This is a genomic window from Sinorhizobium medicae, from assembly GCF_007827695.1.
GTDB lineage: Bacteria > Pseudomonadota > Alphaproteobacteria > Rhizobiales > Rhizobiaceae > Sinorhizobium > Sinorhizobium medicae.
This window is the reverse complement of the sequence record NZ_VITA01000009.1, coordinates 57167-172509: the sequence shown is the minus strand read 5'-3', so window position 1 is coordinate 172509 and position 115343 is coordinate 57167. Positions and strand designations below refer to the sequence as shown.

The following is a 115343-nucleotide window of genomic DNA, read 5'->3' as shown; positions in this document are numbered from 1 at the left end:
CTGATCCCGCATTCATCCGGGATTTCTCGCAGGCCTTCGGTGACCTGCGCGAGCGCCTCGACGAGGGTACCGCATCGATAGCGGACATCAACAACGCCCAGCGCTTCTTGTCTGAAGCGGTGGACCGGTATGGCATTAAGTCCGTTCTCGGGTTCCGGGACGCCTTCGACCTCATTACCAAATCGATCCGAGACAGCATCGAGGCTTCGCGGGAAGCGCGCGCTGCTTGGATTGCGGGCATTGCCGGGGCCGACAACGTTCAGGACATCATCTCAGGATCGTTCTTCACGGAAAACGGCAGGACGATGCGCACCGCGGATTTCATGCCGCGCAATCCGGGTGTTCCGACCAGCCGACCGAACATCGAGTTGAGCGGCGACCCGGACGCCACGACCATCTTAAACTCTGATGGCCGGCTGACGGCCGTTCCGGTACCGGGGCAGAAGCCGAACTTCTTCGAGCTCGAAACGCAGAAGGAGAAGGTCGACGACGTCACGAAGGCCTATCGGCAGGCCGCTGAGGCAAAGGCTGACTTCTGGCTCGACATCTCGTTTCAGGAGCGCCAGGCCGAGCGCAGCGCCATCGACCGGCAGGTAGCGGCCACGCTCACGCGCTACGGCTTCAACGAGGATCTGAATTCGCCTGAGGCGAACGCAATCCGCCAAGGCCTGCGCCGGGATGAAGCGAAGGACGCCTTCAAGGGGTTCTTCGACGGCATCCACCAGGAGGCATGGGCGAACGGCGGCAAGATCGGGGACGCGATCGTCAAGTCGGCGCTGAGTGCAGCGCAGAAGGCGAGCGAGAAGGCTTGGGGCGCAATCTTTGATCAACTTGGTACCGCTGCGGCCAACTGGTTGACCGGCGGCTCTAAGGCGGGTGCCGGAGCCTTGTCTTCGGGGTTCAACGCGACCACAACGTTCGGATCATTTCTTGGCGCGAACGATAACAAGACCTTTGCCGCTCCGGTAGGTGCCGTCACCCGAGGCGCTCTGCCTCCGACGACCGAGATCGCAAGCTATATTGCAAAGGCGGCAGCCGCTCGGGGCATTGACCCGGACATCGCGCTGCGAGTTGCCAAGTCTGAAGGTGGTCTCAACAGTTGGAACCTACAGTCGAACTACGTCAAGAACGGAGTTCGTGAGCCGTCGTTCGGGCCATTCCAGCTCTACAAGGGCGGCGGTCTCGGCAACAAGTTTATGGCCCAGACGGGCCTTGATCCGGCCGATGCGTCGGCTGGCCCGGCGGGCATCGACTTCGCGCTTGACGAAGCCAGGAAGAGTGGCTGGGGAGCATGGTATGGCGCCAAGAAGGCTGGCATCGGCAACTTCGAGGGTATCGGGACCTATTCCGGAGGCGACAGTGCCGTGGATGCGATCACCAAGCTCGGCGAAGCATCAAGGGAAACGGTCAAGGGGCTGAGCGAGCTAGGGCAGGGTGCCGGCGGTCTCGGTCAGACACTCGCCAGCATTCCGCAAGCCCTCATGGGCAACGGCGGCGGTTCGGGCATCCTGAGCAGCCTGACCAAGTACGGTATGGGTCTATTCTCCGGTTCGGGCCAATTCGCCTCGGCGATGCTCAGCGGCGGGATCGGCCTTTTCGCCAACGGCACGAACTATGCCCCCGGTGGCTTGTCGGTCGTCGGCGAGCGCGGTCCGGAGCTCGTAAACCTGCCGCAGGGATCGGGCGTCATGAGCAATCACAAGCTCATGCAATCCTTGAACGACAACAACAACCAGCGTTCCAACGCTCCGGCGAACCTCAATGTCAACGTCATCGGTGCAAACGGTGATGAGCACGTCCGCGCCCTTGTGCGGCAGGGCGTTGGGCAGGCTCTGTCTCAGTATAACGAGCAGCAGCGCCGCGTCGGCTTCGGGGAAACGCAGAAGCGATTTGTAGCGCAGAAAGGCTGATGGATGGCAGTCTACATCAACCAGCCGACTGTGCCGATCATGTATCTACGGCCGACCCGGGCGAGTTTCGACAATCCCGGGTCGGCGATCGACGGCGGCGTCAATGGTATCGGGGAGTCGATTAGCATCGAGACCAGCGGCGGCGGTATCGTCACTGCCGTCTATGAGCGGTGCGTCCTGCAGGCTGAAGACACAGAGCGGCACGAGGTCATCAACTGGCTCGGGGCACGTGGGAACGGCGGCTATCGCTTCTTCAACGTCCCCATCATCAATGACGGCATCGGACCGTTTCCGGTCATCGACGGCAAGAAGCGCCCGAGCATCAAGGGCATTCCACATTCTGACGGTTCGTTTTTCTCTGATGGCTCCGGATACAGTCAGGCGACCGTCTACGGCGAAGTGACAGAAGCGGCGGCACTCGGCGCCAGCATCCTGAAAATGCGCGTCTATGGCGCTGCCCGGCCGCTGCGCTGGTCCGATTGGTTCTCGATCTATCACCCGACCAAAGGGTGGCGTGCCTATCGGTACTGGGAGGTCATCTCTAAGACTAACGAAACCAACCCGGTCTACACGCTTGCTATCGCTCCTCCGTTGCGAGAGGCGGTGACCGCCGGGACGCGTGTCGAGCTGGCGCGGCCGATGTGCGTCATGAAGTTCCCTCGCGGCTTCACGCTGCCCTGGGATTATGAGGGCTGGTATCATTCGCGGCCGACGCTTCAGTTTACGGAGGCGTTCTGATGGAATTCGTACCCTCGAGCATCGTCGCGGAGATGCGCGGCAGCCATCAGTTAGGCATCTTCCTCAGGGTCGATACGGATCCTGCTTTGCATCTCTGGTTCGGGATCAACGACATCCCGGCCAATTTCGACAGCATCGACCCAACAGGAACCGTCTATCTCGGCGGCGGGCGTCTAATCGGCGTGCCAACGCTCGAGATACTGGTCAACGGCACAGCCGACAGCGTCGAGTTCACTCTCTCCGGACTCGACCCGACGACATCGGCAAAGATGCTCGACAGCTTGCCGCCGGTGCGCGGCGCCGCCGTCCAAATGGGGTTGACTACGCTCGATCGGTATTTCCAGCCGATGAGCAGCATTATCCCGATCTGGACCGGGACCGCGTCACATACGGGAGAGGTGAGCCCGCCAGTTGAGGAGGGTGATAGCCCAAGCATCACGCTTTCGCTCGCCGTGGTGACCGGCGAGGCAACCCGGTCCCGGGGCGCCCGCTCTGTCTGGTCAACACCTCATCAGAAGGCGATATCGCTGACCGACAAGTTTTGCGACGGCGTCAGCCGGCTTGCCAGGGGCGTTCAGCCGGTCTGGCCGAATTTCCAAGGATAGCCATGACCTTGCAAGAATTTCTTGCCCTGCCACACCAGTTCCGGTGGGGCGGGGTTGCTGGCGATGATTGCACGACCTTCTGCGGGACTTGGCTGTGCGAGAGCGTCGGCGTCGATCCTGCGGAGGCCTATCGCGGCACATACAGCACGGCGGAAGGCGCTCACGACATCCTGGCGCAGGCCGGCGGCCTCGTATCCTTCGCTGCGCACGCACTTGAGCCGCTCGGCTTTGTACGCACCGTGTGTCTGCAAGACGGTGATGTCGGCGTTGTGCTCGCTCCTGCCGGCATGGCTGGGGTCAAGGAAGTCTGCGCGATCCGTTTCGGACCGCTCTGGGCTCTGCTGGCGCCGTCCGGTGTCATCGCCAAGAAACTTGATCACGTTGCAGCCTGGCGCGCGCCGGATGGAGACCTGAGCGTATGAGTTTCCATCACCGCATGATGCTGCAGCGCTATGGTCTGGGTTGCACGACGTCGCTCTACAGCGAAGTTCTGTTTGATCCGATCTTCACGCCGATCTTCACTGCCGTCCTTGGTACCGGCGGTTTCGCCATCGGCGCCACCACGATTACTTACGCGTCGATCGCGTCGGCGATTGCGACCACCGCCATCTCTATCGGTCTGCAGGCGCTCCTCGCGCAAGCACCGAAGCCCCCGAAGCCGGAAGATGGCAGGGCGCCGCTCAACCAGGCGATACCGTTCCGCATCTATGCTGTCGGCCGCACCCGCGTCGCCGGCGCCCGCATGATGTGGGAGGCGAAGGGTTCCAACCTCTATTCGGTGCAGGCCATCGCCGGCCACCGAATTAAGTCCTTCAACCGGTTCTACCTGAACGATGACGAGGTGACGGTCGTCGATAATGTCGTCACGCCTTTAACGACGGGTGGCAGGTACGGCGCGGGTTCCGCGAACGTCAGGCTGTACACGCGCCTCGGCGCGAACCCTGAAACGCCCTATGCCGAGCTCGTCTCCGCACTCGGCGCGGACGGCATCTGGACCAACGATCATCGCGGAGACGGACAGGCCTCGCTCGCGATGCGGGCGCATAATGCAGACGCGCAGGATCAGCAGACGGCTTTCCCGTATGGCGCCCCATCTCCTTCGGTGGAGATCGACGGCGCCTACTGTTGGGATTTCCGCGACCCGGCTCAGGATCCGTCAGATCAGAGCACTTGGACGTGGACGCGCAACTCGGCCGTCATCTTGGCTTGGCATCTCTGCTTCAACGAGTTCGGATTCGGCCTCGATTACCAGAAGGCTCTCTTGCCGGTTATCGACCTCTGGAAGGAGGAGGCCGACATCTGCGACGAGCTCGTGGCGCTCAATGGCGGCGGCACTGAGAAGCGTTACGAGTGCAACGGCTGGGATACGACCGAGAACGGTCCTAAATCCGGCCTGAACGCGATCTTGGCAACGTGCGACGGTCACCTCGTCGCTCGCGGTGACGGCGCCCGCATCCTGACCGTCGGCAAATTCCGCGAAAGCAGGACGGCCACGCTGACCGACGCCGATATCGTCGGCCACAACGTCCAGTACGGAGTTCTTTTCGAGGACGAGTGCAACCGGCTCGTGCCGAAGTTCACCTATCCGGCGACGAATTATACGAGCTGCGACACCGACTTCTTCGAGGACACAGACGCGCAGATCGCCGCCGGCCGCGTCCTCACCATGGAAGGGAGTTACGAGTGGTGCCACCAGTGGCGGCAAGCCCGGCGCCTCGGCAAGCGTGACTGGCTGCGCCAGCGCCAGGAGGTCAAGGGAAGCCTTGATGTTCGACTTTCCGGGATCAATGCGGTCTATGCGCGGTGGGTTCGTCTGGAGACGCCCAAGAGGCTGCCTAAGCTCGACGGGAAACTGGTCGAGAACCGGCGCTCCATCGTTGCCCTCACAAAGGGCGGCTTCACGATGGACTTCATCGCGCATCCCGAAGGGATTGACGATTGGAACCCCGCCACAGAGGAGGGGCAGCAGCCGCCGGTACCGCCGGCAGTGAACGCCTCCGACATTCCAACACCGGTCATCAACCTCATACAGGCGAAGGCAAACGGCGGGAGCGTCTATATCCGCGTCGTCATTATCGATCCGGAGGATGGCAGCTTCACGCCGGTCGTTCGCTACAGGGTAGCCGATGCAGACGGTCTCGGGACCCCGGGTGCCTGGGTAGAACAACAGAACCCAAGTGCGGACCCATCCGGCGGATACATTGACCTGTCGACCGGGAATGTTCCAGCGGACAAGGTTCTTGAAATTCAGGTGGCCTTCATAGTGTCCAACCGGAGGTATTCGAATTGGTCGGTAACCGAAACTGTCACATCAACTGCTGATCCGACGCCTCCGGGTATTGTCACCTCGCCAAGTGTGACAGGTGGACTTGGCCAGGCAACCTTCAACTGGACCGCGCCCAATAGCAGTAATTATGCGGGCGCCAAGATATACTGGAACGCCGTCGATAACTTCGGAACCGCGAGCTACGCCGGCCCACCCGAGTACGGCGCTCCCAGCAGCGCGGACTCGACGGTCCGGTCGTTTGCCCCTGGCACCTATTACGGCTGGATTGTCTCTATCAACCGCTCCGGCATCGAAGGTTCGCCGGTAGCAACGGGCTCCTTCACCGTCTCCTGACGCTCTCTTTCATCTCCTCCTAGGCCCTGGCGCATCGCCGGGGCGCTTTCGCATGGGAAACATCATGGTCGAACTCGCCGCAAATATCTGGGCTGATGGTCCTTCCTCTGATCCGTATGAGCCTGACAAGGCGCAGATCCGTGCGTGGGGCAGCTGGGTTGAAGGCATAATCACGGCCTTCACCTCGAGTGGCGGCCTGATTTACGACGCGCGCGCAGAGTTGTTCGCGGACGTCTCTTTTAATGAGAAGCGAATGGCCTGGGTTATTGACGACCCGAACGTTGAGTATATCGGCGTATACGGGTTCGACCCTGACACCGACACGTGGGAGCGGAAGTCGGATCTGCCATTTTCGTTCATCGTGGCGAACGATGCCGGAGCCGGCACACCTGTCGGAATTCAAGCGACCACCGCCATTCCGGTTTCTGGATCTGCGCTGGTTTGGATGGAAGTCGCCGAGACGAACACCGGTAGCCCCGTAACCGTAGCATTCAACGGCGGCGCTACGCTGACGATCAAGACGAACAGCGGCAACGACGTCGCGGTCGGTGGCCTGACTGCCGGCATGATCGTCATGGGCATTGTGTCCGGCTCGACGTTCCGACTGGTGAGCGATCAAGCGAGCGCAGCGATTGTCGCGGCTTCTGAGGCTGCTCAAGCGGCTGCCGAGGCGGCTGCTGCAAGTGCCAACATCCGGTACGCCGCCACTCGTGCAGCGCTCAAGGCGTACAACACCAACGTGACGACTCTGGCCTTCCTCGGGGAAGCAGGTCGCAACGGTCTGTATGAATGGACCGCAGGCGACTTTTCCGCGCAGATCGCGGCCGACACTGCCGAGGCCGTTTACATTAAAGCCGACGATACCGCCGCAACCTCGGGTGCCTGGGTGCGCATTTCCTGCAGTGATGTAAGCGCGTTCGGCTCATCGCCTACTTCAGACAGTTCCCCGGCCATTACGGCAATGGCAGCGCTTCTTGGCTACGTTCGCTTCCCGGCCGGTAACACGCTCATTGATGCGAACCTTACGATAGACGCGCCGGTCTACTTCGCTGATGGAGCCTACGTCACCGCTGCAGCGACAAGAACGGTGACCATCACCGAAGTCATCGACAGCCCGAAGCAGCACATCTTCAGGGGGGATGGAAGCTTCATCCTGGCGCATGACAGCGACAGTGGCGAACCCGCAAGGCAGGTCCATGCGTCGTGGTTTGGTGCGTTCCCTGGAAGCAATACCGTTGACCAAGCGCCGGCCATCCAGAAGGCTTTCACGGCGATGGGGAACTCCCGCGAAAGCAAAGTGGAGTTCGATATCGGCAACTACACCATGATGACTGGTGTCACGCTAACGCGTGGCGGATGGGTTATGGGCAGCGGCAATCGCCGAACTGTCTTCCTCGTGAAAGGTGACGGTTTCGATGTGTTCGCGAGCGGACACACAGCCTGCCGTTTCTCCGATATTCAGTTCGAGAACCACCCCGACAACGTTTCCGCCAGGACAAGCCCCTTCATCCGCATCGAGCACGACTTCTGCGTGATCGAGAACGTTTTTGCGCAGGAGGCGTTCAATCAGATCATCGTGGGCGAGGGTGGGAATAACTGCGCCATCCGCGAACTCAACATGGTGTGGCGGACGTACCCGTTCACTGCTGGCTCGGCCGGTATTCTCGTGCGTGGCTCTGGCTGCAACATTAGCGGAGTGTATTCCAACTACTCGTCTGGAGGCGGCCCAGAGTCACTGATCGCTGTAGGAAAGGGCGCCAGCGGGAACGTATCCGCCCCACGCATCAATAATGTGAGCTATATCTGCGCCTCGACAGGAGTTTTGGTGCATGGCGACAGCATCATTGTTTCTCGCGGGCAGATCAATGATATCAATTATCGTGGCGCAACAGGTAATGCACCGCAGGCAGTAAAATTCCTAACCTCTGGATCCGGCGGCGTTTTTGGCTTTTCGGTTGACGATGTCACTATCAACGGCACCGCCACTGCAGACATTACGTTCCAATGCAACGGCAGCGGCGACCTGAAGCAGATCACCGTCGACAATGTGTTCAGTTCCGGCGCGACCGGCAACGGAATCGAGTTCATTAGAACGGCTGGCTTGCTGTCGGATATCGTTATAGGGGCGACTGTTAACACGCGTTCGCGCGCAAGTCCGTTCTTCTTCTCGGGCAGTAATACCGGCATCCGCATCGACCCTAGGGCGATGGTCGGCGGGAACGTTGCTGAAGTGTATTTCAGAGGTACTGTGGCCGATGATACAGCATTTCAAATTGTTCTCGGTCGGCAAATCTTCTCAGGCCTGGCCATAGTGACTGCTGGCAGTTTGGAGATGGGTATTTTTGGCATTCGTGCCGCATCGTCTCCAGCCGCATCAGGAAACCGGATCACCGACGCAAACGTTGTCGCCGTAACCACAGCCCTTACGGGCACAACGGGCACAGATGGCAATATTACTCTCGGTGTTCAGGATGGTGTCTTGTACGTCGAGAACCGTGTTGGCAGTTCGCAGAATATGAGCCTCACCGTGATGGGCGCTTAGTGGCGCCCGCCTCTGGACAGGAAGATCTCTCTCGCAAGTTCTTCGTCTGTCATGGCGTCAGGATTCAATGGGTATATGTCCTGGTCGTCTTCATCATCGGGGGATGTGACGGTCGGGACAAACCTTGGTTCCGTGAAATGCAGGTATGAGGCCGCCAGTAAAGCGCAAATTCCTGCCGCTACGGCTAAAAGGCAGGCAGACAACGGAAGGGACAAAATATACCCGATGGAGGCTCCGGCAAGGAGGCCCGCGCCCGCTTGCCAGGCGCGATCCTTCCACCGAGTGCGGACGAGATACTTAAGAAACTCGTCATCGTCCATCTCGTCGGTGCCTGATTTCATACGCGGTGTTCTCCTCACCCAATCTTCAGAAGTTTACGGGGAACTCGTTCTCGCCGATTACGCGCTTTAAGAAAGGGTACTTTACCACAAGTAGTCGTCTGCGCACGCTTCGGTTTCCAGGCAATTGCTTGGAGGCCGTCTTGAGATGCACTATCGCCCTCTTCCTATTGCCTGCCCGAATATGCATCTCAGCCGCCGATCGCAGCAGATTGGGCCGAGATTTGTTCTTCTCGTACTCGGTCTCGAAATGGGCTGCGGCTTTGGTGAAGTTTCCGGAGGTCACGAAGTTTGCGATTGAGCTTACCGCCGCTTTTGCTGCGCTTTTGGTCGCCGGCATTATTACTGCGCCTTTACCATTCAGGTTCGCATGGTGGCGGTACGGGTCGAACAGAACCGACCGGCGAAGATCGAAGGCCGGGTATTGGTAGATCGCCGGCGCGTAGCCTGGGATACGAACTTCTGTGAACTTAATGTCCTTGACTTTGGTCCGGTTCGAAAGGTTGCTGAAAGTCGCTATGTCCGCCTTCCAATCGGCGAAGCTGTAAAGCTCCTTGAGCAGATAGTAGAAGAACTGGTGAACCTTGTTTTTGTCGACAGGGGCAACGTTTCTCAGAGATACCCTCATCTGCTCTGCGTCTTCAAATCGTTCGTTGATCCCGTCGATCGCATAGAAGCAAGGGCCGTAGTAGAAGACACGCTTGTTGAAGGCCATCGAGATCACGCCGACGCCGGAGTTAAACAGGGCAACGGCTCCGGCCGCCTCGAGCAGGTCATGCACATGGTAGGCGTCCGCGCATATCGCCGAGGACAGTTCGAACTTCTGAACCGCCAGAGGGTGGTTTTTGTACACCATAACCCAATCGCTCTGCAGCGACAGCGACAGGCGTTTGATCTCCAAGAGGTAGGCATCATATTCCCGGCGCTTCTCCGAAAATAGCGTCGTTACCGTATCGTCGGCAAGCTGAAGCGGAACGAAGAGAATCTTCGCCCCATCGGGGATATTCAGACGGTGGCGGAGCAGAGCGGCCCCAACGCGGCCGGACTGCTTTTCAAGAGCGTGCTCGCCGAAGCGCATATCTGCGATGTAGGCTTTTACGGATTGCTCCTGCTCTTCCGTCAGCGGCTTGGCCCAACGTTCCTCGCGGTAGCTGGGGCTTTCGACGCACAGGCCGCCTTTGTCGAAATAGAGGGACCGGGGCAACGCTCCGCGCTCGCCAACGATCGGATCAATGCCGAGTTTACGGAGCGCGTCGTAGACCTTCTTGCGCCAGGGGAGGCCGTAGGGGTTCCACATCAGAACAGATCTGGGTTTCTGCTCCGCAATGTCTGCGGCGTATCGTTCCGGGTCTGCTCGACCGTTCTCGTCGATGATTGTCGGGTTTGCCAGAGCTTGGAGAACCGCTTCGTTCGCAATATGCGGGTTGAAGCCCATGATAATGTCGGGCGGCTGGTTCGGATCTCGGCGCGCCGGTACCTTCCTAGTCGTGTGATACCGTTCGGCCTTCTCGGAGGCCAGCTTGATGTTCGATTGGCCGCTCCGCCAAGACAGGATCTCATGAAAGAGGTGGAACGCATACATGCCCTTGCGGGCGAGATAATCGCCGTGCATCCGATAGAGCGCGCGCCAGCCGTCAAATTGCGTGGTGTCGTTCAGGTTCCAGGTCTTGGTGACCTGAAATTCGGATGGCTTCTCGATCCGATCATTGACCAGCAGAAGGCGAAAGACGAAATCCCGGTCTTCTCCGCCCCAGCCCGCGAAGTTCTCATCGAAGGCGCCGACGTAAAGAGCGGTTTTGCGCCTGACCGCCACGACTGAACTAGCAGGCGCGTAATGTTGCAAAGACGAGTTGATATCGTGTCCGCGTGGATCTTCGAGCAGAGCAGCAGTCAGGGCCCGCTCGTATTCCGCATCCATACCATTAGCAAATACGCGGTCCGACTGGGCGGCGGAGAGATAGACTGCGGGAACCGTCAGGAAATTGAACGGAGTTTCCTCAAGGAGGTCGAGCTCGCGCATTAGACGTTGGTAGAAGTCCGACCTATAGGCGAGGTCTATATCTTCGAAACAAATCCACTCGGTGGACGAAGCATCTATCCCTGCATTGCGGGCGCGGGAAAGCGAGAACGGAAATTCCTCGGTCTGTAAGCGGATGTAGTTGTAACCGCGTTCGCGGCAGAAACCTTCGACTTCCGACGAGACGCTGGCTGGGCTGCCGTCGTCCACGAGGATCGTATCAACATCAGCCAGATCGAGCGCGTCTCTGAGTTGCAGCCTTTTCGCATAATCGGAAAAATCTGATGTTCTGACGGCGATGATCAGCGTGAGTTTACTCATTGCGGAGTATCCATCCAGTTTCGATGCCTGGCGTTGTTAAAACGCAGTCCTGACACATGCAAGTGACAGGACACCCAAAAATTGCAAATGCGGCGGCTCTCTAGGGCAGGGGCCGCCGCAAATCAACGCAATATCGTGGATCAGGCCAATTGGGCAGGAATGCGGCGGCGAGAGAGAAGGCTCATGCAGAAATTTTAAACCTGCCGGCCAAATCGGGAGCGTGCGCCATAACCATCGCCGAGAGCCGTTTTGAGACCTCTACGACCCTTCGTCTACTGTACGGCTGGCCAAGAATGCTCATATCCAGACCACCCTCGGTAAGTATCAGAGACGCCTGTTGGCGGTATCCTTCTTCCGTTTGCTTTGCCCAGCTCGGATACGCTCCATTCCAAAGCATGGAAAGGGTTTCCTCAAGTCCGCGTACCCTTTGGTGCACACTGAGGCAGCGAATTCCAAGACCGGTGGCTTCGAGCATCTCGAACAGCGCAAATGCTTCATTCCAGATGAACTCTCTGTAGTTGATCAGCTCATCGAAGGCGATCGCAACCCCAGGCTTGAGGAGCCTATTTTTCTGCAACGCGTCGAACACGTCTTTGGTCGAGGAGTAGATATCGCAATCAATATTGACGACACATACCTCATCCCTCAGGTTGGTCAGAAATCCGGGCAGTGTATCGGAAAAGAATCCCTTGATGAGGGTGACGTTTGCGGGAACTTCTGGGAGCTTTCCACCAGTTGAAAAATCCTGATTCCAATCCGTTCGCCCGTCGTCAGGAAATCCTTCGAAGCTATCGAAACCATAGAACTTGCGCTTCGAGTATTTCTTGCCGGTGTAGTTGATCGACGCTCCTCTGAATACGCCGAACTCCAGGCAGACGCCTGGCTTTCCAATGACGGCTTCGTGCGCCGCGAGAAGCGGCACGTATCGCGAGCCCGTCTCCGTTTCGTGCTCCATAAAGCTTGCGACTGCGGAAAATCTTGGCAAGTACGTGAGAAGAAACGCGGTAAATCGTTCCGCGGTTGTGTACGACATTTGGCTTTAGTTCCCCCATTGAAAGCGGGCGAACTATTAGGTGGGCTCATCTCAAAGTCAATGTATCCAAGCGAGATTGGCGCACGCCGAATACTTGGAACCCTAATGATGGCGATCGCTGTCGTTCACTCTGTACGTGTCAGATTCACCGTCCGCCAATACGGGCGCGATCTCTTCGGCGCTCTCAGGATGGCTACCGCTCTTCCATCGCGGTGTGGCGACGCGGTGAGCGCGCAACTAACCACCAAAAAATGAAACCAGGAGATCACATGGCTCGGGAAACTCTTCCCGTCGCCCTCGAACTCATGTTCGGAGATGAGGGCGGCTATTCGAATCACAAAGGCGACCGGGGCAACTGGCTCCACGGCGTTCTGGTCGGCACGAAGTACGGTGTGACTGGCGCCACTCTGGCAGCGCACCGCGGCGTCAAGTCGGTCACGGCCAACCAGGTCAAAGCAGTGAGCCGGGAAGAGGCCGAGGACATCTACCGGCGCTCCTACTGGGGGCAGAGCGGGGGCGATCTGCTGCCGCCCGGGCTCGACTATGCCGCTTTCGACTTCGGGGTGAACTCCGGGCCGTACCGAGCAGTGAAGACCCTGCAGAAGGTCCTCGGTATCCGCGAGGACGGCCAGGTCGGCGAGCAGACGCTTGCGGCCGTGCGCAAATACCCCGGCGGCGTCAGCACGCTCATTCGGGACTACTGCGACGCCCGCATGCGCTTCCTTCGCTCGCTCACGAACGGCAGGACCGGCTTTCCGGTCAACGGTCGTGGCTGGACGATCCGCGTCACAGGCAAGGACCCGAAGGGCCAGTGGAAGGATCAACCCGGCGTGCGCGGCAATGCGCTGCGATTGGCGGCTGACGCCAGCGGCAGGAGTGTGGAAAAGGTCGAGACCCCGCCAGAAGCCGGAGCCAAGGCGGATAGCCGCGACACTGGACTGGGAGAGGTGCTGAAGAAGCCAGAGGCTTGGGGGCCGCTCGGCGGTCTGCTTTCGGCCGCAGGTGCGCTGTTTGCGGGGAATGGCCCGGTGCAGTGGGCGCTTGCCGCCGCAATGGTCGCGGCGGTGCTCGTCGGGCTCTGGTATTTCGTGCGCCGGGTTCGTGAGGCTGGGTGATGTTTTCCACTCCTCGCCTCGTCGCGGCTGCGGCCGCTGTCGCCATCGTCGTTGCCGTCGTTGCCTGGATCTACCGGCAGGGCGGTGACGACGTTCGTCAATCCATCGAAAGGCAGAACAATGAAGCTGGCCGCACTGCGGACGATGTCCGCTCTCGCTTTGACCTTTGCCCTCCAGGGATGTGGGACTTCGGCGCCGGCAAGTGCCGACGGACTGCGCCGGGTGGTGGGCACTGATCTGATCGGCACGCGCGGCGCGACGCCGGCGGACCAGCGGAAGATAGATCGGACCGTCGTTGGCATCTGTGCCGCGGCTGTCTGGACGAAAGCGGAATGAGCCCGCCACGGCGAAGCGCAGCAGTAATCGCATCACACTACGAGGGCAGGGGATTGTCTGAAACACAGGAAACCGAAAAGATGGTCGCAACTCCGAAATGGAGGTTTGAATATAACCTCAACACCCTGGTGATCCTGTTCGGCTTTGCCGGCGGCCTTACAGCGTGGGGCGCGACCTGGGAGAGGGTGAACGCCAATCAGGACTCGCAGGCGAATTCCATCGATCGTCTCGACAAGCGCCTTACAGCGGCCGAAGTCTCCCTCCGGCAGATCGACAATCACGAGCTCCGAATATCGGCCGTCGAGAAGCAGGCGGCCGAAGCGGCGACATCGATGCGGGCCGTCGAGAGCACACTGAACAATCTCAGTTCAGACATGCGTCTAGTGCGTGAGATCCTGCAGCGGCTCGAGGATGGTGGGAGTCGATCGGGTCGGCTTCGTTAACGCCATGTGCCGCCACAGTCGTCGCTCTGGCCCTCCCCAAGAATGAAGAGGGCCTTTTGCGTGAGATGCAAAACTACACTACAAAAAAATCGCTTGCAGTGATGCCGAGGTTCGTTCCGACTGCGGCGAAATGAACAGAACCGCCCGCTCCATCCCCATCGCTGTCGTAGAGCAGCCTTCCGGTGTCGCTATCATAAATAATTCGGTCGTCGGCGTCAGCAGCGAGGCCCGTGGTATTGGTTACGAACTGCGCCGCAGTCAACGTGCCGGTGCCGACGATCCCCGTAAAGATCGCATTCTCCAGTCGGATCGTATCGTCCGCGACAACGAACCCGTTGATCGTGTCGACGTTGTTCGTGGCATCCAGAGCATAGCTGAAGTTGAAAGTGTCCAAACCGGCTCCGCCGGTCAGGATATCATTGCCGAGGCCACCATTTATCAGATCGTTGCCGAGGCCCCCGTCTATTGTATCGTTGCCGGCAAAGCCACTGAAAATGTTATTCCCGGTATTGCCGCTCAGGGTGTTGTTCAAGGCATTGCCCGTGCCATTTATGTTGCCGGTGCCAAGTAGGACCAGGTTCTCCACGCCCCCTTTGACTACCGCGGTGTTACCGAGAGCGAACGAGATTGTGGAGTGAACGGCATCTGTACCCGCGCCCGAGTCGGCCGCTTCGTCAACGATGTCACCGGTGTTGTCCACGAAATACGTATCATTGCCTAGGCCGCCGCGCATGTTGTCTGCGCCGCCTCCGCCATTGATTGAATCATTGCCCGCGAACGTGCGGAGGAAGTTGGCGGCTGAACTGCCGACGATGGTATCCTTGAATTCAGTAGCTCGGATATTCTCGATGCTGGTGAGAGTGTCCCGAGATCCAAAGCCATCCGTCGCAATACCGGTGCTGAGATCGATGCTGACACCCTTTGTGGCGCCTCGCTGGAAATCGCGGTCGTATCGAACGGTGTCGATTCCAGCGCCACCGTTAATAGTGTCGCGGCCGCCAAATCCAAAAAACGTCTCATCGACCGAGGATCCCACCATCGTGTCCGAGAACTGGGTTCCTCTGAACTCCTCGAAATTCTGGAAGGTTTCCGAAAACCCGAACTGATCAATGACGGTCCCAGCCGTGGCGTTGAGGTTGATGCCTCTTATCGCTGTTGGGGAGTCATAAGCGTCCTGGAAGTTCAGAACATCATACCCGGCTCCTCCATCGTAGGTGTCTGCACCTCCGCCGCCTGTGACGAGGTCACTGCCCGCATTGCCGTTGAGGACATCGTTTCCAAGGTGTCCCCAAATTTCATCATTACCGAGGGAGCCGTTGATCGTATCGTTGCCGCTCGCGAGCCAGCTCTCGAGTCCAGAACTGTCGAACGCGGCCGATGCGTCTTGGAAAAGTTCAAGCGAAATATTCAGCCCGCTAATTGTTTGTATCAATCCTGTGCCGTTGTTCAGAAGGACTTCTATCGATGTGATTGTTCCTCCCACAGCGTCGCCACTCGCGTCAAAACTGAACCCGGTGCCTACCAACTTCACTTTTAGTCCGTTGTCGAGCCGATAAAGCACCGAAGTACTGGTCGTGGTCGAACGGCTCGCCGTGCTCATGTCTACGAGTTCGCCGAAAGACGGGTTAACGCTGACGCCACTCAACGGTGGGTTGTATTGGTTTGGGTAAAGTCCTGCTGGAAAATGATACGTAATTGTAGCCATGGTTTCCTCCGGGAGCCGGGACGTTTCCGGCCAAAACGAATATCAGAATGAATAAAAAAATAGACACTTACGGGCAATTTTAGGTTGTCACAATTATCAGAATAGCTTGTTCCTGTCGAATCACCCAATCGGGTGAGCATTCCTCCAATGGAGTAGACGCCTCGACATAACCAGCGCGCAGGTTAAGAATAGAACGACGTGGGGAAAGAGGCATGAACAACACGAACACGACTTGCGAGATCGACGTTGTCATCGGCTCAAACATACGTCGGGTTCGGGAGCTGGCGGGAGTGTCCCGGAGGGGACTGGCGAAGGCTGTCGGCGTCTCCTGGTCACAGTTGAAAAAATGCGAGGATGGGGCGAGGAGGATCGCCGCAGGAAGCCTCTTTGCGGTGGCCAGGGCGCTTAATTGCAGCATGGACGAGTTCTGGAGAGGTATTGACACGGGCGAACCCACGGTGCTCCTGCCAGAGCAAAGCGATGATGCCATGATGGTAGCAAGGAACTTCGACAGGATACCATCACCAGCGCACAGAGACGCGATCGCAAATCTGATTGCCACGCTCGCCGACGGCGGCGCTCTCCAGCCGGCGGCAGAATGATCCCAACACCGGGCATGAGGTTCCAGCCCTTGTCGGTGGCCGGTCGGCTCCTATCCTTCATCGATGCTGGGGGAGAAAATGCATGGCAGATGATCAAGAGAAGAGAGGCCAAGGCAAGGACCCCATCTCTACTGAAGTAGACACATTCAAAGCAAGCGGAAGTACCGCCGCCCAGAGGCGGAAGGACGTGCAAGAAGCACTCCGACGAGCAAATCCTGCTCAGGCGAAGGCGGACGAATATCTCGATAGAAGGTGGCTATTCCATCGCTAGCTCGAAGCTTAGCGATGTTCGGCATCGGTTTGCTGAGGAACATAGACCGCGACCACGCCGCTTCCGTTGTTCGAGAAGGCGCCGCCGACGAGCAGATAAACGACGATCGTCAACATCGATAAGAGCATTACGCTGAGGGGCAGACCGGTTGATGCTCTTCGCTCCGGCAGCCCAAAATCGTCTTTGTCACGCATCAACAATTCCTTCAGCACAACAAACTAGCACCGGCATAGAACTCGGCCTCAGAGCTGCCAAGAAGGGACACGCAGGCAACTCTGAGGCCATCACTCACACGAGCGGCTGACGAGGGTGCCGCTCGGGGTGACAACGCTAACATGGGCCGAAGGGATCCGCTCGGTCACTGGCTTAGGACCTTTGCCATCAACGAGCCAGACTAAGGTCCGATACGTGCTTGGGTCTTCGGTGAGAAACCCGAGTGCAAGTGGCGACCACGAATACAAGGAAGAGATCGAGTGCAAGCGCCGTGCGCGGCCGATCTATGGATACTCTCGGTGCTAGCCTGCACTAGGGTGGGTTGCGTGGCCGTATCGATTCCGCGCGGCGTCGACGGCGCTTGGGTAGTCGGGCCGATTGTTCCATTCGGGCTGATGCTCAGTGCAGAACCAGTTCGGCTCGCCGCGGCCGACTGCGAAGCCAAAGCTGCCCCATTTCGTGCAGCCTAGGTGTTCGCAGTAATGGACATACGGGCCGGCCCCAATGTGGGGCTTGGCTCCCAGTTCGTCACTCATGTCGATCGCCTCCTCGGCCGGCGCCAAACTGCTGCTCGAATGCCTGTTCCCAATTCGGATGGCAGGAGGCGCTGACGTGTTTCAGGGGTTCGAAATGGTATCGCGCCAGAAGTGCGGCCGAGATTATACGCGCCATCTCCTTTCGCGCGCTTTCCGCTTTTAGTCGATCGCGGTCGCAGGCGGCCCGCCTCAATTCGAGCGGGATCGCGTAGAGCGTCTGCGTAACGAATGGCGCAATCGCCGGAGACCGCAATACCGTCTCGACATCGAAGATGGCAAAGGCCCCGAAGGATTCGGCAATTCCCCTGGCGAGTTCCTGGACGCCGCGCACCTCGACAGGACGGCGAAACTGGTCGAGGCCAGCATATGCCCGCCTTTGGTGTGGGGGCATTACCGCAAGATCAACTTCAATTGCGGTTCCTATTTCATCTTCAGGTGTTCGCATGATGCGCGCCTTTCTGCATTCGCCGCTGATTGATGGATGGCGCGCCGCATCGCCGATGAATGTTCTCATTATGTTCTCTACGCCGAAAGAGTCAATTCGGCTTTTCGCGGGGCTGTGCGTTAATGGGGCTATGGCCAGAGCATCCTCAAAGAAGCCTCGCGATATCGCGCCAATCGATCCCATGCCGGCGCGGGTCGATCCCTCCCTTGCAACGCTCGTCGACAAGCCACCGAAGGGACCGGATTGGGCCTATGAGGTGAAGTGGGACGGATATCGGATCGCCGTCCACATCGAGCCCGGCCGGGTGCGGATACTCACGCGCGGCGGCTACGATTGGACCGGAAAGTTTCCCTCGATCGCAGACGACGCGCGGCGGCTCGCCGTGAAAACCGCTATCCTCGACGGGGAGGCGGTCGTTCTGAACGACCATGGCCGCTCGGATTTCGGTATGCTGCAACGGGCGCTCGGGCGTTTGCCGTCTCCGTATGAAGCCGGCGCCATCGTCTTCTATGCCTTTGATCTCCTCTACCTCGACGGCCGTGATCTGCGCCGGCTGCCGCTGCGCGAGCGCCGGCGACTGCTCGAGCCTCTTGTCGCCGGGCGGGAAGGGGCCATTCGACTGTCGGAAGAAGTGCAGGCCGACGGCGACGAATTCTTCCGGGTCGCCTGCGCGCATGGCCTCGAAGGCATCATCGCCAAGCACATTGAGAAGCCATACCGCTCGGGCCGAGGCGAGTGGTGGCAGAAGATCACCTGCAAGCGCCGGGATAGCTTTGTGATCGTCGGCTTCGAGCCGTCAACCGTGCCCGGTCATCTGGGTCGGCTGCTGCTGGCCGCGCGCAAGGACGGAGAGCTCGTCTATGTCGGCGGCTGCGGAACTGGCTGGTCACACGATCTATCGCGCGAACTGCGCAATGTCCTCGCATCCATCATTACGAAAAAACCGGCAGTGAGCCTGAGGCGGAAGAATGCCGTCTTCACCGAGCCGGTACTCGTCGCAGAAGTCGAGTATCGCGCTTGGACCGATGACGGCAAGCTGCGACACGCATCGTTCAAGGGAATCAGAGAACGGGCGGACGATGCGGCGGTTTTTGCGCTGACGTAGATCGCTCCTTGATTAGCTCCTTAACGGCCATTCTGAGCCACCGCTTCATAAGCACTCGAGCTTCCGCCAGCTGCATAGGCGTAAATCCGAGATCCTTTTTCCAATGCCGTTCCTCAGAATTTGCTGTTCTCCTCATGAGCGACTTCTTGTTCTCTGATATCGCGCTGCTTGCCAAACCAGTCTTGTCGAGCGCCTCGATGGCCTTGTATATTTCCGCCCAGCTGGGCTCGCCCGACAGGAATTTTATGGCAGCCCCAATAGCGGGATCAAAAAGGCTAGCTTGCATCTGCTCTTGCGCCGGGGACGCTGACGCGGGAGCTTCGATACGCCGTCCTTGCAAATCGACCTGGGTAATCGTGGCCCGCCCAAAGAAGGGCTTGGACTCAATGCCCTTTGCTTCAATGATGTTGGTCCGTTTCGGGTGAGGGCCTCTGAAATCGACCACAGCGCCGATCATGGCGGGTTGTAGACCCGCAATGGTTTCCATGCTCGCGTTCAGGCGCAGGAGCAAGTCCTTGCCCGTGAAATAGACATCTTCCGCGGTTGTCAGCCCAACAAATTCGACAGAGCGGATCACAATGGGCCCGTTCTGGCTGTAGAACAGGTCAGCGAAGGGCTCAAATGGCGCCCTCAAATTTTCCGTCCAAGCAGACCTCTCAACTTCATTGACGACTATCTCCAGTCCCCAATCCGGACTCACATTCATTTAGGGGATTCCTCCGAACGCTTACAGCTCCGACGATCGTACTATGGAGGAATGACGTGGTTCTAGGGCCCGCGTTGGAAGGAAAGCTCAAGAACACAAAACCGAGTCGCCGAGTCCCGAAATAATTCCCGAACAGACCTTCTGGACATGCCGCAAACCCTTGTCTATCAGGGCATCCAGCAAACTAGACCTCTCTCCTGGGGGTCAAGGGGTCGTGGGTTCGAATCCCGCCGCTCCGACCATTTTCCAAAAGGAAATCAGATACTTGACCCAAGCCGGCGATGAGCCGGCTAACGGATTTTTCCGCCTGACCCAAAAATTGGGTCAGTTTTGGGTCAGGCGATGCTATCATCCTTCTTGCCTTTTAAGGCCGAGGCGTCGGGCGGGTTATCAACTGAATCGTTGCGCGGCTCGACTGACGCCCTTTGCGAATCACACGCCGAAGGAGTGAGCCCCATGGACGATATCCGCGATATCGCTGCAATGATCGCCCGACTGGAAGAGACCGGGATGACGCGCCGACAGATTGCCGAAGGATCGCATGTCGGCGCGAGCGCGATTACGCGGATCATGGCTGGCGAAGCCCGCAACCCGTCGTTCCGGGTGATATCCTCAATCCGCAGTTTCTATCGGCAGCATTTTCCCAATGGCGATCCGACTCGCCGGTACGATCTGGAGCAACGTTTTGCGCCGGGATGCCAGCCGCGCGCCGGCCGGTGAAGCAACAGGCTCTGCAAGCGAGCATTGTTGGGAGCAGTTGATTCGATTCCAGAGTCAATAACAAAGCCGCGCCAGTCTGGTTTTCCACACCGCATGCACAGCTAAATTAATCGGAGCGCAAATCCTTGTGAAAAAGTCGATTGACAGCTTTTTCTACAACCAGAGTTTGCCGTAAATTGGGATGTGCTCGAAATGATTCGAGCGCCCGACGGGACAGCCCGTCGGACAACTCGTGGAGCCGCACACAAGCAATCCCGGCGCGGCAGGCTGGTAAGACTGTAAGGTCTCTCCCTGAACAAGAAGACCCTATAGTGATTTGCCACGCTGAACAAGCCGGGCGGGCCCCAAGGAGGCCTACCCGCATGCGAAGAGTCTCCCCGGACGTAACGCCGGAGATGGCAGCTAAGATCAAGCGCTACCTGCTCAACAACATGGCGCAGCACGAAATTGCGGCCATGTTCAAAATCAATCAGGGACGCGTGAGCGAGATCAAGACCGGTAAGAAATTCGGCGATGTTGCGCCGGCGGCAGGTCTGTGATGGCGAAGAAGCAATCAAGCTCCATTACGTCCAGGCTTGCTGCAAAGGTTTTGAACGGTAGTAAGAAGCCCACGCACGCGGACGCCAAGAAACTCGCCGCTTCTGTCCTGTCTCAAGACGAGAAAAAGGCCAAATAGCCACCCAGGTAACCCGCCCGCCGGAATAATGAGTTTCCGGCGGGTTTTCGGCGTCTGTCTACAGGTCTGATATTTATTCGAGGGTGGCAAATGTGGCGAGTTGGAAGTTTGCTAGGCGGCGTTGCCTGCATGATCGCGGCTGGATGGATTGGTTATTCGTATCGAGCCGGTGACACTTTGTTTGAGCCCATCCTAGCATTCCTTGGCCTATTCGGCGCTTGGGCATTCGCCGAAACCAAAGCCGTTGCGCCTGAGCCGCGAACAGCCTTGCTCCACCCCCACGATGTAGTGCTTGGCCAGAAGGTCCGTGATTGCTTCACTGAGCGCAACAAGAGATATCTCCGGGAAAACTCATTCGGAGCATCATTTCGTTATGCATCGTTAGACTTCGTCAGAGACTTTCTGGAACGGCAAGGCCCGGAACATGAGTTCGAGAATGCGTCACTAGACAATCTTGTTGCGGAGATTTCCCAAAAAGCCGCCGCACTGTGCGAGAGGATAGATCAGTATGGCAATCCTATTAGTCATCGTGATGAATGGTGGTCTCTCGCACCAGAACAAGAACGAATATCGGATTGGCACAGCAAGGAAACATCACAGAAAATTGCGGAGGTAGATCGCCTCGCGGACGAGGTTGCGGAAGCTGCTGACGCCTTTGAAAGAACATTCCGCAAACTCTCACCCGAAAGCTATCTTGGCGGCGCAAATGTGTGAAGGACGGATATGATATCAAAAGAACAACTCGGTCAAAAAGACACGAGTGACTGGCCGTCCATTACCGAAAACCAGTGGTATGCACTCGCGATCACGAGCGCAATCTTCACGGCTATCGCAATCTTTGCTGCATTCCTCTGGATTTTCGTGGATGGCTTCGATGGTGATCCCGACCTGAAGAAAGCTCAAGCTCTTGCACCTTTCGGAGTAGCGCTATTTGCCGTTGTTACCTTCTGCACGGCAAGTTGGCGCGGTTCAATAAACAGCCGTCAGGCAAACCAAGCGGAAAGTGAGGGCCGTGCGAAGCTATTGCAGGAGGGGGCTAAATTGCTCAGTGAGCACGAGAAGGCCTCGCACGTGTCGGCAGGCGTCGCAACGCTCGGTGTCCTAATTGCGGGCAACGACAGAACTTATGCGTTCCAAAGTATGAACCTGCTTGCGGACTTCATAGAAGATCATATGAGCGCCAGCCACGCAAACCGGCACAGGCCTGAAATCTCCGGTGTTATGCGCACTGGCGATCAAAAAGGGTTCAACACCGAACGCCACATCTGGTTTGACTGCACTATGAATGCCGACAATCCTGATGACGATTCCGAACCATACTGGTTCTTCATTCCGGGTTTCAAGCAGATACATTATGTGGGCGGCGTATTTGCCCAAGATAGTCATTACGATATTGACAATATTATTAATGTTAGCTTCTCACGACTAGATTGGCTAACTGGGACACGGTCTCAGTAAACGATAGATTTCATAGATGCCGATTCAACAGTTGTGGAATAAAAATGGTTGAATCGGTTACCGCGCTCGAAGACCACAACGACTATGGATATGCGTTTGAGAACTGCGATTTTTCTGAGTGCTTAATACTTGATCATAAACTCATAGAAAAGGACCTAAAAAAAGGTAAGAACTACTTCGTCGCTGGTAGGCCGCCAATTCTTCGAGTGGAGCATGAGCCCATTGATTGGACGGACATCCTTCTCTGTGAAAATCAAAAACGTGTAAGTCAGTGGCCCTTCTGAAGCGAAGGTCGCGGATTCAGTTCCTTCGGAACGAAGCCAGTCCACCGTAAAGCTCGACAATGGCTTCGATCATCTCGTCGCGGCTCAAACGCTCACAGTCCGTCGTTTCACCTGATACCGGGCGACAAGAAAGGCCTGAGCCATCGGGCGCGATTACGAGAGCGAGGAAACCGCCGCCGAAACCATGGCGATGGCGCGCGAGGACGTCGGGAAGTGGTTCATGCTGGAGCTTGGTCATTTCGCGATCCTCAGACTTTTGCCTTTGCCGTGTTCCTCGCTGAATTCCAGTTTCAGCTTCTCGACCTCAAGCGCCAGCCGCTCGTGATCGCGTTGGATGGCCGCCATCTGCGTCCGCCGCTCGCTCGCCTCTGATCGCGACTGCCTGATCAGCGCGCGCGATTCCTTAAGGAAACTGGAAAAGTCCGTCTGCGCCTCGCGGAAGCGGTCGTCCATTTCGCCGCGAAGGTCGCCGAATGCCAAAGTAACGGCCTCGGTGACCTCGTCGAGGCGAGCCTTGAAGCGCCGTTCGAGTGCTGCAAAGCGCTGATCGGTCGCGACCGCCTGCGCTGCTGCCTCGCGTGCGGCCGCCTCGGCCACTTGCCGCGCGCGGGCCTCGTCGAAGGTCTCATGTTTGCCATTCGGCCCGGTCGGCGACCGATAAGTTCCCGGTTCGGCTACCTTAGCGATCTGCCAGGTTTTGCGACGGTGCGCCCTTGGGTTTCGGCACTGGCTCAGGACCTGGACGATTGGAAAGCAGGCACGCTTAATTGGAAGGATGTCGATCGTGGAGCCCTTCTCGTTGGTCCTCCCGGAACGGGCAAGACATTTTTCGCTTCGACGTATCTGCCTCGCCATAGGGCATCCCTAGAGAGTTCCCGCTCTGTGGTGTACCGGCGTTCGATCGTTGAACCGCGGATAAGCGGTTTCATACCTACGACTGGAATCCGAAGCCCAAAGCTGCATGCCCTTATGTTCAGATTTGTGAGTTGATTGCGCGGACCTCATTTACAGCGGCTGCGACATGACGCGACTGAGGGAGCGAGTGGCTACCGGAGGCCACGTGGTTCTAGTGGCGCGACGCCATCGCTTGCCTGGGCTATTCCATGCCGTGGGAGAGCCTTGAGGCGGCCGCTACGGGATACTGACCGGCGGCTCGTCGTCATGTTTGATGTCTCAGCGCCTCCACCAGCAGGGTGAACGCTGGCGCGGGATGTCGGCGGGATGGGTAGTAGAGGTGGTAGCCCGGAAACGGAGGAGTCCAGTCTCCGAGTATCTGCACAAGCCGCCCGTCCTGAGATGCTCCCGGACGACATCCTCGTGGACATAGGCGAGTCCGAAACCGTCCAGTGCTGCATTCACGAGCTGCGGTACCCCGTTGAAGGCCACCTGGCCGTCAACCCTGACGCGGACCTCATGTCCATCACGTTCGAACTCCCACGCGTAGAAGCCGCCGTAGCTTGGCAGTCGAAGGTTAATGCAGCGGTGTCCCGTCAGATCCTGCGGTACCTGCGGTCGAGCACGATCCACGAAGCAGGATGGAGCCGCCACGACGATCATCCTTGCCAGCGGGCCAATCCTGACCGCGATCATGTCCTTTTCGACCTGGTCGCCCAGTCGGACGCCGGCGTCGAACCGTTCAGTCACGATGTCCGTCAGAGCGGACTCGGCAACCAGCTCGACCTTGATGTCGGGGTACTCAAGAAGAAATGGCGCGAGCTTCGGCCAGAGGATCGTATCGATCGCGTGCTGGCCGGCAGTAATCCTGAAACTTCCTGCCGGCCTGTCCCTGAATTCCCCGAGCGCCAACAACTGGGCTTCTATAGAACCGAGCGCCGGACCTAACGTGGCCAGCAGTTGTTCTCCTGCGTTCGTCGGAGCCAGGCTTCGCGTCGTGCGTGTAAGCAGGCGGACGCCCAGACGGGCCTCCAGACGCTTGAGAATGAGGCTGAGCGAGGATTGCGAAGTACCGAGCCTTGCAGCAGCCCTGGTGAAGCTCTTCTCTTCGGCAACGGCCAGAAAGGCCAGCAGGTCACCCAGTTCATCGCGTTGCATTTATTGATCCTGGATATAAGTGCAATCTCATATTGACGTCTAATCGAAACAAACGGCGAGGTCTATATTTCATCGTACAGGAGGCACTGGCGTCTTCGGAAACCAAAATCAGTTCGGAGCCGTGTCATGGGCTTGAAAAGTCTTCTCATCGTCGCAGCCTTGATCATCGCTCCGCTTGCCGTCCAACCGGTCGCCGCACAGGAGGCGAAGGGTCCCGTGATCCGGATCGCGGAACTAGAAATCGACCCGGCGCAGATGGCCGCCTACTCGGCCGCCGTGAAAGAGGAGATGGAGGAATCCATCCGCGTCGAGCCGGGCGTCCTGGCGCTTTACGCGGTGTCGATCAAGGGTCAGCCGAATCATCTCAGATTCTTCGAGATGTATGCCGACCAGGCCGCCTACGAGGCCCACCGGGAATCGCCGCATTTCAGGAAATACGTCGAGACCACCAAGAACATGATCACGTCGCGCAAGCTCTTCGAGACGGACAACTTCCAGCTCAGCGCCAAGCGGTGATGAGCAGATGAACCGGAACGAGTGCAGTTTGCGATTTGTCCTGTCAAAGCTTTGGGTCGGAGTGGTCGTGGCGCTCCTTGCCTGCGAAGCCACTGCCTCCGCACAGGGGGCTGTCGAGATCGAGGCGCCGATCGTGCGGATTTTCGAGTTTTGTGGTGGTCTCCGACGACCTTGAGGCTTTCATGGTGGCCGGGAGAAAGAATGTTCAGACCTCCGTACGCGACGAACCAGGAGTTCTCTCGATGCATTGTGTCGCGGATAAGAGTGACCCGACGAAGCTCTATGTTGTCGAGGTCTATGAAGATGAAGATGCGTACCGTTCCCATGTCGAGTCGGCGCATTTCAGAGACTTCATCAATGCAATCAAGGGAAAGGTGATCTCAAGGCGTGTCATCGAGACCAACCCGAAAATGGTTGGCTCCAAACAGTTTGCTTGGACTGAGCAGTAAAAATGCGGGTGAGATAGTGATGACTGATCGACCTGGAAACGACGTTTCCGCGCGTTACGCTACAATGACCAATCGTCGCACATTGCTTGGCGCCGGTCTCGGCCTCGCAGCAGCGTCTCTTGTGAGCACCACTAGCGCCAGTGCGCAGTCCGAAACCAGCAACCGTTCAGACGCCACCCCCATCACCCTGCAGCAGGGGAAATCAATGGGCGTTCGCAAACTCGGCTCATTGGAAGTTTCTGCCATCGGTCTCGGATGCCTCGACATGGTCGGTTATTATGGCGGCGGCCCACGAGACCGTAAGTCCATGGTCTCGCTGATACGCGCGGCCTTCGAGCAAGGTGTGACATTCTTCGACACCGCAGAGGTCTACGGGCCTTACATCAGCGAGGAATATGTCGCCGAGGCGCTCGCGCCGGTGCGCGATCAGGTCGTCATCGCCACGAAATTCGGCTTTGGTGTCGAGGAGGGCCAGCCGACGGCGCTGAACAGCCAGCCCGATCATCTGCGCCGGGCGGTCGACGGCTCCCTCAAGCGTCTGAAGACTGACCATATCGATCTTCTGTATCAGCATCGTCCCGACCCGAATGTGCCGATCGAAGACGTCGCGGAGGCTGTCAAAGACCTGATTCAGGCCGGAAAGGTCAAGCATTGGGGGCTTTCCGAGGCCAGCGCGGGCACCATCCGCCGGGCTCACGCCGTTCACCCAGTCTCCGCGGTGCAAAGCGAATATGCGATGTGGTGGCGCGAACCCGAGACGCGGATCTTCCCGACGCTGGAGGAACTCGGAATCGGCTTTGTGCCCTATTGCCCACTCGGGCGGAGTTTTCTTGCGGGCGCGGTCAACCCCAGCCAGCGTTTTGAGCGAACCGATCGCCGGCACAACCTGCCGCGCTTCACGCCCGAGGCGCTGGCCGCCAACATGGCCCTGTTCGACTATGTCCGCGACTGGGCACAGCGCAAAAAAACGACGCCTGCGCAGTTTGCGTTAGCATGGATCCTGGCGCAGCGGCCGTGGATCGCCCCGATTCCGGGCACAACCCAGTACCCGCATCTTGCGGAAAACCTCGGCGCGACGGGGTGACGGCTGACGAACTTCGCGAGATCGACGCCGGGCTCGCTCGCATCAAGCTGCAAGGTGGTCGGGCCGATCCCTTCACCGAGAGCCAGTTCGACTACAGCTAAGAGGTCTCCTCCCGCTCGTATTTGAACACCTGATTGCCCTCTCGACAACCAGCCACGAATTCCAGGAGACCCCGATGAAACGCCTAATCGCCCCGCTCATAGGAGTTATGATGATGACCGCCTCGAACGCAGGGGCTCAACAGCCCAATGTTGAAGGTCGCCGTTTCTCGCCCGATCAGGTTCGCTCGGTGGCGCCCGCCCTCGAGCAGTATACGCAGCAACGCTTGTATGGCGACGTCTGGCAGCGCCCCGGCCTCAATCGGCGCGATCGCAGCCTTGTGACGATCGCCGCGCTGATTGCGCGGGGAGAAGCCCCGGCTCTCACCTACTACGCCGATCAAGCGCTTGAGAACGGAGTGAGGCCTTCCGAGATCTCGGAGACGATCACGCATCTTGCCTATTATTCCGGCTGGGGAAAAGCCATGGCCACGATCGGTCCCGTGAGCGAAGCCTTCGCCAAGCGCGGCATCAGTCAGGATCAGCTCGCTGCCGTCGAATCCACGCCGTTGCCGCTGGACGAAGAGGCGGAAACACAACGCGCAACCACCGTCGGCAACCAGTTCGGCAGCGTTGCCCCCGGCCTCGTTCAGTACACGACGGACTATCTTTTCCGCGACCTATGGCTGCGCCCCGGCCTGGCGCCACGCGATCGCAGCCTTGTCACGGTCGCCGCACTGATCTCGGTTGGCCAGGTCGAGCAGATCACCTTTCACCTGAACAAAGCCCTGGACAATGGGCTGACCGAAGAGCAGGCCGCCGAAGTCATCACCCATCTGGCTTTCTACGCAGGCTGGCCCAACGCGATGTCGGCGCTGCCGGTGGCGAAGGCCGTCTTTGAAAAGCGGCGCGGCTAATCTGGCGGTGACAAGGATGGCAAGCTCGTGGACTGGCTCGAGCATGTGTCAGACGAGCAGTATGCAGGGTGATGCCATGCCCGATGCTCGAAGGATCTTCTTCGCCGGCGCGCTGCAAGGCGCTGCTATGCCCATAATCAGGGAGCGCTCCCAATGAACACATGGCCCAAGGACGAATTGCGGCAGATTGCCGAAAGCGACGACCTGCACATCGCCCCGTTCCGCGAGAACGGCAGGACCTATGGCACGCTCACCTGGATCTGGTCGGTTGTGGTTGATGGCGAACTCTATGTTCGCGGCTACAACGGCCAACAGTCGCGTTGGTATCAGGCCGCGATCCGTCAGAAGGCGGGCCGCATCACGGCCGCCGGCATGACGAAGGAGGTTTCGTTCGAGCCGGTCGAAGGCGCAATCAACGACCAGATCGATGAAGGCTACCGCCGCAAATACGCCACGAGCCGTTATCTCGCGCCGATGATCGGTGAACGCGCCCGCGCGGCAACCGTAAAAATCACCCCGAAGGATTGAGGACGCCAAGATGCAAAAGCGCAAACTCGGTCAGGGTCTTGAGGTTTCAGCCCTTTCTCTTGGCTGCATGGGCTATGGAAAGGCCCGCGACATCCCTGACAGGCCACAGATGATCGAACTGCTGCGCAGGGCGGTCGATCTCGGCATGGATTTCTTCGACACCGCGGAGGTCTATGGTCCCCGGACGAATGAAGAAATGGTCGGCGAAGCGTTCGCCGGCATGCGGGACAAGGTGAAGATCGCAACGAAGTTTGGCTGGGACATCGACCAGTCCACTGGAGAGCACCGTGGTGGCGTCAACAGCAAGCCGACCCAGATCCGCAGCGCGGTCGAGGGAAGCCTCAAGCGGCTCCGTACGGACTTTATCGATCTCCTCTACCAGCATCGCGTCGATCCCGACGTGCCGATGGAAGATGTCGCCGGCACGGTTAAGGACCTGATAGCCGAAGGCAAGGTCCGGTATTTCGGGCTGTCGGAGGCTGGTGCGGAGTCGATCCGCCGCGCTCACGCCGTCCAGCCGGTGGCTGCGCTGCAGAGCGAATATTCGCTGTGGACGCGTGAGCCGGAGGCCGAGATCATCCCCACGCTGGAAGAACTCGGCATTGGCCTCGTCCCCTTCAGCCCGCTCGGAAAGGGCTTCCTCACCGGCAAGATCGACGCGAGCACGGCGTTTGCCGCGAACGACTTCCGCAGCCAGATCCCGCGTTTCGCGCCAGAGGCGCGTGAGGCCAATCAGGCGCTTGTCGATCTGATCCGTTCCGTCGGCGAACGCCGTAGTGCGACGCCTGCCCAGGTGGCGCTCGCTTGGCTCATGGCACAGAAGCCGTGGATCGTACCGCTGTTCGGCACGCGCAAGCTCGAACGGCTTGAAGAAAATCTCGGCGCTCTATCGGTGACGCTCTCGGACGACGACCTCGAGCAAATCGAAAGCGGAGCAGCCGCCATCAGGATCGAAGGGGCGCGATACCCTGACGAGATGTTGCGGCGATCAGGCCGATAGCGGGCGACGCACCCGAGGAACCCGCTCTACCGCCTTGGCGGGACAGGATTACGCATGCCCTTTTTGCCGGAGAAGAGAAGCACAGGCATGAGAAAGCGATTGTTTTGCACCGCACTGTCGATCTTAGTGGAGGGATGCTGTCTATCTGGCACATCGATGGCGCAGGACTCCACACCTATCCTGGACCGTGGTGAGGGTGCATGGAGCTCCAGCGTCCTGGCCCACGGCCTTGACTACCCTTGGGACATTGTTCGCGACGGCGAACGGCTGATCCTCACCGAAAAAGCTGGTACCGTCGTGATTATCGAGGGCGGGAACGTTCAGCGGTCCACCCTCCAAACATCCGATCCGCTGAGAACCGAAGGCGGTGCGGGGCTGCTTGGCATCGCGCTTGCGCCGGACTTCGCCGATAGCGGTCGGGCATTCTTCTATTATTCCTATTCATCCGGCTCGGAACCAGCCAACCGGGTCGTTGCCGCCAGATTTGACGGGAACACGTGGCGTGAAACCGCTGTGCTCGTCGACGCCATCCCTGGCCATCGACTATACAATGGCGGCCGCATCGCCATCGGTCCTGACGACCATCTCTATGTCACGACGGGGTGGACCGAAAATTACGAGCGCCCGCAGGATCTCCAAAGTCTCGCCGGAAAAGTTCTCCGCCTGACGCTTGCCGGTGGCGTTCCCGAGGACAATCCGTTTCAGGGCTCGTTCGTGTACTCCTATGGCCACCGCAATCCGCAAGGACTGGCCTGGAACGGTGAGGGTGAGCTGTTCGTCGCCGAACACGGCCAGGCCGCTCTCGATGAGATCAATCTGATTGCGCCCGGCGCCAATTACGGCTGGCCAATCATCTCGGGCGATGAAGCCCAGGAGGGTATGCAGCCGCCGTTCGTCCATTCGGGCGGCGACACCTGGGCGCCGTCGGGAATAGCGTTCGCCGGCAACGAACTCCTGGTAACGGCCCTCCAGGGGCGCGGACTTTATGTGCTCGATCGGCAAGACCGAACGCTCGAGCCCGTCGTCAGCTTAGGTGAGCGTGTCCGGCATGTGCTTCCAATCGACGACGACCTCCTGCTCATCACCAGCAATCGATCACCACGAGGGCAAGGACCTTCGAAGGACCGACTGGTCAGACTATCAGCGCAGAACTGACGGACCGCTCCGCTTAACCTTGAGGTTTCGGCGAACTGCCGAAGTGTTTGACCATCATAGGCCTGCCGAGCTTCGGAAAGGAAACGAGATGAAGAAACTGATCGCAGCCGCATCGCTTGTCACGCTGTCGACGGCATTAGCTCATGCGCAAAACATCGAGATCACACCGAATGCATCAGCGCCATCCGCGCTAGGCGACGCCAAGTTGTTCAGTGGGCATGTCGTCGTCGATTCGCTGTTTCCGGCGAACGAGTTTACGCACGGCACAGGCGGTCATGTAACCTTCGCTCCGGGGGCTCGCACCGCCTGGCACACGCATCCCGCCGGCCAGATCCTGATCGTCACCTCGGGCAAGGGATGGGTGCAGCAGGAAGGCAGCGCAAAGCGGGAGATCAGCCCCGGCGATGTCGTCTGGATCCCGGTCGGCGTGAACCATTGGCACGGGGCAACCGACGAGACCGGCATGGGCCACATCGCGATTTCCTACATGAAGGACGGCAAGAACGTCGAATGGGGCAAGCTCGTCACTGATCAAGAGTTCGCACAATGACCCTAAGCTGTAATGCACCGGGGCGGAACTAGACTGCCGCGACGCCACGACACGGAGTACGCCCGCCTTACTCATCGCATCTGCGCGGCCGTACAACGGCCGGCACCAGGAACGTTCATCTCGTTCTTGTGGCCCCGGCTGGGATGGAGAGATGTGGTCTGAATCGTTCTCTGAAGGCGGCGAAAAGATAGATAAGCTACCCCGCCGCCGACGGACACGATGAACTTCGGCCAGTGATGTTCTGGTTGGAGGGGGGCCAAGGCGTCTGGCAGCAGCCCGCCCCCTGAAGCGGTCGAAGGACTCCGTGAGGGGCTGAGAGATGCGGCGGAAAGACTAGTTTTTCTCCCCAACGTGGTCGGGCTGGACTTCGATGATATTCGACGGCTGGACGAAGACGATGATCCGTGGTGGCAGAGCGTGAAGCAGGAAGCCATCGTTATTTCCGGGAAGCGCCCTGAAGATGTGATGTCGTTTGATGGAGAGGCGCGTGGTTAGGATTGGATCCACGAAAAGAAAGATGCCGCTTCGCCAGCGGTCGACTTCTGATAGCCCGCGGTTTCCTTAACGACGCCCCTGCAACAGCAATCTTGTTGTCGATCCGGGCGGCATCGGTAACCCATCGGTGTCAACGGTTATCCACTGTGCGTTTGCGTATTCCGACGCTTTGACCACCAAGTTCCGCGGCGAGATTAATCAGGCGATCATCATGCCGTCATTAAGCTACTAAAGCGGCATTGGGGAAAGCATTTCCTGCCAAGCAGGAGCCAAAATTGCGAACCCTCCTCGAGCAGAAGAATCCGCTTCTTCCTACGGGAATCCATAAAACTATGAAGAACCACAGTCTGGACAAAAGGACCCCATATAAGAGTTCGAATCCCGCCGCTCCGACCATTTTTCCCTTGAAAATATGACGAAATTAGTCGCCGCTCCGGCTGGCTTTTTTCGTAGGATTTCGGAGCAAGAGCGCCCAATCCCTGGCCGGCGCGGTGGCGAAGAGCCTTGACCATCTACCCGCGGAGAGTGCAGAAAATCAGCGGGGCCATCGTCGATCGCAACGGCGAACCTTGCGGAGTCCGACGGCCATCGAGGAGAAATCATGCCCAGAGCACTCGTCCTAGAGCAAATCCGGAAACTCTCGCTGCGCGATATCGACCTGCCGCAGGAAGTCGGACCCCACGACGTCCGCATCAAGATTCACACGGTCGGGATATGCGGGTCGGACGTGCATTATTACACGCACGGCCGGATAGGGCCTTTTGTGGTGAATGCGCCGATGGTACTCGGGCATGAGGCGGCTGGCGTCGTCGTCGAAACCGGTAAGGACGTGACGCATCTCAAGGCAGGGGATCGCGTGTGCATGGAGCCCGGAATTCCGGACGCGAATTCGCGCGCCAGTCGTCTTGGCCTTTACAATATCGACCCGGCTGTGACGTTTTGGGCGACGCCTCCTGTCCATGGCGTCCTGACTCCGCACGTCGTCCACTCGGCGAATTACACCTATAAGCTGCCGGACAAAGTCAGTTTCGCAGAAGGGGCGATGGTGGAGCCGTTTGCCGTCGGCATGCAGGCGGCGCAAAAGGCGAAGATTGCTCCCGGCGATACTGCCGTGGTCACCGGCGCCGGGCCGATCGGCATCATGGTGGCGATCGCGGCGCTCGCCGGAGGGTGCGCGCGGGTGATTGTTGCCGATTTCGCGCAACCGAAGCTAGACATTGCGGCGCAATACCAGGGCATCCTGCCGATCAACATCGGCAAACGCGACCTCGCGGAGGAAGTGAAGCAGCTCACCGAGGGCTGGGGCGCCGATGTGGTGTTCGAATGCTCAGGTTCGCCGAAGGCATGGGAGACATTGCTCGATCTTCCCCGGCCAGGCGGTGCCGTCGTTGCTGTGGGACTCCCGGTCGAACCGGTTGGTCTGGATATATCCACCGCATCGACGAAGGAAATCCGGTTTGAGACGGTATTTCGCTATGCCCATCAATATGACCGCGCAATCGCTTTGATGGGATCTGGGCGCGTCGACCTGAAGCCGCTCATCACCGAGACGTTTCCGTTCGAAGAAAGTGTCGCGGCTTTCGATCGCGCGGCGGAGGGTAGGCCGGGTGATGTGAAGCTGCAGATCACGCTGTAGGGTTCACGGAACTCCTCCCGTGACGCGTCTTTCGGTGCGGGAGGAGTTTCTTCAGCTCAAGGACTTGGTCTGGCTGGTTCCTGTGACGAGCACGGGAATGACGGAGATCAGGGAGGGGTGGGGGGCGTTACGGCAACTGCCGTGTGCGCGGGCGTTTCGGCACGAGCCTGTCTCCGATATCGACATTCGAGCGCGGCGCACCCCCAGACGATGCCGAGCAGCAGGTAAAAATGGCGCCAATGATCCGTGTCGATTACGTTGCCAATCCCGACATGGCCGACAAGCGTGATCCAGCCGATCATCAGATAGGGTTGCCATGGCCGGTCGAGCAGCAGGAAACGGAAACCGAGCGACAATGTCCAGAGAATGAGCGTGACATACGCCACGAAGCCGAGCCAGCCATAGGATGTCAGGCTTTTCAGAAGCACGTTGTGCTCATCTTCCGGAAACATGGTGCTGAACACCAACGGGCCTATGCCGAGCGGCCTTTCCATCGACATCAGAAAGCCGATCCGGTGCCGGTCGAACCGCCCGAGATGCCCGCCGTCATAGTCCTGCACGAGCTGGGTGCGGCTTGAAAAGAGGCGTGCGACCTGGTCCGACTGCAGAGCGGTCACAAGCGCTGCCACGACGAACAGGCCCCCGGACAATGTCAGCACGAGGATCCGTAAACGGAAGAGGCCGCTACGCTGCTTGAGCAACATGACGAAGACGAGCGCAATCACGCAAAAAAGGTCGAGCGCCCAGGCGGCGCGGGAAAAGGAGAGAAAGACGCCCAGCGTGAGCACGAGCAGGCCGGCGATCTTCAGGGGTGCCCGGCCGATCGGCTGCGTCAGAAGACCGTGGAGAAGGTAGAGAGTGGGGGCGACGAGGAACGGTCCGAAAACATTCGGGTCCTGAAACGCTCCCTTCGCGCGATCATAAAGTGTGAACTGCGCCGCACCCGGTATTGCGCCGAAATAGCCGAGAATACCAAGGAGGGCCGTAATGACTGCAGCCGCCACCCATGCATTGAGAATGAGCGGCAGGCGCTGGTGACGGTCTTCTATTATGGCTGCAAAAAAAACGGCCGTAAGACAAAGGAAGCCGGTTACGGCCATGTACATCGGCGCGGTCCCAAGATCGGCCATCACCGTCAGCGACAGAATACCGCCGATCATGAACAGGACCAAAAGCACCGTGAGTGGGGCGGTGAAACGGGAGATCCTGAGGCCGAATAGCGCCCAGATGCCGACGAGCCCGGCCATGAACACCTCGTAGGGCGCGGGCTCGGCGATGACGAAACCGGACAGGAAGACGCCGACTGTCACCAGGCCGGAGCCGACAAGCGTAACCGCCGCCAACTGAGGACGACGGATGACCGGCCCGGATGCGATGACGGCGCTCAATAGGCGTTTTCCGTATTGATCAGCCGGAACGGTGTCAGGATGAGAATCTTCAGATCGAGGAGCAGTGACCAGTTCTCGATATAATAGAGGTCGAATGCCGTCCGGAACCGGATCTTTTCGTCATTGTCGATTTCACCGCGCCAGCCGTTGATCTGTGCCCAGCCGGTCACGCCCGGCTTCACGCGATGGCGGGCGAAATAGCCTTCGACGACATCGGAATAGCTTCGATCCTGGCTCTGTGCGAGCACCGCGTGAGGACGCGGCCCAACGAGTGAGAGCTCGCCTTTCAGCACATTGAAGAATTGTGGCAACTCATCGATCGAAGATTTGCGCAGGAAGCGCCCGACGGGTGTCACTCGCGGGTCGTTCTTGGTTACGGCGTTACGCGCGCTCGGGTCGCTCATATGCGTGTACATGGAGCGAAATTTATAGACCTCGACGGTTTCATTGTTGAAGCCGTGCCGGTGCTGTTTGAAGATGATCGGACCCGGCGAGGTAACTTTCACGGCAATGGCGGCGGCGAGCATGACCGGCCAGAGCAGGGCGAGTGCGACGAGACTGAAAAAGACGTCGAAGCAGCGCTTTGCGACATTATCCCAATCGGCGATCGGCTTGTCGAAGATGTCCAGCATCGGAACCTGTCCGACATGCGAATAGCTGCGCGGCCGAAAGCGAAGGCTGTTGGCATGCGCCGCTAGCCGAATATCGACGGGAAGGACCCACAGCTTCCTGAGGAGCTCGAGGATGCGATTTTCCGCCGTCAGCGGCAGCGAGATGATCAGCATGTCGATCCGGGCTAGACGGGCGAACTCGACCAGTTCGTCGACCGTTCCGAGCTTCGGATAACCGGCGATCACGTTCGGTGACCTGCGCTCGTCGCGATCGTCGAAAATTCCGCAAATCCGGATATCGTTGTCCGGCTGATGTTCTATTTTTCGAATGAGATCCTTTGCAGACTGGCCGCCGCCGACGACGACGGCTCGCCGCTCCATGGTGCCGTCTCGCGACCAGTGGCGGATGGAATAGGCGATGAACGCGCGTTCTGCGATGAGAAAGACCGCGCCGGCGAGGTACCACGCGCCGATCCAGAAACGCGAGTAGAGGTGGCCCGATTTGAGAAAGAACAGGCCGAGCGCAATCATGCCGAAGGCCACCGTCCAGGCGCCCAGAATGCGTGGCGCCATCCTGAGCCAGGCACGCAGAGCCGGCACCTGGTAGGCGTCGGCGAACTGCATGACGGCAACGGAGAGCGCGGGCGCGCCGGCGAGGATAAGAAGGTTGACCGGCAGTTGCTCCAACGTCGGCGCGACATATTGGGCATTGATGCCGTAGCCTATGGCGAAAAGCGCACAGAAATCCAGAAGCCGGATCAGGCCGGTGATCATCGCCGGCGTATAGGTGTCCGCGCGGAACTGAAGGGCGATCTGCCTGGCAAGCGGGTTGAGCCCGGCATCCCCTCTTGCTCTGTTCCTGTGTTCGGTCGTGGTCTCCCGGATCTCCGAGACCTTCTTTCGAAGCGCTTCGGGGTCGAAGGTCTCTGGCCTGTCGAACTGGTTCATGGTCGCTTTCCGGCGCTGAATTGCTCCGTCCGGATAGCAGAAAGCCACTAAGAAACGCTTACGTTGTACGCAGCCGCCCATGCGGCACGAGCGATTCTGCCGTAAGCTCCCGATACAGCTGCATGACGTGTCTGGTCATCACGGACGCCGCGAAGCGGGACTTGAAGCCTTCGGCGTCGGGCATTGTCCGGGCAGCCCAGCCATCGTCGGCAATTGCCTCGGCCATGAGCCGGGCAAGTGCTTCTGCATCGTCGGGACGCACGAGCGCCTCGCTAGCGGCCCCGAGAACCTCCGGGATGCCGCCTACGCGGGTTGCGATGACCGGCTTGCCTGCGGCGAGCGCTTCCAGAACGATATAGGGCATGGATTCGGCACGCGAGGGAATGACGACGACATGGGCAAGAGCGAAAGCTTTGCGCGCCCTCATCGCCGGTAGCAGCCGAACCCGATCTCCTAGACCCATTCGCAGCGTCATCTCTTCGTATTGCCGCTGTTGGGGACCATCTCCGACCATCAGGGCGGAAAGCCTTCGGCCGGCGATCTCTTCGGCTGCGGCAAACCCTTCGATGAAGAAGTCCGGGCCCTTCAGGTCGCGCATCATCCCGATATAGAGGAAATCTGCGGCGCCAGGGTCGGCTTCGACTCGCTCGAACTCCGCATCTTCGATGCCGTTATAGATCAGTTCGCTGCGTGCAATTGGTTGGCCCACCTTGGCGCAGTAGGTGCCGCGCTCATACTCGCAAACGAAGACGAGTGCGTCGGTCAGGCGTTCCTGCAGGCGCTCGATGCGAAGAATGAACGAACCTGCCAGGGACCGCCGATCATAATGCAGGCTTCCCCCATGGGGCGAATAGAGGCGGGCTACGCGATACTTGTTGACCCGCAGGGCTGAACCGGCGATGCGCGCCAACACGCCGCCCTTGGCGCCGTGCCCGTGCAGCACATCCGGTTGCAAGCTTCTGATTTCCTTGTAGCTGCGCCACAGCGCAGCCGCGTCCGAGGCTCCGACCGAGCGATGGATCGGCACGCGGACGATGCCGAGGTCCAGATGTGGACGAACCTCTTCGAACAATGCATCCTCGTGGGCACCGCCCGTGGTGCTGTCACAAAGAATACCGACCTGATGCCCGGCTTTCGCGTGCGCTTCGGCAAGGTCGCGCACGTGCCGGAAGATGCCGCCGACCGGCGACCTGAAGCAATGAATTATACGCAAGGGGCGTTCGCTCATGGCGATCAGAACAGCCGCTCGCGAACGTAGACCGTGTCGCCGGCGAGAACCGGATCGGTTATCGGAACGCGCCCGGTCATGACGCGGCCATTGATCTTGCGGGTGATGTCGGCGCTCGCCTGGTTCGCTCGTGGCGTGAAGCCGCCGGCAACGGCGATCGCATTCTGCACGGTCATGCCCGGAACGTAGGCATATTGGCCGGCCTGGCCCACCTCACCCATGATGAAGACGGAGCGGTAGCGGTCGACCTCGATGGTCACGTCCGGGTCCTTGAGGAAGCCTTGACGCAGCTTCGCCGCGATCATCCCCTCCAGTTCCGGAAGCGTATGGCCGCGCGACGGCACGGCTCCGATCAGAGGGAAGGCGACATAGCCGGCCTGATCGACCGTATAGCTGCCGCTGAGGCTCGCCTGTTCGAAGACGTTGATACGCAGGCGGTCGCCACTGTCCAGACGGTAGGGCTGAACCGTGGCCTCGCTGAAGCCCTTCGGGGCACGCTGATGGTTCGTGCAGCCGACGACGAGCGCCGACAAAATCGCCACGGCGAAGACGCTTATTTTCGTGCTGGCTGGGGTCGACATGCGGGAAGGGCTCCGGAAACGATCACCGATGTTATCGATCCGTTAGGGTTAATGGCCGGTAAATTCGCGGCGAGAAATTCCGGCGACGGGGGCCCTCAAGCCCTTGTGCGTGACGCGGTGCGGTTCCAGGGAAATTAACGGTTGGGTTACCATGTTCGTTTACCTTCTCGCCAACTTTGAAAGCTTTGGGGTGCAGGGGTATGTCGGGCGGGCAGCAGGATGTAGATATCGACCTCGGCGGGCTCTTCCGCGCCATCTGGCAACGGCGCGTGCGCGTCCTGCTCGTCACTGTTGGGGCCGCTGCCGTCAGCTTCGCCGCCGCCAGGATGGTCGCTCCCGACTATCAAGGCGAGACCCGCGTTTTGATCGAATCGCGTGAGCCCGAGTTCAGCGGCAGCAACCAAGTCTCGCAGAGCGGATCCGACCGAATGTTCGATGAATCGGGCATTCTCAGCCAGGTGCAGGTCCTGCGCTCGGCGGACCTGATCAAGCAGGTCGCGCGCAACATGAAACTGCACGAACGCGAAGAATTCGATCCCTCCGCCCGGCCTTCCGCCGCCTCCGATCTCCTGGTGATGCTGGGTCTCAAGAAGAATCCCCTCGATCTTCCGCCCGAGGAACGGGTCCTCAAAGAGTTCAATGAGAAGCTGCAGGTCTACCAGGTCGAAAAGTCGCGTGTGATCGCCATCGCCTTCACTTCGAAAGATCCGAAGCTTGCGGCCGCTATTCCGAACGAAATGGCCGATGTCTATCGCTCCCTGCAGAGCGGCGCCAAGCTCGACTCCAACTCCGATGCAAGCCGGTGGTTGGAACCGGAAATCGCCAACCTGCGCGAGAAGGTGCGCGAGGCGGAGGCCAAGGTTGCCATTTACCGCGCGGAATCGGGTCTGCTTCCGACCGGAGAGACGCAGAATTTTGCTACACGCCAGCTGACCGACATTTCGACGGAGCTCGCGCGGGTGCGCGCGGAGCGTGCCAATGCGGCTGCCCGCGCCGAGGGTATGCGGACGGCGCTCGCGGACGGTCGTCCGGCCGACACCCTTGCCGACATCGTCGGTTCGCCGATGATACAGCGTCTCAAGGAAAGCCGCTCCAATGTTCAGTCGCAGATCGCCGATCTGTCGCCGGCGCTGCTCGACGGTCATCCGCGCTTGAAGGGGCTCAAGTCGCAGCTGGAGGGGATCGAAGCGCAGATCCGGTCGGAGACGCGGAAGATTCTCGCGAGCCTCGAAAACGAAGCGAAGGTCGGGCAATTGCGCGAACAGCAGCTCGTCCAGCAGCTGAACACGCTCAAGGCGCAATCGGCGCAGGCGGGCGAGGAGGAAGTGGGACTTCGTGCGCTCGAGCGCGAGGCGGCGGCACAGCGCCAGTTGCTTGAAACTTATCTTGCCCGTTATCGCGAGGCCACCTCGCGCACTGTGGCGAATGCAACTCCGGCCGATGCACGCGTGATTTCGCGCGCCGTCATCCCCACCAGCCAGAGCTTCCCCAAGGTGCTGCCGATAACGATCGTCGCAGCCTTTGCCAGCTTCCTCGTCAGTTGCGTCGTTATCATGCTAAGGGAGCTTTTCAGCGGTCGCGCGCTGAGGCCTGTTTCCATACCCGAAGCGTCGACCGCAGGTCAGCCCGCAGGAGAACCGCCAGTTCCGGTTCTGGTCCAGCAGATTCCCGCGCCAATCCTCGTTTCGGCGATATCTGCGGATGAGGAAGAAGGCCGGAGCGAAAACGAAGCACCGAACCATGATTTTTCAATGGAGTCGGTTGCCGAACATATTCGAGCCAAAGGCGTGCGGGTTGCCGTCTCGGTATCGCCGGGCGGCGACGAAGGATCCACTGCGACCGTAATGCTGGCGCGCTTTCTGGCCGAAGAGGGGCAGAAAGTCGTTCTGATCGACCTTTCCGGTTCAGCCTGCCCGACGCGGCTCATGGCGCATTCGCAGGATCTTGCCGGAGTCACGAATTTGCTCATGGGGGAGGTCGCCTTTTCCGAGGCGATTCACTCAGACAGCTTGTCAGAAGCACATATAATACCCTGTGGCGACGCCGACCCGCATGCGGCGATGCGCGGTATCGACCGGCTGCGGATCATCGTCGATGCGCTCTCCAGTGCCTACGACCTCGTCTTGATTGAATGCGGTTCGGCTGACGCAGACGCGGTCGCCAAGTTACGACACGAGGGTACCGAGATCATCCTGTCGGCACCGTCGATCAGCAACGATCAGATTGTCGAGATGTTGATGCGTTTCGGCGAAGCGGGATATCGCGATGTCGTGCTTATGACCGGGCAGGGGCAGAAAGGTCCTGATTTTCCCGACCGCCGCGCGGCGTAGAGGGCTTTCCGGGAACTGTGCTGCGGCTTCCCAGTAGGAGGCATTGGCGCCAGGTCTACGGTTCATCTGCGCTTGCAGCCGACATCTGCCGTAACCGTCGTTTCCTTTGTATGAAGGCGTAAAACTTTTCGTTGGCTTTGATCCACCGCTTCGCACGGGCAACTGCGCGGAACACGGCGGCAGCGGCCCGACCGCGGAGCGTGATTGGCAGGAAGATGTCCCGTAACCGCGTCTCAATCGTGCACCACGACCGCTTGTAGGCTTGATCGCCGATGCCGAAGTCGAAAAGGGCGACGCCTTCTCGACACAGCCGCTCGATGATTCTGTAGAACAATAATTCGCCCGGGCTAGCACCGGCGGCGATTTCCTCGTCGATGGAGCCGAACTGACAGATAACGTGGTCGCCCTTGCGCGAAAGACCGGCGATCGCAGAAATCCGGCCTGCATGCTCGCCCTTCAGCCTTATCGCATTGAGCTCCAGGAGCCTGTCCGGCTCGTCAGCGCCGGAATCGATCAGCGCATGGAAAAATGCGCGTGTCTCGGCTTGCCGAAAAGCGTCCGGCAGGCCGATTGCCTCGAAGCGGGCGGCCTTCTGCTTAAAGAATGTTTCGAGCAGGGCATGGGCCTCGGGCTTTTCCCGCGCGATCACATAATCATAACCGCCGATCTCGGCGAGACGCCGTTCGGAAATGCGCATTTTCTTGCGCCGCCGTTTGGCATTCAGCTGAGTGAGCGTGCGGTCGATGGTGCCGAGAAGAGGCAATTGAAACGAAGCGTTCGGGTGTTCGATACCGGCCAGAGCGGCGAGCGGGTGTGGCGCACCGCGCCAGATCCGTGGCGTCCGTTCGAGCACGAGAACGTCCGCGAACTGACGGAGCTGGCGACCAATGCCGCTGGCGAGCGCCAGTACGCACTCGGCGCAGAAGGCGCCATCCCGTCCGTCAAACAGGCCGGTGTTAAGGTTGCTATGCTCCGAGCCGATCAGGCGGGCCGTACGGAAAAGCCGGCCGCGTTCGATCTCGAACGGGAGAAGGAAAAGCGGCTCCTTGCCAGCCGCGCCGCGCACGATCAGCAGCTCGCTGCCATGCGTCTTTACCCACGACGCGCACCAGTCGAAGCTCTGATGCAGCGAATTGAGGCTGCAATCATCGAATACGCGCCATTCTGCTTCGAGCTCGGCCATATCGGTGTGGATGGAGAAAGTGATCCTGCCGGCTGCGTGGCCTCCCGGGCGGGTGATCGCGGCATCATGATACCGCCCGGCAATGCACTCCGGCGAAAGGGTTAACTCGGAATTGGCCATCATCGTCGATCCGCGTGCGTAATGCAGGCAGTCAAGCGGGAAACCCCGTAGATCCGATTAACTCCGAAGGCGCTCGCTTGTCCGGCGAAGAACTCGGTTAGCGATATGTGAATGCCAAGCGAGGCGATCGCCGGATGGCCTCCGGGAAAGGGCTCAATCGACGAACCCGGTCGCAAGCGCCCTTGCCCATTCCGGGCGGTTGCGTTCGGCCGCGAGAAGAGAAGCGGCCATGTGATCGTAGGCTACGCAGCGGAAAGTGACGTTCCAATCGCCGGATGTCCGTTCGACGACAGCGTATCGGGCATGTGGAGAGCCGGCTTCGACTTTGTGTGCAACCGGCTGGTCGTCAGCATAGGCGGGGCAGCCGACACTACGCGGATTGACCAGCAGGCGCCCGTCCGAAAGCCGCAACGCGCGGGGGACATGCGTGTGGCCGCAGAGGATCACCGGGTAGAGGATGTCTTCTGCCATACGCTCGATCGCCGCTCGTTGAGCTATGTGAACGACACCATCCTCCGTCAGCGTTTCCATCCAATAGGCCTCGTCGCTTGCCGGCGTGCCATGGCAGAGAAAGAGTACATCCCTATGGACAAGGGTGTCCGGCAGGGCGGCTAACCAGTCAAGATGTCGCCGATCGAGTTCGCCATGGGCGGCACGGTCGGACAATCCCATGCGGGAAGGATCGATCGTCAGGAGGTAGCGATCGTGATTGCCGCGTATTGCAGCAGTATTGCGGCCGATCAGGATCTCAGCCGTCCGGGCAGCATTCAGCGGACCGCTCACGTGATCGCCAAGATTGACGATTTCGTCGATTCCTTGCGCATCGACGTCGGCGAGCACGGCCTCCAGCGCGAGATCGTTGCCGTGAATATCGGAACTGACGGCTATTCTCATACGACCAACCTCCCGCAGATCAAGGTCGTTGCTGGTGATCGGCTGCAGGCTTTTCCATCCACTTGATGATCAGCATGGCCGGCAGGACCCACAGCAGCCCTGTGAAGAAGAAGTAGAGCAGGTGGACCCACCAGGGTGACGCGCCGAGCAGAAGGGAAGCGAAGGTGACGGCCGCAAGTGCATAGACGACGACAAGGACGATGAGCAGGATGGTGCCGATCAGTTTTCTGAGGCGTACGGGCATTTTTTCGTTCTTTCGGATAGCGGCGGCTTAAGCCCTCGCGCGGCCGCGACGGGATGCCGCAAAGGGTTCGGCCTTGTTTTGCACGGCGCTCTGGTGCAAATCAACGGCTTTGAGGGCGTCCCGGCCGGCAAACCCGGCAAAGCGGTACCCGTTTTGCGGTGACAGATGAGGAAGTGCCATGGCTCATGCCGAGTTGGCAACAGAACAGACGCTGCTGAGAGAAATCGGCAGAACCGAGCGCAACCGCCGGCACATCCGCGGCTGGCTTGCCGTCGTTCTCTTTGCCTTGTTTGCGCTTGTGCTCGTGGGCGGAGCGACGCGCCTGACCGAATCCGGCCTTTCCATCACCGAGTGGAAACCGGTGCACGGCGTCATCCCGCCCCTGTCTGCGCAGGAGTGGGAAGAGGAATTCCGTCTCTATCAGCGCATTCCGCAATATGAGCAGATCAACAAAGGCATGACCGTCGACGATTTCAAGACCATTTTCTGGTGGGAATGGGCGCACCGGCTGCTTGCGCGCGGCATCGGCGTGATCTTCGCTCTGCCGCTCTTCTTCTTCTGGGTCACCGGGCGGGTGGAGCGTCGCCTGCGGCTGCCGCTTCTTGCAATTCTGGCGCTCGGCGGCTTGCAGGGCTTTATCGGCTGGTGGATGGTTTCCTCGGGTCTTGCGGAACGGACCGCCGTCAGCCAGTACCGGCTCGCCACCCATCTGACCATCGCCTGCGTGATCTTCGCCGCCTGCATGTGGATCTATCGGGGGCTATGTCCGCATTCCGACGACGCGCCTCCGACCAAAGCCTCACAAAAGATGGCGGCGGTCATAGCGATCTTCAGTCTCTTCCAGATCTATCTGGGAGCGATCGTTGCAGGTCTCGACGCGGGTCTGAGCTATAACACCTGGCCGCTGATGGACGGTGCGATCGTGCCGGGCGGCCTGTTCGTGCAGCAGCCCGCCTGGATCAATCTCTTCGAAAATCCGAAGACGGTGCAGTTCGTCCACCGCCTCGGCGCCTATCTTCTGCTCGCATTGGTGCTTTGGCACATGATCGCGGCCTTGCGCTCCGCGCCGGAAACCACCCACGCGCGCCGCTCGGTGCTGCTGTTTGCACTGGTGGTCGTGCAGGCGGCCATCGGCATCACCACGCTGCTTCTGCAGGTCCCCATCGGTTGGGGCGTGCTGCATCAGGGCGGCGCGCTCGTGGTACTCGGTTTTGCGATTGCCCACTGGCGCGGTTTCGTAGGCGCCTATCCGAAGGATACGGCAATCGAAGTTCGCGCTTGATCTTGATGCTCTGTGGTTAAGATAGACAGAAGCCCCGGAAGGGAGGCTGCCGGGGCTTCTGTCTGCCGGGTCTCAGGCGGAAAGCATCAGGTCCATGTTCTGAACAGCGGCGCCCGACGCCCCCTTGCCGAGATTGTCGAGGAGCGCGACCATGTTGACATGCGCCCCGCCATCGGTGCCGAAGACGAAGAGTTTCATGGTGTCCTTGCCCGCGAGTTCCGTCGCATCGATCCGGGCGAGCTTTGCGCTCTCCTCAAGCGGTACGACCTCGACGATCGACTGGCCCGCGTAGTGATCGACAAGCGCCCGATGAATGCTTTCGATCGTTGCGCCGGCTGCGAGATCGTCGACGTAGAGCGGTACCTGCACGATCATGCCCTGCGCGAATTTGCCGACGGAAGGGCTGAAGACGGGCGCGCGCTCGAGCAGCCCGTGCATCTTCATTTCAGGCACATGTTTATGTTTCAGCGTAAGCCCGTAAAGGAAGTGCGGCGCTCTGATATGGTCCGGACTCTTGTCGTCCTCGATCTGCGCAATCATCTGCTTGCCGCCGCCGGTATAGCCGGAGACCGCATTGACGGTGACCGGATAACCATCAGGCAGAATGCCGGCCTGCCGGAGGGGGCGGATCAGGGCGATTGCGCCCGTGGGGTAGCAGCCCGGGTTCGCGACGTGGCGTGCATCGCGGATCTTGCGGGGTTGCGCCTTGTCCATTTCCGCAAAGCCATAGGCCCAGTCGGGCGCAACGCGATGCGCGGTCGAGGTGTCGATTATGCGCACGCGATTGTTTCCGGCAACCATGGCGACGGCCTCCCGCGAGGCGTCGTCCGGCAGGCAGAGGATTGCGATATCCGCACTGTTTAACAGATCCTCGCGCATCGCCGCATTGCGTCGCTCCGCTTCCGGAATGGACAGAAGCTCGAGATCCGTACGCCCGGCCATGCGCGTACGGATCTGCAGGCCCGTCGTGCCGTGTTCGCCATCGATAAAGATCTTCGGTTTCATGATTTTCCTGCTCCTGCAGACTGTTACCGGCGCGTACGGAATCAGTCTGGCATAGAATTGAATCGATTTCTTGAGAACGTGCGGCCGCTGCGATCAGCCGCGCCTTTCGGCCAGCCAGCCGGCACGCAGGCCTAGCATATACATGGCGATGGTCGAACCAGCAATGGCGGTGAGATCAGCGTGATCGTAGGCGGGCGCGACTTCGACGACGTCGCTTCCGGTGATATGAAGCGCTCCAAGCTTGCGCAGAACCGAGAGGATTTTCGCACTTGACGGGCCGCCGGCGACGGGGGTGCCGGTGCCGGGCGCAAAGGCAGGGTCAAGGCAATCGATGTCGAAGGTCAGATAGGCGGGGCGACTGCCGACATGACGGATGATGGCCTGGGCGATCTCCTCGGCGCGCATCTCCTCCAGTTCATAGCCGTGAACGATCCGAATGCCGCAATCCTCCGGCGCATGCGTCCGGATGCCTATCTGGATCGAGCGTTCGATGTCGATGAGCCCTTCGCGGGCAGCGCGGCCGACGAAGGAGCCATGATCGATGCGGCCTTTCTCGTCCGGCCATGTGTCCTGATGGGCGTCGAACTGGACGAGGGCGAGGGGGCCATGCTGCGCCGCATGGGCCTTAAGGATGGGATAGGTAACGTAGTGGTCGCCGCCGAGCGTCAGCAGATAGGCGCCCGACTTCAGGATTTTCATCGCCTCGCGCTCGATGGTTTGCGGCGTCTTTTGATGGTTGCCGTAGTCGAGCAGGCAATCGCCGTAGTCGATCGTCGCCATCTGGGAGAAGAGATCGCGCTGAAAGGGATATTGCGGATCGTTGTCGAAAATCGCCGATGCACGGCGGATCGCCTGTGGCCCGAAGCGCGCCCCGGGGCGGTTCGACGTGGCCGCATCAAACGGCACTCCCCAGACGACCGCATCCACGCCCTTCAGGTTTTTCGTGTATTTCCGCCGCATGAAGGAAAGGATGCCGGCATGCGTCGGATCGGAAGCCGCCGAAGTCAGTGATGTCGCGGTGATCGCGTGGTCGATCGACTTGTTTGCCATGCTGTTCTCCCGTCAGATGACGGGACGTTGGCCAATCAGTATGGGCAAGGCAATAGCCTGGCGACAAAATCATGTGCACGGGAGCGGTTACGCATGCGCATGAAAAAGGCCGGGACAAGCCCGGCCTTCGAAAGTGCGGTCTGCCAACGCGATTAGCGCTTGGAGAACTGGAACGAACGACGTGCCTTCGCACGGCCGTACTTCTTGCGCTCGACCACGCGGCTGTCGCGGGTGAGGAAGCCGCCACGCTTCAGAACGGCGCGCAGGCCCGGCTCAAAGTAGGTGAGGGCCTTGGAAATGCCGTGACGAACGGCACCGGCCTGACCGGAAAGGCCGCCGCCGGCAACGGTCGCGTCGATATCGAACTGGCCGTCACGGGCAGCTGCGACGACCGGCTGCTGCAGGATCATCTGCAGAACCGGACGTGCGAAATAGTCCGAGAAAGGCTTGCCGTTGACGGTGATCTTGCCGGAGCCGGGCTTGATCCAAACGCGGGCGACGGCGTCCTTGCGCTTGCCGGTCGCGTAGGAGCGGCCCTGCGCGTCGACCTTCTTGACGTGAACCGGAGCAGCCGGTTCCGCGGTCGTGGCGATATCCTTGAGTGCGGAAAGGTCAGCCATTATCAGGCGCTCCTTGTGTTCTTGTTGTTCAGCTTGGCGACGTCGAGGACGGTCGGCTGCTGGGCTTCATGCGGGTGGTTCGACCCGGCGTATACACGCAGGTTCTTCATCTGGCGGCGACCGAGCGGGCCGCGCGGAACCATGCGTTCGACGGCCTTCTCGATAACGCGCTCCGGGAAGCGGCCTTCGATGATCTGGCGCGCGGTGCGCTCCTTGATGCCGCCCGGGTAGCCGGTGTGCCAATAGTACTTCTTGTCGGTGTACTTCTTGCCGGTGAGGACGGCTTTTTCGGCATTGATGACGATGACGTTGTCGCCGTCGTCGACATGGGGCGTATAGGTGGCTTTATGCTTGCCGCGCAGGCGGTTTGCGATGAGGGAAGCGAGGCGACCGACAACGAGGCCTTCGGCATCGATGAGGATCCACTTCTTCTCCACCTCTGCAGGCTTCTGAACGAAGGTTGCCATATCTAAACTCTTTCGTTGGACCCGGAAACGGAGCCGGGCGTTTCTTGTTGCTTGCTTTGACCCCGATGGGACAAAAAGAAGACGGCCCAGTCGGACCGCGATCTGGGGCAGCTTATACGCAAGCAGGAAAACAAGGTCAAGGCCGACTTTTGGTTCATCGGGAAAGAAGAGCAAGTAAAATCAGTAATTTAGCAATGTGGTGTTATTATACCGCATCTCGGCGCGGTGGAATTGAATAGGTGGCGGTCGCATGAGCGACCAGATCCGGGCCTGCGACCGGCTTTATCGAGGCATCGAGTACGGCGAGGCGCTTCCCGAGCTTGAGAATCCGGCAGGTACATTCGAGGGGTTCGGGTTCCGGCTTGCGCAGGAAGTTGATGTTGAGGCTGGTGGTCACGGCAAGCGCGACCGGGCCGATATGCGCGATGAGCGCAATATAGGCCGACACGTCCGCCAGCGCGAACAGCGTCGGGCCCGAAACCGTGCCGCCCGGACGAATATGGCGCTCGTTCGGGTCGAGCCGCATCGTGGCGAAGCCCGGTCCGGTATCCGTCACTGCAAAGACCTTTCCATCCGTGTGGACCTGCGGGAAATCGGTATCGAGAAAGCGATTGAGCTCCTCGACGGTCATGACCGGTTGCAGGGTCATCGGGCCTTCTCCATGTTTTTCGCGGCTGCGCCCGTTACAGGACGTCCGGAAGCGCCGCGCAAGCCGGAAATTGGTCTTAGCTCGATTTCGCCGGTCCGGCGCGGGGTTGAAAGAGCGGCGACGGCGGCGTACCACGGCAGCACAGTCGATATGGGAGAGAACCATGGCGGATGTCGTTTCATTCAGGAAAGAAGAACAGAGCGGACCGTTGCTACGTGAGGTCAACAGCCCGGTCCTGCGTTTGACGCTCAACAATCCGCCTGCCAACGTGCTTTCGATCGCCTTGATGGAAGCCTTGCTGGCGGCGCTCGAGGAGGCGGCCGCCTCGAAGGAAATCAAGGTTGTCGTGATCGCCGCGGCCGGCAAGCTTTTCTCCGCCGGCCACGATCTCAAGGAAATGACCTCCCATCGGGCCCACGCGGACGGCGGACGGGCTTTCTTCGAGCGAACGATGCGCCTGGCGGCCGAAGTGATGCTGACCATTACCAGGCTGCCGCAGGCGGTCATTGCAGAAGTCGACGGTCTCGCGACGGCCGCTGGGTGCCAGCTTGTCGCAAGTTGCGACCTGGCGATCTGCACCGACACGTCCACCTTCTGCACCCCGGGTGTGAACATTGGCCTTTTCTGTTCGACGCCGATGGTCGCTCTGACACGCGCGGCCCATCGCAAGCAGGCGATGGAAATGCTCCTGACCGGTGAGCCGATAGATGCCGGGACAGCGAAGGAGTTCGGTCTCGTCAACCGCATCGTTCCTCAGCAATATCTGCGCCAGGTCATCGACAAATATGCGTCGGTCATTGCCACGAAGTCGCCGCAGGCACTGAAGATCGGCAAGGAAGCCTTCTACCGGCAGGCGGAAATGCCGCTTGCCGAGGCTTACGACTTTGCAGTCGGCGTCATGGTCGAGAACATGCTCGCCCGTGATGCCGAGGAGGGCATCGGCGCCTTTCTCGGCAAGCGCATGCCGGATTGGAAGGAAGACTAGGGCAGAATGAGGAGAACTGCGCCCGGTTTCCCGCCCGCATCCCGCTCTGACCTTTAGAATGGATCACGCGAGCCTGAGGAGCAAAGCGCCGAGCGCAATGATGCAGGCGGCGATGATGCGCCAGGCGCTGACGCGCTCTTTGAGGAACACCACCGAGATGACGACCGCAAAGAGAATGGCCGTTTCGCGAAGCGCGGCGACCGTGGCGACAGGGGCTTTCGTCATCGCCCAGAGCGCAAGGCCGTATGAGCCGATCGATCCGGCGCCGCCGATCAGCCCGCGCCACCAGTGACCGTAGACATGCCGGGCGACGGGCTTGACGCCGCGCCGGGCGAAAGCCCAGCCGAAGAGAAGCACAGGCGGCAGCAGCGCCATCCAGAGCGTATAGGAAATGGCATTGGCGGAAATGCGTGCACCGATGCCGTCGACATAGGTGTAGCTCGCGATCACGCAGGCGTTGAGCAGTGCCAGCGTGATCGCATGCCTGCCGCCCTTGCGGGACTCGAAGGCGAGCGTCAGCACGCCCGCGGAGATCGTCATGACGCCGGCCAGAGCGCCGCCGGTCAGTTTCTCGCCGATGACGAGACTGCTTGTTGCCGCGACGAGAAGCGGTGCGACGCCACGCATCAAGGGATAGACGAGCCCGATGTCGCCAGCGCGATACGCAGCTGCGACGAGCTGAAAATAGGCGAATTGGAAAAGGGCCGATACGAGGATGTAAGGCACGGCCTCGGAGCCGGGCATTGGCAGGAAAGGCAGAAAGGGCAGCGCCACGACGGCTCCGCCGAGCGACACCATGGCAGCGTCGAGCGATTTTTCCGTGCCGGCTTTGACGAGCGCGTTCCAGGTGGCGTGCAGGAGCGCTCCGAGAAGTACGAGCGCAATGACGTCCGGCGGCAAAATGAACCTCTGCGGGGTGAACAGGCTGGAAAGCCGGTTGTGGGCTCGCATTGCCCGAAATGCAACCGGAATTGTCGCTGAAGCGAAATGAAACGGTGCATATGGCATGCCCGGAGAAGGCTCTCGGTTGACTCGCGGCCGCTCCACGCCAACTATCGCTCCGCATGAAGGATGAGCTTTTCCTTGGATCGAACGCGGTTGAGGGAGAGATTCAGTAACTTGAAGCGTTACAGCCCCCTTTGCGCGTCCGCTTGGACGCGCTGCGATGTAGTAGGTCTGGACGATGAGCATGAACCACGACGCCTACCCGGATTACTATCTGGCCGACATCCTGCGCGAGACGAAGACCATTGCGCTCGTAGGCGCCTCTCCGAAGGCGGAGCGGCCGAGCTATCGCGTCATGGCCTTCCTTCTGCGCAAGGGCTACCGCGTTATTCCGGTCAATCCCGGGCATGCGGGCGGCACCATCCTCGATCAACCGGTGGTGGGACGCCTCGCGGACATCGGGGAGTCGATCGACATGGTGGACGTCTTCCGCGCAGCGAGCGCCCTGCCGGCCCTTGTGGACGAAATCCTGGCGCTGCCGTCGCCTCCCAAGGTCATCTGGGGACAACTATCCGTCCGCGACGACGTGGCAGCGGCCAAGGCCGAAGCCGCAGGCATCAAGGTCGTCATGGATCGCTGCCCGGCCATCGAATATCCGCGCCTGATCGGATGAGCATCAGATTATTCAAGTGAGTGAGGGAGAAACGAAGATGAATGGCGGACCCGGTTTCAGCACGCTTGCAATTCATGCCGGAGCCCAGCCGGACCCGACGACCGGGGCGCGGGCGACGCCGATCTATCAGACGACCAGCTTCGTTTTCAATGACACGGATCATGCCGCCGCGCTCTTCGGCCTCAAGCAATTCGGCAATATCTATACCCGCATCATGAACCCGACGCAGGCGGTGCTGGAGGAGCGGATCGCGGCTCTTGAAGGCGGAACTGCCGGGCTTGCGGTTTCTTCGGGGCATGCGGCCCAGCTGCTCGTTTTCCATACGATCATGAGCCCGGGTGACAACTTCGTTTCGGCCCGGCAGCTATACGGCGGCTCCGTCAACCAGTTCGGCCAGTCCTTCAAGGCATTCGATTGGCAGGTCCGCTGGGCCGATTCAGCGGAACCCGAAAGCTTCGATGCGCATATCGACGAACGTACCAAAGCGATCTTCATCGAAAGCCTCGCCAATCCGGGCGGCACTTTCGTCGATATAGCCGCGATCGCCGAAGTCGCGCGCCGGCACGGGCTGCCGCTCATCGTCGACAATACGATGGCAACGCCTTATCTGGTGCGACCGCTGGAACATGGCGCCGATATCGTCGTCCACTCGCTGACCAAATTCATCGGTGGCCATGGCAATTCGATGGGCGGCATGATCGTCGACGGCGGTACGTTCGACTGGTCGACATCAGGCAAGTATCCGCTGTTGTCGGAGCCCAGGCCGGAATATGGCGGCGTCGTCCTGCACCAGGCCTTCGGCAACTTCGCTTTCGCCATCGCGGCGAGGGTGCTGGGTTTGCGGGACTTCGGTCCGGCGATCTCTCCCTTCAACGCGTTTTTGATCCAGACCGGCGTCGAGACCCTGCCGCTCCGGATGCAGCGCCATTGCGACAACGCAGCTGAGGTTGCCAAGTGGCTGAAGGGGCACGAGAAGGTGTCCTGGGTTCGTTACGCCGGTCTTGAAGACGATCCGAACAATGCGCTGCAGAAGCGCTATTCGCCGAAGGGAGCGGGAGCGGTCTTCACCTTCGGCCTCGCTGGCGGATACGAGGCGGGAAAGCGCTTCGTCGAGGCGCTGGAAATGTTTTCCCATCTCGCCAATATCGGCGACACACGTTCGCTCGTGATCCATCCCGCCTCGACCACCCACCGGCAACTCACACCGGAACAGCAGACCGCGGCGGGGGCCGGGCCCGACGTCATCCGGTTGTCGGTCGGAATTGAGGATATCGTCGACATCATCGCCGACCTCGAGCAGGCGCTGGCAAAGGCTTGAGCCGCACTGCAGGAGCGGAGGCTTCGATGAGCCATATGCTGAAATTCGATTTGTCTTCGGTCGGGGCCGAGGTCGGCGCTCCGGCGCCGGACCGCCTGATTTCAGGAAATCCGGAGTTCCGCACCTGGAACCTCGAGGGGGCCGGAAATCTCTATGCGGGCATATGGGAGGCGACGCCTGGCAAGTGGCGGATCGTCTACGACGAATGGGAATACTTCCACATCCTCTTCGGTCACTCGATCGTGACCGAAGAGGATGGAGAGCCCCTTCACCTCAAAGCCGGCGACAGTCTGGTGCTGAGACCCGGCTTCAAGGGAACCTGGGAAGTGGTTGAAACGACTCGCAAGGACTACGTGATCCGCCTTTGACGCATTTTCCCGTCGCTTGTGCTCGTCGCATGGATACAGCAACGCGGAAGAGGGCTGCCGCTCACCAGACGAGATCGAGCCGCTCCAGGCCATGGAAGTGGAAGGAATCTTTCACCGGAGGCTCGTTCTTGAGCCGCATCCCGGGAAGCCGTTGAAAGAGGATCGGGAGCGAAATCTGGAGCTCCAGCCGTGCCAGCGGCGCGCCGATGCAGAAATGAAGGCCGGCGCCGAAGGAGACATTGGCGCCTTCATTTCGGTTCGGCCTGAAGGTGTCGGGATCGGAGAATTTGCGCGGATCGACGTTTGCCGCCCCCAGCATGAGCCCGATCTTCTCCCCTTTCTTGAGGACGATGCCGTCTTCCAATTCCATATCCATAAGGGCATAACGCTGAAATATATGCAGCGGGGCAGCAAAGCGCAGACACTCTTCCACCGTGCGCTCCGTCGCTTCCTCGTTCGAAAAGAGATCGGCGGGGGACAGGCCGGACTGCAGGATCGTGCGCACCGCATTACCGATCTGATGGACCGTCGCCTCATGGCCCGCGTTCAGAAGAAGGACCGTGGTCGAGATCAGCTCCGCGTCGGACAGGCGCTCGCCGTCTTTCTCAGCCGTGATCATATGCGTGAGCAGGTCGTCGGCGGGCTTCACGCGCTTCTCGTCGATGATCCCTTTCAGGTAATCGGCGAACTCCGCCGAAGCCTGGTTTGCGTCGAGCTCCGTCTCCAGGCTGGGATTGAAGACATACATCTTGACCATGCGATGTGACCAGTCGAGAAGGCGCGGCGCCGCCTCCACGGGAATGCCGAGCATGCGGGCGATAATGGTCACGGGGATCGTCTCGGCATAGGTCTTCAACAGCTCGACCGCACCATTCTTCTCGAAGCCGTCGATCACCCTGTGCGAGAGTGCCTCGATGTCGGGTCTGAGCTGCTCGATCTGGCGGGAGACGAAGGCGCGATTGACGAGCGTGCGCAGCCGCGTATGTGTCGGAGGTTCCAGTTCGAGCAGCGAGTGCGCCTCCAAGGCGTCGAAGTCCTTCAAATGCGGTTGCGGTTCCGGCATACCGAGTTCTTCCCGGGTCGCAACATGCAGGATCTGCCGACCGAAGCGACGGTCGCGCAAGAGGCTGTTCACCTGCGCGTAGCCCGCAAAGAACCATTGCTGCGGCTCTTCCCAGAAAAACGCCGGACAGTGCGCGTGGAGTGCTGCGTAGGCCGGAAGCGGGTTTCGGAAGAACTCGGGGTTGCGGACGTCGAGGGAGACCCGCCGGACGGGGCCGTCGATGGTGATGCCGGGGGCGGTGGACATGATAGCGTCTCTTCGAAAGCTGCAAGCGGATAGCGAACCGCATGTCTATTGCGCCAGTAGTCCTTGCTGCAAGTGCTTGGATGCCGGAAGGAACAACATCGGCGATAGATACTTTTTCGGTGGCACGGTTTGACCTATTTGATCATGATGGGGCAACAAGCAGGGAGCGGCATGGCAAAAGCGCAAGGTAATCTATCCGCCGGCATCATGGCAGCGATTCGAAAGCGACGGCCCACGGTCGTCAACCGCAATGCCGCCGTAGACCGCGGCGACATCGTCATCGCTTCCTACAATATTCACAAATGTGTCGGCACGGACGGGCGCTTCGATCCATCGCGAATTGCGCAGGTCATCGCCGAGATCGGTGCGGACATCGTCGCGCTTCAGGAGGCGGACCAGCGTTTCGGCGAACGCGCGGGGCTCCTCGACCTCGAGCACCTTCGCCGTGAAGCCCATCTCGTTTCCGTCCCGATTTCGCCATTCACGGAGAAAGGGCACGGCTGGCACGGCAACGTCCTGCTGATCCGCGAGGGCGCCGTCTCCCACGTGCGGCAGTTGAAACTGCCGGGCGTCGAGCCGCGCGGTGCTCTCGTTGTCGATCTCGACCTGAAGGCGGGACCGTTGCGGGTGATTGCTGCTCATCTCGGCTTGCTGCGCCATTCCCGGGCGCGCCAGGCGGAAATGCTCTTGAAGGCGAGCGCGGACGGCGCGGGACGGCCGACGCTACTGATCGGGGACCTGAACGAATGGCGCATGGGCAAGCGCTCGTCCCTCTCGTTCCTCAGTCCGATGTTCGACCCTTCACATGCAGCCGTCGCCAGTTTTCCTTCGCGCTTTCCGCTGCTGCCGCTCGACCGGGTGCTCGGCAATCCGCATCACCTTGTGACCTCCGTGGAGGTGCACGACTCGCCCTTGGCGCGCGTGGCTTCGGACCATCTGCCCGTCAAGGCGTCGATCGACCTCAAGGCTGCCCAGAAGGACGATGCCGACGGAGACGAGGCCCGATTGGCTGATGCGGGGCAGGGTAAGCGGTGAGGGACCTTTTCCATGCCGAGAAGGGTGTCTTAGCGCGCTTGATACATAGGCGTGGCGGTTCTGCGATGGGGAGTGCTTAGCTTCATGCGGCAGGGCAGCGTCTGATGTCGTGGATTGCACTTTCTCTTGCGGCGCTCTTTGGACTCCTGCTTGCTGGCGTTCTTTACGTGTATGGCTGGTTTGGCCGCCGACCAAGTATCGATCCAACCTTCGCGCTTCCCGTGGAAGGGGACGAGACCGGTATCGACAAGCAATTAGCTCCGTTATTGGAGGCCGCCCGATCCGGCGAGAACGCGGTCGCGCTCATTTCCGACAACATCGAAGCTTTCGTGGCGCGGGCGCTTTCGGCGCGCCGGGCAGGGCGCAGCCTCGATCTGCAATATTATTACTGGAAGGACGACCTGACAGGATTTCTTCTGACGCGCGAGGTCATCCGGGCGGCCGATCGCGGTGTCCGCGTCCGCCTGCTGCTCGACGACGTCAATGCAGGCATCCACGACCGTCTCTGCATTTCGCTCGATGCCCATCCCAATGTCGACGTGCGCCTGTTTAATCCGAGTCGGGCCCGAACGGATCGCTTCCGTCGCGGGTTCGAATTGGCGATACGTGCCTTCAGTGCGACACGCCGGATGCACAACAAGCTGTGGATTGCCGACGGCCGGCTGGCGATTTCCGGGGGACGCAATATCGGCGACGCCTATTTCGACGCGGCCGAACTGGCGAACTTCCGAGACCTCGATGTCTGGATGGCCGGTCCGGTCGTCGATCAGGCGACGGCCATGTTCGACCTTTACTGGAACAGTCCGTCGGTGCTGCCGATTGCGGCGCTGAGAACGCCGCGTAAGCATTTCCTTCCGGCGCTGAGAGAAGCGCTGGACCAGTTGGCGCGCACGGCCGCCGGGCGCTTTTACCTGGAAAAGGTTCAGGATGCAGCCGCCGCGGGGCCGGGGGCCTACTGGGGCAGCCGCACCCTCTACCGAAGCGCGAATCTGCGCTTGGCGTTCGATCCGCCGGAAAAGGCGCTGATGCAGAAGCGGCAGAACTGGTTGCTGCGCGAACTTTTCCCGCTGATCAAAGGCGCGAAGCGCGATTTGCGGATCATCTCCCCCTATTTCATTCCTGGCGTTGCGGGAACGCGTGTTCTGGCGCTGCTCGCGGGGAAGGGTGCGAAGGTGGCAGTGCTGACGAACTCGCTCGCGGCAACGGATGTCGCAGCGGTACATGGCGGTTACGTGAAATACCGCAAGTGGCTGCTGGAAGGGAAAGTGGAGCTGTACGAGCTCAAGGAACGGGGGGACTTCTTCGATCGTCATCGTATGTCGCTGTTCGGGGCGCGGAACGCCAGCCTGCACACCAAGGCTTTCGTCGTCGACGGCGTCTGCGGTTATGTGGGTTCCATGAATTTCGATCCGCGGTCCGCGTCGCTCAACACCGAGATGGGGATCGTCTTTTCCGATGAGGCGCTCGCCTCCGAGATCCAATCGATATTCGAGGAGGAGACGGCGCCGGAGAGAAGCTATCGCCTGATGCTGAAAGACGGCCGGCTCGCCTGGCAAGACCGGACGAACGGCGCGCTCAGGCTGTTGCGGCGTGAGCCGGATGCGGGCCTTTTCCGAAGGCTGATCGCCGGCGCGATCCGTTTTCTGCCCTTGGAGTCGCAGCTTTGATCGACGAAATTTACGGATCGCTCACCGTCATTTTGCGAATGTCTGTGAGGAAGGCCGGTAGCCCATGCTTAACGGCAGGAAGAATTGGAAAAATGTTCTACCAGCCAACCGCAGTGCCGATGAAAAGCTCTGGACCGGGAACGCGCGACTATTCAGTTTATCGAATGTTCCCGACTTGAAGTGCAGGGCATTGACACTCTATGTAAGGTCTGAGGCTTTTCCGATGATTCCGGTCCGCGCAGGGATGCGGTCCCGATTGATGAAGGTTCGATATGAGAAATCCAGTTGATACGGCCATGGCGCTGGTGCCGATGGTTGTTGAGCAGACCAATCGCGGTGAGCGATCCTACGATATCTATTCGCGGCTGCTGAAGGAGCGCATCATCTTTCTCACGGGTCCGGTCGAAGATCACATGGCGACGCTTGTCTGCGCGCAGTTGCTGTTCCTCGAGGCGGAAAATCCGAAAAAGGAAATCGCACTCTACATCAACTCGCCCGGCGGGGTCGTGACGGCCGGCATGGCGATCTACGACACGATGCAGTTCATTAAGCCTGCAGTTTCGACGCTCTGCATCGGTCAGGCGGCATCCATGGGTTCGCTGCTGCTCGCGGCCGGACACAAGGACATGCGCTTCGCAACGCCGAATTCCCGCATCATGGTGCACCAGCCTTCCGGCGGGTTCCAGGGGCAGGCCTCCGACATCGAGCGGCATGCACGCGACATTCTCAAGATGAAGCGCCGGTTGAACGAGGTTTACGTCAAGCATTGCGGCCGCACCTATGAGGAGGTGGAGCAGACGCTTGATCGCGATCACTTCATGAGTTCGGATGAAGCGCTCGACTGGGGTCTGATCGACAAGGTGATCACGTCGCGCGATGCGGTCGAGGGCATGGAATAGCCCGAACACGGGCTTTTGTGTCGCCACAGATGTAATTGTGACACATTTGTAATGGCGAAGGGGCTTTATCCGAGGGGTAAAGCCGTTAATATGAATCCTTAACGCTATGTTGGAACAAGGAGCATAGCATCTGGATTTTGAATGGGAGAGTCGTTGCAACCGGTGATCGGGCCTCCGCCCGGACGGTGAGTACTCCCGAGAACCTTGGGCGGCGCCTGGAGCCGACGTGCAAGGCGAACTGAGTGTCCGCGATATCTTTCCGAAGGTGTCCGGCGTGCTGGAAGGAAGTGGAAATGAGCAAGGTCAGCGGTAGCAACGGCGGTGACTCGAAGAATACCCTCTATTGTTCGTTTTGCGGCAAGAGCCAGCATGAAGTCCGCAAGCTGATTGCCGGACCGACCGTGTTCATCTGCGATGAATGCGTCGAACTCTGCATGGACATCATCCGCGAAGAGAACAAGACCTCGATGGTCAAATCTCGCGACGGCGTTCCGACGCCGCAGGAGATCATCAAGGTCCTCGACGAATACGTCATCGGGCAGCAGCAGGCAAAGCGCATCCTGTCGGTCGCGGTGCACAACCACTACAAGCGCCTTGCCCATGCGGCAAAGAGCAGTGACGTAGAATTGGCGAAGTCGAACATCATGCTCGTCGGGCCCACCGGTTGCGGCAAGACTTACCTTGCGCAGACCCTCGCCCGCATCATCGACGTTCCCTTCACGATGGCCGACGCGACGACCCTGACGGAAGCCGGTTACGTCGGTGAAGATGTCGAAAACATCATCCTGAAGCTTCTGCAAGCCGCCGATTATAACGTCGAGCGCGCTCAGCGCGGCATCGTCTATATCGACGAAGTCGACAAGATTTCCCGTAAATCCGACAACCCGTCGATCACGCGGGACGTCTCGGGCGAGGGCGTGCAGCAGGCGCTTCTGAAGATCATGGAAGGGACCGTCGCTTCGGTGCCGCCTCAGGGCGGCCGCAAGCACCCGCAGCAGGAATTCCTGCAGGTGGATACGACGAATATCCTCTTCATTTGTGGTGGCGCTTTTGCGGGCCTCGACAAGATCATTTCCGCTCGCGGCGAAAAGACGTCGATCGGCTTCGGCGCAACCGTGCGCGCTCCGGAAGACCGCCGGGTCGGCGAGGTGCTGCGCGAGCTCGAGCCGGAGGATCTGGTAAAATTCGGCCTGATACCCGAGTTCATCGGAAGGTTGCCGGTTCTGGCGACGCTCGAAGACCTCGACGAAGATGCGCTGATCCAGATCCTGTCGGAGCCGAAGAACGCCTTGGTCAAGCAGTATCAGCGGCTCTTCGAAATGGAAGACGTCGAGCTGAACTTCCACGAAGACGCGCTGCGCGAGATCGCCCGGAGGGCGATCGTCCGCAAGACCGGCGCACGCGGTCTGCGTTCGATCATGGAGAAGATCCTGCTCGACACCATGTTCGAGCTGCCGACGCTGGAAGGCGTTCGCGAGGTCGTGATTTCGGAGGAAGTCGTAAAGGGGACGGCGCGACCGCTCTATATCTACTCGGAGCGCTCCGAGGAGAAGACCAACGTTTCGGCCTGAGCCGAGCCACTCACGATTGTTTGAAGAGCCCGCCATGTGCGGGCTTTTTCATGGGATTGCCTTTGTCATCGCGCCGGCTGACGCGTGGGGACCCGGGCAACTCGCAGACAGGTCCCGCGGACGCCGTTCAGCACCGCTACCCCGGTGGAATCAGTTCAAAATCATGGTGATCGCACCAATCGATTGTTGCTAAAGTGCCGCAACAACGCGATGATGCGACGATTCAATGGATGCGCGCCTGCCTCCCGCGAGGTTCGCTGGGTGGTAAGGTCTGCAACAGCGTCCGCGCTTAATGTCGGGGATTATCGATGCAGGCGGGGTTTGCGCCGTACCTTGAAAAGGCCTCTCTTGCACTCCACTTTCATGTACGAAATGTGACAGCCGGGAGTGCCGTAGAGGCTCCCGGATACGGGCCCGAAAATCGGGACGGAAAGGAAATGAAATGACGAACAAAACGTCTCCGGCGACTGAAAGCGCGACCTATCCGGTTCTGCCGCTGCGTGACATCGTGGTCTTCCCCCACATGATCGTGCCGCTCTTCGTCGGCCGGGAGAAGTCGATCCGTGCACTCGAAGAGGTCATGGGTACCGACAAGCAGATCATGCTCGTGACCCAGATCAACGCTACGGACGACGATCCGGAACCCTCCGCCATTTACAAAGTCGGCACCATCGCCAATGTGCTGCAGCTCCTGAAGCTTCCCGACGGAACCGTCAAGGTTCTGGTCGAAGGCCGTTCGCGTGCCGAGATCGAGCGCTATACGCCGCGCGACGATTTTTACGAGGCAATGGCTCATGCACTGCCCGAACCGGACGAGGACCCGGTTGAGATCGAGGCGCTGAGCCGCTCGGTCGTTTCCGAATTCGAGAGCTATGTAAAGCTCAACAAGAAGATTTCGCCGGAAGTGGTCGGAGTTGCAAGCCAGATCGAAGACTATTCGAAGCTTGCCGATACCGTTGCGTCCCATCTTTCCATCAAGATCGTCGAAAAGCAGGAAATGCTGGAGACGACGAGCGTGAAGATGCGCCTCGAAAAGGCGCTCGGCTTCATGGAAGGAGAGATTTCGGTTCTTCAGGTCGAAAAGCGTATCCGTTCGCGCGTCAAGCGCCAGATGGAGAAGACGCAGCGTGAGTACTACCTGAATGAGCAGATGAAGGCCATTCAGAAGGAACTCGGCGATAGCGAGGACGGCCGCGACGAAATGGCCGAACTCGAAGAGCGCATCTCCAAGACGAAGCTCTCCAAGGAAGCCCGTGAAAAGGCCGATGCGGAGTTGAAGAAGCTGCGCCAGATGAGCCCGATGTCGGCGGAAGCGACTGTCGTCCGCAACTATCTCGACTGGCTGCTGGGCCTGCCCTGGGGCAAGAAGTCGAAGATCAAGACCGACCTCAATCACGCCGAAAAGGTGCTCGACACCGATCACTTCGGTCTGGACAAGGTAAAGGAACGCATCGTCGAGTACCTGGCGGTGCAGGCCCGTTCGTCCAAGATCAAGGGGCCGATCCTGTGCCTCGTGGGCCCTCCGGGCGTCGGCAAGACCTCGCTTGCGAAGTCGATCGCGAAGGCGACCGGGCGTGAATATATCCGCATGGCACTGGGCGGTGTTCGCGACGAGGCCGAAATCCGCGGCCACCGGCGGACCTATATCGGCTCCATGCCGGGTAAGGTCGTCCAGTCGATGAAGAAGGCCAAGAAGTCCAACCCGCTCTTCCTGCTCGACGAGATCGACAAGATGGGCCAGGACTTCCGGGGAGATCCGTCTTCGGCGCTTTTGGAGGTGCTCGATCCGGAACAGAACTCGACCTTCATGGATCACTATCTGGAGGTTGAATATGACCTCTCGAACGTGATGTTCATCACCACGGCGAACACGCTCAACATCCCGCCGCCGCTGATGGACCGTATGGAAGTCATCCGCATCGCCGGCTACACCGAAGAGGAAAAGCTGGAGATTGCCAAGCGGCACCTGCTGCCGAAGGCGATCCGGGACCATGCGCTCCAGACGAACGAGTTCTCCGTAACGGATGGCGCTCTGACCGCGATCATCCAGAACTACACGCGAGAGGCGGGCGTGCGCAACTTCGAGCGCGAGCTGATGAAGCTTGCGCGCAAGGCGGTGACGGAAATCCTCAAGGGCAAGACCAAAAAGGTCGAAGTCTCGGCCGAGAACATCAACGACTATCTCGGCGTACCGCGCTTCCGCCATGGTGAAGCCGAACGCGACGATCAGGTCGGGGTGGTCACCGGTCTCGCCTGGACCGAGGTCGGCGGCGAACTGCTGACGATCGAGGGCGTGATGATGCCCGGCAAGGGCCGCATGACGGTGACCGGCAACCTGCGTGACGTGATGAAGGAATCCATTTCGGCAGCGGCATCCTATGTCCGCTCGCGCGCGATCGATTTCGGCATCGAGCCGCCGCTGTTCGACAAGCGCGACATTCACGTCCACGTACCCGAGGGCGCAACCCCGAAGGACGGTCCGTCCGCCGGTGTTGCCATGGCGACGGCGATCGTGTCGGTGATGACCGGCATCCCGATCTCCAAGGATGTGGCGATGACGGGCGAAATCACCCTGCGTGGCCGTGTCCTGCCGATCGGCGGCCTGAAGGAGAAGTTGCTTGCGGCTCTGCGCGGCGGCATCAAGAAGGTGCTGATCCCCGAGGAGAATGCCAAGGACCTCGCCGACATCCCCGACAACGTCAAGAACAGCCTCGAAATCATCCCCGTTTCGCGGATGGGCGAGGTGATCGCGCATGCCTTGCTGCGGCTTCCGGAGCCCATTGAATGGGATCCGGCCAGCCAGCCAGCCGCTCTGCCGTCCGTCGATTCGCAGGACGAAGCGGGCACTTCGATTGCCCACTGACGGAGCGCGAATGGGGCGGCAAGTGTGTCCCGCTTGCGCCCTTTGCCCAGAAAAACAAGGAAGACCGGCGCTTCGCCGGTCTTTTTTGTTGTAAAAGCACGCTGCAACCCTTGCATTCCAAGGGATTAGGCGCAATTGGGAATGGCAAGACGTGGGCAATGCTCAAGCTGCCCCGCCTTAGAAAGACAGTCGTTTCGAACCAGCATGAAAGGGGTGGAAACATGAACAAAAATGAGCTCGTGGCTGCCGTAGCCGACAAGGCCGGACTCTCGAAGGCAGATGCGTCTTCTGCCGTTGATGCAGTTTTTGAGACCATTCAGGGCGAACTGAAGAACGGCGGCGACATCCGCCTCGTTGGCTTCGGCAATTTCTCCGTATCGCGCCGCGAGGCTAGCAAGGGCCGCAACCCGTCGACGGGTGCGGAAGTTGACATTCCGGCACGCAACGTGCCGAAGTTCACGGCCGGCAAGGGCCTCAAGGACGCCGTCAACTGATAGAACGATTTAAGCGGCGGCAACTGCCGTCTGCGATTAGTTCATGTTCCGTCTGTCGCGGCCTTCGCCATCGGCGGCGCTCGTAGGCAGGTAGATTGAGGCCCGGTTGTCCCGGGCCTCTTTTCATCTCAAGCTCCACTGTCATCCAGCTGTTACAGGACAGTTGCAAAAGCCTTCCGTCCGATGATCTCGGATGCGAGCGTCTCGCAGAAACGCGATGGCGTGCCGCGACAAGGAGGGACAGATGAAAGCATTTTCCATCACCACAACATTGGCTGCCGCACTTGCCGCATCGACGGCGACCGCCGTTCAGGCAGAACAGGTCTTCAACCGCATCGCATCCTTTGCGGTGGCTGAGAATTTGCCTGGGGGGGCCGGGCGGACGGCGCCTACTTCGGCAGAAATCATCACCGCGAGCGAAGACAGCAATACGCTGATCTATTCCGACAGTCCCGGCAAACGCATCGGTTTCATCGACATCACCGATCCCAGGACGCCCAAGGCGGGCGGTATCGTCTCTTTCGAAGGTGAGCCGACCTCGGTCGCGATTGCCGGTGCCAAGGCGCTCGTTGCCGTCAACACGAGCGAAAGCTTCACCAAGCCCTCCGGTCTCGTTGCCGTGGTCGATGTCGCCGGGAGAAAGGTGGACGCGACATGCGATCTCGGTGGCCAGCCGGACTCGGTGGCTGTGAACGGGGATCGAACGCTTGCTGCAATCGCGATCGAGAACGAGCGCGACGAGGAGGTCAATGACGGGCAGATCCCGCAGATGCCCGCGGGCGATCTCGTCATCCTGTCGCTGAAGGATGGCGCCGCCGATTGCGCGACCATCAAGCACGTGACATTGACCGGTCTCGCAGAGGCCGCTGGCGAAGATCCCGAGCCGGAATTCGTGGCCTTCAACGGCAAGGACGAGATTGCGCTCACCCTGCAGGAGAACAACCACGTCGTCATCATCGACGGCAAGTCGGCAACGGTGAAGACGCATTTCCCGGCGGGCACGGTCGATCTCGCAGGTATCGACACCAGGCGCGACGGCGCCATCGCGTTCGCCGGCGATCAGGCCGGCCGCAAGCGCGAGCCTGACGCCGTCAAATGGCTCGACGACGATCGCCTGGTCGTCGCCAACGAGGGCGACTACGAAGGCGGGAGCCGCGGCTTCACCATCTTCGACACCACGGGCAAAGTTGTCTACGAATCCGGCGCTAGCTTCGAACGGGCCATTGCATCGATAGGCCATTATCCCGAGAAGCGCTCGTCGGCGAAAGGCGTCGAACCGGAGGGGCTGGAAGTGGCGCAATACGGCGAAGACAAGCTGTTCTTCGTTCTTTCCGAGCGCGCCTCGGTCGTCGGCGTATACAAGGATACCGGCGCCGAGCCGGAGCTCCTTCAGCTTCTGCCCTCCGGCATTTCGCCAGAGGGAGCAGTCGCCATTCCCGGGCGCAATCTTTTCGCCACCGCCAACGAGGTCGATCTGGTCGAAGACGGTGGAGCGCGGGCGCATGTCATGATCTACGAGCGCGAGGAAGGCGAGGCTGCCTATCCGCAGATACGTTCCGCGGACCAGGGCGGGTTGCCCCTAGGCTTCGGGGCGCTTTCCGGCCTCGCGGCCGTGGCGGACAAGCCGGGTTTCCTGCACGCGGTCAGCGATTCCGTCTTCTCGTCCCAGCCGACCATCTTTGCGATCGACGCCACGCAAAAGCCTGCGCTGATCACAGGCGCCCTGCCGATCACCCGCGATGGCGCACCCGCCCAGAAGCTCGACATCGAAGGCATCGCCAATGACGGCGAGGGCGGCTTCTGGCTCGCTTCCGAAGGCAACAGCGACAAGCTTTACAGCCATGCGCTGCTTCGCGTGAACAAGAAGGGGGAGATCAAGGAGGAGATCGCTCTGCCGGAAGAACTGCGCTCCAACGAGATCCGCTACGGCTTCGAAGGCATAGCAGCTGTGGGCGAGGGTGACGACCAGCTTCTGTGGATGGCGGTGCAGCGCGAATGGAAGGACGACGAGAAAGGGTCCGTCAAGCTGGTCTCCTATAAGCCGTCGAGCAAAGAGTGGGGTGCTGTGCGTTACCCGCTCGACAAGTCAGCCGAGGGCTGGGTCGGCCTGTCGGAAATCACCGTCCATGGCGACTATGCCTATATTCTCGAACGCGACAATCTGATCGGCGAAGCGGCAAGGCTCAAAAAGCTCTACCGCGTGGCTCTTGCGGATATGAAGCCTGCGGCGCTGGGCGGCGCATTGCCAGTTTTGAAGAAGGAAGAGGTCCGCGACCTGATCCCTGATCTGAAGTCGCTGAACGGCTATGTCGCAGACAAGGTGGAAGGCTTCGCCGTCGACGCGGCGGGGAACGGCTATGTCGTCACCGATAATGACGGCGTCGACGATTCCTCCGGCGAGACCCTGTTCTTCTCCATCGGTGTTATGGACGCGATGTAGGCGAAACAAGGACAGCCTGTCATCCGGCCTGTCGGCTACCTTCTCCCCGCAAGCGGGGCGAAGCTGCCGGCAGGCCGGATGAGGCGCAAGCCTCGTAGCCTCAAGACTGGTGGGCGCCGGCGACCTCGGCAGCTTCCGCCTCTTCCTTGCGCTTGCGAATATCGTCGGTCTTCTCGACGAGTTTGCTGACGATATCGTAAAGCTGGTCGAGTTGCTCGTCATCGAGCGCGGAAAAAATTTCTTCGATAAGCTGTTTACGCGGATGTTCCGCTGCCTGAAGGACGGCCCGGCCGGTCTCGGTGATGGAGACGATCTTGGCGCGGCGGTCCTCGGGGTCGGGTTTTCTCATGACCAGACGGTCGCGTTCCAGCCCGTCGATCGCTTCGGTCACGGTGCGCGGGGCGAAGTTCAGCGCACAGGCTATGTCCGTGGACCGACAGGGCCCGAGCTTGCTCAGGAAGAACAGGAACTTGCTTCGGGCAAGCGATACGCCCTCCTCCGTCATGGACTCGTTTACCAGCCGATGAACGCGATGGTAGAGCTCGAAAAGCTTGTCGGAAACCTCGAATGTCTTCTTCATGACCTTATGAGTATATTATGAGGGGCCATGTGAAATGGCAGTGATCTTATTGATAGTCACAATCGCGGTATTTGTCGACCGAAACCACCTGAAACTCAGGAAAGGCCGGGAGCAGTAAGAAACGCTTCTCGCCCGTGGAGCCGTTGTTTGCGAAGCGAAGAGTTGCCCTAAAAGGAACGCGGAAACGTCCTTTTTCTCAGCGCGCTCCAAGCAGGTTGTGCATTGCGTGGATGTGGGGATCTGCGGGCATTGACGAGCACGGCGGCACAGGGCCATGGTCCGCCCGTCATGCCTTTCCGATTTGTTCACACCGCAGACCTCCATCTCGATTCGCCCTTGCGCAGCCTCGCACTTCGGAATTCCGAACTTGCAGGCCTCGTTCGAAGCGCTACGCGCAGCGCGCTCGTGCGGATCGTCGATCTCTGCGTCGCCGAAAGCGTCGACGCGCTTCTGATCGCCGGCGATCTCTACGACGGCAGCCAGACGTCGATGAATACGGCTCTCTTTCTGGCAGGCGAGCTCCGACGCCTCGATGAGGCCGGGATCCGGACGTTCATCATTCGCGGCAATCACGATTCCCAGTCACAGGTGACGCGCGAACTCGCCCTGCCGCCTTCGGTGCACGTCTTTTCAGGCCGGAGCAGGACGGTTCTTGCCAAGACGCTTGCGAATGGCCGCACCGTGCATATCCATGGCGTGAGCTTTGCCGATCCGCATGCGCCTGAAAGCCTGTTGCCGCAGTTCCATCCGCCGGTCGCGGGCGGCATCAATATCGGCATGCTGCATACCAGCCTTTCCGGATCCGCCGCGCATGATCCCTACGCCCCGTGCAGCGTCGCCGACCTTCAGCGGCACGGTTTCGACTATTGGGCGCTCGGCCATGTCCATCAACGGCAGGTGCATTGCGAAAAGCCCTACATCGTCATGGCGGGCATGCCGCAGGGGCGCGACATCAACGAAGCAGGCATGAAGGGCGTCACGATCGTGACGTTCGATGAGGACGGGCCCGCTGCGCTGGATGAGAGGCCGATCAGCACCGCCGCATTCGAGCGCTTTGCGGTCGACGTCAGCGGAATTGCCGACTGGCACGATATGCTGGACGCGGTCAGCCGCGCTTTGGCCCATATTCGCAAGACCGTGGCAGCGGACAACCTGATCCTTCGTTTGACATTGAAGGGCAGCACGCCACTCGCATGGCGCCTCAGGCGGGATGCGGATCTCCTGGAGGGGGAGATCGTCAATATCGCGGCGGGGCTAGGCGGATGCTGGATAGAGACTGTCGAGCTAAGCTGCCGCGCATCTGTCAAGCCGGAGCAGAATGCCGTCGACCCCGTCGGCGAACTGGCGGTGCTCATCGAAAAGGACGTTCTGCCTTCCTTCGGCTTTCGCACCGAGCTGAACGGTATTGCCAAGGAACTCCTGCAGCAATTGCCGCCCGAACTCAGGTCCTTGCTGGCGAGCGACGAAGAGGCTCTGGAGCGGTTGGCGCTGGATGCAGGGCTTGCCGGTGGAGCGGATGTACTGGCACACCTGCACGGCCGTGCTGCAGCCGGAGCGGCCGACTGATGCGGCTCCACCGGTTGGACCTCGTCCGCTACGGAAAATTCACCGAGCGGGCTCTCGAATTCGGCGAGGCGAAACCGGGTGAGCCGGATTTCCATCTCATCTACGGCCCGAACGAAGCCGGCAAGTCGACCCTCTTTGCCGGCTTCCTCGACCTCATCTTCGGCATCGAGCGCTCGAGCCCCTATGGCTTTCTGCATCCGTATCAGACGATGCGGATCGGCGGCGTCGTGGAGGCCGGGAGCCGCCTGCATCACGCCTATCGTATCAAGCGTAACGCCAACAGCCTGATCGGCCCCGACGAGCAGCCGCTGCCCGACGGCCTGTTTTCCACGGCTCTCGGCTCCATCGACCGGGCGACCTACTGCACGATGTTCTCGCTCGACGACGACAGCATAGAGCATGGCGGAGAAGCCATCCTCAAGAGCGAGGGAGAGCTGGGCTCGCTCCTGTTTTCCGCGAGCTCCGGATTGCCGGACAGCACCGCCATCCTGACGGACCTTCGAGCCGATGCGGATCGTTTTTTCCGCCCGCAGGCGCGCAAGCACCAGCTTGCTGAATTGAAGTCGGAGTTCGATGCCCTCAAGGCGGAGCGGAACGCGATCGACGTGAATGCGCGCGAATATGCCGCGCTCCGCAAGGCGCTCACGGGCGTGCGCGCACGCCATGAGGCGGCGGCAAGGCTCCGCCACGAGCTTCGCGCCGACCGGGATCGGATACGCGCGCAACGCGACGCGCTTCCGCTTCTTGCGCGGCTTACGGGTGTGCGGCAGCAGCTCGCCGCGCAGCCTCCCTTGCCGGTGCCTCCGGCGGAATGGCAGGAGGAACTACCGCTGCTTTGCCGGCGTGATGCGGAAATCGCCGCGCAGCTCCGGCAGTTGCAGGATGAACTCAAACGTCGGCGTGAAGAGCTTTCCGGGCTGCCGCGAGACGAGCAGGCGCTTGCGGCGGCAGAACGGTTCGAGGCGCTGCGTGACGCCGCACTCGAGGCGCGTTATCTGACGGCCGCGCGCGACATGCCTTCTCGTCTGGAAGAATTGTCCCGGACGGCAGCCGAAATCGACGCCTGCCTCTTGCGGCTGGGCGAGGCGGGCAACCCCGATGTCGCCTCGCTCCTGCTGCCGACCGCACGTGCCATCCGCCTTCAGGATCTGGTGCGCCGGCACGCCAGCCTGTCGGAAAGGCTGGCCTCGGCGCGCGAAGAGTTGGAGATGGCGGAGGCGAACCGCAGCGAAGCCGAGCGCGAAAGCGCCCGACTGAAGGAAGGGGCCGCCGACCCTGCCTTGCTTGCCGAGCGCGTGCATCTTCTCAGGCAGAGCGATTGCCTCCTGCGCCAGCAGGCGTCGGCAAGAGAGATCGAGCGGCTGGAGATGGCACTCTCCGACAGGCTGGACGCGTTGCGGCCTTTCGCCGGCTCGATCGACGATCTGGCCGCACTTCCCGCCCCGGCTCCGGGCCTCGTCGATGCATGGCGGGCAGAGGATGCTACCGCGGCGGAACGGCGTCTGCGCCTCGGCGACAGGATTGCCGACGAAAGCGAGCGCCAGGCCGGCGACAAAGCGCGCCTTGCCGCGCTTGCGGCCAATGGAGGCGCCGTGGATGACGCCACCGCCTGCGCGCTGAGGCAGCGCCGCGATAGCGCCTGGCAAAAGCATCGAGCCAGCCTCGACGACCGGACGGCGACCCTGTTCGAGGCGGCGCTGAACGAGCACGACGCGGCCACGGCGCGTCGCCTTGCCCAGGCGGACCGCGTGGCCGAGACACGGAGCCTTGCGCTTGCGATCACTGAACGAGGTGCCCGTCTGCAGGCGCTCGAAGCGCAAAGAAAAGCCATCGAAGAGGAGCACGAGAGGAGAAGCGCCACGATAGGCGAGGCCGCGCATGCTTGCGGGCTGCCTGGCACAACGGCGCTTCCGCAACTGGAGGCATGGCTTGGAACCCGGGCCGCCGCTGTTGAACTGCGTGCCGAGCTGCGTAATGCCCTGAAGGAACGCAACAGGGCGGATGCCGAAGAGAAGGCGGCGGTCGGCGAATTGCGGGTGGAACTGGCGCGGCTCGGGATGACGGATGCTCTGCCGGACCGCCTCGATGCCTTGCTCGCGGCAGCCGAACGGGTCGCCTCCCGCGCCCAGGCAGCGTCCACCGCTTATCGGAACGCTGTTTCGCAGGTCGAACGGGCCACGGAGGCGCTCGAAAAGCGGCAGGCCGGATGTGCGGCGGCGGAGGCTGCAATGGCATCCTGGTGCGAGGAATGGGAGGAAGCACTCGCCGGCACCTGGCTTTCCCGGCAGGTGGAGAGGCCTCTGCCGCAGGAAATCGGCCCGGTGCTCGCCGTCCTTCAGGACCTCGACAAGCTGATGCAGAAGAAGGGGGAACTCGACCATCGGATCGCGGGCATGGGCAGGGACCAGGCGGCCTTCACGGAGGCTGTCAGGGGGTTTGCCGCGACATTGGGGGAGGGGCCGGCCGGCGATGTGCTCGCGCTCTTTTCAGCGATACGCGACCGCGTTGCCGCCGCACTTCAGAAGGAGGAGCGCCGGCAGGGGCTCCAGGGCGACATCGAACGCATGCAGGAGAGCATCGATGCTCTGTATGCGGAGGAAAAGCTCCACGCCGCCAACCGTCAGAGAGTTCTCGACTTCTTCGGCTGCGGGAGCCTCGATGAGGCGGCCTCCTGCCTGGAAGCGACCCGTGAAGAGCAGCGGCTGCGGCAGAGATGCTTCGAAATGGAGACCGATCTGGCCACGCGGCTCAGCGTCGCAACCTCCGCCGAGGCGGAGGCGCTGCTTACAGCCCTCCACGAGCGGGAGCTCGCTTTGGAACTTGCGCGGCTGGAGGAGGCGATCGACGCCGCCGACCAGGAGGTCAGCGAGCTGCATGCCGATGTCAGGAGCAGGGAGCGGGCGCTTGCCGCCATCGAGGGCGGCGACCGGGTGGCGGAGCTCGACCAGAGGCGGCGCACGCTTCTTCTCGATATCGAGAGCAAGGCGGTCGGCTATCTCCGGCTGCGCGCGGGCGTGATCGCCGCCGAACAGGCGCTTCGGCTGTTCCGCGAGCGCCATCGCAGCGCCATGATGCAGCGCGCCTCCAGGACCTTCACGCATATCAGCGGCGGTGAATATTCCGGCCTCTCGACGCAAGCCGACAAGGGCCAGGAATTCCTCATCGCCAATACCGCCGCCGGCGGATCGAAGCTCGCCCGCGACCTTTCCAAGGGCACGCGCTTCCAGCTCTATCTAGCACTCAGGATCGCCGGCTACCACGAGGTCGCCGCGACGCGGGAAACGCTGCCCTTCATCGCCGACGACATCATGGAGACATTCGACGACGGCCGCGCCGGCCGCGCCTTCGAACTGATGGCGGAAATGGCCGAAGTCGGCCAGGTGATCTATCTGACGCACCACGAACATCTGTGCGACATCGCGCGGACCGCCTGCCCGGGCGTGACGATCCACCGGTTGTAGCCGCTTCGCAAAAAGAGGTAAGCTGCCTGCGCCCTGCATCAAGCGCCGGGCGGCGCGCCCTCAAAGGAGGCTATCATGGAAATCTTCGAGTGCGGATCGAGACCCTCGACGCGCGGGCCCGCCGAATACTTCACCGGATCCGTACGCCTGGACCCTGCCTTCGAGGCGCCGTCACCCGCACGGCTACGCGGCGCAACCGTGACCTTCGAGCCCGGCGCGCGCACCGCCTGGCACACCCACCCGCTCGGCCAGACCCTGATCGTCACCGCCGGCCGCGGCCTCGCCCAAAGCTGGGGCGGAGAACTGCGCGAGATCCGCGCCGGCGACGTGGTGTGGTTCCCGCCGGGTGAAAAGCACTGGCATGGGGCAGCGCCCGATACGGGGATGACCCATATCGCCATTCAGGAAGCGCTCGATGGAAAGGCGGTGGACTGGCTCGAGCATGTGACGGACGAGCAGTATGGGGGTGTGTAGGTCTGGCTCGGTTCCTATGGCCAGAACAGGAATGAGTCTTGCTGCTTGCTCGCAACTACACAGATGTAGGCTACACATGTGGAGCAACACAAAGTGACCCTCAACATCAGGAACCAGGAAGCGGATGATCTGGCGAGGGAACTTGCCCGGATCGATCGTACAAGCATCACAGATGCGGTGATTTCAGCTCTTCGCGAGACCATTCGAAATCGAATGCGAAAGGAGAGCCCGCGCGAAACGGCGCAGACGATTCTCGCAAGACGGGGGCTGGCCTTCCAGCGGATCGAAAACCGGTGCCGCCGGAAGCCTATCACGACCTTGATCACGATCCACTGGGTGAAAAGTAGATGTTTGTCGACGCCTGTGCGATCGTATCGATGATGGCCGGCGAGGATACCGCTACCGCCTATGAGGCTGCATTGCTCGATGCACCTTCGCCTTTCACCTCAACTCTGGCCTGCAGAAGGTGCGGTTGTCGATTGGCTGGAAGCAAGAGGTATCCATCTTCGCGAACCAGGCTCACCGCGCCGGGTGTTGTCCTTTGCCGTCGCGGTGGCTGAGAAGCACGGCATCGGCAAACGTCATCTCAGCAATTTCGACTGCTTCCATTACGCCTATGCCAAGGCAATGCGTGCACCACTTCTGACCACGGATGCGCTCCTGCGCGAGACCGATGTAGAGACTCGCCCTTTGCGCAGACGAAGTTGGCCCAGCCGGCGGCTTCGTTTCGCTCCCTCGTGCCCATGCTCGCCACTGGGATGAGAACCGCGCCGCGCCTGCAGCGCGGAAGAGCTTTTCAGCCCAAGGCCCTGGTCTGGCTGAGTTGCTGTGACGAGTACAGGAGGATTGAACGTCACCTCTCCCCCATGGCCTCCGACCCAACCTTTGCGATGGGCGAGAACAGGTATTCCAATATCCGTCGCCTTCCGGTCTTGATCTCCACGGTGACGGCCATGCCGGGTTTCAGCGGCATGACCCGACCATTGACCGTGATCGTCGTGCGGTTGGGCCGCACAGTCACAGGAAAGACGAGGTTCTGCATGCGCTGGACATTGCCGATTGGGATCAGGCTTTCGATCTCCTTCGCAGCGGCCCCTTCGATCTGCTGCGCGTCCGGCTCCGGAATGGCGTCCGTCGCGACTTGGACGACCTTGCCTTCGACGACGCCGAAGCGGGTGAATGGGAATGCTTCGATCTTTATCACCGCGGCCATCCCGGCGCTGACGAATCCTATGTCTTTGTTGGGGAGATAGGCTTCTATCTCGATCGGTCCGACGAGAGGCACGACGCGCATCAGCTCGGTTCCCGAACTGACGATCTGCCCGATGGTCGTGATCGCCGTAGCCTGAACCGTTCCGTCGATCGGACTGTGGATCTTCATCGATCCGAGCCGAGCCGTGATCTTCCTAAGCTGTTGTTCCTGCTCGTCCGCGCGCCGGGCGACATCGGCACGCTGGCGGGCATTCTCGGCGATGAACGCCCGGATCGCGCTTGTCCGCTCTGCGACCAGAACCTGTAGACCCGTTTCGGCCTCGGCCATTTGTCCCACCCTTTCCGCCAGTTCGGCTTCGGCGCGCTGCGATATCTCGGCGGCATTGATGACCTCTGCCTTCGATCCGGATTGAGAATTGAACAGCGACGTTCGCATCGACACCCGTTCGCCGAGCGTCGCAACCAGGGTACGCTGTGCATTTATGGTCGAAGACAGCCGCGCAACCTCCGCCTCCTTCTGCCTCTTCTGGGCGCGAATGCGGTCGAGCAGAGAAACGAGCTCGGAGATGTCGGCTTCGAGCACAGCCTGCTCGCGGCGCCGGATCTGGGGAGGGATTCCCGACGGAAACACGATCTCGGCCGCCGGCTTTCGAGACGATGTGGCTTCTGCATCGATGCCGAGTTCAGAGGCGAGGACAAGGGCGTGGTCTCGCCGGGAAATATCGGCCCTGAGCGCCGCGAGGCCGATGGACAGCATATCGGCGTCGGCCCGTAATTCGGTATCGTCGAGGTCGACGAGAAGGTCGCCGGCCTTCACCTCCTGGCCATTGGCGACGGGCACCGAGCGGGTCTTGCTCGTCTCCAGAGACTGGATGACCTTGACCCTGCCGAGTGGCTGGATCTTGCCCTGTGACGTCGCCACGATGTCGAATGTCCCGATCCAACTCCATAAAAGCGCGCCGGCGGCGAGCGCACACAGGAGCCAGATCAGCGATGCCCGGATGGGAGAGGGTGGCGTTTCGAGAATCTCGAGCGCCGCCGGCAGGAACTCGGCATCATCCCGTCGCCGATGCGAGCTTCCGCGCGGAAGCTTCCAAAATGATGATGACCGCTTCATGCCTGTGCGGCCCCTGTCTGGAGCTGCCAGAGATGCGAATAGAGCCCGTTCGGTCGGGCGACCAGGACCTCATGGGAGCCTTCCTCGATGATGCGGCCGTCCTTCATGCCGATGATCCGATCGCAGTGGCGCACGGTCGCGAGGCGATGGGCGATGATGATCACGGTGCGGCCCTTCACGATCTCGCGCATATTGGCGAGAACGATACGCTCGCTCTCGTAATCGAGGGCACTCGTGGCCTCGTCGAGAATAAGGATCGGGGGATTCGTGGCGAGCGCGCGAGCGATCGCCAGCCGCTGCCGCTGACCGCCGGAGAGATTGGCACCGCGCTCCTCGATCTGCGTGTCGTAACCGCGCGGAAGTTTCGCGATGAATTCGTCCGCGCCGGAAAGGCGCGCGACCCGCATCACCGCCGCGCGCGACATCGCCGGATTGGCCAGTGCGATATTGTCGTGGATCGAGCGGTTGAAGAGCATGTTCTCCTGGAGCACGACGCCGATTCCGGCGCGCAGCCAGGCCGGGTCGACCTGGGCGATATCGTGGCCATCGACGAAGACCTGACCGGTTTGCGGAATGTAGAAGCGCTGTACGAGCTTCGTCAGCGTCGATTTCCCCGATCCTGAAGGTCCAACGATGCCAAGCACCTCGCCGGGGCGAACCGCGAGCGTCACATTTTTCAACACGTCCGGAGCATTGTGCGCGTAGCGAAAGCCGACCGATTTGAAGGCGATGGCGCCGCGTGGGGGCGGGAGGCTGATGGTCGCGGCGGGGCGTGGCTCCGCCGGCGCATTGAGGATGTCGGCGAGGCGCGAAACGGAGACCTGGACCTGCTGAAAATCCTGCCAAAGCTGTGAAAGACGAAGGATAGGCTGCGAGACCTGGCCCGCGATCATGTTGAAGGCGACGAGCGCCCCGACCGTCAAATGGCCGTCGATCACCGCCTGTGCGCCGAAAAGCAGCAGGGCGGCGCTGGTCACCTTGTTGATGTATTGAACGGCATTCTGGCCCTTTGCGGCAAGCATCGTCGCGAGAAAGGACGATTTCACATAGGCTGCGAGCCGCTCCTCCCAATCGGCCGATACGACGGGCTCGACCGCCGCTGCCTTCAACGTCTGCACGCCGACCACCGTTTCTACCAACAACTGCTGGCTCCAGGCTCCGCGTTCGAACTTCTCGTCGATGCGCTCCTTCAGGAACGGACGAACGAGAAAACCGATGGCGAGATAGAAGGGGATCGAGGCGACGACGATCCAGGCAAGCGTCTTGGAATAGCTGAAGAGCACGAAGATGAAGACGAAGGTGAAGATCAGATCGAGGCCGGAAAAGAGCCCTTGGCCAGTGAGGAAGGCACGGATGGTTTCGAGTTCGCGGATGCGGGCGACGGTCTGGCCGGTGGGTCGCGTCTCGAAATAGTCGAGCGGCAGGCTGAGAAGATGCCGGAACAGCCGGCGCCCCAACTCGACATCGATGCGGTTGGTGGTGTGCGACAATGCATAGGTGCGCAGATATTGGAGCACGACATCGAAGAGGCCGACGACGGCAAGCCCGACGACGAGCACGATCAGCGTCGAATAGCTGCGATGCGCCAGCACCTTGTCGACGACGACCTGGAAGAAAAGCGGCGTGATCAGTGCGAAGAGCTGGACGAACAGCGATGCGATCAACACATGTCCGAAGGCGCGGCGGTAGCGCCAGATCGACGGCAGGAACCAGCGAAAACCGAATGCTGCCGGATCAGCGCCCGGTCCGCCGAAGCGCCGCTGAATCAGGATGAACCGTCCGCCCGTGAGCCGCAGCAGTTCGGCGGTATCGACATCGCGGCTGGAAAAATCGACCGGATTGACGAGCCGAAAGCTCCCTTCGCCGGATTTGCCGCCGAAGACGGCGAAGGAACTATCCGTGAGGCAGGCGATTGCCGGCACCGGCATCGTAGCGATACGGCCGGCCGTCGCGGCAATCGACCGGGCTTTGAGGCCGATCAGGCGTGCGGCTCTCAGGAGGTCGTCGGTACCGGCGGGGCCGGTGATGGCCAGTTGACGGGCAATTGCCCCGGCATTCGCCGGCAGGCGGTAATAGCCGGCGATGGCGGAAAGCGCCGACAGGCCGCTGTCCGGCTGCCTTTCTCCGATGCGTTCTGCAGGTACTTCGCCGGGTGATGATGTCGCTACTCTATGCATGTGGCAGCTTTGTCCTCCGGCCGCCTCCCGGCATTTCGATGACTGCGAATGTTGCTTGCAACAGGATTGCGTTGAACAATCCCCGCGGACGAACGGCCGCGGGGCTCCGGTCCCCCGTCAGGCGACCTGGTTGAGGCTGGACGGGCGGAATGCCAGAGTGGTGTCGGCGACGAGCCTCGTCGTGCCATCCGTCATCGTCATCGAGCTCGTGCCGGTGATGACAGAGCCGTCGTCGAAGGCCTTTGCTCCGTCGGTGGATGGCAGCAGGTTGACGAGCCGGATGCCCGCTTCCGACATGGTCATGAGCTCGCCGGTATCGGTGACGCCGTTCTGATTGTGATCCTGCCAGACCCGGAATTCGTTCCAGCGCGCATCCTGCGCGTCGAGGGCATTGTCGCGGTTGGTATCGAAGACCAGCCTCAAGCCCTCCATGTCGGAAGCCACTCCGCCGCCTTCGGCCCAGGAGGCGAAGGCGAGTTCCCGTTCTTGGTCGATCAGGCCGTCCGAACCAGACGCGCCGTTGGCTGCAAGGTCGATCGCGAGAATGCCGTCTTCCGGTCCGAACCAGGCGGTCGCGTCGCGTGTGCCGTCGCCATCCCAGTCGAAGGCAGGGCCGTTCGTGGCCAATGGATTGAAGGGGCGGAGGTCGATGTGATCGTCGCCGTTGAGGTCGAGGAGGACGGGTGGTTTGCCGCTGGTGACCTTTCCGTTGTCCCAAGTCGTGGATTGAAATGTCAATGGGGCGAGCGGTCGGGGGATCATCAACCCGTGAGTCCAATGTGCCCACGATTTCGAGTTATCAAAGTCATAGTAGGTCGTCTTTAAAACACCTCCACTTAGATCGCTTGACTCTACGAGTTGCCCAGCCGCATTGAAATGCTTTGTGGTTCGGTGTGCGCCGGATGGATCGTCTGTGATGATAGTGCGGGACTTGTCATCGTTCAGCTGTGAGCGCTCCACGAGTTTTCCTGCTGTGTCAGTAACATCGCTCAACTGCGACCACTTCTCAGCATTCGCCACGTCGTATGTCGTCGTTTCCTTCGACCCATCGTCGTTCGATTGGACCTGCGTCGTCATCTTGCCGGCGGCATCGAAATTCTGAACGATAGTCGTCCATTTCTGCGTCTTTCCCGGATCGTATTTCGTCGTCACCCGCGTCTTGCTATCGTCCAGATACGAACGCTGCGTCAGCGCGCCGGAGGCATCGTTCCAATCTGTCTGCTGCCACCACGCCTTCGTGTCGGCGAGATCGTACCAGTCCGTCTGCTTGGTGCCGTTGTCATTGATCTGCACCTGCTTCGTCAGCTTGCCCGCTGCGTCGAGGTATTGGGTGAGGCTGGAATAGGTTTTTGCCTTGGCGACATCGTAGAAGATGATGTTTTTGGTGCCGTTATCGTTCAGCCCGTCTTTTTCGTAGTCGCTCCGGCGGCATCATAGGAATAGGTCTGCTGCGTCCACGCCTGCGTCTTGGCGATGTCGAACCAGTCCGTCTGTTTCGTGCCGTTGTCCAGCGTCTGGTGCCGTTTCGTCAGCTTGCCTGCTTTGTCGAGATAGTCCGTAAGGCTCGAATATGCCTGCCTCTTGGCAACGTCGTAGAAGGTGTTGGACTTCGAACCGTCGTCGTACAGGAAGGAGCGCTGGGTGCGGGCCCCGGCCTTGTCGAACAGGTCCGTCTGCTGCGTCCAGGTTTGCGCTTTCGGAACGTCATACCAGTCGATTCGCCTGGTGCCGTCGTCCTTCACTTCATCTTGCCGGGTCAGCTTGCCCGCAACGTCGAGATATTGAGTGAGGCTGGAATATCCCTTGGTCTTGGTCGTATCGTAGTAGATGTTGGTTTTCGTCTTGTCGTCATAGACCCACGAGCGCTGGGTCCGCACACCGGCCTTGTCATAGAAATAGGTCTGCCGGTCCCAGGTCTGCGCGTCGGTCAGATCGAACCAGTCCGTCACTTTCGTGCCGTTGTCGTTGACCTGCTCCTGCTTGCTCAGTTTGCCGGCAGCGTCGAAATATTGGGTGACGGTGGACCAGGATTTGGCCTTGGCAGGGTCGTAAAGCGTGGTCGTCCGCGTTTTGTCGTCGTTGAGATAGGAGCGTTGCGTCAACGCCCCGGCTTTGTCGTTGAGGTCCGTCTGCTGCGCCCAGCTTTGCTTTTTGGCGACATCGAACGTATCGGTCTGTTTGGACCCGTCGTCATTCGTCTGAACCTGCTTCGTCATCTTGCCCGCAGCGTCGAAATATTGCACGGCGCTCGACCAGGGTTTCGCTTTCGCGACATCGTAGAATGTGGTGACGCGCGTCTTGTCGTCGTTCAGGTAGGAACGCTGGGTGAGGGCGCCCGCTTTGTCGTTGACATCCGTCTGCTGCGCCCAGCTCTGCTTTTTGGCGACATCGAACGTATCGGTCTGCCTGGACCCGTCGTCATTCGACTGAACCTGCTTGATGAGTTCTCCCGCAGCGTCGAAGGTCTGCGTCGCCTCCTTCCATTTCTCTGCGCCGAGCGGATCGTAGAACGTAGCGGTAACCGGGACTCCGTCCTTGCTGAGCCTGGTGACGGATAGCGTTTTCCCGCTTGCGCCGTCATAGACGGAGTCGGTCATCGTTCCGTCGGCGAGCAGCAGCAGTTCCTGCGTTCGCTTGCCGGCGGCGTCCGTCGTCAGGCGGCGGGTCAGCTTGCCGGTGGCGTTGAAGCTCTCGGTCACCGTTTCCTTGATGCTGGTGGCCGAGGTCCACTCGACGGTGGTCAGCGTGACCGCGCCGTCGAGATGGGTTACGGCCGTCTGTGTCCGGTCGCGGTCGCCGTCATTATCGGCATCTTTCTCGAGTTTCACGGTCCGGCCGTCGGCGCTTTCGATCCTCGTGCCCCTGGCAATGACCGCGCCCTTGCTGTCCGTCTCAGTGATCGTGCTCAAGACGGACCCGTCGATCTGCGTCGCCGCCATTTCGGCATATTCGTAGGTGCCGTTGCCGTCGAAGTCGGAGCGCATGGTCCGGCCGTTGCCGTCGGCGGTCACGGCGATCTCGCTCTTTGCGGCGATCGCCTCCTTCCAGGCGACATCGCTATCGATGAGATAGGAGGTTTTGCGTGCTTCCGCATTGTTGACGATGGTCGTGACGGCCGCGCCGGAGAGGTCCCTGACGGTCGTTTCCGTGCTGTCGGTCAAGCCATCGCCGTTGAGGTCGCGCGAGACGAGTTCGCTCCGGCCGTCGGCGCTCACCTTCGCGGCCGTTTTGCTCCGGATCGCGCCGGCGGCCGTCGTGTCGGTTGAAACGGTGTTTTCGCTTCCGTCGGCATTGGCCGTCAGCACCGTTCTGCGCAGGCGGTCCGTCGTACCGTTGCCGTCGAGATCCCAAGATGTGGTCGTCGTCCGCCCGTCGGCCGAGGTCGTGATCGTGGTGCCATCGAGTTTCGTGCCGGATTTGCTATAGCCGGTGATGACGGTCGACTGCGATCCGTCGACGAAGCGCGTATAGGTTTCGGTTTGATCCGTCTTGCCGTCGCCATCGCTGTCGCGGACGATGCTGATTTCCCGGCTGTCTGCGCTCGCGGTCGTCGTCTGCTTCTCCGCAAGCTTCTTCGCTGCGTCGAGAATAGACAGCGTCTCGACCACCGAGCCGTCCGCAAGCGTCGTCTTGGAGCTGACCAACGCGCGGCTGGCGAGCCCGAGTGCCGTCCGGTCTTCCGTGACCGTGACGCTACGGCCGTCGGCACTTCGCGTCTCGACCGATCTGGCGATCTGCGAACCGTCGGCCTTTTTGCTCGTCACTGATCGCGTCACGGAACCGTTGCCGTTCAGCACGGTCGTGTCCGTCGAAGACTGATCGTAGCTGCCGTTGCCGTCGAGGTCCCACCGGTGGGTGACCGACAGCCCATTGGCGCTCGTCGTGGTCTCGGCCTGGCGCGTGGACGTCGTGCCGCTGAGTTCGCTGACTTTTCTCGTCACGGAGCCGTCGGCATTGCGCTTCGTCACGTCGGTGCGGCTCCTCTCGAAGCTGCCGTCGCCGTTGAGGTCCCATTTCCGCGTGATGCTCAGTTCGTCCGCGGAGATCTCCGTAACCGCCTTCTCCTGCGTCTTCAGAGCGCCATCCTGTCGCGTGACTGTTTCCGTCCTGCTGCCGTTGCCGTTGAACGCCGTCGACGAGGTGAAGCGCGTATCGAGCGCGCCGTTGCCGTCGGTGTCGTAATCGGATGTCGTCTTCAGGCCGTTACCGCTCGCGGTCACCGTCTTCCTGCCGACGACCTTGACGCCGTCGCTGCCGAGGTCGGACAGGACCGTCGTCGTGCTGCCGTCGGCATTGACGGTGCTGACCGCCTTGCGGTCGATCACGCCGTTGCCGTCCATATCGCCCGCGACAGTCGTCGTCTTCCTGTCGGCGCTGGTCGCCGAGACGATCTTGCTTTCGAGCGCCCCCCCGGCCTTGAAATAGCTCTCGGCCGAACCGGTGCTGCCGTCGGCATTGACGGTGGCCGTCATTGTTCTGGATCGCGTCACCTTGTCCCCGGTGGCCGACCATTGTGTCGTCTCCGAGAGGCCATTGGCGCTGGTCTCGACAACGGTCTTCGATTTCACCGCGCCATGCGCGCCGAATTCGCGAACGGTCACGGTCCTGCCGCCGCTGGCATTCAGGACTGTCGCCGTCTCCACCGCGCGATCCGCAACGCCGTCGCCGTTCGCATCCGTCTCGGATTTCGTGACCAGGCCGTTGGCGCTCGTGGTCGCTGTCGACCGGGACTGAAGCTTCGCGCTCGCGAAAGTCGATGCCGTCGACGTAGCCGAACCGTCGGCATTGACGAGGGTGACGTTGGTCACGTCGTCCTTCAGGTCGCCGTCGATGTCGGCCGCCGTCGACAGGCTTCTGCCGTCGGCGCTCGACGTCGTCACGGTGCGCGAAAGGGTGGCGCCAGACCCACTGGTGACGGTGACCGTGTCCGTTATCGAACCGTTCGCCTGCAGCACGCGCGTGCTCGTGGCGGTCGTATCCACCGTACCATTGCCGTCCGCGTCGGTCCGGATCGTCCGCGTGAGGCCGTTGCCGCTGGTGGCCGTTTCCGTGCTGCCGACGATGCTGGTGCCTTGCTGGTTCTTCACCGTGACCGTAACCGAGCCATCGGCGTTGATCCGCTTCGTCTCGCTTGCACGAAGGTCGACGATACCGTCGCCGTTGGCATCCGTTTCGACCGACGCCGCAAAGCCGTCGTCGCTGGTTTTCGAAACCGTTCGCTCGATCAGGGTGCCGTTGCCCGCGCGCAACGTGCTGGTAACCGTACGGCTGCCGTCCGCACCGAGGGTCGTTTCGGTCGCGGCCTCATGCTCGAACGTGCCGTCGCCATCGGCGTCGGTAAGCAGAACCTGCTTCAAGCCGTCCCGGCTCGCCGTAGACTTCGATTGCGCCAGCAAGGCGCCGTTCGACGCGGTTGCACGCTCGGTCACGACAGCGCTTCCGTCGCTCGCCATCACGGAAACCGTCTGGAGGTCGATGGTGCCGTCGCCGTCCGCATCGATGGCGACCGTCGTCGTCTTGCGCTCGGCGCTGACCGTCTTCACGGTGGAGCCGAGCAGGGTGCCGTTGCCGCTCCTGGTGTCGATGGTTTCGGTTCGGGTCCCGTCGGCGTTCAATGCGATCCGGTCGCTTGCAATAAGGTCCGCGGCGCCGTCGCCGGTCACGTCCTGTTGGACCGTCTGGCTCAGGCTGTCGGATGACGTGGTCGTGACGCTCTGTCCGATCAGGCTGCCATTGCCGCTTCTGATCGCCGCGGTTTCCGTGCGGCTGCCATCGGCATTGATGGTGGTGGTCGAGCTCTCGGTGCGGTCGGTCGCGCCGTTCCCGTCGATGTCCGTCGTCCGTATCCACGAAAGGCCGTCCGCCGCGGTAAGCTTGACGCTTCGGCCGGCGGCCGTTCCGTTCGGATGCGTTTCCGCAATCTCCTCGGTCGTCGCGCCGTCGCCTCCGACCGTGATCTTCGTAAGGCGTTCGACCGCCCCGTCGCCGTTGGCGTCCGCCTCCGTCGTCACCAGCTTGCCGTCGGCGCTTCGGCTCGTGACGGTGCGCGACAGCAACGTACCGTCCGCGCTGGTAGCGGTCTCGGTCTGCGTACTGGCCCCGTCCGCTTGGGAAACCATCGCGATGGTCATGGTGCGGTCCACCGTTCCGTCGCCGTCAAGGTCGGAGCGGGTGGTCGTCCTCTTGCCGTCGGCACTCGCCGTCGTTTCCTCGCGGCCGAGCAGTGCGTCGTCGCTGCTGTAGGCAGCAATGTCCGTCGTCGTGCTGCCGTCTTCGCCGGCCGAGATGCGTACCTCCTGCCGCTCGTCGGTGACGCCGTCTCCGTCGAAGTCCGAAAAGATGCTGCGGCTGCGGCCATCGGCGGCCGTCGTCGTGGTGGAACGATCCCGGAGCGAGCCGTCGGCGTTGCGCGTATCGACCGTTCGTACGCGTTCGCCCTCGCTGTTGATCGTCGTCACGTCGGAAATGACGGAGTCGTACCCTCCGTCGCCGTTCTCGTCGGTGGAAGTGGTTTTCGAGAGTCCATCCGCGCTGCCGGCAACTTTGACCTCGCCGAGCAAGGATCCGTCGGGCGCGAGCGCCCTGGTGACGGTCGTCGTCGAGCCGTCGGCATTGGTGGTGAAGATCTCGCTCTGGTCGGCGGTGCCGTCGCCGTCCTGGTCGATCGTGGTGGTGACGGTGCGGCCGCCGGCGCCGGTGGTCGTCGTCGTGCGGTCGCGGAGCGAGCCGTCGGCATTGAAGTTGCTGACGACGCGGTGCCTGTTGCCGCCGGCATCCGTCGTCACCTCGATCCGCTGCGAACGATCGAAGGTACCGTTGCCGTCGTCGTCGAATTGCGTGAACGTCGATTGCCCGTCCGCGCTTCTGGTGATCAGGTTGCGGAAGGCGAGGCGGCCGTCCGGCGAATAGCCGAAGACGTCTTCCGTGGTCGACCCGTCGGCACTCGTCTCCGAGCTTCGCCGGATGAGATAGCCATTGCCATCGACGGCAAGGGCGGCGTCACCGACGGTGCCGGTCGAACCGTCCGTCCGCGTGTAGGTCGTGGTACCGAGAATAGCCGAGCCGTCGGCAAAGTTCTGCCCACTACCCCTAGGCGTCAGGTCGATCGAGGCGATGCCGAGCGAATCGAGCGTGACCATGGTGCCGTCGACCAGCACCTTGAACTCGGACCAGCGCGCATCGCCGGCATCGAGCGTGCCATTGCCGTTGGTGTCGAAGACGTTCCTGACAGCCTCGAGATCGCCTGTCGCCGACTTGTCCCATTCGGTGAAGACGAATTCGCTGGCATCGCTGATCTTGCCGTCGCCGCCGATGTCGAGAACAAGCATGCCGGTTCCGGCGCCCGCCGAAGCCATGCGGTGGAGATAGCCGCTGCCGTCGAGATCGACGAAGAAGGACGAGGAGGAGAGGGGATCGACGGCGAGGCCGTTGCCGGTGAGGTCGAGGAGGACGGGGACACTCAATCCGCCGAAGCCGCCTGTGGATTTGCTCTTTTGATTATTGTCGCGCTTGCCTTCATGCTGAAAACTACGTCCGCCGGGGTCTTTGCCGACCGACGGGCCGGAGCCGCCGAACCCGTTGCCCCTGGCGGTATCGCCTGGGCTATTGCCATTGCCCCAGCCTCCGCCGCTCTTTCCGGTCGACTTGGAGCCCTTGTCCTTGGGAGACGACCCGCCGCTCTTTCCGCCGGAGCCAGAGTTCTTCGAAGAGATGCCACCGGAGGTCGATTTGGAACCGCCGAAGCCGCCGTTTCGGTCGACGCCGCCGTAATGATCACCGCTACGGCTGCCGCCACGGTCCGAATTGCGGTTTGTGCCGCCACCTTGTTTGCCGCTTTTGGTCGATTTCTGCGACTTGTTCGGATTGAGCGATGACGGTTTTTGCGGGTTCTGGTCGATGATGTTGACGAGAGACGAGGGGGCGACTGGATTCGGGGGAGCCGAGACAGTCGGCGCTGAAACCGGCGCATTGGGAAAAACGGCGCTGGGAGCGGTGATGGGTGTTGCAGGAGTCTGGCTTACTCCAATCGGCGCGCCCGGCACATAGTTTATCGGCGATAGAATTGGGGGCTGCTGCACGCCAGATGGCTGCGGTACGGGTGAGGTGACGGAAGGCGCAAGGTCGGTTGGTCTCGGGGCCGGAGTCGGCACCGCGTCACCATATTGCCAGTCCAAATAATCAGCGTGTGCGCGTCCCGAATAGAAGCCCGGCGATGGCAGGCCGAACCGTCGGTCGGACAGATCAACGTTGAGACCTACGGGATTACCCTGATAGGATAGAGAATTTGGATCAATTCCGAGCATCCGCATCACGTAGGCAGCGGCGGAATTGGAATTCGCCTGCCTTCCCAGCCGGTTCGGCACCGGCTCGTAGTTGATTTGCCGGTTGTACAGGTCGCTCGCGAAGGCGGCTATCTGGTCGACAAGCGCCGCCCCAAGCCCACGCTCCACGCTGGCCGAGCCAACTATCGTGGACCGCATGCCCATCTGTCCTCGGAACCCGCCGAGGAAATCGCGAGGATCGCCCGGAATTCCGACCGGCTCGTATTGGCCGTCGAGAAACGAGCCGAAGTTCCACTCCCGCACTTCGCCATAGATCTCCGCCCGGATACCGAGATGAGAAATCTGGCCAGGCAAAACACGGGAAAACATCTCTATATCGTATTCAATGATAGAGAAGACAACATTATTTCTTTCCGCCACGTGGAGTCCCTCCAGTCAATAAATCTTCTTGCTTCTGCTTCAATACAACGTCTGTTTCAGGACATGCTGTTTGGTGGTGAGCAACTCCAGTCCAAACACCATCATTCCTCTCTATAGTGACGTTGATAGTCATCAACTCTCGTTGAGGAAGAGTGGGCAGAAATAACCTCCGGTCTCCACAATAAGCAAAAACGCACTGGGCTTTGAATAAGGTCTTCCCCATCCGGCAGGAGAAGCCGTTTTTCTCTAGGGATTCGACGATTCTGTTTGCATCGTCACCAACTTTACGGCTGATGATTTTGTATAATGTTGCGAACTCCTCCTGAGTTCGTACTGCAAGGAGACGTTCTCTACTGAGTTCGCTTGCGCGTACATTTGCAGCCGCTGTCAGCATCACGGCAGAGACTACAGTGATCGCGACGGAGTCCCGGATTTTTGTAGTCACGTATGTTCCATTCTCTTCTCGTACGAAGGTACCGGGCAAAACAAATCGACGTCGAGCAGAACAACGGAGCAGGCCTCCAAGGGCAAAGAACGCTGCCGAAACGGAAAACCAAGACGGGTAAAGCCACTTCCGGTCGGCTGCGAAGACGATATACTTGGACCTTAGAGCCTGATCGGAAATGATTGTAAGTCTTTTCAATATGTTGCGAGCGCCGTTCCGCCCGGTGGAATTTTCTGCCGTTCCTCGCCAAAACGCCGTAAACTTGGCTTCCTTTGAACGGCGGTGTGTGGAAGCCATCAGCCCTTGTGCCTTGCGACCTACTGAATTTGTTTGCTTCATTTTGAATCGGGCTCTTATCGCGCATTACGAATGAAAGGCGAAGCTGAATTCAATATGCAATCAGTGAAATCAACGAGTTATCATCGCCATCCAGCCTCACTCACTTGTCCGGTACTCCTACAGACGGACGTCAGCAGGCAATTAGACCAAAACGAGTTGTGCACTTATAGTCAAATAAGTGGATTATAAATCTCAAGAATCGTCGCCCCAAGGTCAACCACGGGGGCGAACCGAGCGATTAAGCACAGGCGCTCGCTTGGTCTAACTCGCTCCAAGAGAGTGAGTCACAAACTGCCACAGCGCATCCCCAATCATGAAGAAGTGGAAGCATACTATCTGTCGTCTGAAAAATGGTGGGCGATGAGAGACTCGAACTCCCGACATCCTCGGTGTAAACGAGGCGCTCTACCAACTGAGCTAATCGCCCTCTCGCGTTGCCGAACAAGTGTCCGCCGCGTCGGTGGGCGTGATCTATGCGTAACCGGCGAAAACCGCAAGAGCGTTTGAGCGATTTTTTCGAATTTTTTATCCTGGGCCAAGGGGGGCCGCGGGCCTCCGCAGGGAAGCTGTGGACAAAGTGGCGGGGAGGGGTGGTTCGTGCCGACGGGCGCGGAGCCCGTTCGTCACCGCGGCGCGAGTGCATATATAGTGCATATATAAAGTGGCAGGTGGCCTTCGCGGGTGGGGAGCGGCTCCTCCTTTTGCCGGGTGCTTATCCGCCTGGATCCTTCCGGAAAGAAAGGGCTGTGGATCAAAAATCGTTCCGTCACGGATTTGTCTCCAAACATGCTTGACACCCCAGGGCGAACCGCTTAGTTAGCCGCTCATCGAACGGCAGGGCCGCTTCGAGCAGGGGCGCGCGAGCGCTTCTGGAAGGTCAAGAGATGCGGGTGTAGCTCAGTTGGTTAGAGTGCCGGCCTGTCACGCCGGAGGTCGCGGGTTCGAGCCCCGTCACTCGCGCCACTCTTGAAAGACTGCGGCATTCCTGGAAAGTGCCGATGATGAGATAATGGCCGGTGACGGCCATAATGCGCGGGTGTAGCTCAGTCGGTTAGAGTGCCGGCCTGTCACGCCGGAGGTCGCGGGTTCGAGCCCCGTCACTCGCGCCATTCTCATTCTTCGCGATTTTTCGCTTAAATCTCAGGACGTTTTTTGCATTGCGGCAATGTGTCTCGCTCTTCCGTTCATACGGATGATGCGCCGGTTTGCTGCGATTGCGCGCCTTGCCGCGAATCCTGCGGCCGGTGCACGGCGGCTATGCGCCGCGAACCGGTTTAAATGCCCCATCGAGGCTTGCGCCCGGGCGCCGGCTGCGCTAACCACTCTGGCGTTGCAACATGCTTTTCGGCCTGCGGCATTCTTCGCAGAAAGCGCCTTCGTGGCGCGCCCCTCCGCAGGCAGGGACGGATAACAATGACAGAACTTCTCGGTTCCTACGTACCGATCGCGATTTTCATTGGGATCGCGCTGGTGATCGGCCTCGCACTCCTGGTCGCTCCTTTCGCCGTCGCCTTCAAGGCGCCTGATTCGGAAAAACTGTCGGCTTACGAGTGCGGCTTCAATGCGTTCGACGACGCCCGCATGAAGTTCGACGTCCGCTTCTATCTCGTGTCGATCCTGTTCATCATCTTCGATCTCGAAGTCGCCTTCCTTTTTCCCTGGGCGGTTTCGTTCAAGGCGATCGGCTGGTTCGGCTTCTGGTCGATGATGGTCTTCCTTCTGGTCCTGACGGTCGGCTTTATCTATGAATGGAAGAAGGGAGCGCTGGAATGGAATTAGCATCCGGCACCACGCTCGTTGCGCCGCAGCCCAAGGGCATCCTGGATCCGGCCACCGGCAAGCCGATCGGCAGCAATGACGCATTCTTCGGCGAGATCAACAACGAGCTCGCCGACAAGGGCTTTCTCGTCACCTCGACCGACGAGCTTATAACCTGGGCCCGCACCGGCTCGCTGATGTGGATGACCTTCGGGCTTGCTTGCTGTGCGGTCGAGATGATGCAGATGTCGATGCCGCGTTACGACGCCGAGCGTTTCGGTTTCGCGCCGCGCGCCTCACCGCGCCAGTCCGACGTCATGATCGTCGCCGGTACGCTCACCAACAAGATGGCGCCCGCGCTTCGCAAGGTCTACGACCAGATGCCGGAGCCGCGTTACGTGATCTCGATGGGATCCTGCGCCAATGGCGGCGGCTATTATCACTATTCCTATTCGGTTGTGCGCGGCTGCGATCGCGTCGTGCCCGTCGACATCTACGTGCCAGGCTGTCCTCCCACGGCAGAAGCGCTGCTTTACGGCGTGCTTCTGCTGCAGAAGAAGATCCGCCGGACCGGCACGATCGAGCGCTAAGGGCAGGGGAACTTTGACATGAGTGAAGCCCTGAACGAGCTTGCCTCCTATATTCGCGAGGCGCGAGGCGCGCTGGTCGCCGGATCGGAAGTCAGATACGGCGAACTGACGCTGACGACGAAAGCCGAAAGCCTCATCGCGCTCCTGACTTTCCTGCGCGATGACGTCCAATGCGGCTTCGTCAGTTTCATCGACGTCTGCGGGGTCGACTATCCGCAGCGGCCGGATCGCTTCGATGTCGTCTATCATCTTCTGTCGCCACGCCAGAACCAGCGTATCCGCGTGAAGGTCGCGACCGGCGAGAACGAGCCGGTCCCCTCGATAACATCGGTCTATCCGGGCGCCGACTGGTTCGAGCGCGAAGCCTACGACATGTATGGCATCCTCTTCACCGGCCACCCGGATCTGAGGCGCATCCTTACGGATTACGGCTTCGAGGGCTATCCGCTGCGAAAGGATTTCCCGCTGACGGGCTTCGTCGAAGTGCGATACGACAACGAGGCCAAGCGCGTCGTCTACGAACCCGTCGAGCTGAAGCAGGAATTCCGCAATTTCGATTTTCTCTCGCCCTGGGAAGGCACGGAATATGTGCTGCCGGGTGACGAGAAGGCGAAATCACGCTGAGTTAAGTCGGCCCGCGGCGATCCGCGAAGGACGCCGTCAGGCCTGGAGCAATCGGTATGACCGAACATAACGTCCGCAACTTCAACATCAACTTCGGCCCGCAGCATCCGGCGGCGCACGGCGTTCTGCGTCTGGTGCTGGAGCTTGACGGCGAGATCGTCGAGCGTGTCGACCCGCATATAGGCCTTTTGCATCGCGGCACGGAGAAGCTGATCGAGGCCAAGACCTATCTGCAGGCGATTCCTTATTTCGACCGGCTCGACTATGTCGCGCCGATGAACCAGGAGCACGCTTTCGCGCTTGCAGTGGAGAGGTTGACGGGCACGCAGGTGCCGATCCGCGGTCAGCTGATCCGGGTTCTCTATTCCGAGATCGGTCGTATCCTTTCGCACCTCCTCAATGTGACCACCCAGGCCATGGATGTCGGCGCGCTTACCCCGCCGCTCTGGGGCTTCGAGGAGCGCGAGAAGCTGATGGTCTTTTACGAGCGCGCCTGCGGCGCGCGCATGCATGCCGCATATTTCCGCCCGGGCGGCGTGCACCAGGATCTGCCGCATCAACTGGTCGAGGATATCGGCAAGTGGATCGACCCGTTCCTGAAGACCGTCGACGATATCGACGAGCTTCTGACCGGCAACCGCATCTTCAAGCAGCGCAACGTCGATATCGGCGTCGTCAGCCTGGAAGACGCCTGGGCCTGGGGTTTCTCGGGCGTCATGGTGCGCGGCTCGGGCGCGGCCTGGGACCTGCGCCGTTCGCAGCCCTATGAATGCTATTCCGACCTGGAGTTCGACATTCCGATCGGCAAGAACGGCGATTGCTTCGACCGTTATCTCATCCGGATGATCGAGATGCGGGAGTCCGCCCGCATCATGCGCCAATGCGTCGATCGCCTGCTGGGCGATGCCAAGGTCGGTCCGGTCTCCTCGCTCGACGGCAAGATCGTGCCGCCGAAGCGGGGCGAGATGAAGCGGTCGATGGAGGCGCTGATCCATCACTTCAAGCTCTACACCGAGGGCTATCACGTGCCGGCCGGCGACGTTTATGCCGCGGTCGAGGCGCCCAAGGGCGAGTTCGGCGTCTATCTCGTATCCGACGGCACCAACAAGCCCTACCGCTGCAAGATACGTGCACCGGGCTACGCCCATCTTCAGGCGATGGATTTCCTCTGTCGCGGACACCAGCTTGCCGATGTTTCGGCCGTGCTGGGCTCTCTCGATATCGTTTTCGGCGAGGTGGATCGCTGATGCGTCTGGTGCCGCTCGCCGCCGTCGGACTTCTTGCGCTCGTCTCCGGCGCCTCGGCCCAGGAGGACGTCGGCAGCGAGTCGTCGGCTGGGATGCGGGGCGGCGCCATGTCGTCGCTCCTGTCGAAAGGTTACGAGATCAAGGCAGCCGTCAACAACGGCACGCGCTACATCGTGTTTTTGCAGAAAGACCAGTCAGCCTATGCCTGCGAATTTGTCTCGCTGACGAAATCGCGGTGCGGTTCGATTAACTGATAAGGTGTCCACTAGAATGTCCGTTCGTCGACTAGCCGAAGACACTGTCCAGCCAGCGACCTTCGCGTTCAGCAAGGAAAACGCTGCCTGGGCCGAGGCAACGATCAAGAAATACCCCGAGGGCCGCGAGCAGTCGGCGGTCATTCCCCTGCTGATGCGTGCTCAGGAGCAGGATGGCTGGGTTACGCGCGCGGCGATCGAGAAGATCGCAGACATGCTCGGCATGGCCTATATCCGCGTCCTCGAAGTCGCCACCTTCTATACCCAGTTCCAGCTGCAGCCGGTCGGGACGCGTGCGCATGTCCAGGTCTGTGGCACGACGCCCTGCATGCTGCGCGGCGCCGAGGATCTGATCAAGGTCTGCAAGAAGAAGATCGCCGGCGATCCGTTCACGCTCAATGAAGGCGGCACGCTTTCGTGGGAAGAGGTCGAATGTCAGGGCGCCTGCGTCAATGCGCCGATGGTCATGATCTTCAAGGACACGTTCGAGGATCTGACGCCGGAGCGGCTTGAGGAGATCATCGACCTCTTCGAGGCCGGCAAGGGGACGGACGTCGTGCCGGGCCCGCAGATCGACCGCATCTATTCCGCGCCGATCGGCGGTTTGACGACCTTGCAGGCGCCTGCGGAAGAGAAGAAGCCCGCCCGCGCAAGCAAGGCGAAGGAAGAACAGGCGGTGAGCGTGCCGCCTTCGAATGCGGCGAAGCCATCGACCGTCGCGGACATTACCAATCCGACGTTGAAGACCCCGGCCACCGCGAAGAAAGCGGCGGCGAAGAACGTCAAGGTTGAGGGCGAAACGGTCGACAAGTCGAAGCCCGCGAAGAAGCCGCGGTGAAGAGGTGATACCCCATGCTTAAAGACGAAGATCGCATCTTTACCAACATCTACGGCCTCATGGACAAGTCGCTCAAGGGCGCGATGGCGCTAGGCCATTGGGACGGCACGAAGCAGTTCCTGGAAAAGGGCCGCGACTGGATCATCAACGAGGTGAAGGCTTCCGGCCTCCGCGGCCGCGGCGGCGCCGGCTTCCCGACCGGTCTCAAATGGTCCTTCATGCCGAAGGAGAGCGACGGGCGCCCGCATTACCTCGTCGTCAATGCCGACGAGTCCGAGCCCGGCACCTGCAAGGACCGCGACATCATGCGCCACGATCCGCACACGCTGATCGAGGGCTGCGTGATTGCGAGCTTCGCGATGGGTGCGCATGCCGCCTATATCTATGTTCGCGGCGAGTTCATCCGCGAGCGCGAAGCGCTGCAGGCTGCGATCGACGAATGTTACGCATACGGCCTGCTCGGAAAGAACAACAAGCTCGGCTACGACATCGATATCTTCGTGCATCACGGCGCCGGCGCCTATATCTGCGGCGAGGAAACCGCGCTGCTCGAGAGCCTTGAAGGCAAGAAAGGCCAGCCGCGCCTGAAGCCGCCTTTCCCCGCGAATATGGGCCTTTACGGCTGCCCGACGACTGTCAACAACGTCGAGTCGATCGCGGTTACGCCGACCATCCTGCGCCGGGGCGCCGGCTGGTATACGAGCTTCGGCCGCCCGAACAATCACGGCACCAAGCTCTATTCGGTTTCCGGACACGTCAATCGCCCGTGCACGGTCGAGGATGCGATGTCCATCCCCTTCCATGAGCTTATCGAGAAGCACTGCGGCGGCATTCGCGGCGGCTGGGACAATCTGCTTGCCGTCATTCCCGGCGGCTCTTCGGTCCCCTGCGTGCCCGGCGCGCAGATGAAGGACGCGATCATGGATTATGACGGCCTGCGCGAGCTCGGATCGGGTCTCGGAACGGCTGCCGTCATCGTCATGGACAAGTCGACCGACATCATCAAGGCGATCTGGCGGCTTTCGGCTTTCTACAAGCATGAGAGCTGCGGTCAGTGCACGCCCTGCCGCGAAGGCACCGGCTGGATGATGCGCGTGATGGAGCGCATGGTGCAGGGCCGTGCCCAGAAGCGCGAGATCGATATGCTCTTCGACGTGACGAAACAGGTCGAAGGCCACACGATCTGCGCGCTGGGCGATGCGGCGGCCTGGCCGATCCAGGGCCTCATCAAGCATTTCCGCCCGGAAATGGAGAAGCGGATAGACGAATACACCCGCAACGCGACTTCGCAAGGCGCGGTGCTGGAGGCAGCGGAGTAAGAAGAATGGCTGGGGCACGCAAGGACGGACAGGATAGGGAAGCCGCAAGCGCGGCCGCTCCATTCGCATGGCCTCAGGGCGTCGACCCGGCCGATCCGTTCGGCATGGCCGAATGGATGAAGAATATGTCGAGCGCCGGCTTCCCCAATACAGGCCTGCCGAACGCCGGATTGCATCCGTTGATGGCGCATCCGGCGGCGGCTGTTGCCGCCGCGACGGCGCTCGGTCTCGGCCTTTCGAGCCAGATCGCGGGCATGATGTTCGGCGCGATGCAGGGCGCGGCGAGCACCCTGCAGAAAGGCGTCGCAACGCCGCAAAAGGCAGAGCCTTCGAAGCCGGCTCCGGCTCCGAAGGCTCCGGTACCCGTTGCTCCGGCCCCCACTGTTTCGGGCCCAAGGACGGAAGTGCGCAAGCCGCGCAGGGTGACGAGCCGGGCTGCGGCACCGGTGGCGGAACTTGCAAGGGACGATCTGAAGCGTATCTCCGGAATTGGCCCCAAGCTCGAGCAGGTTCTCAACGGCAGGGGGATTTTCCGCTTCGCCGACATGGCGGCCCTGAGCAAGGCTGAGGTGGAGCGACTGGATAGCGAGCTCGGCCTTGGCGGCCGCGTGGTGCGCGACGACTGGATCGGGCAGGCGAAGGCGCTGAAGAGAGCGCAACGGAATTGAGGTGGCGACCGTCGGGTCACCACGGCAGGCGGCGAGACCGTGAAGGAATTGTCCGTCGCGTCCTGCAGGACGCGCGGCGCTGTAGATAAGCAGACGGACTGAAGACAGGATTGAGTACGAAGATGGCAAAGCTGAAAGTCGACGGAAAAGAGATCGAGGTCCCGGATCATTTCACGCTGCTTCAGGCATGCGAGGAGGCCGGCGCCGAGGTTCCGCGCTTCTGTTTCCATGAGCGGCTTTCGGTTGCCGGCAACTGCCGCATGTGTCTGATCGAGGTGAAGGGCGGACCGCCGAAGCCGGCGGCTTCCTGTGCCATGGGCGTGCGCGACCTTCGTCCCGGTCCGAACGGCGAGACGCCGGAAGTCTTCACGACCACACCGATGGTCAAGAAGGCGCGCGAGGGCGTCATGGAGTTCCTGCTCATCAACCACCCGCTGGACTGCCCGATCTGCGACCAGGGCGGCGAGTGCGACCTTCAGGACCAGGCGATGGCGTTCGGCATCGACAGCTCGCGCTATCAGGAAAACAAGCGCGCGGTCGAGGACAAATATATCGGTCCGCTCGTCAAGACCGTGATGAACCGCTGCATCCACTGCACGCGTTGCGTGAGGTTCACGACGGAAGTCGCCGGCATCGCCGAACTCGGCCTGATCGGCCGCGGCGAGGACGCCGAGATCACCACCTATCTCGAGCAGGCGATGACCTCGGAACTGCAGGGCAACGTCGTTGACCTCTGCCCGGTCGGCGCGCTGACATCGAAGCCATTCTCCTTTACCGCGCGCCCGTGGGAGCTCGGCAAGACCGAGTCGATCGATGTCATGGATGCCGTCGGCTCGGCGATCCGCGTCGATACGCGCGGCCGCGAAGTCATGCGGGTCATGCCGCGGGTCAACGAGGAGATCAACGAAGAGTGGATCTCCGACAAGACCCGCTTCATCTGGGACGGCCTCAAGACGCAGCGTCTGGACCGCCCCTATGTCAAGAAGGACGGCCGACTGCAGCAGGCAAGCTGGGCAGAGGCTTTCCAGGCGATCAAGGCCGCCATTGCCGCCACGTCCGGTGACAGGATCGGCGCGATCGCAGGCGATCTCGCTTCTGTCGAGGAAATGTATGCGCTGAAGGAACTCGTCGCCTCGCTCGGCTCCGAGAATCTCGACTGCCGTCAGGACGGTGCAGCACTCGACCCGTCGCTCGGCCGCGCCAGCTACATCTTCAACCCGACCATCCAGGGTATCGAAGACGCCGATGCGCTCATCATCATCGGCTCCAATCCGCGCTTCGAAGCCTCGGTTCTCAATGCTCGCATCCGCAAGCGCCATCGCATGGGCAACTTCCCCATAGGCGTGATCGGCGAGCCGGGCGAACTGCGTTACGATTACGAGTATCTTGGCGCGGGTGCCGATACACTCGCCGAGCTCGTTTCCGGCAAGGCCAAGTTCTTCGCGACGCTTGAAAAGGCTGCGCGTCCGCTGATCATTGTCGGCCAGGGTGCTCTTGCAGGGGAGGGCGGCGCGGCCGTACTCGCCAATGCGGCGAAGCTTGCCGTTGCAGTCGGCGCCGTGAACGCCGAGTGGAACGGATTTGCCGTGCTTCACACCGCGGCCGCCCGCGTCGGCGGTCTCGATCTCGGCTTCGTGCCGGGCGGGAGCGGCAAGCCGGCCGGCGAAATGGTCGAGGGCACGGATGTCCTTTTCCTGCTCGGGGCCGACGAGATCGACCTCTCCGCCAGGAAGGCCGGCTTTACCGTTTATATCGGTTCGCACGGCGACAACGGCGCGCACGCCGCGGACGTCATCCTTCCCGGCGCGACCTACACGGAAAAGTCCGGCACATGGGTGAACACCGAGGGACGCGTACAGATCGGCAACCGCGCCGCTTTCGCACCGGGCGAAGCCCGCGAAGACTGGGCCATTATTCGTGCGCTTTCCGACGTGCTCGGCAAGAAGCTGCCCTTCGACTCGCTTGGAGAATTGCGCGCTAAACTCTATGCCGCCCATCCGCATTTCGCCGTGCCAGACGAGATCGCCGCCGGCAGCAGCGACGAAATTGCCGCACTTGCCCAAAAAGCCGGTGCGATGGCGAAATCCGTGTTTGCGTCTCCGGTCAAAGACTTCTATTTGACGAACCCGATAGCGCGCGCGTCCGCCGTCATGGCCGAGTGCTCGGCCTTGGCGCGCAACAATTTCAAAGCTGCCGCGGAATGAGCGCGAGGGAATAGAGCATCATGGACGCTTTCTTTTCGACCTATGTCTGGCCAACGGCCATCATGATCGGCCAGTCGCTCCTGCTTCTGGTCGCGCTGCTGCTTTTCATCGCCTATATCCTGCTCGCCGACCGCAAGATCTGGGCGGCCGTTCAGCTTCGCCGCGGTCCTAACGTCGTCGGCCCCTGGGGGCTGTTCCAGTCCTTTGCCGACCTTCTGAAATTCGTCTTCAAGGAGCCGGTCATTCCGGCCGGCGCCAACAAGACGATCTTTCTGCTCGCGCCGCTCGTCTCCGTGACGCTTGCACTCGCCGCCTGGGCGGTGATCCCGCTCAATGCGAATTGGGTGATCGCGAACGTCAATGTCGGCATCCTTTTCGTCTTCGCCATATCCTCACTCGAGGTTTATGGCATCATCATGGGCGGCTGGGCATCCAATTCGAAATATCCGTTCCTCGGCGCATTGCGCTCCGCGGCGCAGATGGTGTCCTATGAGGTCTCGATCGGCTTCGTCATTGTCACCGTGCTGCTCTGCGTCGGATCGCTCAATCTGACCGACATCGTGATCGCGCAGAACGACGGCCTCGGTACCATGCTGGGCCTGCCGGCGTCCTTCCTCGACTGGCACTGGCTGTCGCTCTTCCCGATGTTCATCATCTTCTTCATCTCGGCCCTGGCCGAGACGAACCGTCCGCCCTTCGACCTCCCGGAAGCCGAGTCGGAACTGGTCGCCGGCTTCATGGTCGAATACGGCTCCACCCCGTACATGATGTTCATGCTCGGCGAATACGCGGCGATCTGCCTGATGTGTGCCCTGACCACGATCCTGTTCCTCGGCGGCTGGCTGCCACCGGTCGACATCTGGATCCTGAACTGGGTCCCGGGGATCATCTGGTTCGTGCTGAAGGCCTCGCTGGTGTTCTTCATGTTCGCGATGGTGAAGGCCTTCGTACCGCGCTACCGCTACGACCAGCTGATGCGTCTCGGCTGGAAGGTCTTCCTGCCGCTCTCGCTGGCGATGGTCGTCATCGTCGCATTCGTTCTGAAGCTGATGGGTTGGGCATGATGGCCGCTCAAGCTTCGCTGCATACCGCCGGTTTTTCCGAAACCGGCAAGTTTGGAGGTTAATGATGGCCGGTCTTTCGAACGCCGTCAGCTCGCTGTTCCTCAAGGAATTCGTCGGCGCATTCCTTCTGTCGATGCGCTATTTCTTCCGGCCGAAGGCGACCTTGAATTACCCTTACGAGAAGGGCCCGATCAGTCCGCGCTTTCGCGGCGAGCACGCATTGCGCCGTTATCCGAACGGCGAAGAGCGTTGCATCGCCTGCAAACTGTGCGAGGCGATCTGTCCTGCCCAGGCCATTACCATCGAGGCCGGGCCGCGCCGCAACGACGGCACGCGCCGCACGGTGCGCTACGATATCGACATGGTGAAGTGCATCTATTGCGGCTTCTGTCAGGAAGCCTGTCCGGTGGATGCGATCGTCGAGGGGCCGAATTTCGAATTCTCGACCGAGACGCGCGAAGAGCTCTACTACGACAAGGAGAAGCTGCTCGCCAACGGTGACCGGTGGGAGCGTGAAATCGCGCGCAACATTGCGATGGACTCGCCCTACCGCTGAGGCCAGTCGCTGAACGAAGCATTGCGCCGCTTGATCGAGACGGTGCATGCAAAACGGGTTTGGGCATCAGCCGGACAGGTGGTCCGGCTTTGCCTCATGGAGTGCGGGCATGCGTGCCTCCACGCCAGCAAGACGAAAAAGGCACCGATCATGGGTCTGCAGGCTCTTTTTTTCTATCTCTTTGCCTTCATCGCGGTAGCGTCGGCATTTATGGTCATCGCGGCCAAGAACCCCGTCTATTCGGTTCTGTTCCTGATCCTGACCTTCTTCAACGCGGCTGGACTGTTCCTGCTGACAGGCGCCGAGTTCCTGGCGATGATCCTGCTGGTGGTCTATGTCGGGGCCGTCGCGGTTCTCTTCCTCTTCGTCGTCATGATGCTCGATATCGACTTCGCCGAACTGCGTGCCGGCGTTCTCGAATATGCGCCGATCGGCGCGCTGATCGGGATGATCCTCGCTGCCGAGCTGATCGTCGTCGCCGGCGGCTGGGCCTTCTCGCCGGAGATAGCTAAAGGTATAGCAATGCCGATACCGGCGCCCAGCGAGCGCACCAATACCGCAGCGCTCGGCGATGTCCTCTATACCCACTACGTCTATTTCTTCCAGATCGCAGGGCTCGTGCTGCTCGTCGCCATGATCGGCGCCATCGTGCTCACCCTGCGTCACCGTCAGAACATCAAGCGTCAGAGCATTCCGCAGCAGGTTGCCCGCACCCCCGAGACCGCCGTCGAGGTGGTCACGGTCAAGCCGGGGCAGGGCATCTAATCGGGACGCGAGGTCGAGGGACTACACATATGGAAATCGGAATCTCCCATTATCTGACCGTCAGCGCCATCCTGTTCACGCTCGGCGTCTTCGGCATCTTCCTCAACCGGAAGAACGTCATCATCATCCTGATGTCGGTGGAGCTCATCCTGCTCGCCGTCAACATCAACATGGTCGCCTTCTCGGCCTTCCTGAACGACATCACCGGTCAGGTGTTCGCGCTGTTCATTCTGACAGTTGCGGCGGCCGAGGCTGCCATCGGACTTGCAATTCTCGTCGTCTTCTATCGGAACCGCGGCTCGATTGCCGTCGAAGACGTCAACATGATGAAGGGCTGACAGGGCTATGGACACCATCGTCAAAGCTATCGTCTTCCTGCCTCTGATCGGCTTCCTGATCGCCGGCCTTCTCGGCACGCAGATCGGCGCCAAGGCATCCGAATATGTGACCTGCGGCCTGATGCTCGTCACAGCCGCGCTCTCCTGGTTCGTCTTTTTCCATGTCGCCCTCGGCGAGGAGGAGATGATCAGTGTTTCGGTGCTGCGCTGGATCCAGTCCGGAGGCTTCGATGTCGATTGGGCTTTCCGCGTCGACACGCTGACCGCGGTCATGTTCGTGGTCGTCAACACCGTTTCGACCCTGGTGCACATCTATTCGATCGGATACATGCACCACGATCCGAACCGCCCGCGCTTCTTTGCTTATCTGTCGCTCTTCACGTTCGCGATGCTGATGCTCATCACGTCGGACAATCTGCTGCAGATGTTCTTTGGCTGGGAAGGCGTTGGCGTCGCGTCATACCTGCTGATCGGCTTCTGGTACAAGAAGCCCTCCGCCAATGCAGCGGCAATGAAGGCCTTCATCGTAAACCGCGTCGGTGACTTCGGTTTCGCGCTCGGCATCTTCTGCGTCTTCGTCCTTTTCGGCTCGATCAATTTTGAGACCATCTTTGCCGCCGCTCGGAACTATCTGCCGGCCGAGGGTGCTGCGGCAGGGGACGTGGTCATCAATCTGTTCGGAATGCAGCTCGACAAGGGACATGCGTTGACGGCCACCTGCCTGCTGCTCTTCATGGGCGCGATGGGCAAATCGGCGCAGTTCCTGCTGCATACCTGGCTGCCGGACGCCATGGAAGGTCCGACTCCGGTTTCGGCGCTTATCCATGCCGCGACCATGGTTACAGCCGGGGTCTTCCTCGTCGCCCGCATGTCGCCGCTCTTCGAGCTGTCGCCTGATGCCCTGACTTTCGTTACCCTGATCGGCGCAATCACCGCATTCTTCGCGGCGACGGTCGGCCTTGTTCAGAACGACATCAAGCGCGTCATCGCCTATTCGACCTGCTCGCAGCTCGGCTACATGTTCGTCGCACTCGGCGTCGGCGCTTACGGCGCCGCGATCTTCCATCTCTTCACGCACGCCTTCTTCAAGGCGCTCCTGTTCCTCGGCGCCGGCTCCGTCATCCATGCCGTCGACGGTGAGCAGGACATGCGTCACATGGGCGGGCTGCGCACGCATATTCCGGTCACCTACTGGATGATGTTCATCGGCACGATCGCGCTGACCGGCGTCGGCATTCCCGGCACTGTCATCGGCACGGCCGGCTTCTTCTCGAAGGATGCGATCATCGAATCCGCGTTCGCGTCGCACAGCGTCGTTTCCGGCTTCGCCTTCGTGCTGCTGGTCATTGCGGCGCTCTTCACCAGCTTCTACTCCTGGCGCCTGACCTTCATGACGTTCCACGGCAAGCCGCGCGCTTCCTCGGATGTCATGCATCACGTCCACGAGTCGCCCCAAGTGATGCTGGTGCCGCTCTACATCCTGGCCGCCGGCGCCCTCGTTGCGGGTTTCCTGTTCCACGACTATTTCTTCGGCCATCACTATGCCGAGTTCTGGCAGGGCTCGTTGTTCACGTCGGCCGAAAACGAACTCCTGGAGGAATTTCATCACGTTCCGCTGTGGGTGAAATGGAGCCCGTTCGCGGCCATGGCGCTTGGCCTGCTTACGGCCTGGTACATGTACATCCGCTCGCCGGAGACGCCCAAATACCTCGCCGAGCAGCATCGAGGACTTTATCAGTTCCTGCTCAACAAGTGGTATTTCGACGAACTCTACGACTTCCTGTTCGTCCGCACCGCCAAGCGCCTCGGCACCTTCCTCTGGAAGGAGGGTGATGGCCGGGTGATCGACGGATACGGCCCGAACGGGATCGCCGCGCGCGTTCTCGACGTGACCGACCGGGTTGTCCGCCTGCAGACCGGATACCTTTACCACTACGCGTTCGCCATGCTGATCGGCATCGCGGCGCTCGTTACATGGATGATGCTCGGGAGTTCCTTCTGATGACCGATTGGCCCGTACTTTCCGCGGTCACCTTCATGCCGCTCGTCGGCGTCCTGCTTCTCTTGCTGACAAGAGAAGACAGCGCCTACGGCCGCCGCAACATCCTGAACGTCTCGCTTCTGACGACGATCTTCACGTTTCTCGTATCGCTCTACGTCTGGTACCAGTTCGACCCGTCGAATCCCGGTTTCCAGATGATCGAAAAGCGGGAGTGGCTCGGGGCCGGCATTTCCTACCACCTCGGCGTGGACGGCATATCGATCCTCTTCGTGCCGCTGACCGCGTTTCTGATGCCATTCTGTGTTCTCGCAAGCTGGGTGACCATCGAGAAGCGCCTGAAGGAATACATGATCGCGTTTCTTATTCTGGAAACGCTGATGCTGGGCGTCTTCGTGTCGCTCGACATCATCCTCTTCTACGTCTTCTTCGAAGCCGGCCTCATTCCGATGTTCATCATCATCGGCGTATGGGGTGGCAAGGAGCGCGTCTACGCGAGCTATAAGTTCTTCCTCTATACGCTGCTCGGCTCCGTTCTGATGCTGCTCGCCATGATGGCGATGTACTGGCAGGCGGGCACGACCGATATCACGCAATTGCTCGCCTATCAGTTCCCGCGCCAGATGCAGACCTGGCTCTGGCTTGCCTTCTTCGCCTCCTTCGCGGTGAAGATGCCGATGTGGCCGGTGCATACCTGGCTTCCCGATGCGCACGTGCAGGCGCCGACGGCAGGCTCGGTCATCCTGGCGGGTATCCTCCTGAAGCTCGGCGGCTACGGCTTCCTGCGCTTCTCGCTGCCGATGTTCCCGCTGGCGTCCGACTTCTTCGCGCCCTTCGTCTTCACGCTGTCGGTCATCGCGATCATCTACACCTCTCTGGTGGCGATGATGCAGACGGACATCAAGAAGTTGATCGCCTATTCGTCCGTAGCCCATATGGGCTATGTGACGATGGGAACCTTCGCGGCGAACGTGCAGGGGGTTCAGGGCGCTATCTTCCAGATGCTCTCGCATGGCATCGTCTCGGGCGCGCTCTTCCTTTGCGTCGGCGTCGTCTATGACCGGCTGCATACGCGCGAGATCGCGGCCTATGGCGGCCTCGTCAACAACATGCCGAAATACGCCGTCGCCTTCATGGTCTTCACCATGGCCAATGTCGGCCTGCCCGGGACGTCGGGCTTCGTCGGCGAAGTGCTGACGCTTGTGGGTGCTTTCCGCGCCAATACCTGGGTCGCGCTCTTCGCGACGAGCGGCGTCATTCTGTCGGCGGCCTACGCGCTGTGGCTCTACCGCCGCGTCATTTTCGGCGCGCTGGAAAAGGAAAGCCTGAAGGCGTTGCTCGATCTCAGCCCGCGTGAGAAGCTCATTCTCTATCCGCTTGTTATCCTGACCATCTTCTTCGGTGTCTATCCGGCACCGGTCTTCGACGCGACCGCGGCCTCCGTGGACCTGCTCGTCAACAACTACGCCGCCGCCCTGCAGGCAGCGCAAGACGTTGCACTTTCGGTGCAATGATCAAGGGACGTGATGTGACATGACTGCTGAAACCCTTATTGCCAGCCTGCAACTTTCGATGCCCGAGCTGATCCTTGCGGTCGGCGCGATGGCGCTCCTGATGATCGGCGTCTTCTCGAGCGAAAGAGCCACCCCGACCGTGACCGGGCTTGCGGTCGCGGTGCTCATCATCGCCGGGCTGTGGCTCGTGCTGAAGACGGGCGAGGGGGCGGCTTATGGCGGCGCCTTCCTGTCCGATCCCTTCGCCAAATTCATGAAAGTGCTCGCTCTCATCGGTTCGATCACAGTGATGGTGATGACCGTCGGTCACGCGCGTTCGGCTCAGATCGACCGGTTTGAATTTCCGGTGCTTCTGGTTCTCGCCACGCTCGGCATGCTGCTGATGATTTCGGCCAACGATCTCATCTCGCTCTACCTGTCGCTGGAACTGCAGTCGCTTGCGCTTTACGTCGTGGCTGCGATCAACCGCGACAGCGTCCGGTCGACCGAAGCGGGTCTGAAATATTTCGTTCTCGGCGCACTCTCTTCGGGGATGCTGCTTTACGGCATGTCGCTCGTCTACGGCTTCACCGGCCATACAGGGTTTGACGAGATTGCGGCGGCGCTGACCGCCGAGGGCCGTTCTCTCGGCCTCGTCTTCGGGCTGGTGTTCATCCTTGCGGGCCTCGCTTTCAAGATCTCCGCCGTGCCGTTTCATATGTGGACGCCTGACGTCTACGAGGGCGCCCCGACGCCGGTGACGGCATTCTTTGCCGCCGGACCCAAGATCGCGGCCATCTCAATCCTCGTTCGCATCGTCATCAATGCCTTCGAACCCGTCGTCGCCGACTGGCAGCAGATCGTCGTCTTCATTTCGATCGCTTCGATGCTGCTCGGCTCCTTCGCCGCGATCGGTCAGCGCAACATCAAGCGGCTGATGGCGTACTCGTCGATCGGCCATATGGGTTATGCGCTGGTCGGCCTTGCTGCCGGTTCGATGGCCGGCGTACGCGGCGTGATCCTTTATATGCTGATCTACATGGTCATGACGTTGGGCACCTTCGCCTGCATCCTCGCCATGCGCCGCAGGGAGGGCGAGCATGTCGAGGGCATCGACGATCTCGCCGGTCTTTCGCAGACCAACCCTTTCATGGCGACGGTGCTGACGATCCTCATGTTCTCGCTTGCCGGCATCCCGCCACTTGCAGGGTTCTTCGGTAAGTACTTCGTCTTCGTGGCCGCGATCGAGGCGCATCTCTATGCATTGGCGATTATCGGCGTGCTCGCTTCCGTCGTCGGCGCTTACTATTATCTGCGGGTCATCAAGGTGATGTGGTTCGAGGAGCCCAGAGGCGAGTTTGCCCGGACGGCGGGTGAGCTTCGGCTGGTGTTCGGCCTGTCGGGCCTCTTCGTGCTCGGCTATGTGCTCATCGGCGGCCCGCTTGGAAGCGCGGCCGAAGCTGCGGCACGGACCTTCTTTTGAGTGGCGGGCAGGGCAGCGGCCGGAATTCGCTTGAACAGTTCCGGCACGTCGCGCTCGCCGAAGCGGTTTCGACCAACAGCGAGTGCCTTTTGCGGGCGCGCGAGGGAGATGCCGGCAATCTCTGGATTACCGCGACGCGTCAGACCGGAGGCAGGGGCCGGCGCGGCCGCGCCTGGTTCTCAGAACCGGGAAACCTTTACGCATCCCTGCTGCTCATCGATCCGGCGCCAACAGACAGACTGCACGCGCTGCCGCTGGCTGCCGCGGTAGCGGTTCATCGGGCGATCCGCAGGGTGATGCCGCCCGGCGGCGCCGAGGCCGCAATCAAGTGGCCGAACGACATTCTGATCGACGGCAGAAAAACCTGCGGCATCCTTCTCGAAGGTGAAACCTTGCCGGACGGGCGGCGCGCGCTGGTTATCGGCTGCGGCATCAACGTCGCCGTCATGCCGGAAGAAGCGCTTTACCCCGTCACATCGCTTCGGCAAGAGGGAGCGACAGTATCTCCCGAGGAGCTGTTCGCGCATCTTTTCGTGACCATGGCCGAGACGCTGGCCGTCTGGGACCGGGGCGCCGGGGTCGGCGCGGTCATCGAGCAGTGGCGCGCGGCAGCCAAGGGGATCGGTGAGGCGATCACGGTCAACCTGCCCAACCGCTCGCTTTCCGGCCGCTTTGCGGGTATCGATCGAGACGGCCGGCTTATACTCGACACTGGTTCCGGACCGCCGCAAACCATTGCGGCCGGCGACGTATTTTTTGGATGATTAAAAAGTAAAGGCGCATCACGACATGGCGCAGAATGAAGAATTGGTGTTCCTGCCGCTTGGCGGGGTGGGCGAAATAGGCATGAATCTTGGCCTCTACGGCTATGGACGGCCGGGCAGCCGCCAATGGATCATGGTCGATTGCGGAGTGACTTTCCCCGGCCCGGATCTGCCCGGGGTCGATCTGGTCCTGCCTGACATCGCGTTTCTGGCCGAAGAACGCCGCAACCTCAAGGCGATCATTATCACGCATGCGCATGAGGATCATTACGGAGCCTTGAACGATCTGTGGCCCGGCTTGAACGTTCCCGTTTACGCCTCGCCGTTCACCGCGGGCATGCTGGAGGCAAAGCGGGCATTCGAAAAGTCTCGCAGCGAAATCCCGATTACGATCTTCAAGCAGGGCGACCGCATAAATGTCGGACCCTTCAGCGTCGAAGCCGTTGGGGTCAATCATTCGATCCCTGAGCCGATGGCGCTCATCATCCGCACGCAGCTCGGTACCGTTGTGCACACGGGCGACTGGAAGATCGACCTCGAGCCTTCGCTCGGCCCCTTGACCGACGAGAAGCGGCTTCGTCAGATCGGTGAGGAAGGCGTACTCGCGCTCATCTGCGATTCGACCAATGCCTTGCGCGAAGGCGTATCGCCCTCCGAACGGCAGGTCTCCGAAAGCCTCTCCAAGATCATCGCCGACGCCGAGGGCCGGGTCGGGATCACCACCTTCTCCTCCAATGTCGGGCGCATCCGTTCGGTTGCCCAAGCGGCGGAGGCCGCGGGCCGGGAGGTGCTCCTGCTCGGCAGCTCGATGAAGCGCGTCGTCGACGTTGCCCGGGACGTCGGGCTGATGGAAGGGCTGAGACCATTTCTGGCCGAAGACGAGTTCGGCTACATCCCGCGCGACAAGGTCGTGGTCATCCTGACGGGCAGCCAGGGAGAGCCGCGCGCGGCGCTTGCCAAGATCGCCCGTGACGAGATGCGCAACGTGGCCTTCTCGGCCGGCGACACGATCGTCTTTTCCTCGCGCACGATCCCGGGCAATGAAAAGGCGATCAACGATATCAAGAACGGGCTGATCGAGCAGGGCATTCACATCATCACGGATAGTGAGGCGCTCGTGCATGTGTCCGGTCACCCGCGGCGCAACGAGCTCCAGCAGATGTACCAATGGGTCAAGCCGCAAATCGTCGTGCCGGTGCATGGCGAGGCCGCGCATCTGACGGCGCATGCGGAGCTTGCACTGCAATCGGGCATCCCGAGCGTCCCGAGACTGCGCAATGGCGAAATGCTACGGCTCGCGCCGGGACCGGCGGAAGTCGTCGACCAAGCACCTCACGGGCGCATCTACAAGGACGGCACCCTCATCGGTGACTTCGAAGAGATGGGCATCGGCGAGCGCCGCAAGCTCTCTTTTGCCGGTCACGTCTCCGTCAGTGTCGTGCTCGACAACCGCTACGACTTCCTGGGCGATCCGGATGTCGTCCCGATCGGGCTCCCCGAATATGATGACGAGGGAGAGTCGATGGAGGATACGCTCTATGATGCGGTTCTCGGAGCGGTGGAAAGCATTCCCCGGGCAAAGCGGAAGGACCTCGCCATGCTGCAGGAAGCCGTTCGCCGCGCCGTACGCAGCACCGCCAATCAGGTCTGGGGCAAGAAGCCGGTCGTCACCGTGTTTGTCACGAAGGTCTGATCTGGGGCTTGGGTCCGTCCGGGCCGTGCGTCCTGACGCAGGAAGTGGAGCGTGCGATGTTGGGAAAAGTGAACCACGTGGCAATCGCGGTGCCGGATCTTTCAGCCGCAGTCGAGAGCTATCGCTCCACCCTCGGAGCATTGGTCACCGAGCCGCAGGCCTTGCCTGAGCACGGCGTAACGGTTGTCTTCGTGGCATTGCCCAACACCAAGGTTGAATTGCTCGAGCCGCTCGGAGACGCATCGCCCGTCTCCGCTTTCCTGGAGAAAAACCCGGCCGGCGGCATGCACCACATCTGCTATGAAGTGGAGGACATCATCGCCGCACGAGACCGGCTGAAGGACGCCGGGGCCCGTATCCTCGGTGACGGAAATCCCAAGATCGGTGCGCACGGAAAGCCGGTTCTGTTTCTCCACCCCAAGGATTTCCAGGGCACCCTGATCGAGCTCGAACAGGTGTGACACAGGGGCGCGGAGAAGGCGTTTGCGGGTGAAGCCGCCCAGCGTTATAAGGCATCCGAACGCTCTGCCTCTTTGAAGCTGCGGGCGGAAAACCGCATACAGTTTTTCGTTATCCCGCTCTTGAGATTTTCGATGTCCTTCTTTTCGACCTTCGCCATCTATTTCATCATCTGGTGGATCACGCTTTTTGTCGTGCTGCCGCTGGGTGTGCGTACGCAGGCCGAGGAGAACGAAGTCGTTCCTGGTACCGTGGAGAGTGCGCCTGCACGTTTCAGGGCTCTGAGGGTCGTGCTGCTCACGACGGTCATCGCCGCGGTGGTCCATTTCGGCTGGTACGTCCTGTCGGTGAAACTCGGCTACGACATCGATGCCATTCCGCGCTTTGCGCCGAAGTTCTATTGATGACATTAAGCGAGCGGCGCATGTCTCGGCTCGAGAGCTGCTGCCTCAACTGCCGCGAAGAGGCGACCGCACCGACGCGGCGTCCCGCGACCGACGATGTATCTCCCCACATCACCACCTGTTGAGCACCGAAACGAGAGTGCGAAACGAGGGAAAGCGGTCTGCTTTACGAAGAGCGGCTCCACCCGCCCTTGACAGTCAACAAATTGACACTGTTCAAACTGCTTCGCCGGCAATGGAGAAATGAAAAAACCAAAAAAAAACAAGGCCAAAGCCTTGTTTTCTAAGTTTCGCGTGATCTCTAATCCGTTTCCGGCGGCAGCGAACGAGCGCGCCTAAGATCTTATCCTCCCAAGACTTGACCGCGAGTTTCGGCAAGAATTTGGTCTTCCTGCCTGTTTTGTGAGCCGAAATTAGCTCAAACCTTGGGCGCTGTCATCTGATTTTTTTGCATTTTTGCTACAGTCAGGTAATTTTTTTCCGTTGACACCGAGTGTCGTCCTCCTGTTACTAGCGTGCTCTTTTGCCGCAGGGCGGGAGCCGGGGTTTTGACTATGCCTGCTCCACCGAAACTGTCCGAAGGATGAGTATCGGTCATCTTGACAAGGCCGCTTCAAGCAATGTGGAATATCCGCGTATATTCAAGAATTTGCCGTAACAAGCCAGAGTCGTGGGCCAATGCCTGAGAGAATAGTCATCATCGGCGGCGGTCAGGCGGGAGGGCGCGTCGCACAGATTCTGGCAAATTCGTCGGCGGATTTTCACATCTCCCTCATCGGCCGAGAGCCGCACCCCCCGTACAACCGCCCCCCTCTGTCCAAGGGCGTACTCCTGGCGAAGTCCGGCTTCGAGGATTGCGCGATCTGGCGAGAGGGCGATGGAGCGGCTGGTAAAATCCGGTTTCATGCTGGCGTAGCTGCGAAGATGATCGATACAGGCGCGAAGAACGTCGGCTTGGATGACGGCCGCGTAATCGAATATGACAGGCTGGTCCTTGCCACCGGATCGCGCGTCCGGCGGGTGTCGATGCCGGGCGCCGATTGTTCCGGCGTGTACATGCTGCGGACTTTCGACGATGCGGTTAAAATCGCGAAACAGTTTCACAGCGGCCTACGTCTCGTGGTGGTTGGAGGCGGCTTCATAGGGCTTGAGATCGCAGCCGCCGCGCGTACGCGCGGACTGCACACGGTCGTCGTCGAAGCGACCAATCGGCTGCTGTCCCGCATCGCGCCGCAAAGCATCGGCGACGCCCTTGCGCGGCATCACGAACAGGCGGGCGTTTCGTTTCGCGTCGGATGCATGGTCGAGCGGTTGATCTCCACCCGTTCCGGCAAATTGAAGTCGGCTCTTTTGTCCAATGGAGAAACGATCCCCTGCGACCTGGCCATTGTCGGTGTGGGGGTCACCGCCGATACCGAATTGGCAGCAAGTGCGGGTCTCGACGTACAGGTCGGTATAAGAACCGATGCGACGCTTCGAACTTCAGATCCGAATATCTTCGCCTGTGGCGATGCGGTTTCCTTCTGGCACCCCTTGTTCGAGCGGCATGTCCGGGTGGAGGCATGGCAAAATGCCGAGGATCACGCACGTGTGGTGGCGGGACGGCTGATGGGCCAGGAGACGATCTGTGACACCGTCCCCTTCTTCTGGTCGGACCAGTACGAACTATCGATGCAGATCGTTGGCCTGCCGCAGTACGGCAGCTTTGTCGTGTCGCACGCGACCGAGGATGCGCAGATCCTGTATCATCTGGACCCGCGCGGCCGTCTCGTCGGTGCGACCGGCCTTGGGCCGCACCAACTGATCGGAAGGAAGATCAGAGCAGCGCGTCAAGCAATCGCCGGGCGCAGCTGCCCGGATGCGCAGGCGCTCAAGGGTGGCCTGATCCGGTCGGATGCGCCGCCCGAAAGCGGCAACCTCGAGCGGGAGGAGGAAAACCCTGCGCCGTTTTCCGCCCGCATCCCGCTCTAATCGTCCGCAAGCCGGATATAGACCAAGCCATCTTCGACTTTTGCCGGGAACGTCCTGAGGTTGACGCAAACCGGCGGGTTCAGCGCCTCGCCGGTGCGGAAATCGAAACATCCGGCATGGCGCGGGCACTCGACGGTCGTTCCCTCGACAAACCCATCGGAAATATGGGCGTATTCATGGGTGCAGATATCGTCCGTGACGTAGTACCGATCGTCGGCCGTGCGGAAAATCGCGAAGCTGCGATCGCCATGATCCCACCGCTTGACATCCTCGCGTCCGACATCCTGTGCCTTACAGGTCTCGATCCAATCACCGTTGTCCGGCATCAAGCTACTCCAATCGTTTCATCCAAAGGCAACCCGCTCTCCTTCAACTGCGGCAATGCTTTCTGCATCGACAGTTTTGGGGCGGGGAACCGGTTCCAGCTTCAGCCTGCTGCCACCTTAGCCGCGGCCTTGAGGTCGATTTTCGGGTTTTGCAGAGCCTCTTTCGCCGGGTGAATGCCCCGCTGCATCAGCATCTGTCCGGTGCGCACGCCCCGGGCGATCTCGCGGAGAGACCCGAAGCCGCTGACGCCGACGATCGCGTCGTTTGCGTCAAGATGATAGACCAGCAAAGAGCCGTCCGGGCAGTGGCGTGCCACATGCTGCTCGCCGAGCTCGGGATGCCCGGCGATCTGCATCGTCCGGTCGTACTGATCCGACCACATCCAAGGCATGGGCGTATAGGGCTCGTTTGCCCCCATCATGTTGCGAGCGGCCAACGCGCCCTGATCTTCGGCGTTCTTCCAGCATTCCAGACGCAATCTCGAGCCATCGCCATTCTTGAAGGCACAGGCATCGCCAGCCGCATAGATGAAAGGATCGGACGTTTTCAGGAAGCAGTCCACGGCGATCCCGTTTTCAATCTCGAGGCCTGCGGCAAGCGCCAGATCGGTTCTCGGCGTAACGCCGATCGAGATCAGCGCCGCGGTGCATGCCAGCGTGCTCCCATCGTCCATACGCAGCGCCTCGATCCGCTGCGACCCCAGCAGCGCGACCGCCTGGCGCCCCAGAATGAAGCGCACGCCGCGCGTTTCGTGCAGCAGCCGGATCAGTTCGGCAAGTTCCGGCGGCACCGCGCGCGTCATCAGCCGCGGTCCCGCCTCGATCACGGTGACACTGCAACCTCGCTGGATCGCACTGGCTGCCACCTCGAGGCCGATCAGTCCACCGCCGACGATGACGACATCCGCACCGGGCAGCAACTGCCCGGACAGGCCGCAGGCGTCGACGGCGGTCCGCAGAGAAAAGACGCCTTCCAGCTCCCGTCCGGGGATGTCCAGCAGTCGCGGTTCCGCACCGGGTGTCAATAGCAACCGCCCGTAGCTGACGGCATCATCATTCGACAGACGCACCTGCCGTGTATCGCGATCTATTCCAACGGCCCGGACGCCGGAGCGGAAGTCGATGCCATGTTGCTCGACGAAGTCCTGGGGGAACAGCACGGCATCTTCCGGCCTGGATTTCCCGCTGAGAACTGCCTTGGATAGGGGCGGGCGTTCATAGGGAGCACAGCCCTCGCCATCGATCACGCTGATGCGGTGTTGCCAGCCATTGGCGCGAAGCGACTGGGCAGCACGCGCACCCGCATGACCTGACCCGACAATGACGATTCCGTCGTGGGGCACCGGGATTCTCCTCGTTCTTGCCTGCAAAGTTTAGGTGAAGCGTGGCGCGTGCGGTCGAAGAAGCATCCGTGCCTTCGCCGCACGCGTCTATCCTCGGTCGTGCCGCCCCAGCCCGCGTTCTTCCTTCCGGGCAGAAGACAGCCGGGTTGCAGCGCCGGTTCAGCGCTGCAGACTCTTTTTCTTGAAGCGCTCGTTCATCCGGGCGTGAGCCTCGGCGGAGCCGTTGTGCCAAGTCCCGAACAGCCGGTCGAGCGGGACCGAACCGTCGCCACCGTAGTTTACCTCGAAATAGCGGTGATGCAGGTAATGCATATAGGTAGCCACATCCATCTGCGGCTTGCCGTTCACCACGATCTTGGCAAAGCCGCTGTGATCGGGCGCGGGCATGAAGGCCAGGTGCTGAAGGTGATAAATGACGAGAAGCGGGTTGGACGGTATGATCCAATGGATCAGCACCCCGGACATGTAGAGCAAGTGTTCGACCGGATGCATGGCCATTCCCGACCACGGAGTAGGATTGGAATTCTTGTGGTGGATGCTGTGCACCCATCTGTACAACGGACCCCAATGGATCAACCGGTGAACCGTGTAGAAATGCGCCTCACGGAACAGCGCGATCAAAAACATGAACAGCCCGAAATAGATCGGATGTTCGCGCATGTCCAAATAGGGCAGCCATCCATTGGCCATAGCCCAAAGCGTGACGACAAGATAGGCTGTCCAGATGGTAACGCCGCTGACCAGCGTCAGGAACATGTTGTCGAGCAACTGGCTCCCGAATAGGAATGTCTCGGTATTCTTCGGCCAGCGCTTGTTGTACTTGTACTCGGTGTTCTGGGCGCGCTGGACGTAGAAGCGCACATGCCAGATACTGGTCCAGATGATCAAGCCTATCAGGTTGACCAGATAAACCTGTACGATCCACCCGAATTCGAGGGTTTTCATCTCAGCCAGATCGGGAATGAAATACCACCAGATAACTGTGGCGATCACCATTATCGGCACGTTGAACGGGAAAAGATAACCTCCCCATCCGAACAGCCATTTGATCAGAGCGATCGGCTTGGGCGGCCAGATAAAGACAGGCGCGGTCTCGACAGGCTCCGGCGGTACCCAGCCACCGGTGTCGGGTCTGTCTGATCGAACCGTATCAGTCATTGATGTTTCCTCCCTGATCCGAAGCGGCGCGCAGGCCGGCGCGGCGGCGCTGCGAAGCGACGAGCGTCGCCGCCTGTTGAGCCGAACTTAGATTTTCGTTCCTGACGCTGCAGCTCCATTTTTGAGGGAAACCCCTCAAATCCTGACGCGTCATGCCGGTACGCTCCCATTCTTTCCTGCCTTGACAGTGTTCCACCGCGCCGCCACCAGGTCGCGCAATTGCTGCGCCTCCAGCCAACGGTCGGTTGTGTCCAACCCGTCGCGATTGGTGATCGCATAGGGGCGGGGACCGAGTTCACAGTTGAATGACAATGGGCGCGTATTCTCCGCATTGTCCAGATACGAGCGCATGCCGTATTCCCACCAGTCCAGAAACTGGTTCACCAGCGGCTTGTGCTGGGGAAAGCTGATTTCGATCTGGACCTGCTCGCGACTGGCGACCCGGCCATGGAGAGCCCAGGCGTTATCAAGGATGCGATGGATATAGGCGTGGTTTTCATCGCTGATCGGCCATGCGAATTCGCGCCCGACCAGAAAATGCGACAGGTCCGCAATCAGCTTCATGTCGGGGAAGGCGTCGAGCAGATCCAGCGTGAAATAGAGATCGGTCGTCATCCGGTCGCGATGGGTCTCGATCCAGACCGGTACCGGGGATTCCTCGGCCAACCGGTGCCAGCCTTCGAGCAACGGCACGCATTCGGCAAGGCTGCGCGGGCGGACATCTGCCTGCAGGCAGATATGATGTCCGCCCCATTTCGCAGCGAATTCGATGACCGGCTTCAGATCGTCGACCGCCTTTGGAAAGCACTGCCATTCCGCGGCGGCAGCCAGCCCCCGTTCGGCGGCTGCCCTGGCTAGATCGGCGGCCTTTACGAGATCGATGCAATTGCCGCTGATGCCGTCGAAGCCGGCTTCGGCGATCATGTCCAGGTTTTCCGGGATGCTGCGCTCTACCCCGTCCGGAGCGCGCAGTTCCATAGCCCACATCGATTGGGTGAAGACCATATCCTTGGTCATGAGTGTTCCCCTTTTTCAGGCGCATTCTATGAGTTGGAAGCCCGTCCGCTGCCCGGCAGCCATCGACTGACCGGGCAGGGGACATTGCCCTTAACGGCGGGCGCGCACCCAGATGTCGATGATCACCGCGAGCAGAATGACCGCGCCGTGTGCGACCGGCTCGTAATAGGAGTCCACGCCGAGAAGCACTGTTCCGTTCGAGATCATGCCGATGATCAGGGCGCCGACCAATGTGCCGAGTACGCTTCCCTGGCCGCCGAACAGGCCGGTACCGCCGATGATGACCGCGGCAATGACGCTCAGCTCCAGCCCGTTGCCCGTTTGCGGATCGACGCCGCGGAACCAGCCGAGCAGAATGAAGGACGACACGCCGACCAGCGCGCCGCTGCAAACGAAGGCCAGGATCTTCACGCGGTCCGTGTTGATCCCCACCGCCTTGGCGGCAGCCTTGTTGCCCCCCGTCGCAAACACATTGTATCCGAAGCGTGTGAAAAGCAGCAGATATGTGCCGAAAATGCCGGCAGCCACCATCCATAGGACCTGCGCCGGAATGAAACCGAAGGCCCGGCCGGCGACCAGCGAGCGAAATCCGGGATCCTGCAGCCCGGAAATCGGCATTCCGGTAGACAGAACCAGCGTGGCGCCGCTGTAGATGCTCAGCATGCCGAGCGTCGTGATGAAGGACGGAATCCTCAGCTTGGTCGTGATGACCCCGTTGATTCCGGACAGCGTTGCCCCGAGCAGAACCCCGACCAACGCGACAGCATACATGTCGATGCCCATATTGATGGCCAGTTTGGCGCAGACCATGGCCAGCAGGCCGTGCAACGCGCCCACGGACAGGTCGATTTCGCCTGAAATGAACACGAAGGTGCTGCCGACCGCGATGATCCCGATAACAGAAATCTGTCTCAGCAGGCTGAGAAGGTTGAGCTCGGTGAAGAAGGTATCGGTCGAGAAGCTCAGCGCAACGAACATTACGAGCGCTGCAAAGATGACCGACAATTCGCGTGAATTGCTGCTGAATATCGCCAGCTTTCGGCGAAACGCCATATCGTGCCGCGTCAACGGCGCCATTGTCGAACCTGCTGCCTCGCTCATGCTGCTTCCCCTTCGGTCTCGGCATCTTTGGGCTGTCCGGCCAGAATCAATTTGACGACGTCGTCATGGGCTACCGAGTTTCGCTCGACTTCTGCGACGACGCGGCCGCCGCCCAGGATCACCAGGTCATCGGCCACTTCGAACACATGATCCAGATTGTGGCTGATGATCAGGACCGAAATGCCCTTGGACCTCAGGTCATGAACCACATCGAGCACCATGCGCTGCTCACGGATGCCAAGCGCGGCCGTGGGCTCGTCCATCACCACCAATTGCCCCCCGAGCGCACAGGCACGCGCGATCGCGACCGCCTGGCGCTGGCCGCCAGACATGGAAGACACGAGGATGTCGAGCGAGGGGAGCTTTGCATTCATGTAGTTGAGGGCGCTTTCGGCGGTCTGCCGCATCTTCTTGCGGTCAACCATCAATCCACCCCATTTGGTGGGAATATTCCCAAGCGAGATGTTGTGGACAACATTGCGCTGATCGACCAAGGCCAGATCCTGGTAGACGGCCGTGATACCCAGCGCGAGGGCATCACGGGCGCTTTCCATATGGACCTGTTTCGCGCTTATCCAGATGCTGCCTTGTGTCGGCTTGTAGGTACCGCAGATCATCTTGACCAGCGTCGATTTTCCAGCGCCGTTGTCGCCGAGCAATGCCGTCACCCGGCCCTTGCGTATCGAACAGGAAACATTGCTGATCGCCGTCACATGACCAAAGCGTTTGGTAAGATTTTCTACTCGAAGCACATCTCCCTCCCCTGCTGGCCTGCCGCCCTGCATGAGTGCGGGCGGCAAGCAAGCGCCAGTTGGCTCACCCGAAACGCGCTTCGCGCTTGGTCACGGCCTCGACGTTGGATTTGTCGACGACTTCCGCGCCGGTATCGTAATCGAATGGCTGGTATCCGGCCTCAAGCTGCATATCCAGCAGTGACGAGGTGACCCAGCCCTGAGCATAGGGGTTCTGTCCGACCGCCCAGTGGGACGTTTCTGCCGCGATCGCCTCCAGAACGCCGGGGATAAGGTCGAAGCCCCCATTGGCGAACTTGCCGGTCATTCCGTTATCTTCGGCCCAGATTGCTGCGAACCAGTTTCCGGAAACAGTGCTGGCGAAACCGACCACGTCCGGCGTCGCGCGCATCTTGGCATCGATCCGCGACAGCGCTTCGGTCTGCGAGTTTGCGGTGGTAAATGTCTCGTACTTGTAGTTGGTGCCGTTCTTCCCGTTGTATTCGTCGATCCCCTGCTCCGTGCCGGTCGCCCGTTCTTCCAGCGCGCTGACGCCGGGAGAAGGATTGTCGATCAGGATCGTGCCTTCGGTCTTGCCGGTCAGTTGATGCGCGTACATGGCCGCCTGAAGGCCGTTCACGCGGCCGGCGGGAATGAAGTCCTGACCGACGAAAGGCACTTCGAGCTTTTCGTAGCCGTCGCTTGCCACGTTGTAGAGCACGATCGGAATGCCGGCGTCCTTTGCCCGCATGATATTCTCATCGAAAGCGGTTTCATTGATGCGGGTAAAGCCGACCGCGTCCGGCCTGGAGTTCAGCGCATCCACTTGCAACCGCACGGTTGCGGCGACGTTGGCCGGTGTGCCACGGGCGAGAAACTGCGTGTCCCAGTTTCGCAGCTTGCCGAATTCCTTGAACCCGGCACGAACCGGGGAAAAGAAGGGGATGTCCTCATGGGCGACAAAGATCACCTTCCGTTTAGCGCCCTGAGCGATCGCCGGAGCTGCAAGTCCGCCGGCTGCGGCAGCGCCGCCGATTGCTGCGGATTTCAAGAAAAGACGCCTGCCGACACCGGCCGATCCCGCCCCTGAAGATAGTTTTTTGTTCATTGATTCCTCCCAAATATACTTGCCACCGTCGCCTTCAAGCGACGGATATACTGTACAGACATGTTCGACCTAACCGCGGGTGCGCTGTTTGCGCATCGGCCAAGAAAAACGGCACGGCTTTCGCCGTCCATTCTCGATGTGCGAAGTTACGTCAAGATTGAATTAGCCTCCTCTAATCCAAACTTGAGCTTTTGCGGCGGCGGAAAAGGTATCTTCTGCCCTGTCCGGAGCAAACATAGCGGAATGAGGATGCGATGGTATAACTGAATTGAGGGATTTACCTCATCTCTGAGATCAATTCCGATCCTGCTCTTAATGGTCAGTCGATCTGATCAAATATTGTCTTTGACATGAATGGTGAAAGGCACGATCGGACTTTCCTGGGCCTCGTTGGAGATCCCGAAACGCGCAGCCAGAATGCGCAGTGCCTTTTGCGCCTGCAGATCCGGATTCTGGTCGATGACCACTGCCATTACTCCGTTTTGCAGCATCCTCGCCGCGTTCTCCGTCAGATCATGGCCGACGAGGACCGGCGCCAGTTGCCGGTTCATGGTTGAAATTGCCCGCTCCACAGCAGCGTCGCTGGCCCCTGCATTATAGATTCCGGCCACTTCGCCTTCCGTCAAAGCCTTGCAAAGCATGTATTCGGCCGCTGCGTCATCGCCTCTCGCTTCGATCAGGTCTACAATGGCGAGGCGCCCCGAATAATCGGCGATCCCATCTCGAAAGCCGCTGATCCGCTCGGCATGGGCGCGATAGTGCAGGCTGCCGCACAGCAGAACGACACGTCCTTCATTGGTCATTTTCGAGAGGAAGAAGGCCGCGGCCCGCCCGGCATTGTAATGGTTTATCCCCACATAGTTGAGCCGCGGTGCGGTCGGTACGTCGGAAACCAGGGTAATGACGGGTTTCCCAATAGACGTGACTTCCGCTATCGCCTCGATGATCATCTCATGCTCTTGGCCGTAGACGATAATCGCGTTGCAGCGGCTATTCCGGATCGCCGCCGCGACGAGATCGGGCTTGGTTTCGTCGACGAATGTTCGTTCGAGGACGATATTGTCGTCCATGAGATGGATAAATCGTCTGAAGGCGTCATTGATCCGTGCGCATAGGGGGTTGTCCCTTCGTCCAAGCAATACTTCGAAGCGAAGTCCGTTTCGGTAGAGCTTTGGCAGTGTACGTGCCAGCCCCAGTTCCCGCGCCGCGTCAAGCACTCGCTTGGCAGTGTCCGGCTTCACACCTCCGCGTTCGTTCAAGACCCGGTCCACAGTCGCATGCCCGACACCGGCTCGCCTTGCAATGTCGGTGAGCTTCACTTTCTTTAAGATTTCTGCCCCTTAGACCCGGCACCAAAAGCCATGAGTGATACAAGCAGGTTGTCGTTTCGCAGGGATTTGCGAATGACCGCGGCGATACACATAGCGAGTCTAATGCCCTCCGGCGCCACCATAACGGGCATGCGCGGCGTTATCCAAGCGATTTGCCTGAAGAAAACCCGGGTGTCCGGGGGGCAGGAAAGCGACGGCCCGAAGCCCCCGAACATCCTCCGCCGGCGGCAGGGTTTCTTTCCGCGCACGAAGCGGCTATGAACGCTGGACTCGGAGGTTCCCTTCACCCGTTGGCGGGAACATCAAGAGCGCTGTTCAAAGGCAGCAGCGGCCTTCAT

100 protein-coding genes, 3 tRNA genes and 2 pseudogenes (1 of these 105 cut by a window edge) are annotated in these 115343 nt (G+C 60.6%); 65 read left to right on the top strand and 40 right to left on the bottom strand.

All coding sequences use genetic code 11. The features are described 5' to 3' along the window. From FB009_RS17320 to FB009_RS17295, 6 genes are all read left to right on the top strand, one after another. Window positions 1-1910, top strand: the 3' portion of a protein-coding gene (locus FB009_RS17320; protein ID WP_145161725.1) for a phage tail length tape measure family protein. The gene continues 976 nt to the left of window position 1, outside the view; only the last 1910 of its 2886 coding nucleotides appear in the window; the start codon falls outside the window, past its left edge; its stop codon occupies window positions 1908-1910. A gap of 3 nt (window positions 1911-1913) precedes the next feature. Continuing rightward, on the top strand, window positions 1914-2648 hold the full coding sequence (locus FB009_RS17315) for a hypothetical protein (RefSeq protein WP_145161722.1): 735 nt from the start codon (window positions 1914-1916) through the stop codon (window positions 2646-2648). Next, complete coding sequence (locus tag FB009_RS17310) at window positions 2648-3253, top strand: hypothetical protein (RefSeq protein WP_145161719.1); 606 nt, start codon at window positions 2648-2650, stop codon at window positions 3251-3253. Before FB009_RS17315 ends, FB009_RS17310 begins: the two co-directional genes overlap by 1 nt. A gap of 2 nt (window positions 3254-3255) precedes the next feature. After that, the gene (locus FB009_RS17305) at window positions 3256-3675 is read left to right on the top strand and encodes a DUF6950 family protein (RefSeq protein WP_145161716.1); all 420 of its coding nucleotides are present in this window, start codon (window positions 3256-3258) and stop codon (window positions 3673-3675) included. Then, window positions 3672-5873 (top strand): phage tail protein, encoded by a 2202-nt coding sequence (locus tag FB009_RS17300; RefSeq protein WP_145161712.1) that lies wholly within the window; start codon window positions 3672-3674, stop codon window positions 5871-5873. Before FB009_RS17305 ends, FB009_RS17300 begins: the two co-directional genes overlap by 4 nt. 64 nt (window positions 5874-5937) lie before the next feature. Further along, window positions 5938-8415 carry a hypothetical protein gene (locus tag FB009_RS17295; RefSeq protein ID WP_234888280.1) on the top strand — a complete coding sequence of 826 codons (2478 nt, stop codon included), beginning with the start codon at window positions 5938-5940 and terminating at the stop codon, window positions 8413-8415. Here the strand turns inward: FB009_RS17295 and FB009_RS17290 are convergent. The 3 genes from FB009_RS17290 to FB009_RS17280 form a co-directional block, all read right to left on the bottom strand. Further along, on the bottom strand, window positions 8412-8756 hold the full coding sequence (locus FB009_RS17290) for a hypothetical protein (protein WP_145161709.1): 345 nt from the start codon (window positions 8754-8756) through the stop codon (window positions 8412-8414). The two genes, FB009_RS17295 and FB009_RS17290, sit on opposite strands and share 4 nt — an antisense overlap. Window positions 8757-8781: 25 nt before the next feature. Further along, window positions 8782-11091, bottom strand: a complete 2310-nt coding sequence (locus FB009_RS17285; protein WP_145161706.1) for a glycosyltransferase — start codon at window positions 11089-11091, stop codon at window positions 8782-8784. A gap of 181 nt (window positions 11092-11272) precedes the next feature. Then, complete coding sequence (locus FB009_RS17280; RefSeq protein WP_102045356.1) at window positions 11273-12124, bottom strand: TylF/MycF/NovP-related O-methyltransferase; 852 nt, start codon at window positions 12122-12124, stop codon at window positions 11273-11275. A gap of 269 nt (window positions 12125-12393) precedes the next feature. On the opposite strand from FB009_RS17280, the gene FB009_RS17275 reads away from it, so the two are divergent. The 4 genes from FB009_RS17275 to FB009_RS17260 all read left to right on the top strand — a co-directional run bounded on the left by FB009_RS17275 (window position 12394) and on the right by FB009_RS17260 (window position 14018). Further along, window positions 12394-13239, top strand: a complete 846-nt coding sequence (locus tag FB009_RS17275; RefSeq protein WP_234824706.1) for a glycoside hydrolase family 108 protein — start codon at window positions 12394-12396, stop codon at window positions 13237-13239. Beyond that, entirely contained in the window at window positions 13239-13475 is a 237-nt protein-coding gene (locus tag FB009_RS17270) for a hypothetical protein (RefSeq protein WP_145161703.1), read from the top strand. The genes FB009_RS17275 and FB009_RS17270 overlap by 1 nt, the downstream gene beginning before the upstream one ends. Continuing rightward, the gene (locus FB009_RS33180; protein ID WP_234888283.1) at window positions 13384-13575 is read left to right on the top strand and encodes a hypothetical protein; all 192 of its coding nucleotides are present in this window, start codon (window positions 13384-13386) and stop codon (window positions 13573-13575) included. The genes FB009_RS17270 and FB009_RS33180 overlap by 92 nt, the downstream gene beginning before the upstream one ends. Before the next feature lie 80 nt (window positions 13576-13655). Beyond that, the gene (locus tag FB009_RS17260; RefSeq protein WP_102045358.1) at window positions 13656-14018 is read left to right on the top strand and encodes a hypothetical protein; all 363 of its coding nucleotides are present in this window, start codon (window positions 13656-13658) and stop codon (window positions 14016-14018) included. A gap of 73 nt (window positions 14019-14091) precedes the next feature. Here the strand turns inward: FB009_RS17260 and FB009_RS17255 are convergent, their stop codons facing one another. Next, complete coding sequence (locus FB009_RS17255; RefSeq protein ID WP_145161697.1) at window positions 14092-15723, bottom strand: calcium-binding protein; 1632 nt, start codon at window positions 15721-15723, stop codon at window positions 14092-14094. A 212-nt stretch (window positions 15724-15935) separates the two neighbouring features. Here FB009_RS17255 and FB009_RS17250 point away from each other — a divergent pair, with 212 nt between their 5' ends. After that, on the top strand, window positions 15936-16325 hold the full coding sequence (locus FB009_RS17250) for a helix-turn-helix domain-containing protein (protein ID WP_102045295.1): 390 nt from the start codon (window positions 15936-15938) through the stop codon (window positions 16323-16325). A gap of 279 nt (window positions 16326-16604) precedes the next feature. Here FB009_RS17250 and FB009_RS17245 read toward each other — a convergent pair whose 3' ends face one another. From FB009_RS17245 to FB009_RS17235, 3 genes are all read right to left on the bottom strand, one after another. Then, on the bottom strand, window positions 16605-16790 hold the full coding sequence (locus tag FB009_RS17245; protein ID WP_102045293.1) for a hypothetical protein: 186 nt from the start codon (window positions 16788-16790) through the stop codon (window positions 16605-16607). 321 nt (window positions 16791-17111) lie between these two features. Next, window positions 17112-17345: a hypothetical protein gene (locus tag FB009_RS33175; RefSeq protein WP_234888279.1), complete on the bottom strand. Its 234-nt coding sequence runs from the start codon at window positions 17343-17345 to the stop codon at window positions 17112-17114. Beyond that, on the bottom strand, window positions 17338-17790 hold the full coding sequence (locus FB009_RS17235; protein WP_102045292.1) for a hypothetical protein: 453 nt from the start codon (window positions 17788-17790) through the stop codon (window positions 17338-17340). Before FB009_RS17235 ends, FB009_RS33175 begins: the two co-directional genes overlap by 8 nt. Window positions 17791-17920: 130 nt before the next feature. On the opposite strand from FB009_RS17235, the gene ligD reads away from it, so the two are divergent. Beyond that, window positions 17921-18895 carry a non-homologous end-joining DNA ligase gene (gene ligD / locus FB009_RS17230; protein ID WP_186447666.1) on the top strand — a complete coding sequence of 325 codons (975 nt, stop codon included), beginning with the start codon at window positions 17921-17923 and terminating at the stop codon, window positions 18893-18895. On the opposite strand, the gene FB009_RS17225 is transcribed toward ligD, so the two are convergent. After that, complete coding sequence (locus tag FB009_RS17225; RefSeq protein WP_145161694.1) at window positions 18852-19601, bottom strand: hypothetical protein; 750 nt, start codon at window positions 19599-19601, stop codon at window positions 18852-18854. The two genes, ligD and FB009_RS17225, sit on opposite strands and share 44 nt — an antisense overlap. Window positions 19602-20057: 456 nt before the next feature. Between FB009_RS17225 and FB009_RS17220 the strand changes: the two genes are divergently transcribed. The 4 genes from FB009_RS17220 to FB009_RS17205 all read left to right on the top strand — a co-directional run bounded on the left by FB009_RS17220 (window position 20058) and on the right by FB009_RS17205 (window position 22455). Continuing rightward, window positions 20058-20321, top strand: a complete 264-nt coding sequence (locus FB009_RS17220; protein WP_024311669.1) for a helix-turn-helix domain-containing protein — start codon at window positions 20058-20060, stop codon at window positions 20319-20321. A gap of 362 nt (window positions 20322-20683) precedes the next feature. Further along, entirely contained in the window at window positions 20684-20860 is a 177-nt protein-coding gene (locus tag FB009_RS32735; RefSeq protein ID WP_153317411.1) for a hypothetical protein, read from the top strand. A 266-nt stretch (window positions 20861-21126) separates the two neighbouring features. Beyond that, complete coding sequence (locus FB009_RS17210; RefSeq protein ID WP_028054082.1) at window positions 21127-21711, top strand: hypothetical protein; 585 nt, start codon at window positions 21127-21129, stop codon at window positions 21709-21711. Between the two features lie 9 nt (window positions 21712-21720). Beyond that, window positions 21721-22455 carry a hypothetical protein gene (locus tag FB009_RS17205; RefSeq protein ID WP_011975031.1) on the top strand — a complete coding sequence of 245 codons (735 nt, stop codon included), beginning with the start codon at window positions 21721-21723 and terminating at the stop codon, window positions 22453-22455. A gap of 300 nt (window positions 22456-22755) precedes the next feature. Here FB009_RS17205 and FB009_RS17200 read toward each other — a convergent pair whose 3' ends face one another. From FB009_RS17200 to FB009_RS17190, 3 genes and pseudogenes are all read right to left on the bottom strand, one after another. After that, window positions 22756-22977, bottom strand: coding sequence for a hypothetical protein (locus tag FB009_RS17200; RefSeq protein WP_011975032.1), 222 nt, complete (start codon window positions 22975-22977; stop codon window positions 22756-22758). Further along, the gene (locus tag FB009_RS33675; RefSeq protein ID WP_011975033.1) at window positions 22974-23594 is read right to left on the bottom strand and encodes a hypothetical protein; all 621 of its coding nucleotides are present in this window, start codon (window positions 23592-23594) and stop codon (window positions 22974-22976) included. The genes FB009_RS17200 and FB009_RS33675 overlap by 4 nt, the downstream gene beginning before the upstream one ends. Window positions 23595-23898: 304 nt before the next feature. Beyond that, window positions 23899-24791: pseudogene (locus FB009_RS17190) on the bottom strand (LysR family transcriptional regulator). A 126-nt stretch (window positions 24792-24917) separates the two neighbouring features. Between FB009_RS17190 and FB009_RS17185 the strand changes: the two are divergent. The 9 genes and pseudogenes from FB009_RS17185 to FB009_RS17140 all read left to right on the top strand — a co-directional run bounded on the left by FB009_RS17185 (window position 24918) and on the right by FB009_RS17140 (window position 33159). After that, window positions 24918-25307 carry a putative quinol monooxygenase gene (locus tag FB009_RS17185; RefSeq protein WP_011975035.1) on the top strand — a complete coding sequence of 130 codons (390 nt, stop codon included), beginning with the start codon at window positions 24918-24920 and terminating at the stop codon, window positions 25305-25307. A gap of 155 nt (window positions 25308-25462) precedes the next feature. Further along, on the top strand, window positions 25463-25756 hold the full coding sequence (locus FB009_RS17180) for a putative quinol monooxygenase (RefSeq protein ID WP_234705069.1): 294 nt from the start codon (window positions 25463-25465) through the stop codon (window positions 25754-25756). Window positions 25757-25961: 205 nt separating this feature from the next. Next, window positions 25962-26941: pseudogene (locus FB009_RS17175) on the top strand (aldo/keto reductase). Between the two features lie 74 nt (window positions 26942-27015). After that, on the top strand, window positions 27016-27795 hold the full coding sequence (locus FB009_RS17170) for a carboxymuconolactone decarboxylase family protein (protein WP_011975038.1): 780 nt from the start codon (window positions 27016-27018) through the stop codon (window positions 27793-27795). 153 nt (window positions 27796-27948) lie between these two features. After that, window positions 27949-28323: a DUF2255 family protein gene (locus FB009_RS17165; protein ID WP_011975039.1), complete on the top strand. Its 375-nt coding sequence runs from the start codon at window positions 27949-27951 to the stop codon at window positions 28321-28323. 10 nt (window positions 28324-28333) lie between these two features. Further along, on the top strand, window positions 28334-29323 hold the full coding sequence (locus tag FB009_RS17160) for an aldo/keto reductase (RefSeq protein ID WP_024311663.1): 990 nt from the start codon (window positions 28334-28336) through the stop codon (window positions 29321-29323). Between the two features lie 54 nt (window positions 29324-29377). After that, the gene (locus FB009_RS17155) at window positions 29378-30478 is read left to right on the top strand and encodes a PQQ-dependent sugar dehydrogenase (protein WP_011975040.1); all 1101 of its coding nucleotides are present in this window, start codon (window positions 29378-29380) and stop codon (window positions 30476-30478) included. 88 nt (window positions 30479-30566) lie between these two features. Continuing rightward, window positions 30567-31028, top strand: a complete 462-nt coding sequence (locus FB009_RS17150; protein WP_011975041.1) for a (R)-mandelonitrile lyase — start codon at window positions 30567-30569, stop codon at window positions 31026-31028. A 1096-nt stretch (window positions 31029-32124) separates the two neighbouring features. Next, window positions 32125-33159, top strand: a complete 1035-nt coding sequence (locus FB009_RS17140; RefSeq protein WP_011975043.1) for an NAD(P)-dependent alcohol dehydrogenase — start codon at window positions 32125-32127, stop codon at window positions 33157-33159. Between the two features lie 107 nt (window positions 33160-33266). Here FB009_RS17140 and FB009_RS17135 read toward each other — a convergent pair whose 3' ends face one another. The 4 genes from FB009_RS17135 to FB009_RS17120 are packed head-to-tail and all read right to left on the bottom strand — an operon-like array spanning window position 33267 to window position 37915. Then, a complete protein-coding gene (locus tag FB009_RS17135; RefSeq protein WP_011975044.1) occupies window positions 33267-34547 on the bottom strand; it encodes an O-antigen ligase family protein in 1281 nt (426 codons plus the stop codon). Next, window positions 34544-36106, bottom strand: coding sequence for an undecaprenyl-phosphate glucose phosphotransferase (locus tag FB009_RS17130; protein ID WP_162304066.1), 1563 nt, complete (start codon window positions 36104-36106; stop codon window positions 34544-34546). The genes FB009_RS17135 and FB009_RS17130 overlap by 4 nt, the downstream gene beginning before the upstream one ends. A gap of 58 nt (window positions 36107-36164) precedes the next feature. Next, window positions 36165-37334 (bottom strand): glycosyltransferase family 4 protein, encoded by a 1170-nt coding sequence (locus FB009_RS17125; protein WP_011975046.1) that lies wholly within the window; start codon window positions 37332-37334, stop codon window positions 36165-36167. A 5-nt stretch (window positions 37335-37339) separates the two neighbouring features. Further along, window positions 37340-37915: a polysaccharide biosynthesis/export family protein gene (locus tag FB009_RS17120; RefSeq protein ID WP_011975047.1), complete on the bottom strand. Its 576-nt coding sequence runs from the start codon at window positions 37913-37915 to the stop codon at window positions 37340-37342. Between the two features lie 200 nt (window positions 37916-38115). Here FB009_RS17120 and FB009_RS17115 point away from each other — a divergent pair, with 200 nt between their 5' ends. Continuing rightward, window positions 38116-40245 carry a GumC family protein gene (locus FB009_RS17115; RefSeq protein ID WP_011975048.1) on the top strand — a complete coding sequence of 710 codons (2130 nt, stop codon included), beginning with the start codon at window positions 38116-38118 and terminating at the stop codon, window positions 40243-40245. Window positions 40246-40300: 55 nt separating this feature from the next. Here FB009_RS17115 and FB009_RS17110 read toward each other — a convergent pair whose 3' ends face one another. The 3 genes from FB009_RS17110 to FB009_RS17100 all read right to left on the bottom strand — a co-directional run bounded on the left by FB009_RS17110 (window position 40301) and on the right by FB009_RS17100 (window position 42686). Next, window positions 40301-41551, bottom strand: a complete 1251-nt coding sequence (locus FB009_RS17110) for a GNAT family N-acetyltransferase (RefSeq protein WP_011975049.1) — start codon at window positions 41549-41551, stop codon at window positions 40301-40303. A gap of 150 nt (window positions 41552-41701) precedes the next feature. Then, window positions 41702-42442, bottom strand: coding sequence for a metallophosphoesterase family protein (locus FB009_RS17105; RefSeq protein ID WP_011975050.1), 741 nt, complete (start codon window positions 42440-42442; stop codon window positions 41702-41704). 19 nt (window positions 42443-42461) lie between these two features. Then, window positions 42462-42686 carry a DUF2842 domain-containing protein gene (locus FB009_RS17100; protein WP_011975051.1) on the bottom strand — a complete coding sequence of 75 codons (225 nt, stop codon included), beginning with the start codon at window positions 42684-42686 and terminating at the stop codon, window positions 42462-42464. A 178-nt stretch (window positions 42687-42864) separates the two neighbouring features. On the opposite strand from FB009_RS17100, the gene FB009_RS17095 reads away from it, so the two are divergent. Beyond that, on the top strand, window positions 42865-43968 hold the full coding sequence (locus tag FB009_RS17095) for a COX15/CtaA family protein (RefSeq protein ID WP_011975052.1): 1104 nt from the start codon (window positions 42865-42867) through the stop codon (window positions 43966-43968). Window positions 43969-44040: 72 nt separating this feature from the next. Here the strand turns inward: FB009_RS17095 and argC are convergent, their stop codons facing one another. From argC to FB009_RS17070, 5 genes are all read right to left on the bottom strand, one after another. Next, complete coding sequence (gene argC, locus FB009_RS17090) at window positions 44041-44973, bottom strand: N-acetyl-gamma-glutamyl-phosphate reductase (protein ID WP_011975053.1); 933 nt, start codon at window positions 44971-44973, stop codon at window positions 44041-44043. Window positions 44974-45066: 93 nt separating this feature from the next. Further along, a complete protein-coding gene (speB, locus tag FB009_RS17085; protein WP_011975054.1) occupies window positions 45067-46023 on the bottom strand; it encodes an agmatinase in 957 nt (318 codons plus the stop codon). Window positions 46024-46175: 152 nt separating this feature from the next. Next, complete coding sequence (gene rpsI / locus FB009_RS17080) at window positions 46176-46643, bottom strand: 30S ribosomal protein S9 (protein ID WP_011975055.1); 468 nt, start codon at window positions 46641-46643, stop codon at window positions 46176-46178. A 2-nt stretch (window positions 46644-46645) separates the two neighbouring features. After that, entirely contained in the window at window positions 46646-47110 is a 465-nt protein-coding gene (gene rplM / locus FB009_RS17075; RefSeq protein ID WP_011975056.1) for a 50S ribosomal protein L13, read from the bottom strand. 205 nt (window positions 47111-47315) lie between these two features. After that, window positions 47316-47759: a PaaI family thioesterase gene (locus FB009_RS17070; protein WP_011975057.1), complete on the bottom strand. Its 444-nt coding sequence runs from the start codon at window positions 47757-47759 to the stop codon at window positions 47316-47318. 163 nt (window positions 47760-47922) lie between these two features. On the opposite strand from FB009_RS17070, the gene FB009_RS17065 reads away from it, so the two are divergent. Continuing rightward, window positions 47923-48744, top strand: a complete 822-nt coding sequence (locus FB009_RS17065; RefSeq protein ID WP_011975058.1) for an enoyl-CoA hydratase — start codon at window positions 47923-47925, stop codon at window positions 48742-48744. Between the two features lie 63 nt (window positions 48745-48807). On the opposite strand, the gene FB009_RS17060 is transcribed toward FB009_RS17065, so the two are convergent. Next, window positions 48808-49644: a DMT family transporter gene (locus FB009_RS17060; RefSeq protein WP_024311659.1), complete on the bottom strand. Its 837-nt coding sequence runs from the start codon at window positions 49642-49644 to the stop codon at window positions 48808-48810. Window positions 49645-49933: 289 nt separating this feature from the next. On the opposite strand from FB009_RS17060, the gene FB009_RS17055 reads away from it, so the two are divergent. Genes FB009_RS17055 through FB009_RS17045 form a run of 3 tightly spaced genes read left to right on the top strand, consistent with a single transcriptional unit; the run spans window position 49934 to window position 52048 of the window. Next, window positions 49934-50362: a CoA-binding protein gene (locus FB009_RS17055; protein WP_024311658.1), complete on the top strand. Its 429-nt coding sequence runs from the start codon at window positions 49934-49936 to the stop codon at window positions 50360-50362. Between the two features lie 37 nt (window positions 50363-50399). Then, entirely contained in the window at window positions 50400-51680 is a 1281-nt protein-coding gene (locus FB009_RS17050) for an O-acetylhomoserine aminocarboxypropyltransferase (RefSeq protein WP_011975061.1), read from the top strand. A gap of 26 nt (window positions 51681-51706) precedes the next feature. Further along, window positions 51707-52048, top strand: a complete 342-nt coding sequence (locus FB009_RS17045; RefSeq protein WP_011975062.1) for a cupin domain-containing protein — start codon at window positions 51707-51709, stop codon at window positions 52046-52048. A gap of 61 nt (window positions 52049-52109) precedes the next feature. Here FB009_RS17045 and FB009_RS17040 read toward each other — a convergent pair whose 3' ends face one another. After that, window positions 52110-53357: a cytochrome P450 gene (locus tag FB009_RS17040; RefSeq protein WP_011975063.1), complete on the bottom strand. Its 1248-nt coding sequence runs from the start codon at window positions 53355-53357 to the stop codon at window positions 52110-52112. Window positions 53358-53528: 171 nt separating this feature from the next. On the opposite strand from FB009_RS17040, the gene FB009_RS17035 reads away from it, so the two are divergent. The 7 genes from FB009_RS17035 to FB009_RS17005 all read left to right on the top strand — a co-directional run bounded on the left by FB009_RS17035 (window position 53529) and on the right by FB009_RS17005 (window position 64326). Then, window positions 53529-54392, top strand: coding sequence for an endonuclease/exonuclease/phosphatase family protein (locus FB009_RS17035; protein ID WP_011975064.1), 864 nt, complete (start codon window positions 53529-53531; stop codon window positions 54390-54392). A gap of 101 nt (window positions 54393-54493) precedes the next feature. Further along, window positions 54494-56059 (top strand): phospholipase D family protein, encoded by a 1566-nt coding sequence (locus FB009_RS17030; RefSeq protein ID WP_024311657.1) that lies wholly within the window; start codon window positions 54494-54496, stop codon window positions 56057-56059. A gap of 272 nt (window positions 56060-56331) precedes the next feature. Further along, window positions 56332-56958 (top strand): ATP-dependent Clp endopeptidase proteolytic subunit ClpP, encoded by a 627-nt coding sequence (clpP, locus tag FB009_RS17025; protein ID WP_011975066.1) that lies wholly within the window; start codon window positions 56332-56334, stop codon window positions 56956-56958. A 293-nt stretch (window positions 56959-57251) separates the two neighbouring features. Beyond that, the gene (gene clpX, locus FB009_RS17020; protein WP_011975067.1) at window positions 57252-58529 is read left to right on the top strand and encodes an ATP-dependent Clp protease ATP-binding subunit ClpX; all 1278 of its coding nucleotides are present in this window, start codon (window positions 57252-57254) and stop codon (window positions 58527-58529) included. Between the two features lie 442 nt (window positions 58530-58971). Continuing rightward, window positions 58972-61392, top strand: coding sequence for an endopeptidase La (lon, locus tag FB009_RS17015; RefSeq protein WP_011975068.1), 2421 nt, complete (start codon window positions 58972-58974; stop codon window positions 61390-61392). 221 nt (window positions 61393-61613) lie between these two features. Next, the gene (gene hupB, locus FB009_RS17010) at window positions 61614-61886 is read left to right on the top strand and encodes a DNA-binding protein HupB (protein ID WP_003531811.1); all 273 of its coding nucleotides are present in this window, start codon (window positions 61614-61616) and stop codon (window positions 61884-61886) included. A 244-nt stretch (window positions 61887-62130) separates the two neighbouring features. Then, window positions 62131-64326: an esterase-like activity of phytase family protein gene (locus FB009_RS17005; protein ID WP_102045564.1), complete on the top strand. Its 2196-nt coding sequence runs from the start codon at window positions 62131-62133 to the stop codon at window positions 64324-64326. A gap of 100 nt (window positions 64327-64426) precedes the next feature. Here FB009_RS17005 and FB009_RS17000 read toward each other — a convergent pair whose 3' ends face one another. After that, entirely contained in the window at window positions 64427-64906 is a 480-nt protein-coding gene (locus tag FB009_RS17000) for a MarR family winged helix-turn-helix transcriptional regulator (protein ID WP_011975070.1), read from the bottom strand. A gap of 288 nt (window positions 64907-65194) precedes the next feature. Here FB009_RS17000 and FB009_RS16995 point away from each other — a divergent pair, with 288 nt between their 5' ends. From FB009_RS16995 to FB009_RS33920, 4 genes are all read left to right on the top strand, one after another. Next, complete coding sequence (locus FB009_RS16995; protein WP_011975071.1) at window positions 65195-66472, top strand: metallophosphoesterase family protein; 1278 nt, start codon at window positions 65195-65197, stop codon at window positions 66470-66472. After that, window positions 66472-69933, top strand: coding sequence for an ATP-binding protein (locus FB009_RS16990; RefSeq protein ID WP_018208677.1), 3462 nt, complete (start codon window positions 66472-66474; stop codon window positions 69931-69933). Before FB009_RS16995 ends, FB009_RS16990 begins: the two co-directional genes overlap by 1 nt. Window positions 69934-70008: 75 nt before the next feature. Continuing rightward, the gene (locus FB009_RS16985) at window positions 70009-70407 is read left to right on the top strand and encodes a (R)-mandelonitrile lyase (RefSeq protein ID WP_011975073.1); all 399 of its coding nucleotides are present in this window, start codon (window positions 70009-70011) and stop codon (window positions 70405-70407) included. A 78-nt stretch (window positions 70408-70485) separates the two neighbouring features. Further along, window positions 70486-70788 (top strand): type II toxin-antitoxin system VapB family antitoxin, encoded by a 303-nt coding sequence (locus FB009_RS33920; protein WP_011975074.1) that lies wholly within the window; start codon window positions 70486-70488, stop codon window positions 70786-70788. Window positions 70789-71260: 472 nt separating this feature from the next. Here FB009_RS33920 and FB009_RS16970 read toward each other — a convergent pair whose 3' ends face one another. The 6 genes from FB009_RS16970 to FB009_RS16945 form a co-directional block, all read right to left on the bottom strand. After that, window positions 71261-72736 (bottom strand): HlyD family type I secretion periplasmic adaptor subunit, encoded by a 1476-nt coding sequence (locus FB009_RS16970; protein ID WP_011975076.1) that lies wholly within the window; start codon window positions 72734-72736, stop codon window positions 71261-71263. Next, the gene (locus FB009_RS16965) at window positions 72733-74913 is read right to left on the bottom strand and encodes a type I secretion system permease/ATPase (RefSeq protein WP_011975077.1); all 2181 of its coding nucleotides are present in this window, start codon (window positions 74911-74913) and stop codon (window positions 72733-72735) included. Before FB009_RS16965 ends, FB009_RS16970 begins: the two co-directional genes overlap by 4 nt. Before the next feature lie 117 nt (window positions 74914-75030). Continuing rightward, a complete protein-coding gene (locus FB009_RS16960) occupies window positions 75031-76206 on the bottom strand; it encodes a hypothetical protein (protein WP_162304065.1) in 1176 nt (391 codons plus the stop codon). A 104-nt stretch (window positions 76207-76310) separates the two neighbouring features. Beyond that, window positions 76311-83564: an adhesin gene (locus FB009_RS16955; RefSeq protein WP_164830074.1), complete on the bottom strand. Its 7254-nt coding sequence runs from the start codon at window positions 83562-83564 to the stop codon at window positions 76311-76313. A gap of 34 nt (window positions 83565-83598) precedes the next feature. Beyond that, window positions 83599-84399 (bottom strand): hypothetical protein, encoded by an 801-nt coding sequence (locus tag FB009_RS16950; protein ID WP_127582169.1) that lies wholly within the window; start codon window positions 84397-84399, stop codon window positions 83599-83601. 351 nt (window positions 84400-84750) lie between these two features. Continuing rightward, window positions 84751-84826: transfer RNA gene (locus FB009_RS16945), tRNA-Val, on the bottom strand. A gap of 459 nt (window positions 84827-85285) precedes the next feature. On the opposite strand from FB009_RS16945, the gene FB009_RS16940 reads away from it, so the two are divergent. From FB009_RS16940 to FB009_RS16825, 23 genes are all read left to right on the top strand, one after another. After that, window positions 85286-85362: transfer RNA gene (locus tag FB009_RS16940), tRNA-Asp, on the top strand. A 69-nt stretch (window positions 85363-85431) separates the two neighbouring features. Beyond that, window positions 85432-85508: transfer RNA gene (locus FB009_RS16935), tRNA-Asp, on the top strand. Between the two features lie 304 nt (window positions 85509-85812). Beyond that, entirely contained in the window at window positions 85813-86178 is a 366-nt protein-coding gene (locus FB009_RS16930) for an NADH-quinone oxidoreductase subunit A (protein ID WP_011975081.1), read from the top strand. Further along, window positions 86169-86747 (top strand): NuoB/complex I 20 kDa subunit family protein, encoded by a 579-nt coding sequence (locus FB009_RS16925; protein WP_011975082.1) that lies wholly within the window; start codon window positions 86169-86171, stop codon window positions 86745-86747. The genes FB009_RS16930 and FB009_RS16925 overlap by 10 nt, the downstream gene beginning before the upstream one ends. Window positions 86748-86765: 18 nt before the next feature. Then, on the top strand, window positions 86766-87371 hold the full coding sequence (locus FB009_RS16920) for an NADH-quinone oxidoreductase subunit C (RefSeq protein ID WP_011975083.1): 606 nt from the start codon (window positions 86766-86768) through the stop codon (window positions 87369-87371). Between the two features lie 56 nt (window positions 87372-87427). Next, entirely contained in the window at window positions 87428-88618 is a 1191-nt protein-coding gene (locus tag FB009_RS16915; RefSeq protein ID WP_011975084.1) for an NADH-quinone oxidoreductase subunit D, read from the top strand. Continuing rightward, window positions 88618-88872 carry a hypothetical protein gene (locus FB009_RS16910; RefSeq protein WP_011975085.1) on the top strand — a complete coding sequence of 85 codons (255 nt, stop codon included), beginning with the start codon at window positions 88618-88620 and terminating at the stop codon, window positions 88870-88872. Before FB009_RS16915 ends, FB009_RS16910 begins: the two co-directional genes overlap by 1 nt. Window positions 88873-88888: 16 nt before the next feature. After that, entirely contained in the window at window positions 88889-89710 is an 822-nt protein-coding gene (nuoE, locus tag FB009_RS16905; RefSeq protein WP_011975086.1) for an NADH-quinone oxidoreductase subunit NuoE, read from the top strand. Between the two features lie 14 nt (window positions 89711-89724). Beyond that, on the top strand, window positions 89725-91029 hold the full coding sequence (nuoF, locus tag FB009_RS16900) for an NADH-quinone oxidoreductase subunit NuoF (RefSeq protein ID WP_145161691.1): 1305 nt from the start codon (window positions 89725-89727) through the stop codon (window positions 91027-91029). A gap of 5 nt (window positions 91030-91034) precedes the next feature. Continuing rightward, window positions 91035-91697 carry an NADH ubiquinone oxidoreductase gene (locus FB009_RS16895; protein ID WP_011975088.1) on the top strand — a complete coding sequence of 221 codons (663 nt, stop codon included), beginning with the start codon at window positions 91035-91037 and terminating at the stop codon, window positions 91695-91697. 122 nt (window positions 91698-91819) lie between these two features. Further along, window positions 91820-93901 (top strand): NADH-quinone oxidoreductase subunit NuoG, encoded by a 2082-nt coding sequence (nuoG, locus tag FB009_RS16890; protein ID WP_011975089.1) that lies wholly within the window; start codon window positions 91820-91822, stop codon window positions 93899-93901. Window positions 93902-93921: 20 nt separating this feature from the next. Then, a complete protein-coding gene (gene nuoH / locus FB009_RS16885; RefSeq protein WP_011975090.1) occupies window positions 93922-94965 on the top strand; it encodes an NADH-quinone oxidoreductase subunit NuoH in 1044 nt (347 codons plus the stop codon). 64 nt (window positions 94966-95029) lie between these two features. Further along, window positions 95030-95521, top strand: a complete 492-nt coding sequence (gene nuoI, locus FB009_RS16880) for an NADH-quinone oxidoreductase subunit NuoI (protein ID WP_011975091.1) — start codon at window positions 95030-95032, stop codon at window positions 95519-95521. A 150-nt stretch (window positions 95522-95671) separates the two neighbouring features. Then, complete coding sequence (locus FB009_RS16875; protein WP_024311651.1) at window positions 95672-96286, top strand: NADH-quinone oxidoreductase subunit J; 615 nt, start codon at window positions 95672-95674, stop codon at window positions 96284-96286. A gap of 29 nt (window positions 96287-96315) precedes the next feature. Then, a complete protein-coding gene (gene nuoK / locus FB009_RS16870) occupies window positions 96316-96624 on the top strand; it encodes an NADH-quinone oxidoreductase subunit NuoK (RefSeq protein ID WP_003531854.1) in 309 nt (102 codons plus the stop codon). A gap of 7 nt (window positions 96625-96631) precedes the next feature. Further along, a complete protein-coding gene (gene nuoL, locus FB009_RS16865) occupies window positions 96632-98626 on the top strand; it encodes an NADH-quinone oxidoreductase subunit L (protein ID WP_011975093.1) in 1995 nt (664 codons plus the stop codon). Further along, a complete protein-coding gene (locus FB009_RS16860) occupies window positions 98626-100137 on the top strand; it encodes an NADH-quinone oxidoreductase subunit M (protein WP_011975094.1) in 1512 nt (503 codons plus the stop codon). The genes nuoL and FB009_RS16860 overlap by 1 nt, the downstream gene beginning before the upstream one ends. Window positions 100138-100156: 19 nt before the next feature. Then, on the top strand, window positions 100157-101599 hold the full coding sequence (gene nuoN / locus FB009_RS16855; RefSeq protein ID WP_011975095.1) for an NADH-quinone oxidoreductase subunit NuoN: 1443 nt from the start codon (window positions 100157-100159) through the stop codon (window positions 101597-101599). After that, a complete protein-coding gene (locus FB009_RS16850) occupies window positions 101596-102363 on the top strand; it encodes a biotin--[acetyl-CoA-carboxylase] ligase (protein WP_011975096.1) in 768 nt (255 codons plus the stop codon). The genes nuoN and FB009_RS16850 overlap by 4 nt, the downstream gene beginning before the upstream one ends. Window positions 102364-102388: 25 nt before the next feature. After that, window positions 102389-104056: a ribonuclease J gene (locus FB009_RS16845; RefSeq protein WP_011975097.1), complete on the top strand. Its 1668-nt coding sequence runs from the start codon at window positions 102389-102391 to the stop codon at window positions 104054-104056. Window positions 104057-104112: 56 nt separating this feature from the next. Next, window positions 104113-104517 carry a methylmalonyl-CoA epimerase gene (gene mce / locus FB009_RS16840; RefSeq protein ID WP_011975098.1) on the top strand — a complete coding sequence of 135 codons (405 nt, stop codon included), beginning with the start codon at window positions 104113-104115 and terminating at the stop codon, window positions 104515-104517. Window positions 104518-104649: 132 nt separating this feature from the next. Further along, a complete protein-coding gene (locus tag FB009_RS16835; protein WP_011975099.1) occupies window positions 104650-104919 on the top strand; it encodes a DUF1467 family protein in 270 nt (89 codons plus the stop codon). Between the two features lie 678 nt (window positions 104920-105597). Next, complete coding sequence (locus FB009_RS16825) at window positions 105598-106890, top strand: NAD(P)/FAD-dependent oxidoreductase (protein WP_011975100.1); 1293 nt, start codon at window positions 105598-105600, stop codon at window positions 106888-106890. Here the strand turns inward: FB009_RS16825 and FB009_RS16820 are convergent. The 8 genes from FB009_RS16820 to FB009_RS16780 all read right to left on the bottom strand — a co-directional run bounded on the left by FB009_RS16820 (window position 106887) and on the right by FB009_RS16780 (window position 114993). Next, window positions 106887-107216 carry a MocE family 2Fe-2S type ferredoxin gene (locus FB009_RS16820; RefSeq protein WP_011975101.1) on the bottom strand — a complete coding sequence of 110 codons (330 nt, stop codon included), beginning with the start codon at window positions 107214-107216 and terminating at the stop codon, window positions 106887-106889. The genes FB009_RS16825 and FB009_RS16820 overlap by 4 nt on opposite strands. A gap of 101 nt (window positions 107217-107317) precedes the next feature. Then, window positions 107318-108559 (bottom strand): NAD(P)/FAD-dependent oxidoreductase, encoded by a 1242-nt coding sequence (locus tag FB009_RS16815; protein WP_011975102.1) that lies wholly within the window; start codon window positions 108557-108559, stop codon window positions 107318-107320. Between the two features lie 159 nt (window positions 108560-108718). Then, entirely contained in the window at window positions 108719-109717 is a 999-nt protein-coding gene (locus tag FB009_RS16810) for a sterol desaturase family protein (protein WP_011975103.1), read from the bottom strand. A gap of 150 nt (window positions 109718-109867) precedes the next feature. Beyond that, complete coding sequence (locus tag FB009_RS16800) at window positions 109868-110734, bottom strand: TIM barrel protein (protein ID WP_011975105.1); 867 nt, start codon at window positions 110732-110734, stop codon at window positions 109868-109870. Window positions 110735-110824: 90 nt separating this feature from the next. Next, window positions 110825-111835, bottom strand: coding sequence for an ABC transporter permease (locus FB009_RS16795; protein WP_011975106.1), 1011 nt, complete (start codon window positions 111833-111835; stop codon window positions 110825-110827). Beyond that, complete coding sequence (locus tag FB009_RS16790; RefSeq protein WP_127581580.1) at window positions 111832-112587, bottom strand: ATP-binding cassette domain-containing protein; 756 nt, start codon at window positions 112585-112587, stop codon at window positions 111832-111834. Before FB009_RS16790 ends, FB009_RS16795 begins: the two co-directional genes overlap by 4 nt. 64 nt (window positions 112588-112651) lie before the next feature. Beyond that, window positions 112652-113674: a substrate-binding domain-containing protein gene (locus FB009_RS16785; protein ID WP_011975108.1), complete on the bottom strand. Its 1023-nt coding sequence runs from the start codon at window positions 113672-113674 to the stop codon at window positions 112652-112654. Window positions 113675-114006: 332 nt separating this feature from the next. Next, window positions 114007-114993: a LacI family DNA-binding transcriptional regulator gene (locus FB009_RS16780; RefSeq protein WP_269150159.1), complete on the bottom strand. Its 987-nt coding sequence runs from the start codon at window positions 114991-114993 to the stop codon at window positions 114007-114009. Between the last annotated feature and the right edge of the window lie 350 nt (window positions 114994-115343).

Excerpts from the sequence above, each read along its gene's own strand:
- FB009_RS17315 (WP_145161722.1), top strand. The coding sequence starts at position 1,914 with ATGGCAGTCTACATCAACCAGCCGACTGTGCCGATCATGTATCTACGG.
- FB009_RS17310 (WP_145161719.1), top strand. The coding sequence starts at position 2,648 with ATGGAATTCGTACCCTCGAGCATCGTCGCGGAGATGCGCGGCAGCCAT.
- FB009_RS17305 (WP_145161716.1), top strand. The coding sequence starts at position 3,256 with ATGACCTTGCAAGAATTTCTTGCCCTGCCACACCAGTTCCGGTGGGGC.
- FB009_RS17300 (WP_145161712.1), top strand. The coding sequence starts at position 3,672 with ATGAGTTTCCATCACCGCATGATGCTGCAGCGCTATGGTCTGGGTTGC.
- FB009_RS17295 (WP_234888280.1), top strand. The coding sequence starts at position 5,938 with ATGGTCGAACTCGCCGCAAATATCTGGGCTGATGGTCCTTCCTCTGAT.
- FB009_RS17290 (WP_145161709.1), bottom strand. The coding sequence starts at position 8,756 with ATGAAATCAGGCACCGACGAGATGGACGATGACGAGTTTCTTAAGTAT.
- FB009_RS17285 (WP_145161706.1), bottom strand. The coding sequence starts at position 11,091 with ATGAGTAAACTCACGCTGATCATCGCCGTCAGAACATCAGATTTTTCC.
- FB009_RS17280 (WP_102045356.1), bottom strand. The coding sequence starts at position 12,124 with ATGTCGTACACAACCGCGGAACGATTTACCGCGTTTCTTCTCACGTAC.
- FB009_RS17275 (WP_234824706.1), top strand. The coding sequence starts at position 12,394 with ATGGCTCGGGAAACTCTTCCCGTCGCCCTCGAACTCATGTTCGGAGAT.
- FB009_RS17270 (WP_145161703.1), top strand. The coding sequence starts at position 13,239 with ATGTTTTCCACTCCTCGCCTCGTCGCGGCTGCGGCCGCTGTCGCCATC.
- FB009_RS33180 (WP_234888283.1), top strand. The coding sequence starts at position 13,384 with ATGTCCGCTCTCGCTTTGACCTTTGCCCTCCAGGGATGTGGGACTTCG.
- FB009_RS17260 (WP_102045358.1), top strand. The coding sequence starts at position 13,656 with ATGGTCGCAACTCCGAAATGGAGGTTTGAATATAACCTCAACACCCTG.
- FB009_RS17255 (WP_145161697.1), bottom strand. The coding sequence starts at position 15,723 with ATGGCTACAATTACGTATCATTTTCCAGCAGGACTTTACCCAAACCAA.
- FB009_RS17250 (WP_102045295.1), top strand. The coding sequence starts at position 15,936 with ATGAACAACACGAACACGACTTGCGAGATCGACGTTGTCATCGGCTCA.
- FB009_RS17245 (WP_102045293.1), bottom strand. The coding sequence starts at position 16,790 with ATGCGTGACAAAGACGATTTTGGGCTGCCGGAGCGAAGAGCATCAACC.
- FB009_RS33175 (WP_234888279.1), bottom strand. The coding sequence starts at position 17,345 with ATGAGTGACGAACTGGGAGCCAAGCCCCACATTGGGGCCGGCCCGTAT.
- FB009_RS17235 (WP_102045292.1), bottom strand. The coding sequence starts at position 17,790 with ATGCGAACACCTGAAGATGAAATAGGAACCGCAATTGAAGTTGATCTT.
- ligD (WP_186447666.1), top strand. The coding sequence starts at position 17,921 with ATGGCCAGAGCATCCTCAAAGAAGCCTCGCGATATCGCGCCAATCGAT.
- FB009_RS17225 (WP_145161694.1), bottom strand. The coding sequence starts at position 19,601 with ATGAATGTGAGTCCGGATTGGGGACTGGAGATAGTCGTCAATGAAGTT.
- FB009_RS17220 (WP_024311669.1), top strand. The coding sequence starts at position 20,058 with ATGGACGATATCCGCGATATCGCTGCAATGATCGCCCGACTGGAAGAG.
- FB009_RS32735 (WP_153317411.1), top strand. The coding sequence starts at position 20,684 with ATGCGAAGAGTCTCCCCGGACGTAACGCCGGAGATGGCAGCTAAGATC.
- FB009_RS17210 (WP_028054082.1), top strand. The coding sequence starts at position 21,127 with ATGATCGCGGCTGGATGGATTGGTTATTCGTATCGAGCCGGTGACACT.
- FB009_RS17205 (WP_011975031.1), top strand. The coding sequence starts at position 21,721 with ATGATATCAAAAGAACAACTCGGTCAAAAAGACACGAGTGACTGGCCG.
- FB009_RS17200 (WP_011975032.1), bottom strand. The coding sequence starts at position 22,977 with ATGACCAAGCTCCAGCATGAACCACTTCCCGACGTCCTCGCGCGCCAT.
- FB009_RS33675 (WP_011975033.1), bottom strand. The coding sequence starts at position 23,594 with ATGGCGAGGCAGATACGTCGAAGCGAAAAATGTCTTGCCCGTTCCGGG.
- FB009_RS17185 (WP_011975035.1), top strand. The coding sequence starts at position 24,918 with ATGGGCTTGAAAAGTCTTCTCATCGTCGCAGCCTTGATCATCGCTCCG.
- FB009_RS17170 (WP_011975038.1), top strand. The coding sequence starts at position 27,016 with ATGAAACGCCTAATCGCCCCGCTCATAGGAGTTATGATGATGACCGCC.
- FB009_RS17165 (WP_011975039.1), top strand. The coding sequence starts at position 27,949 with ATGAACACATGGCCCAAGGACGAATTGCGGCAGATTGCCGAAAGCGAC.
- FB009_RS17160 (WP_024311663.1), top strand. The coding sequence starts at position 28,334 with ATGCAAAAGCGCAAACTCGGTCAGGGTCTTGAGGTTTCAGCCCTTTCT.
- FB009_RS17155 (WP_011975040.1), top strand. The coding sequence starts at position 29,378 with ATGCCCTTTTTGCCGGAGAAGAGAAGCACAGGCATGAGAAAGCGATTG.
- FB009_RS17150 (WP_011975041.1), top strand. The coding sequence starts at position 30,567 with ATGAAGAAACTGATCGCAGCCGCATCGCTTGTCACGCTGTCGACGGCA.
- FB009_RS17140 (WP_011975043.1), top strand. The coding sequence starts at position 32,125 with ATGCCCAGAGCACTCGTCCTAGAGCAAATCCGGAAACTCTCGCTGCGC.
- FB009_RS17130 (WP_162304066.1), bottom strand. The coding sequence starts at position 36,106 with ATGAACCAGTTCGACAGGCCAGAGACCTTCGACCCCGAAGCGCTTCGA.
- FB009_RS17125 (WP_011975046.1), bottom strand. The coding sequence starts at position 37,334 with ATGAGCGAACGCCCCTTGCGTATAATTCATTGCTTCAGGTCGCCGGTC.
- FB009_RS17120 (WP_011975047.1), bottom strand. The coding sequence starts at position 37,915 with ATGTCGACCCCAGCCAGCACGAAAATAAGCGTCTTCGCCGTGGCGATT.
- FB009_RS17115 (WP_011975048.1), top strand. The coding sequence starts at position 38,116 with ATGTCGGGCGGGCAGCAGGATGTAGATATCGACCTCGGCGGGCTCTTC.
- FB009_RS17110 (WP_011975049.1), bottom strand. The coding sequence starts at position 41,551 with ATGATGGCCAATTCCGAGTTAACCCTTTCGCCGGAGTGCATTGCCGGG.
- FB009_RS17105 (WP_011975050.1), bottom strand. The coding sequence starts at position 42,442 with ATGAGAATAGCCGTCAGTTCCGATATTCACGGCAACGATCTCGCGCTG.
- FB009_RS17100 (WP_011975051.1), bottom strand. The coding sequence starts at position 42,686 with ATGCCCGTACGCCTCAGAAAACTGATCGGCACCATCCTGCTCATCGTC.
- FB009_RS17095 (WP_011975052.1), top strand. The coding sequence starts at position 42,865 with ATGGCTCATGCCGAGTTGGCAACAGAACAGACGCTGCTGAGAGAAATC.
- argC (WP_011975053.1), bottom strand. The coding sequence starts at position 44,973 with ATGAAACCGAAGATCTTTATCGATGGCGAACACGGCACGACGGGCCTG.
- speB (WP_011975054.1), bottom strand. The coding sequence starts at position 46,023 with ATGGCAAACAAGTCGATCGACCACGCGATCACCGCGACATCACTGACT.
- rpsI (WP_011975055.1), bottom strand. The coding sequence starts at position 46,643 with ATGGCTGACCTTTCCGCACTCAAGGATATCGCCACGACCGCGGAACCG.
- rplM (WP_011975056.1), bottom strand. The coding sequence starts at position 47,110 with ATGGCAACCTTCGTTCAGAAGCCTGCAGAGGTGGAGAAGAAGTGGATC.
- FB009_RS17070 (WP_011975057.1), bottom strand. The coding sequence starts at position 47,759 with ATGACCCTGCAACCGGTCATGACCGTCGAGGAGCTCAATCGCTTTCTC.
- FB009_RS17065 (WP_011975058.1), top strand. The coding sequence starts at position 47,923 with ATGGCGGATGTCGTTTCATTCAGGAAAGAAGAACAGAGCGGACCGTTG.
- FB009_RS17055 (WP_024311658.1), top strand. The coding sequence starts at position 49,934 with ATGAACCACGACGCCTACCCGGATTACTATCTGGCCGACATCCTGCGC.
- FB009_RS17050 (WP_011975061.1), top strand. The coding sequence starts at position 50,400 with ATGAATGGCGGACCCGGTTTCAGCACGCTTGCAATTCATGCCGGAGCC.
- FB009_RS17045 (WP_011975062.1), top strand. The coding sequence starts at position 51,707 with ATGAGCCATATGCTGAAATTCGATTTGTCTTCGGTCGGGGCCGAGGTC.
- FB009_RS17040 (WP_011975063.1), bottom strand. The coding sequence starts at position 53,357 with ATGTCCACCGCCCCCGGCATCACCATCGACGGCCCCGTCCGGCGGGTC.
- FB009_RS17035 (WP_011975064.1), top strand. The coding sequence starts at position 53,529 with ATGGCAAAAGCGCAAGGTAATCTATCCGCCGGCATCATGGCAGCGATT.
- clpP (WP_011975066.1), top strand. The coding sequence starts at position 56,332 with ATGAGAAATCCAGTTGATACGGCCATGGCGCTGGTGCCGATGGTTGTT.
- clpX (WP_011975067.1), top strand. The coding sequence starts at position 57,252 with ATGAGCAAGGTCAGCGGTAGCAACGGCGGTGACTCGAAGAATACCCTC.
- lon (WP_011975068.1), top strand. The coding sequence starts at position 58,972 with ATGACGAACAAAACGTCTCCGGCGACTGAAAGCGCGACCTATCCGGTT.
- hupB (WP_003531811.1), top strand. The coding sequence starts at position 61,614 with ATGAACAAAAATGAGCTCGTGGCTGCCGTAGCCGACAAGGCCGGACTC.
- FB009_RS17005 (WP_102045564.1), top strand. The coding sequence starts at position 62,131 with ATGAAAGCATTTTCCATCACCACAACATTGGCTGCCGCACTTGCCGCA.
- FB009_RS17000 (WP_011975070.1), bottom strand. The coding sequence starts at position 64,906 with ATGAAGAAGACATTCGAGGTTTCCGACAAGCTTTTCGAGCTCTACCAT.
- FB009_RS16995 (WP_011975071.1), top strand. The coding sequence starts at position 65,195 with ATGCCTTTCCGATTTGTTCACACCGCAGACCTCCATCTCGATTCGCCC.
- FB009_RS16990 (WP_018208677.1), top strand. The coding sequence starts at position 66,472 with ATGCGGCTCCACCGGTTGGACCTCGTCCGCTACGGAAAATTCACCGAG.
- FB009_RS16985 (WP_011975073.1), top strand. The coding sequence starts at position 70,009 with ATGGAAATCTTCGAGTGCGGATCGAGACCCTCGACGCGCGGGCCCGCC.
- FB009_RS16970 (WP_011975076.1), bottom strand. The coding sequence starts at position 72,736 with ATGAAGCGGTCATCATCATTTTGGAAGCTTCCGCGCGGAAGCTCGCAT.
- FB009_RS16965 (WP_011975077.1), bottom strand. The coding sequence starts at position 74,913 with ATGCATAGAGTAGCGACATCATCACCCGGCGAAGTACCTGCAGAACGC.
- FB009_RS16955 (WP_164830074.1), bottom strand. The coding sequence starts at position 83,564 with ATGTTTTCCCGTGTTTTGCCTGGCCAGATTTCTCATCTCGGTATCCGG.
- FB009_RS16950 (WP_127582169.1), bottom strand. The coding sequence starts at position 84,399 with ATGAAGCAAACAAATTCAGTAGGTCGCAAGGCACAAGGGCTGATGGCT.
- FB009_RS16930 (WP_011975081.1), top strand. The coding sequence starts at position 85,813 with ATGACAGAACTTCTCGGTTCCTACGTACCGATCGCGATTTTCATTGGG.
- FB009_RS16925 (WP_011975082.1), top strand. The coding sequence starts at position 86,169 with ATGGAATTAGCATCCGGCACCACGCTCGTTGCGCCGCAGCCCAAGGGC.
- FB009_RS16920 (WP_011975083.1), top strand. The coding sequence starts at position 86,766 with ATGAGTGAAGCCCTGAACGAGCTTGCCTCCTATATTCGCGAGGCGCGA.
- FB009_RS16915 (WP_011975084.1), top strand. The coding sequence starts at position 87,428 with ATGACCGAACATAACGTCCGCAACTTCAACATCAACTTCGGCCCGCAG.
- FB009_RS16910 (WP_011975085.1), top strand. The coding sequence starts at position 88,618 with ATGCGTCTGGTGCCGCTCGCCGCCGTCGGACTTCTTGCGCTCGTCTCC.
- nuoE (WP_011975086.1), top strand. The coding sequence starts at position 88,889 with ATGTCCGTTCGTCGACTAGCCGAAGACACTGTCCAGCCAGCGACCTTC.
- nuoF (WP_145161691.1), top strand. The coding sequence starts at position 89,725 with ATGCTTAAAGACGAAGATCGCATCTTTACCAACATCTACGGCCTCATG.
- FB009_RS16895 (WP_011975088.1), top strand. The coding sequence starts at position 91,035 with ATGGCTGGGGCACGCAAGGACGGACAGGATAGGGAAGCCGCAAGCGCG.
- nuoG (WP_011975089.1), top strand. The coding sequence starts at position 91,820 with ATGGCAAAGCTGAAAGTCGACGGAAAAGAGATCGAGGTCCCGGATCAT.
- nuoH (WP_011975090.1), top strand. The coding sequence starts at position 93,922 with ATGGACGCTTTCTTTTCGACCTATGTCTGGCCAACGGCCATCATGATC.
- nuoI (WP_011975091.1), top strand. The coding sequence starts at position 95,030 with ATGGCCGGTCTTTCGAACGCCGTCAGCTCGCTGTTCCTCAAGGAATTC.
- FB009_RS16875 (WP_024311651.1), top strand. The coding sequence starts at position 95,672 with ATGGGTCTGCAGGCTCTTTTTTTCTATCTCTTTGCCTTCATCGCGGTA.
- nuoK (WP_003531854.1), top strand. The coding sequence starts at position 96,316 with ATGGAAATCGGAATCTCCCATTATCTGACCGTCAGCGCCATCCTGTTC.
- nuoL (WP_011975093.1), top strand. The coding sequence starts at position 96,632 with ATGGACACCATCGTCAAAGCTATCGTCTTCCTGCCTCTGATCGGCTTC.
- FB009_RS16860 (WP_011975094.1), top strand. The coding sequence starts at position 98,626 with ATGACCGATTGGCCCGTACTTTCCGCGGTCACCTTCATGCCGCTCGTC.
- nuoN (WP_011975095.1), top strand. The coding sequence starts at position 100,157 with ATGACTGCTGAAACCCTTATTGCCAGCCTGCAACTTTCGATGCCCGAG.
- FB009_RS16845 (WP_011975097.1), top strand. The coding sequence starts at position 102,389 with ATGGCGCAGAATGAAGAATTGGTGTTCCTGCCGCTTGGCGGGGTGGGC.
- mce (WP_011975098.1), top strand. The coding sequence starts at position 104,113 with ATGTTGGGAAAAGTGAACCACGTGGCAATCGCGGTGCCGGATCTTTCA.
- FB009_RS16835 (WP_011975099.1), top strand. The coding sequence starts at position 104,650 with ATGTCCTTCTTTTCGACCTTCGCCATCTATTTCATCATCTGGTGGATC.
- FB009_RS16825 (WP_011975100.1), top strand. The coding sequence starts at position 105,598 with ATGCCTGAGAGAATAGTCATCATCGGCGGCGGTCAGGCGGGAGGGCGC.
- FB009_RS16820 (WP_011975101.1), bottom strand. The coding sequence starts at position 107,216 with ATGCCGGACAACGGTGATTGGATCGAGACCTGTAAGGCACAGGATGTC.
- FB009_RS16810 (WP_011975103.1), bottom strand. The coding sequence starts at position 109,717 with ATGACTGATACGGTTCGATCAGACAGACCCGACACCGGTGGCTGGGTA.
- FB009_RS16800 (WP_011975105.1), bottom strand. The coding sequence starts at position 110,734 with ATGACCAAGGATATGGTCTTCACCCAATCGATGTGGGCTATGGAACTG.
- FB009_RS16795 (WP_011975106.1), bottom strand. The coding sequence starts at position 111,835 with ATGAGCGAGGCAGCAGGTTCGACAATGGCGCCGTTGACGCGGCACGAT.
- FB009_RS16785 (WP_011975108.1), bottom strand. The coding sequence starts at position 113,674 with ATGAACAAAAAACTATCTTCAGGGGCGGGATCGGCCGGTGTCGGCAGG.